The organism is Chelativorans sp. Marseille-P2723, from assembly GCF_902809845.1.
Lineage (GTDB): Bacteria > Pseudomonadota > Alphaproteobacteria > Rhizobiales > Rhizobiaceae > Chelativorans.
This window is the reverse complement of record NZ_CADDWI010000008.1, coordinates 791101-906443: the sequence shown is the minus strand read 5'-3', so window position 1 is coordinate 906443 and position 115343 is coordinate 791101. Positions and strand designations below refer to the sequence as shown.

Below are 115343 nucleotides of genomic sequence, written 5' to 3'. Positions count from 1 at the left end.
TACACGAGGACTGACGAGCCCGCCCCTGCCCGGCACATGATCCGAATCATGTAACAAATTCAGTCTATTGATAGCGGAACGTCTGGCCAGCCCTTTTTTCACAACCGCAACCTCGCGATGTGGATAGCCGGGGTTCTGCGATGCCTTACACTGGCTCTTAACTGACTCTAGCGCCAGCGTTTTTTGCGTTGCTCACAGCCAAGTAAAGCAGGGATTATTTTTTTGTGGGTGACGCATCAGAAGCACTTTCGGCCCCGGTGGCAGCGCCGGAAGCCAATTTCGCCTCCAAGGCTTCGATGCGCGCGAGCAGCATGATATTCTCTTCGCGCGCTTTGATGGCCATTTCACGAACCGCCTCGAAATCTTCCCGCTGGACGAGATCCATCGAGTTGACCATGCGCTCTGCCTGCGCACGGAAGAAGTTCTCGAATTCCCGGCTGACGCCCTGTGCGGCACCAGCAGCATCCGTTACCAGTTTCGCGAACTCGTCCAGGATTCGGTTCGTACCGTTGGTCATATTGGCGCCTTTCGTTGATTCTATGCAGTTAGGGTTCACCGGCCACAAATGCAACCGCCTACATCTCTGCACGCTTTATGGCCCGGGCTTGACCTCGCCGCAATGCTTGCGCATAGGTCCGCCCCTACGAACCCGACGCCTTGCTGCGCCACGCATCCCGGAAATCCCTCTTTCCGGTCTTTGGAGCAAGACCCCAGCTATAACAGGAGGCATGCTTGAGCGATCATTTTCTCCTGCTGCCACTGGCTGCCCTTCCCTTCCCCAATATCGACCCCATAATCTTTGAGATCGGGCCTTTCGCTATCCATTGGTACGGGCTTGGCTATGTGGTGGGCATACTCTTTGCCTGGTGGTATGCGAAGCGGCTTGTCAGCAGGCCAGGCCTTTGGGCGAACGAGACCCCGCCCATGCGGCCGGAGGACCTCGACGACTTCGTTATCTGGGCAGCGGCCGGCGTGGTGCTCGGGGGCAGGCTCGGCTACGTGCTTTTCTATGACCTGTCCCGTTATATCGAGAACCCGCTCGACATCATCGCCATATGGCAAGGCGGCATGTCCTTCCATGGCGGAATGCTGGGCACCATTCTCGCCATGCTCCTGTTTGCGCGCTCGCGCGGCATCAATGCGTGGAGCCTGCTCGATACGGTTGCAGCGGGCACGCCGGTCGGGCTCGGGCTGGTGCGGCTTTCCAACTTCATCAATGCGGAGCTTTGGGGGCGGCCGACCGACGTTGCCTGGGGCGTCGTCTTTCCCGGTGGCGGCCCGTTGCCGCGCCACCCCAGCCAGCTTTATGAGGCAGCGCTTGAGGGGTTGGTGCTGTTTCTCGTACTGCGCTTCCTCACCCACCGGCGCTTCAGGCTGAAGACCCCGCGGTTTGTGGGCGGAGCGTTCATCTGCGGGTACGGAATTTCGCGGATCTTTGTCGAGTTCTTCCGCGAACCGGATGCTCACATCGGCTATCTGGCCGGGGGCTGGTTGACGATGGGAATGATTCTGTCGACGCCCATGGTGACCGCAGGAATCTGGGCTATGGCGACAGCACGGAAATCCATCCCTGCCGGACAGGAAAGATGAACCTGCTGGGACAGAAGATCAGCCGGTTGATCGAGGTCACAGGCCCGATGAGCGTTGCCGACTACATGGCGCATTGCCTGTTCGACCCGGAGTATGGCTACTACACCACGCGCGAGCCGTTCGGGGCTGCGGGCGACTTCATCACAGCCCCGGAAGTAAGCCAGATGTTCGGCGAGCTTGTCGGCATCTGGCTCTACGCGGCCTGGCAGGCAGCCGGGGCTCCGCAAGATGCCGTCTTCTGCGAGATAGGGCCTGGGCGCGGCACACTGATGAAGGATATGCTGCGAACGCTGGCGCGAGTGGCACCTGCATTCCTGAAATCCCACCGCTTCACTCTGGTGGAGGCGAGCCCGCGGCTGAAGGCAGTACAAAGGCGGGTGCTGACTGACACACCCGTGCCGCTCCACTGGTACGACCGCATCGAGGAACTTCCCACCGGACCGCTCTTTATCGTCGGCAACGAGTTGTTCGATGCCGTGCCCATACGTCAGTATGTGAAGACTGGCACGGGCTGGCGCGAGCGGGTGGTCGCTTTCGATGCGGATGGTGGGCTTGCCTTCATGGCCGGCGCTGGAGCCCTTGACCCCGCCCTGCTGCCGCCAGAGGCAGCTCGTGCGGCGGATGGCACGATCTTCGAAATCTCGCCCGCCAGGGAGGCGATTATGGATGTGATTGCCGCTCGGCTGGCAAAGGACGGCGGCGCAGGACTTTTCATCGATTACGGCTATGAAGGCCCGGCTCTGGGGGACACGCTTCAGGCCGTGCGCCGCCATGCCTATGAGGACACACTCGCCAGCCCCGGCGAGGCGGATCTCACCGCGCATGTGGATTTTACCGCACTGGCTAAGGTAGCGCGGTCACACGGTCTTGCGTCGCGGCTCATGCTACAGCGCGATTTCCTGCTTGGGCTTGGGCTGCTTGAACGGGCAGGACGGCTAGGCGCAGGCAAGAGCATGGAAGAACAGGAACGTATTCGCAGCGAGGTCGAGCGGCTGGCCGATCCGGAGCAGATGGGTGTGCTGTTCAAGGTTCTGGCGGTCATGCTTCCCGAAATGTCGGTTCCGCCCTTTGGCAACGCGATTGACTTGAATCCTTGCCTGCCTCACGATCCGCGCGTCTGAAAACGGACTATGAAAACCAGCATGCTGGACCAGCCAATACCGGAACCCCTCCGGTCGCCGCTTCTCGATAGTGCCCGCGCCAGCGGCGTAAGGCATGGGTTCTTTACCCGAGCAGCCGGCGTATCGGAGGGTATCTATCACAGCCTCAATGTGGGGCTGGGTTCAGGCGATCACCCCGAAAAGGTACATGAAAACCGCCGGCGGGTGGCTGCCCGGATGGGCGGGGACCCGCATCGCCTTATAACCGTTCATCAATGCCATTCGGCCGACGCGATCGTGGTGGAGACGCCATTTCGCGGAAGCCCGCCCCGCGCCGACGCAATGGTCACCGCCAGTCCCGGCCTGGTGCTGGGCGTGCTCACGGCAGATTGCGGGCCTGTCCTCCTCGCAGATGACAATGCCCGCGTGATCGGCGCGGCGCATGCAGGTTGGAAGGGTGCGTTCACCGGAGTTCTTGAGAACACCGTTGCGGCCATGGAACGCCTTGGCGCGCAACGCGAACGCATCATTGCAGTCCTTGGTCCTTCCATCAGCCAGGCGAACTATGAGGTGGGGGCGGAGTTTGTCGAACGGTTCACCACCGCTAACCCGGAGAACGAGCGCTATTTCCGGGCGTCGTTCCGCACCGGCCATGCCTTTTTCGACCTCAATCTCTACACGCTCCACCGCCTGGAAAGGGCGGGGGTGCGCGCGCATGCCCTTGGCCGGTGCACCTATACGGAGGAGGAATGCTTCTTCTCCTACCGCCGTTCCGTTCATCGTAACGAACCGGATTACGGACGCCAGATATCGGCGATCGCATTGGAGGAATTTTGATGGCACTTCATTTCGACCGCGCCGAATTCGACGCCCGGCGGGACCGGCTCGTCATCGAGATGTCGGAGCGCAAACTGGATGCAATGCTGCTTTTTGCACAGGAAAGCATGTACTGGCTGACGGGCTATGACAGCTTCGGCTTCTGCTTCTTCCAGTGTCTTGTGGTGAAAGCCGACGGCTCCATGGTTCTTCTGACCCGCTCGGCTGACCTGCGGCAGGCACGGCACACCTCCATCATTGAGGATATCCGCGTCTGGAACGACCGTCATGGTGTCAATCCGGCCGCAGAGCTGCGCAATCTGCTCAATGACCTTGATCTGCTCGGCATGCGCATCGGTGTGGAGTATGACACCCATGGGCTGACTGCAAAGAACGGCAAGATGCTTGACGAACAATTGCAGACATTCGGCAAGATCGAAGACGCATCCGATGTCATCGCGCACCTCAGGCTGCTGAAGAGCCCAGCCGAGATCGAGAAGGTAAAGCGGGCCGCAAGCCTTGCCGATGACGCGCTGGATGCGGCGCTTCCGCTCATCAAGCAGGGCGGGGACGAGGCGGCGATTCTAGCCGCGATGCAGGCAACGATTCTTGCTGGCGGCGGCGACTACCCGGCTAATGAATTCGTTATCGGCTCAGGCCAGGATGCGCTTCTCTGCCGTTATAAGGCCGGCAGGCGCAAGCTGACCAAGAACGATCAACTTACCCTCGAATGGGCGGGCGTCTACCATCATTATCATGCCGCCATGATGCAGACAGTACTGACCGGCAAGGCTTCCCGCCGCCATCAGGAATTGTTCGAGGCCGCGCGCGCTGCTCTTCTGGCCTGTGAAAAGGTGATGTCGCCCGGCAACAGCTTCGGAGATGTTTTCGATGCCCACGCCAAGGTGATGGAGGCGAGCGGCCTGACGAAGCACCGTCTCAATGCATGCGGCTATTCGCTGGGCGCACGCTTCTCGCCCTCCTGGATGGACCCGCCGATGTTCTATGCAGGCAATCCCGAGCCCATAGCCGCGGATATGACGTTATTTGCCCACATGATCATTATGGACTCGGAGTCGGGCACGGCTATGTGTCTCGGCCGCACCTATCTGACAACAGAATCCTCCCCCCTGCCCCTTTCTCGCCACGGTATCGATTTGATCATAAGGTAGAAGTCGGTTCAGAAGCGGGGAATTTGCGGGGAAAGGAAATAATGCGCTTTCGATCGGCAGCATGGCTTCTACCACTGGCGTTTCTCGCCGGTTGTTCGTCAATGGATTTGGGCGGGTTTTCGTCCGATTCAGGCTCAACAGGTACTCAGACGTCCTTCTTCGGCCAGCGGACGCCAGCCCGAAATGTTCGCCTGCAGATAACGCCGGTAATCGGCGCGGATGCAGCGGCAGTGCCTGCGCTTTCCAGCCGGCTTCAGGCAAGGGCCAGCCAGCAGGGCTTGCCCGTTACCAGCGATGCCGGAAGTGCGACGCATATCCTAAAGGGCTATTTTTCTACCATCACCGAGAACGGGCAGACGACGGTCATCTATGTCTGGGATGTCCTCGATCCGGCGGGAAACCGGCTGCACCGCATCCAGGGACAGGAGCGAGCAACCGGCGGATCCGGGGAAGGATGGCCCGCCGTGACCGATGCCACTATGGAAGCCGTTGCCGACAGGACAGTCGACGAACTGGCAAGCTGGCTTGCCAGCAACGCCGCCTGACACTGGCTTTTCGAGCATCGTCGGATCGGCTGGAAAGAGCATTCCGTGCCATGGACCATTATAGATGGCTGGGGCTTGTCGTCCCAGCCAGCGATGGTTCTTCAGAATTTGTAAGCCATGCCGAAGCGTAGGGTGTGCCCCACAGGTTCGATATCGAGGTCGCCAACTCTCTTATGGAGCGTGTCGGGAAGATCCAGGTAAAGATATTCAAGCCTGCCAATAAGCCTTTCCGAAAAGGCCATATCCATGCCTGCACCAAGCGCGTAGCCCGCAAAGGTATCTTTCTGATCGAAAGTCAGGTGGTGGGTCGTCTCGTGTTCTGTCTTTAAGGTTCCATGAGCGAGCGCAACGCCTGCCGTCACATAGGGCAGTATCCGGCCGATTGAATAGCCGGCACGCAGGCGGGCGGTAGCAAACCAGTCCGTGTCGTAGCTGGCTGAAAATGCACCTTTGCGGTATTCGAGTGCGATATCCGAAAGCTGCGCATCGCCTTCAATGCCGAATATCCAAGGACCGAACGCCCGGTTGTATCCGGCATATACGCCGCCGAACATTCCATCGGCATAAAGCCTCTTCTTATCGGGTAAGACGGCGGCGACGATGGCGCCTCCATCCACCTCAGCCTTGCTCCATGCGAAACCGCCGGCGAGGCCGAAATAGGGCCCGGACCAGTCAAAGGCATGCGCTTCCGGCGTCTTTTCGTCAAGGTAAAGCGCGTCCGCTGCGAAAAGCTCGCCTGCAAGAAAACAGAGCGTAAAGCTAGCAACTCCGGCGTGTAATATCCTCATCCGAGTACTCCATAAAAATGGAGGACTCCACCGCGCGGGGCGGCGGTGCCCTCCCCCACGGCAACGCCCCACTTGACGGGGGCGCGTATTCGGAATGAGACTGGACTATAACAATTTAAAGTCGTTTAACTGGATACTTACAACCTAAGATCATCCCACAAGAACCTTGTTCTTCGAGTCAAGCGCGAAAGCCGGTTGCATCTTGCTTTCGGCTCGTCTATCAGACGCTCATGAGCCATTCAGCATGCGCGAAATCTGCTGTTCTTGCCGCCTCCATCGGAGCGGACCTGCATGCTACTCTATCCGAACTTCTGCTTCTCGGCCTTATCGGCGATCGCCGGGTCCACTGAAGGGGCGCCCGGCGATCGGATGTCGCCGGAAGCTTCTGGCTTGCTCCTTCTTTAACTGGAAATGAGGAAGTCTTGCAGGCAAGTGCGCTGTAGCAAAGCGCCAGGAGAAGTGGAATGGATTCCAAGATTAGAAATGCCAGGCAGAGCGTCGACAAGAAGGGCATGCCTGATGCGGCGCAAAAATATCAACCTTATCCCCTGATCGATCTTCCTGACCGCGTCTGGCCATCCAAACGCATCGAAAAGGCGCCGATCTGGTGCTCGGTAGACCTGCGCGATGGCAATCAGGCTCTCATCGACCCGATGGGGCACGAACGCAAGTCGCGTATGTTCGCATTGCTCCTCGACATGGGCTTCAAGGAGATCGAGATCGGCTTTCCTTCGGCCTCCCAGACGGATTTCGACTTCACGCGCTGGGCGATCGAGCATGGCAATGTGCCCGATGACGTATCGCTCCAGGTGCTCGTACAATGTCGTCCTGAACTGATCACGCGCACGTTTGAGGCGCTTGAAGGCGCGCGACGTCCGATCGTCCATTTCTACAATTCGACCAGCGAATTGCAGCGCCGTGTCGTCTTCGAAAAGGACGTTGCAGGCATCAAGAAAATTGCCACAGACGCTGCCAGGATGATTACCGACATGGCGGCCGCGGCAGGTGGTGAGTATCGCTTCCAATACTCACCGGAAAGCTTTACCGGCACGGAGCTAGAGGTGGCGCTGGAAATTTGCAATGCGGTGATCGAGATCGTGGATCCTACTCCCGAAAACAAACTCATCATCAACCTGCCCGCAACGGTGGAAATGTCCACACCGAACATCTACGCGGACCAGATCGAATGGATGGGGCGCCATCTGGACCGGCGCGACAGCATCATCGTATCCCTGCATCCGCATAATGACCGAGGTACGGGCATAGCGGCGACCGAACTTGGCCTAATGGCCGGTGCCGAGCGCGTCGAGGGCACGCTTTTCGGCAATGGCGAACGCACCGGCAATGTCGATGTCGTAACGCTGGCGCTGAACATGTATACGCAGGGCGTTGACCCGATGCTGGACTGCTCCGACATCAACCGGATCAAGGACGTCTATGAATATAGCAACCAGCTGCGCATACCCGAGCGGCACCCCTATGTGGGCGAGCTGGTTTACACGGCTTTCTCAGGTTCGCACCAGGATGCCATCAACAAGGGGATGAAGGCGTTCCGCAAAGCTAACAGGGAGCAGTGGGAGGTTCCCTATCTGCCCATCGACCCTGCCGACGTGGGACGGACCTATGAGGCGATCATCCGCATCAACTCCCAGTCAGGCAAGGGCGGCATCGCCTATGTTCTCCAGGCCGATTACGGCCTGAACCTGCCGCGCAATCTGCAGGTTGAGTTCCGCGAGGATATTCAGGCCATCACGGACGCGGAAGGTAAAGAACTGCCGTCCAAATGCATCTACGACCGCTTTCTGGAGCTTTATGTCGAGCAACCGGGCGCGCGGCTGAAATTCGTCGATCACCAGACCTTTCCCGATCCCGATGCAAAGGGCCGGCGCATTGTGGAGGCCATAATTCTCGACAAGGGTAAGGAGACGACAATCAAGGGCATCGGGAATGGGCCTATAGATGGCTTCATCAATGCCCTTTCCGCCTATGTGGGGGTGGAGATGACCGTCCACGAATATTCCGAGCATTCACTCCAACGCGGGGCCGACGCTGCGGCCATCTGCTATATGGATGTGGAGCATCCGGGCGGCAGGCTGTTCGGTGTAGGCATCAACACAAATATAGTTGCTGCTTCGCTGGAGGCGGTGGTCTCAGCGGCCAATCGCATCGTCGGATAGGCCGCGCTGGAACCGGGCGGTGCCGCAGAGGGTGCGGACGCATGCAATCGCGCGGGCATCGCCTTTCCGAAAGCTGATTCCGGCTTCTAAAAAGGTCTTGCTACAAGGAAGGACCTCGGCAACACAGCGGGCTTGCCTTGTCTTGCCGCGCAATCATGCTCCGATTGGTTGAAAGTGCGGTGTTTTCGTCAGGAACGGAAACGATTCGAGATGATTTTCCGGGCGTGCCGTGTTAACGATTAGGAAAGATCTTGGTCTGGAGGACCGAGGATGAGCGAGGCCGGCCAGAAAGTCGCGCCGCCAGGCAATGTGCGCAGACTTTCCGATGTCGTGCGCGAGATTAAAACTGCCGCAGCCGACCGCGAGGACGTGGTGGTGGAGATGCGGGAAGCAAGCCGTACACGGCTGGAACTTCTCGCACAGGAGCTTGCACCTGTCTTTGCCGAAGTGCCGGAGGACGACCCTACCTTCGACTTCGCGCTTTCGTCGGGTGAAAAACCGCGTCTTTGGATAGATGCTGTGGCCCATATCGTCATGGGCCCGGATAGGCGCACCTATCGCTTTCTGCGCGATACGCGCCTCGGCCGCGTGGTTCTGGCAGAATCCACCGAAGTGCGGACAGTTGCCGATCAGGTTACCCGCTATATCGCCGAGCGCATGGTAGAGCGCCAGCGCCTGGTTGAAGGCGAGGTTGTTGCCCTGCCCCGCATGTCCGAGAGGCGGCAAAGCTTGGCACAGGAAGCGTCTGCGGCAAAACCAAGCATATGGCGAGCCACCGTCGGGGCTCTTCTTCTGGTAGCTGCCGGGGGCGTTGTCGGCGTTGCAGCCATGCTCTTCTTCCTCTCGGACCGCTTTCCCGAGTTGCAGCAATATCTTCAGCCCTGACGCAGCGCCCCTCTGCCCTTGCACGCGATCATTAAGGCAGCTTTCCAGCGCGCGCGAGAAAAGCCGTGGAAATCTGGCAAAAGACTCATTTTGGCCGCTCTGCCCGCAAACTCTGGACTCTTTTCAGATACGGCGGCCATTCGCCTTTTTCCATGGAGCCACTTCATGAACCGATTTCTATGGGCGTTTATCGCATTCGCCATATTCGCAGCAGTCTGCTTCCTGGCTTTTTTCATGTTCGTGGGAACAGATATCACCCACCAGGACACAAGCAACGAGCGCTTCTATCTGGTGCCTATGGGATACCTCTCTTCCTTCGTCAGCGGCATCTGCCTGCTGGCCGGGTTTGCCACGAAGGTATGAAGCTCACGCAGGAGCACGATCAGTGGAAACCAGCCATTGCGTGGAAAGCTCAGTGACCTCACCGCCCGACACACGGGGGCCGCGCCGGCTGAGGCGCACCTGCCAAGCGCCAGGTGCGCCAATGATCTCAAGAAGATTATAATGGGCTGGGGGGTGTGCTCCGCCATGTGCCTGGCCAGCCGCCGCCACGCCTACAACCGGGATAGTCGTTCCCCGCGATCCATCTATGCGGTGGACGGTAGCCAGATGCGTATGCCCATGTAAGACAATTTCCGCCCCATGCCGCCGCACGATGTCCTGAAAACGGCCGATACCAAGGAGCCGCTTGTGCGCGCCCGTCGCACCGCGTACGGGCGGATGGTGAATGAGGATAATCCGGAACAGGCCGCTATCACCGGTCTCGTCCAGCAGCCTTGCGGTCCTGATGGCCTGCTCTTCGGTAAAGAAGCCGCTGGCAAGAAAGGGCGCTGTTGCCCTCGCAGAGGAAACGCCGATCAGCGCAATCGGCCCGCGCACGCGCAGATAGGGGAAGCTTCTGCGATCAACCGGCCCAACCTCCCCGTCACCCATCATGTAATCGCCCCAGGCTGCATAAACCTTTTCGAGCGCCCCGGGCACATAGGCATCGTGATTGCCTGGCACAACGGAGATGTCATGTGGGCTGCCCATACCTTCCAACCACAGCCGCGCCATTTCGATTTCCTTGTCAAGCGCAAGATTGACCAGATCGCCCGTGAGCGCGATATGGTCAGGCGCAGAAGCCACAATGTCTTCGGTGATGCGGTCTATAATGCCCTTGTCGAGGCTCACTCGGCGGCGACGTTGCCAGTTGATGTAGCCGGTAATACGCTTTGAGACCAACTCGCGATAACTTACTTCGGGGAGCGGGCCGAGATGGATATCGGAAAAATGCGCGAGCCGGAACATAAACCGTGTGTAGTGCAGGACGGCTTCGCTTTCCAGCCCCGAGCTGCGCGATGACCCGTTCTTCACACAGCGTTGACGCGCAACCACCGGATAGGATGCGACTGCGCATCCGGATTTTTCATCTTTATCATTTGCTGCGTCGACCTTTGACTGTCGGCGTGCGCGCCGTTGTTATCGACGCTCATGGCGCGATCCTGCTCGTCCGCCACACCTATGTAGGCGGATGGCACCTGCCTGGCGGCGGCGTCGAGCCCGGTGAAACGCTTGAAGACTGTCTTGTCCGCGAGTTGCGGGAGGAAGGCAACATCGTCCTGCTCGGGTCACCGGTACTAAAGTCTGTGCACCTCAACCGCAGCGCCAGCAGGCGTGATCATGTCGCCGTCTATCTCGTTGCCGATTTTCGCCAGGAAGGGAAGCGCAAACCCGACCTGGAGATCGCCGAGGCCCGCTTCTTCCCGCTCGATGATCTGCCGGACGGCACCACATCCGGCACGCGACGGCGGCTGGCAGAAATCTTCAACGGCCAGCCAGTCTCCGCGGAATGGTGAGAGGCGGAAAGCCGGCGGCGGGGCCTCAGGCCGCCTTTTTCAACCTTTCCCGGTCGTGCGGGGCATTATAGTTCAGTTCCGGCCCCACGGGCACAATGCGCGTCGGATTGATGGTTGCATGGCTGGCGTAATAATGCGCCTTGATGTGATGCATGTTCACGGTCTCGGCTATGCCCGGCACCTGGTAGAGCTCGCGGAGGTAGTTCGAAAGGTTCGGGTAATCGGCTATTCGCCTGAGATTGCACTTGAAGTGGCCGACATAGACAGGATCGAACCGCACGAGCGTGGTAAAGAGCCGCCAGTCCGCTTCCGTCATCTGCTCGCCGGCGAGATAACGCTGACGCCCCAAACGCTCTTCCAGTCCATCCAGCGTCTCGAAAAGTTGGCGAAAAGCTTCTTCATAGGCCTCCTGCGTAGTCGCGAAGCCCGCCCGGTAGACACCGTTGTTCACATTGGCATAGACGCGCTCATTGATCTCGTCGATTTCGCTGCGCAAGCTTTCCGGATAAAGATCGATTGACGGGTCTGCCCATTCATCGAAGGCGGAGTTGAACATCCGAATGATTTCTGCGGATTCGTTGCTGACGATGGTCTCCGTCTTCCTGTCCCAGAGGACGGGCACCGTTACCCGCCCTGAGTAATACGGATCCGCCTTGGTGTAGATTTGGTGCAAATAGTCCGAGCCATAAAGATCGTCGCCCGTCGCACCGTCTTCCTTGAGAAACGTCCAGCCGTTGTCGCCCATGAAATGGTGGACGACCGAGACGGAAATGATCTCCTCAAGCTTCTTGAGCTTGCGGAAAATGAGCGTACGGTGTGCCCAAGGGCACGCAAAGGATACGTAAAGGTGATAGCGCCCCGGCTCAGCTCCGAAGCCCCGCTCGCGCCCCGGCGCAGGCGCACCGTCCTTCGTTACGAAGTCCCTGAACTGCGACTTGGAGCGCTCGAACCGCCCGCCTGTTTTTGAAGTGTCATACCATTCATCGTGCCAGGTACCGTCAACTAGCAATCCCATGACATTCTCCTTGTAACTCTTAGCTATCTAAGACGGTGCAGCGCCGTTACCAAGCGCGGGCGGTCTGAACGGACCGTCAACAATCAGGCCTGCGGCTTTAATCCAGTGGACTAAGCACGCGTTTGATGATAGCGGGGCGGCAGTAGGAGAAACAAACAATGACCCTGTTCCGGGTAGAACGACGACGAAAGGGCTGACGCGCCGAGATGCGCGATCGATTGGCACTGCACGTGCCTTCAGATCATCCTTTCGAATGACCGGAACGCGACCCATGCTCCTAGCCGATATTCTCTTCCTGCCGGAAGAGGCGGCGCACGACGCCGAAATAGAAGAAATCAACGCCGAAGCTTTCGGGCCGGGCCGTTTTGCCCGCGCAGCCTACCGTATCCGCGAAGGGGGGCCGCATGAGAGGGCTCTCTCCTTCATTGCAATGCACGACGGGCATGTGGTTGCCTCGGTCCGTCTAACACGTGTTGCTGCTGGTGAAGGGCTTGGCCTGCTGCTTGGGCCGCTTGCCGTGCGTCCCAGCTACAAGAACCAGGGCATCGGCAAGAAACTGGTGCGGATCGCGCTTGAGGCGGCGCGCAAAGCTGGCTGGGGCGTTGTTGTCTTGGTGGGCGATGAGCCCTATTATGGGCCGTTGGGCTTCTCGCGCATTCCCCTCGGGCAGATTACTATGCCGCGTCCTGTCGATCCCAACCGGTTGCTAGCAGTGGAACTCGAAGAAGGCGCTCTATCCAGGATGTGCGGAATGATGGTGCATGCAGGCGCCAGCGCACCCGTTGTAGCTTAAGGGCATCACTAGCGCGTGGCCAGCAGTCAGCGCCCTTCGCGATACCACATCGAGCCGATTGCAAGTAGCAGAACGCCAAGGCCGAGAAAGCCAGCAAAGAGCGGCACCCTCCGCACGGATTTCAGAACGCTGTCGTTCGTTGTCTGAAGCCCGATCCAGTCCCGGCCAGCGGCAACAGAGGCATTGGAACGCACGGGAACGACGTTGGGGATACCGGCCCCGCCATCTCCCAGGCGGCGCACGCTGCCACGGCTTTCTTCGGCGGCCGGACGCAGGATCTCCTCGGTGGATGTGGCATCGGCGAATTCAGGCGCATTGACCGGGCCGACATGGGCAAGCGCGGAAAGCTCGCCATTTTCGATCTGGTAGAGGCCGATTTCCCCCACCTCCAGTGTCGCGTGGAAAAGGCCCGGCCCGGCAGCAGTGAGCTGTACATCGAGCTTATTGCCAGAGGGCGTTGTTACCGTAGCGCTTTCCGCCGACTCGTCCATCGTCTGGCGGACAATCTCAAGCTCCATCCCTCGGCCCTCGGCCGTCAGCCGTTCTTCCTCCAGTTCCGGCTCCTTCATAAGCCAGTGCGCGATCCGACGGTATAGCGAGACGTAAGGGCCGCCTCCCTCGTAATTGCGCGCCCAAAGCCAACCCTGATCGGACATGAACATGCCAACGCGACCTTCCCCTTCACGGGCAAGCAGGAGGAGGGGGCGGCCATCCGGTCCTTCCATCACCACTTGGCCTTGCGGGCGGTCGATGCCGACAATGCGGAACCAGCGGCTCCAATCCGGTGGCTCGGAAGCTGAACCATCCAGCGCCCGCGTCACGGGATGACGCTCGCCCATTTCGGAAAGTCGGGGATAGAACCCCGCTTCCACCACTTCGCCGTTTGGCAACCCTGGAAGGGTTGAAATCAGCGGTGTACGCGCGATCGACTGGTCGCCCGCGAATTCCGGGCCGGCGGCGATCAGCAGCGCGCCACCATTCTCCACATACTCGGCGATATAGTCGTAGTAGAGGATCGGCAGCACGTCACGATGCTGGTAGCGGTCGAAGATGATGAGGTCGAAATCGTTGATCTTCTCGACGAACAGCTCGCGTGTGGGAAAGGCGATCAGGGACAGCTCATTGATGGGCGTGCCGTCCTGCTTTTCCGGGGGGCGGAGAATCGTGAAATGGACGAGGTCCACTGAAGCGTCGGACTTCAGAAGGTTGCGCCAGGTACGCTCGCCAGAATGCGGTTCCCCGGATACGAGCAGCACCCGCAAATTTTCGCGGATACCATCAACCAGCGCGACGGCACGGTTGTTGGTCTTGGTAAGTTCGCCTTCCTCCGCTTCGATCCGCAACTCGATAATGTTGCGGCCAGCATTGGGAATGGTTACTTCCATGGGCATCTCACGCCCGATCACCGCCTGCTCGACGAGTGCAAGCTCGCCATTGACGAAGACCTCCACCTCAATGGCTCCGGCTTCCTGGTCGGAAGAGAGTACACGGTAGGTCATCTCCATCGGCTGGCCTACAATGCCGAAACGCGGCGCGCGCTCAAAGCGGATGCGCCGGTCGCGCTCGTCCTCCTCGCCGGTGATCAGTGCGTGGAGCGGCCCGGCAAGACCCGAAGCACCCGCCGGCGCATCGTGCACCTGCCCGTCCGTGATGAGGATGGAGCCTGCCACGCGCGAGGGCGGTACGTCCCGCAGCGTTCCTTCCAACGCTTCGAAGAGACGTGTTTGGGTATGCTCGTCCATCGCCTCCCCGCGCCCTGCCCTTACCACACGAAGCTCGAACTGGTTGAAACCGGAGAGGCGTTCCTGCAAGGCCTCCGCCGCCCTGCGCGTGGTTTGCGAACGATCGCCGATATCCTGGCTTTGACTTTCGTCAACCACAAGCGCGACTACGCTCTTGAGGGGTTCGCGCTCCTCCTCCAGCAGGACCGGGTTGGCGAGGGCGAGAGCCAAGACTGCAAGCGCCGCAAGCCGAAGCAGCGCGCCGCGCCGGCCGAAAACGAGGCTCCAGGCCATGAGGGTTGCCAAAGGCAGCAGCAGGAACCCCAGCACCGTCCACGAGATTAATGGCTCGAAACTGATGGACCAGTTCATGCTACTGCCCCAGCCGTTCCAGAATCGCTGGCACGTGCACCTGGTCCGACTTATAGTTACCGGTAAGCATGTACATCATGATATTCACGCCCGCCCTGAGCGCGTAGACTCGCTGCATGGGGTCGGCGGGAACGGTGGGCATCAACGGCGCTCCGGAATTGTCAATCGCCCATGCGCCGGCCAGATCGTTGCCGGTGATCATGATGGGAGTGACGCCATCGCCCGTCCGCACTGGCCGGTCGGCGCGGGTCTCCGCGGTGACGGAAGCCTCCACCCAAAGCGCGCTGCCACGATAGCGGCCGGGGAAATCATTCAGGATGTAGAACGCTTTCGTCAGTACGTGATCATCCGGCACGGGTTCGAGGGGGGGCACATTGAGGCCGGAAAGTATATCGCGAAGACGCTGCGTTTCAGGGCTCACCGAGCCCGAGGCACCGAACCCAGAGGAATACTGGTCACGCGTGTCGAAAAGCACGGTGCCGCCTTGCTGCATATACGCGTCGATGCGCGCTATCGCCTCTTCTGAAGGCATGGGCGCCGCTGCGTCGATAGGCCAGTAGATGAGAGGATAGAAGGAAAGTTCATCGGTAGCGATGTCGACTCCCGCCGGTTCTCCCGGCTCCAGCGCCGTCTTCTCGCTCAGGAAGCGCGACAAGCCCATTATACCGGCGCGACTTACAGCATCCACCGACGATGCGCCCGTGATCACATAGGCTATGCGGGTGGCCGAGACGGAGGCAATGGCTTCCTCATCGCCGGGCATTGGCTGGTCTTGTGCAAGGGATGCATCGGGCGCCATCAGTGCAAGTCCAAGGGCCGCGGCCAGCAAGGTTGCAGCCGAGCCTGTAGCGCGCCGCCGGTTCGGTCGCCATTGAAGCAGGCCGCCGAGCCAGAATATTGCCAGCGTGTCCAGAGCGAGCAGACCAAGCGCAGCGAGCAAAAGCGTTCCGCGGAGAGGCCGCGAGGAATCGAATGCATAGCCCGCAGTCGCCACCGGCACGGGGGCGGCAGGTTGCATGAGAGATTCAAGCGCGTCATCCGGTCCAAGCAGATTATGCGCGATGACGCCTTCCTCGGAACCGTAGAGACCGGGCGGATTGGCAAGGGTAACGGGTGCGTCTGCATGCAACGCGAGCGGTTCGGCCTCCGGTCCCGGCGGCACAAGAAGCCCTTCGGCGGAAATCATCCGATAAGGCGCGAGCCGCCCAACCTGCTCCTCCGCTTCAGTTGTCGCCGCCCCCTGGTTGCGCGATAGCTGCACAACGCGCCTCAACATCTCCACGAAAGTGCCGGAGATGGGCAGGTTCGACCACGTGGCTTCGGGCGTGACGTGGAAAAGGATCACCCTGCCCTCGCCGCGCGCTGCCCCCGTCACGAGCGGGGTGCCGTCTGCCAGATTGGCCCAGGTGCGCGCCACAATGTCAGCCGAAGGCTCCGCTAGCACCTGCCGGCTTACAGTCACCTCACGCGGGGGCGGAAGGTCGGAAAACGGCCCGTCTGCGGGAAACTCGGTCACGGCCTGGGGTTCGGACCATGAAAGCGTTCCTCCCAGCGAACGCTCGCCTCCGCGCAGGCGAACGGGCAGGAGTTCATCGTCATTGCCAGCAGCGGCCATGCGCGGCCCGGCGAAGCGCACAAGCGTGCCGCCTGCCTGCATCCATTCGATGAGCGGGGAACGCACCGAGTCGGGTAGCGTACCCACATCGGCCATGATGATGGCTGCAGGCTGCTGCTCGAGAAGCTGGGGAATCGCTTCCGTCAGTTCCGGGTTGGAAGGTTCCAGAAGATCGGCATAGGGGGCCAGCGCACTGCGGATGTAGTAGAGTGGGGCAAGCAGTGGTTGCGCGGTATCCGGCGCCGTCGGCGCGACAAGACCCACGCGTCGACGACGAGCATTTTCATCGAGCAGCCGCAGCGCGCCTGCGTGGCGCTGGCCATCGATGGCGAGAGATGCAAAATCGTTGCGCAGCTCGAAGGGCACGCGTATCTCCCCAGAGGTACGCGTCTCCCCCGGCCCGAAGCTTACCAGCGTTTCCGCGATGCGCCGCCCCTGTTCGTCGGCGGCATAGACGCCGATCTGCCTTGGCCCCGACTCGCGTTCAGGACGCACCGCGGTGACCCTGAAATGCTCCGGTTCATTGGCACTGTCGGCTAGCGCCACAGCGTCAGACCCATCCGGCTCAATCCAGATGACGTCCGAAAGTCCGGCTGTGAACAGTTCCTGGAAAGCCGCTTCATCGCCTGGGGCGGCAAGCCCGTCCGTCAGCAGCGCCAGCGTAGCGCCGGGCATCTGTGCCAGCGCGTCTGAAACGCGGGCATAGATGGCGGGGCGATCGACAGGCACCGGGCGTGGAACAGCCGCGTTCAGCCGTTCGAGCGCAGCATCTGCGCCGAAGGGGCCAACATCCTGCGCGGGAGGCTCGGCAGTGAGCGCCAGAACTACCGGCGCACCGCTCTCGCGGGCGTCGGTGATGAGCCGGTTGGCGGTCGCGACGCGCCGATCCCAGTCGGGAGCGCTTGACCATCCATTGTCGATCACGAGAGCCAGCCCCCGCCCCCCGATTGCCATGCGCTCTTGCGGATTGAAGACCGGATCGGACAGCGCGAGGATAACCAGGAAAGCAAGCATCAGCCGCAGCAGCGTCAACCACCAAGGGCTCTGGTGAGGTGTCTCCTCGCGCCGAATGATGCGTGCCAAGAGGGCGAGCGGGGGAAATGCCTCCTGTTGCGGGCGCGGCGGGGTGAGCCGCAGGAGCCACCAGATCACCGGCAGCGCGAGAAGGCCCCACAGGACCATCGGTGCGCCGAAACTGAGCGGCAGGAAATTCATATCCGCGCCCCGATCTCGGACGTCATGGCAACATGCACGCGAATAAGCGCCTCAGAGGCAAGCCGGTCGGTGTGGTTGACCGTATAGCTCCAGCCGAGCTTCTTGCACCAGCGGCTCAGTTCCTCCCGCCGTGCGATATAGAGCCGGCGATAATCCTCGCGAAGTGTTTCGGCACGTCCGGCAGTCAGACGCGCGCCGGACTCAGGGTCCACAAACTCCGTTCGCCCAGAATAGGGAAAGCTCTCCTCGGCAGGGTCTGCCACTTCGATCAGATGCGCGCGAACGCCTGCATGCACCAACGGATCGAGCCACGCCATGGTCTCTTCGGGCAAGTCCAGAAAGTCCCCGGCCAACACCACATCGGAAAAGCGTCGAATGTGCTTCAGGTTCGGAGGTCCCGAAGACGGCTCAGCGTGACTGATATATTGTGCCAATCGCTCAGCTGCGTTACGGGCAGCGAAGGGACTGGTAACACCTGGCCAGCCAATGCGCTCACCACTGCGTGAAAGCAGTTCGGCAAGAGCGAGGATGAGAACCAGCGCGCGGGACTCCTTTGAAACATCGGCAAGCTTTGACTGGTAGAGCATAGAAGGCGAGCGGTCGGCCCAGAGCCAGACAGTGTGGGCAGCCTCCCATTCCCGGTCGCGCACATAGATATGATCATCGCGCGCGGACCGGCGCCAATCGATCCGTGCAACCGCCTCCCCCTCTACATAGGGCCGGAACTGCCAAAAATTTTCGCCTATGCCCTGCTTCCGTCGACCATGCCAGCCAGCAATCACATTGTTGACGACACGGCGGGCTTCAATCAGCAGGTCCGGTACAAGCGATGCGCGCGTTCGCGCGCGGATGAGCGCATCGACCGGTGCAACGGGGGCGGTAACCTCACCTATCCGCGCCATTAGCCTCGCTTTCGTCGTACTGTCATCCGAGCGCCGCCACCAATCTTCCGATAACGTCGCGCACGCTCATGCCTTCCGCGCGCGCAGCAAAGGTAAGCGCCATGCGATGCTGCAATATCGGCTCCGCCAGCGCGCGAACATCATCCACGGAAGGTGCAAGCCGCCCATCGTAAAGCGCGCGAGCGCGAGCGCAGAGCGTCAGCGCCTGACTTGCTCGCGGCCCCGGCCCCCAACCGACGTGGCGGTCAGTTTCAGGGTTGCCGAGCCCCGGACGAGCCGAACGAACGAGCGTAAGTATCGCCTCTACCACGCTTTCCGGCACCGGCATCCGGCGGATGAGCGCCTGAATCTCCTTCAACCGCTCCGGCGATAGCACATTTACCGCCTTCGCCTCCTCGATCCCGGTTGTCTCAAGAAGAATGCGGCGCTCGGCGTCCAGTTCCGGGTAGAGGATGTCGATCTGCATGAGAAAGCGATCGAGCTGCGCTTCGGGCAACGGATAGGTGCCTTCCTGCTCCAATGGGTTCTGCGTGGCGAGCACGTGAAATGGCGAGGGCAAGTCGTAACGATGCCCAGCCACTGTGACGTGATATTCCTGCATGGACTGGAGCAGCGCGGACTGGGTGCGCGGGCTCGCACGGTTAATCTCGTCTGCCATCAAGAGCTGCGCGAAAATCGGCCCGTGCAGGAACCGGAAGGAGCGGCGGCCTTTCTCGTCCTGCTCCATAACCTCGGAACCCAGAATATCCGAGGGCATTAGGTCTGGCGTGAACTGAACCCGCCGCGCATCCAGGCCCAGCACGATACCTAATGTTTCTACCAGCTTTGTCTTGGCAAGGCCCGGCACGCCCACCAGAAGTGCGTGACCGCCTGCCAGCAACGCCACGAGCGTTCGCTCAACCACCGCCTCCTGACCAAAAATAACGCGGCCGACCCCTTCACGCACAAGGGCAATGTCAGCGAGCGCAGCCTCCGCTTCGGCAACCATTTTCCCTTCATCAGCTGGCGTCGTGGCGGTCCGTTGATCCCTCGCTAGAATACTCATGCAGCCCTTCCTTGCTTCTTTGCCGGAGCGGCGGCCAGTGCGATATAGGAATCGCAGCGTCTCACCTGGTTGGAATTAGATGAGTTCACCACCGTGACAAGCCGAACAACAGTGACTATTTCGTGACCATGTCCAGAATATACGCGGAAAACCCAAGGAAGCCTGAAGAGTTGACGCAGGCAGGTGGTGATGCGGCACAATTATCGGCGCTGATTGCCCGGGCAGCTCGTGCCGGAAAGGGGCCCCCGCCGGTGGAACGCTGGAATCCCCCTTTCTGCGGTGATCTTGACATGGAGATCCGCGCAGACGGCACATGGTTCTATCTTGGAACGCCAATTACCCGCCCGGCACTCGTGAACCTTTTTGCATCCGTCCTGCGCAAGGATGAGGACGGCAGGACCTATCTTGTAACACCAGTGGAAAAGGTGGGCATCCGCGTCGAGGACGCCCCCTTCATCGCGGTAGAGATGGCAGCGACAGGCAAGGGGGAAGACCAGACGATTACATTCCGGACCAACGCAGGTGATGTGGTGGAAGCAGGACCGGATCACCCGCTTCGCTTCGTCGAAGAAGACGGCACCGACGGCACGAAGCCCTATGTGCTGGTTAGGGGCCGGCTGGAGGCACTGGTCGCCAGGCAGGTTACATACGAGCTTCTGGCGCTCGGAGAGGAGATAGAGATGGAAGGCCGGCGCATGTTCGCCCTGCGCTCGAAAGGTGCAGTCTTTCCCGTCATGTCGACCGATATGCTGGAGGCGGCAAGCAAATGAGCGCCAGCATTGATGACATCCTCTTTTCAGCGGCCGAGTTCCGCCGGCGGGCAGCATTGCAGGATCCTAGTCTCGTCACTGAAGATTATGGCGATCACCGGCTCAATCCGGATCTGAAGCGCCTGATTCTTCGCCAGCGCCTTCACGAAGCGGCCGTTCTTGTTCCGGTCGTCGATCGTGAGAGGGAAGGCTCCGTCATCCTAACACAGCGCACGACTAAGCTTCGCAACCATTCCGGCCAGATCGCCCTTCCAGGCGGGCGTATCGACCCGACCGACCCCTCCCCTGAACATGCCGCTCTGCGCGAGGCGGAGGAGGAGATCGGGCTTGATCCATCGCTCGTGGAGGTAGTGGGACGCATGCCGGATTACGTGACGAATAGCGGCTATCGTGTCCGGCCCGTTCTTGCGGTAGTGCAGCCGGATTTCTCGCTCGTCCTCAATGCCGACGAGGTCGACGATGCCTTCGAGGTGCCCCTTTCCTTCCTCATGGACCCGGCCAACCACCGCCGTGAGAGTCGTCTTTGGGAAGAACAGGAAAGATTTTTTTATACAATGCCTTATGGCGAGAGATTCATTTGGGGTGTAACGGCAGGCATCCTGCACATGCTCTATGAAAGGCTCTATGCTTGATCGGAGAGACAGCCAGCATAGCGGGTGCCTCCTGGTTACGGGATCGCGACCTGCAGACACTCCTCTCCATCTTGAACGAAGATGGAGAGGAGGCGCGAATCGCCGGAGGGGCAGTGCGAAACGGGCTTATGGGAGAAAAGGTGACCGATGTGGATATCGCAACCACCACCCTGCCCGACGAAACAATGAGGCGCGCGAAGGCTGCAGGCTTCAAGGTGGTGCCCACGGGTTACGACCACGGCACGATAACAGTCATCGCCAGGGGAAAGCCCTACGAGGTGACGACGCTGCGCGCCGATGTGGAGACCTTCGGACGCCACGCCCGCGTCGTCTTCGGGCGGGATTGGACAGCGGACGCGGAACGGCGCGATTTTACAATCAACGCGCTTTATGCAGAGCCCGACGGGCGCGTGATCGATCTTGTCGGCGGCCTTGCCGACCTGCGTTCGCGCACAGTGCGCTTCATCGGCGAGCCGGAAAGTCGCATCCGCGAGGATTATTTACGCATACTACGTTTCTTCCGTTTCTACGCGTGGTATGGCACAGGGCGTCCGGACGCGGAGGGGCTCAAAGCTTGCGCTCGGCTGAAGGGGGGCATGTCAAAGCTCTCGGCCGAGCGGATCTGGATAGAGCTGAAGAAGCTCTTTTCGGCCCCAGATCCTTCGCGCTCGCTTCTATGGATGCGTCAAACCGGCGTGCTTACGCAAGTTGTGCCGGAAAGCGAGAAGTGGGGGATTGATGCAATTCCCTCAATGATTGCGGCAGAGCGCGACCTTGGCTGGACAAGGGACCCGCTTTTAAGGCTTGCAGCCATCCTGCCGCCTGATCCGGAGCGGGTAGAGGCGCTTGCCAAGCGATTGCGCTTTTCGAAGGCCGAAACCGCCGCCCTCGCCGCCTGGGCGGAAGCACCGGAACCCGATCCGAAGCTCGGGGATGACGAATTCGCCGAGATGCTCTACCGAAGCGGAACCCAAGGCATCAAGTGGGGGCTGAAGATCGGCCTTGCAAAGGCGCGCGCCCATGCAACCCACGACGACCGAGCCTTCGTGAAGGCGGCGGCTTTTCAGCGTCTCCTCGACATGCTCTCCCGGTGGAAGCGGCCCGTCTTTCCTATAAAAGGCAAGGACCTCATCGCCCGCGGTCTTACGCCAGGGGAACAACTCGGCGCCGCGCTGAAAAACCTTGAAGAGAAATGGATCGCATCAGGCTTTTCACTGACGCGAGAGGCTCTTCTGGAAGAGTATTGAGGTTCCGGGTTCAGTCCGGCTTGCCAGTATCTATGTTTCAGGCAAAGGAGACCCGATGCCGTCCACCACGCTCATACGCCGTATTTCCTCGTGGTCGATCCTTATTGGTATTGCGATCTTCGCCCTTAAGCTCACCGCCTGGTGGATAACAGGCTCTGTGGCGCTGTTTTCGGATGCGATGGAATCGGTGGTCAATGTGGTGGCTTCAATAGTCGCCTGGTATGCGATCCGCGTCTCCTTCCTCCCTGCTGACGAGAACCATCCCTTCGGTCATCACAAGGCGGAGTATTTCTCGGCAGTCCTTGAAGGCGTTCTGATCGTGGTGGCAGCGCTCCTCATCCTGCGCGAGGCGGCGCTTGCCTTCGCGCAGCCGCACGCGCTGGCCGCACCGGCAGCCGGGCTTGTCATCAACGCAGCCGCAGCCGTAGGCAATGGCGTATGGGCCTTCGTGCTGATGCGCGTCGGACGGCGCGCCCGTTCGCCCGCGCTTGTTGCCGACGGCAAGCACCTGTGGACCGATGTCATTACTTCGGCAGGCATTATCGTCGGCCTTTTGCTGGCTGTTTCCACCGGCTGGCTATGGCTTGATCCAGTGATGTCGATCGTCGTCGCAGGCAACATACTGTGGCATGGCTGGCATCTGGTGCGCTCATCCGTCCAGGGACTCATGGATACGGCCATCGATCCGCAGGATCTGGCTGAGATCGAGCGAGTAGTGGCGCAGAATAGCGAAGGGGCGCTGGAATTTCACGACCTCAAGACGCGGGAGGCAGGCCGCGCTCGATTCGTAGAGTTCCATCTCGTCGTCCCCTCGCAGATGACAGTTGAACGTGCGCATGAAATCTGCGACCGCATCGAACATGCGCTGGCAAGATCCATTCCGGGTGCGCGCGTCACCATCCATGTGGAGCCGACCCACAAGGCCAAACACGCGTAAGGCATCTTCGCTAAGGCGGCGGCCAAAATTACACCCCGCCCAAACGCAGGTTCACGGCCAACGTACGAGAGGCGGCAGACTCGATAGGATTGATTCCACATTGCCACCCGTCTTCAGGCCAAAGACGGTGCCGCGGTCGTAGAGCAGGTTGAACTCGACATAACGGCCGCGCCGTACGAGTTGCTCGTCGCGGTCGGCTTCGGTCCAGTTAACGTTGAAGTTGCGCCGCACAAGATGACGATAGACCACGAGGAAGGCGCGGCCCAGATCCTGCGTGAAAGCAAAATCGGCTTCCCAGCCTCCTTTTTCCTCCGGCGTCTTCAACCAATCGTAAAAGATGCCTCCTATCCCGCGGGATTCATTGCGGTGGGGTAGAAAGAAATATTCGTCGCACCAACGCTTCAACCTATCGTAGGCGGCCACTCCAGCATGTTTCTCGCACACGAAGCGCATAGCCTCGTGGAAAGCGATCGTATCCGGGTCTTCCTGGCTGCGGCGCCGGTTGAGCATTGGCGTCAGGTCCGCGCCACCGCCGAACCATTGCCTTGTGGTGACCACCATCCGCGTGTTCATGTGCACGGCCGGAACATTGGGATTCTGCGGATGAGCAATGAGGGAGATGCCGGAAGCCCAGAAGCGCGGATCCTCCTCTGCCCCCGGGATCTGCTTGCGAAAATCGGGGGAGAACTCACCGTAAACAGTGGAGGTATGGACACCGACCTTCTCGAACACCCGCCCCTGCATCATCGACATAACACCGCCGCCGCCCGCTCCGCCATTACGTTGCCAGGGAGAGCGCTCGAACCGGCCGGGTGCGCGCGTGGAAAGTGGGCCGGTAAGCTCGTCCTCCAGTTCCTCAAAAGCGGCACATATGTCATCTCGCAGGTTCTCGAACCAGTTCCGGGCGATCTCCTTCTTTTCCTCAATGTCATCCGGCAAGCCTGCCGGCAGGTCTGGACGTTCCATCAACTCTTTCCGCTTACCAAGGCCGGTGTATCCGACGAACAAAAAGACTCGCAAATTCCTGTTGTGATGCTCTATTCTCCGTGTCTGTCGGGTCAAGGAGTTCTTTCGTGCGCGTACCCGCCAAACCGCCGCTGGACAGGCTGAAACGTAGCCTGGATAAGAGGCGTTCCAAAAAAGGGGAGCGCCTGCCGCGCGATGGTTTTATCCGAGAAACATTCTCGCTGCCGCGTGAGGCAGCCCGCGCCAAAGCCCGTGAATGGCTGGAGCGCTGGCCCAAACAAGCCTATTGGACGGAAATTGAAAGCTGGGCGGAACGACCGGGCGACGTGATCGAATTCACGATGCGCCGTCTGCCCAGTGCGGATTGACGCGTAATACCAAGGCGTCACCCGTCTCAACGCACTTGCCGGAGCGCTTCGCCGCATCCCATTGCCGCAGCAAGCGCGACATTGAGGCTGCGCGCCCCGTCGCGCATTGGAATAATGACCCGGTAATCAGCAGCATCATGCACCTCGTCCGGTACTCCGGCAGATTCACGACCGAAAAGCAGAACGTCGCCGTCAAGGAATGTAAAGGCAGTGTAAGGAATAGCCCCCCGCGTCGAAAAGAGGATCAACCGACGCTCCTCCTGCCGCCGCCATTGGTCGAATGCTTCCCAGTAATCATGGCGATGAAGATTGGCCATTTCCAGATAATCCATGCCCGCACGCTTGAGGGAGCGGTCACCAAGATCAAAGCCCGCAGGCTCGATCAGGTCGACCTCTACGCCGAGACAGGCTGCAAGACGCAGGATTGCACCCGTGTTCCCCGGAATGTCGGGCTGATACAATGCAATACGAAATCCTTTCTGTTTCATTTTTCAGGTGTTGCTCCTCCCAATTGTGTTCCATAATGGACGACCGATAAGGTCCACCCTACTGGCCAGGTACATCTCAAAGGCATATAAGGCAGGCAAGTCTATCGCAAACTGTTGGAGGCGTCATGGATCTCCAGATAGTGACCGTCCCGATCAGCGTACGCCCGTGGATCGTGATCAGGCTCCCGGCCCTGACGGCGGCTTCGCTCTCCAGTTTTTCCTAAAGCTACCAGCACAAAGAGGGAATCCGCCGGATCGCTTTTCCGGAATGCTTGAGGATTCGCTCGATGTCGGCAATTTCCACAGTGGTGCTTGAAGTATTTCAAAGCTTTGGCCAGAGCGCTTCCGGTCGCGGGGGCGACCTTCCATGTCGACGGTCTGGTGTTTCGCCTGGAAGTTTGGCGCTACATGGGCACATTTTCGTTGAGACGCACAAGGGACGCTGGCGTTACCATGTCGAGGCACGGGTCTTTGCGGAGACAGATTCGGCTCTTGAGCGCCACGTTGTGCAGCAAATTGGGCATTCGGAGAACGAGCATCGTGCAAGAAGCGGCGGCGTTAAGGCCGTTACCGAAACAAGGCAAAAGTCTCTGAAAGAACAAGGAAATTGCCGGGTGTGCCGCCAGCACCCTTAGTGTGGCTGAGCGGCCTCCAGCACGAGGACAAAAATGTTTAACTGGTTTGAAAAACGCCTTGAGCCATTTCCTGCTGAGGAGATGGAGGAGCCGCCGAAGACGCTTATTGCCTTCTGCCTGCATTTCACGCGCGGGGCATGGCCCTATCTCGCCGTCTCAGCCGTGCTGATGGCCCTCATCGCCATCACCGAAGTGTGGATGTTCTCCTTTCTCGGCAATATCGTCGACTGGTTGTCGGAGAAGGACAGGGAAACGTTCATCCAGACCGAGGGGCTGAAGCTTGCAGGGATGGCCGTCATCATTCTCGTCTTTCTGCCAGCAGCAGTGCTCGCACACTCACTCGTGAACCAACAGGTGCTCATGGGAAACTATCCCATGCGCATCCGCTGGCTCGTGCACCGTTACCTGCTGCGCCAGTCCATGAGCTTTTATCAGGACGAGTTTGCCGGGCGCATCGCTACCAAACTGATGCAGACCGCGCTCGCTGTTCGCGAATGCGTCATCAAGCTGATCGAGGTACTGAATTACGTCGTCGTCTATTTCACCGGCATGATCATAATCGTGGCCAGCGCGGACATCAGGCTGGCCATTCCGCTCGGTGGATGGCTAGTGGGCTACATACTGCTGTTGCGGTACTTCATCCCGAAGCTTGGGCGGGTGGCGGAGAAACAGGCAGATGCCCGCTCCGTCATGACCGGCCGCGTGGTTGACAGCTACACCAATATTCAGACCGTAAAACTCTTCTCCCACGCGCGCCGGGAAGCCTCCTTCGCGCGGGCGGGAATGGAGGTTTTCCTTCAGGCGGTCTATCGTCAGATGCGTCTGATCACGAGCCTCTATGGCCTCTTGTACCTGCTCAACTCGCTCTGCCTCTTTGTCATCGGTGCGCTTTCATTGTGGTTGTGGCTGGAGGAAGCGGTCACTGTCGGAGCGGTGGCGGTAGCTATCGGCCTCGTCCTGCGGCTGTGGGGCATGTCGCAGTGGATCATGTGGGAAATGTCAATGCTGTTCGAGAATATCGGGACGGTTCAGGATGGCATCTCCTCGATATCCCTGCCCCGACTCGTGGAAGACAAGCCCGGGGCCAGAGAGCTGGTCGTCGACAAGGGAGAGATTGTCTTTGACCGCATCCGATTTCACTACGGCAAGAAGGGCGGGGTCATCGAGGATCTTTCCCTCACCATCCGCCGGGGAGAGAAAGTCGGGCTCGTCGGCCGCTCGGGCGCGGGCAAGTCGACGCTGGTCAACCTGCTGCTTCGCTTCTACGATCTTGAGGGCGGCCGTATCCTGATTGACGGTGTGAACATCGCTGACGTCAGGCAGGATTCCCTTCGCGCGCAGATCGGCATGGTAACGCAAGATACATCGCTGCTGCACCGCTCGGTGCGCGACAACATCGTATATGGACGGCCAGATGCCACCGACCAGATGGTGCTGGAAGCAGCGCGGCGTGCCGAAGCTCTGGACTTCATCCAGGAGCTTCACGACATAAAGGGCAGAACAGGCTTCGATGCCCATGTCGGTGAAAGAGGCGTAAAGCTTTCAGGCGGTCAGCGGCAACGGATCGCGATCGCCCGCGTAATGCTGAAGGACGCGCCCATCCTGATCCTGGACGAGGCGACATCCGCGCTAGATTCGGAAGTCGAGGCCGCCATACAGGAGAACCTTTACCGCCTCATGGAGGGCAAGACCGTGATCGCCATAGCACACCGCCTTTCAACGATCGCCGCCATGGACCGGCTGGTTGTGATGGATGGTGGCCGGATCGTGGAGGAAGGGAGCCATGACGAGTTGATTGACCGGGGTGGCCTCTACGCACAGCTCTGGCGTCGGCAGTCCGGCGGCTTTCTTGATCTTCAACCTGCGGAGGCCGCCGAATAGGAATGGGCGTGAACGAGGAAATCCGGGTGAGCATTGGCGAAAGGCTCTGGCGGCGTGCCGAAGGAGTGATCGATCCCTTCGGCGATACCGAAAGGGAAGTGCTGCCCCAGGAGGCTCATAAGTTCATCCTGTTCTTCGCCTCGCAGGCAAAGGGTCCCTTCATCCTGCTGCTGCTGGTCGGCGGGCTGGCGGGCGCTGTGGACGCTGCGCTCTACTGGGGCCTCGGGCGCCTCATTGACCTGCTCGATTCATCGACGCCCAGGACGCTTGTCGCCGATCACTGGCCTGCCCTGCTGGGCCTGCTGTTCCTGGTGCTCTTCGCCCGCGCGGCGGTGATGATCGCCAATACGGTGATCGAGGAACAGGTCATCGCTCCTTCTTTCTATCAGCGCGTGCGCTGGCAATCCTTCCGCCGCGTGATGGAGCAGCCATACGAGTTCTACCAGAACGATTTTGCAGGCCGTATCGCCACCAAGATCATGCAGGGCGGTGAAGCAACCGGCGACTTCATCGTCTCGGCTCTCCAGACCATGTGGAGCTTCCTGACCTTTCTTCTGCTGGCGGGTACGATACTTACCGCGCTCGATCCCATACTTGGGCTCGTCCTGGCGATCTGGTTCATCTGTTATCTGATCGCGGCGCGGTATCTTCTGCCTCCTCTGAGAAGGGCCGGAAAGCGCCGGGCCGACGAACGCTCGATTCTGAACGGACGCATGGTTGACGCCTTCACCAACATCGTTGCGGTGAAGCTCTTTGACAGCGGGCGGCGAGAGCATGCCTATGTGCGGGACGGCATGAACCGGCTTCTTGATGCCGTTCGCGCAATGACCCGCGCGATAACGCGCGTGCGGGCGACCGTCTTCATCCTGAACGGCTTCATGATGGCAGCTATTGGAACGCTTGCCGTCATGAGCTGGATCAACGGGAACGCAACGACCGGCGAGATTGCCGCCGCAATGGGGCTGGTCTTCCGGCTGAACCAGATGTCGGGCTACATGATGTTCTCCGTCAACGGGCTGATCCGTGCCTATGCGACGGTGCAGGACGCCACGGGGGTAATTTCACGCCGGCCAGCCATTCGGGATGCGCCTGACGCGCGCCTTCTGGAACGCGGCAAGGGGGACATCCGCTTTGAGAACGTCTCTTTCCACTATGGCAAGGAAGGCGGTGTCATCGAGAACCTGAATCTGCACATCCGTCCTGGCGAACGGGTGGCGCTGATCGGCCCGTCGGGGGCTGGCAAGACAACGATCATCAATCTGATGCTGCGGCTCTTCGACGTGGAGAGCGGACGCATCCTGCTTGACGGGCATGACATCCGCGAGGTGACGCAGGCATCGCTTCGAGCGCAGTTCGGCGTGGTCAGTCAGGAGCCGATCCTGATGCACCGTTCTATCCGTGACAATATCGCCTATGGCAAGCCTGGTGCGAGCGACGAGGAGGTCATTGCAGCGGCGAAGCGTGCGTCTGCGCATGATTTCATCATGGGCGTAAGGGATGGCCGCGGCCGCAGTGGCTACGACGCCTATGTAGGCGAACGCGGCGTGAAGCTTTCCGGCGGCCAACGTCAGCGCATCGCCATTGCCCGCATGATGCTGAAGGATGCACCCATTCTCATTCTCGATGAAGCAACGTCCTCGCTCGATTCGGAAATCGAAGGAGCGATCCAGGAGCATCTTGAAAGCCTTATGGAAGGCAAAACGGTCATCGCCATTGCTCATCGCCTTTCGACCATCGCGGCCCTTGATCGGCTGATAGTCATCGACAAGGGCAAGATCGTGGAAGAAGGCACGCATGAGGAATTGAAGCGGGCGAGTGGGCTTTACGCTCAACTCTGGAAGCGCCAGTCTGGAGGCTTTCTGCAGGAGCGGCTTGCCGCAGAATAGGCTACCGGCGGTATCCCCGAGTCGCTCAGAAAAGTTTTCTTAGCCTTACAACGTCCTCTTGCGTCTTGTCGGATGGACAGGCTGTTGCGGTCATATAAATCGTGATCGCAGAAAATGTCTCGGTTTGGCACACTTCCAGGGAAACGTGCTAGGGTAACCCTTGCCAATCGGAACAGAGGAGAATGGTCCATTGAAGGAGTTTCATTGCGGAGCGCTTGTCCCCGGCTGCGACTGGCATACCCGGAATGGGGCGGAGGCGGAGGTGATCCGCCGCGCCGTCGAGCACATGCGCGCAGTACATGGCGAGGCGATCATCCGCGAGAGCATGATCGAGGCGATCCGATCGCGCATCGTTGAGGACCGAGACGCGGCCTGAGTTCCGATGTCTTACCGGAGCTTCAGGCAGCAGTCGCAGCGCCCCGCCCGGCGAAATGCCTTGCAGGCTCAGGCTGCCTTCCTCTTCGCCTTGCCAGGTAACTGCGACACCACGTTCTCGATCATCCGCATTCCGGCGTCCTGCCCGAGCGTCATGATGGATTCTGGGTGGAATTGCACTGCCGCTATGGGTTCACTCTCATGCTCGATCGCCATGATAATGCCGTCCCCCGTTTTCGCGGTAACACGGAAAGGCTGCGGCAAGCGCGCCGGATCGGCATAGATGGAGTGATAACGCCCCACCGTAATTTCCTGAGGCAGGCCGGAGAACACGAGGCTGCTGGGGTCGGCTTTGATGCGCGACGGCTTGCCGTGCACCGGCTCGGGGAGATGGCGCAGTTCTCCTCCATAGGCAACCACCAGCGCCTGCAACCCTAAGCAAACCCCAAAAATTGGCAGATCGCGCTCGCGCGCCTTCCTGATGGTGGCCGTGCAATCGAAATCCTGCGGAGTACCCGGCCCTGGCGACAGGACAACTAGATCGGGCTTCACCCGGTCGAAAACCTCCTCCGTGACTGGCGTGCGCACGGTTGTGACCGCCGCCCCGGTCTGGCGGAAATAGTTGGCAAGGGTGTGCACGAAGGAATCTTCGTGATCGACCAGCAGAACCTTTATTCCCTGACCCATTCTCATTGTTTCGTTAGCCTCGTCTGCCATATTCGTCTTTCCTGCCTCGCGAACGGCAGAAAGCATGGCCGATGCCTTCAGTTCCGTCTCGGCCTCTTCCTCGATACCTTCGGAGTCGACCAGGAGCGTTGCGCCTGCCCGCACCTCGGCAATGCCGTCCTTGATGCGAATGGTCCTCAGCGTCAGCCCAGTATTCATATCACCGTTGAAGTGGATCATGCCGATGGCTCCACCATACCACGCGCGGGGGCTCTTCTCGTTCTCCTCGATGAAGCGCATCGCCCATAGCTTAGGCGCGCCCGTGACCGTTACAGCCCAGGCATGGGACAAGAAGGCATCCAAAGCGTCCATGCCTTCCCTAAGACGGCCTTCTATGTGATCCACCGTGTGGATGAGGCGAGAATACATCTCGATCTGCCTCCTTCCGATCACCCGCACCGAGCCGGGCTCGCACACGCGAGACTTGTCGTTGCGGTCGACATCGGAACACATGGTCAGCTCCGCCTCGTCCTTCTTGGAGTTGAGCAGCTTCAGTATCTGCTCCGAATCGGAGATGGCATCGTCGCCGCGTTTGATCGTGCCGGATATGGGGCAAGTTTCCACCCGCCGTCCCGAAACACGCACAAACATTTCAGGCGAGGCGCCAATCAGATACTCCCCTTCGCCCAGATTAATGAAGAACGAATAGGGTGACGGGTTGGTCAGCTTCAGCCGCCGGGAGATCGCCGAGGGGCGGTTTTCGCAGCGTTCGAAAAATATCCGACCCGGCACCACCTCGAAAAGGTCGCCGCGGCGGAAGCTTTCCTTCGCCTTTTCAACGAGCTTTGCATATTCGCCCGGCTGGTGATCCCCCCGCGGCGGCACTCGGGTGCTGTGGTGGAACGGCTCCTCCCTACCCTCGCGCGGTAACCCGACGGTGGAGAAGCCTTCGCCTTCATAATCATAGCGGTCGAGCCATGCGCGCGCTGCATAATGATCCACGACGAGAATCTCGTCCGGAAGATAAAGCAGCAGATCGCGCTGGCTTTCCGGCCGCTGAAGCCGGGGCTCCACCGGATCGAACTGAAAGGCCAGGTCGTAGCCGAAGGCGCCGTAGAGTCCGAGATTTGCATCGTGCTCCGTACGGAAAAGACCAATAACCGCCCGCAGGACGGTGAAGACGGACGGAACGCGGGATCGCTCTTCTTCGCTGACGATCTCTGCCGGCTCTGCAACTGAGAGCGCTAGAAGATCAGCCTTTTGCCCGGTAATGGTTACCTCCGGGAGGCGGACGATGGCCGAGGCGATAGTTGGCAACATGGCCGTTCCACGAGCATTCAACGCCTCGATCTTCATCGCACGGCCACGTGCGGAGATGGCAATGGGAGGATCGACAATCGCCGTATCCCAACGCGTGTAGCGGCCCGGATACTCATAATTGGAAGAGAAGACAGCGCCGCAACGGCTGTCGAGAGCGTCGACATACCGGTCCAGAGCGCTCGCATATGGTGTCTCGCGTCTGCTGCGGGTGATCGCGACACCGCCCGCCGTGAGGAAACGTTCCGCGCCGTTTTCAAGGACTTCCACGCTCATGCCATGCTCCCTTCGAAGGTGCGGCCGGGAAGCCCAGAAATGCAAATGGCCGCCCGGTTCTCACCTGCGGCCACTCCTGATTGTTGAACGCAATGCTTGCGCTGGCCGCCTGTCAGCGAGCCCACCACCAAAGCTTTGCGAAAAGAACAGTGTTCATGGTCGTCTTCATAGCTGCGGAGAGCGATGCTTGCAACCGATTTCCGGGTTCATTTCCCTTCTTTCCGCCAGAACTGGAGCGCCGCCGAAACAAGCCAGGTAAGGCTTGCCCATGCCCCGCCCAGAGCCCATCCCGCGGCGACGTCGCTGGGCCAATGAACACCAAGATAAATACGGGTCAGACCGACGATGAAGGAAATTAACAGGGCAACGACCACGACATAGATCCGCACACGCATGTCATCGAAGAAACGGATAACCAGAGCGGAGAGGGTGAGAAACACCACAGTTGACATCATTGCATGCCCGCTCGGGAAACTGGCAGTGTGCACCTTATCCAGATGCTCAACCAGATCAGGCCGCGGGCGTGCAAAATATGCCTTCGAGAACTGCGACACCAGCCAGCCGAGCGTCACCGACAATCCCGCATATAGAGCTGGCCCATAGCGACGGGTAACGAGGAGAAAGCCGGTTAGCACGGCGAGCGATAGAATGATGACGGGATAACCACCAAGGGCGGTGATTTCCAGCGCCACTTCCTGCATCCATTCCGGGCCCAATGGCAGAGAAGGATCAACCGGATCGCGGAACGCAAGGAAGATCTGCTCATCCAAGGCGTGGATCTCCCCTTCCGCCACTTCATCGGCAATGGCTAGAAACGCGTATAATCCAGAGGCAAGAATGGCCAACATTACGGCGGGAGTAACCGTCTGGGGTCGGCTTTTCATGCCCCTGACAAGTCCCGTCAACCTTCTGCTCAACCCGTTGCCATGCGATGACATTCTGTCTTTCCTGATTTCCCTCGAACTTGAAAAACCGGCGCGGTGATAGATAAGTGACTATATATTGTTGAGATGCGTGATCCTTTCTGGTGCGGCTGCACATCAAGGAGCAATTGGCATGACATGGTCGTTCAGCATCGGCAAGGTCGCCGGAACGGTAATCCGTATTCACGTGACCTTCTTCCTGCTCCTGATCTGGATATGGTTCATGCATTACCGCATAGGCGGTACGGCGGCTGCATGGGAGGGGGTAGCGTATATCCTGGCTATCTTCGCCTGCGTTGTGCTGCATGAGTTTGGCCATGCGCTAGCAGCGCGCCGGTACGGCATCAAAACGCCCGATATCACGCTTCTGCCAATCGGGGGACTGGCGCGGCTTGAGCGTATGCCTGAAGAGCCACGGCAGGAGTTGTTCATCGCCCTAGCGGGGCCGATGGTCAATGTTGTCATCGCTGCCATAATCATTGTTGGACTTGGAGGCTCTGCAGGGATCGAGCAGATGATGCAGGTGGAGGACCCGCGCGCCGACTTCCTGGTCCGGCTGGCCGGCGTGAATATCTTCCTTGTGCTCTTCAACATGATCCCTGCCTTTCCGATGGACGGCGGACGGGTGCTGCGTGCGTTGCTGGCCACCCGCCTGACCTGGGCCCGCGCTACCCAGATTGCGGCCGGCATCGGCCAGGGGCTGGCCTTTCTCTTCGGCTTTCTCGGCCTTCTTTACAATCCGCTCCTCATCTTCATTGCCATCTTCGTCTATCTGGCGGCAGCAGCCGAGGCGCAGAATGCGCAGATCCGCGATATCGCCAACAGCGTCCTGACCGGGGACGTGATGGTGACCGAGTTCGCCTCCTTCGACCGTTCCTCCACCATCGCCCAGGCGATCGACCGACTGCTTGCGACGACGCAGAGCGAGTTTCCCGTACTCGATCCCGCAGGCCATCTGGAAGGCTTGCTTACGCGTAACGACATGATCGCTGCCCTGAAGGAAACCGGGCCGGATGCTCCGGTTGTCAGCGCGATGCGTACCGACATTCCGCGCGTCCACCGGCGGCAAAGCCTGACGGAAAGCTTTCGCCTGATGCAGGAAAGCGGCGCGCCCGCCGTGGCGGTGATGGACAGCGAAGGCCGACTGGTCGGGCTGCTGACCCATGAGACGATCGGCGAGATGATGATGGTACGCTCCGCGATGCCCGAAGGTTTCCGTCTGGGACGCCGTCGCGGTGGTGCACCGCTCGTTCGTCGTTCTTGACATCTGCGACGCCCTGCCCCACCTTCCATTCATGACACCGTGCGTAAACCCTCTCATTGTCTTTTTTCGAGCGTGTCCCATCGCGGGACACTGACCCCGGGTTCGGTGTCATGCGCCTCCGAACACGGGGCGCAAAACCAGTCGCCGCCCCACCAAGGAAGCGACAGTTCCAGGCGCAGTTTCCAGAAACCCGAGCCGGCATGGCAGCCGGCAGCACTTGGATCAAAAGCCATGCAAAAGAAGACCGGGCGCAAGCCCAGAATCACCGTTTCTAGAACCGACCATGATCGTCTGCTTGGACTTGCCGAGGCGATAGAAGAGCGCGACCCCGTGCTGGCAGAGACGATGATCTCGGAGCTTGAACGAGCGCGCGTTGTGGAGGACAAGGCGTTGCCGGAGACGGTGGTCCGCATGGGGTCGACGCTCACCTACACAACTGATGACGGCGAGCCGCACACTGTCACACTGGTCTTCCCGGTCGAGGCCGACATTACCCAGGGGAGGATTTCCGTTACGACACCCGTTGGAACGGCATTGATCGGCCTTTCCGTCGGCCAGTCCATTGACTGGACCGCGCGCGATGGCCGGACTCACCGGCTTACTATCACGGAGATCAAGCCTGCGGTGGTGGGAGCAGAGGGTACGTAAGTACCGGCTGCCTCCGATTGAAGGGTGCTCTCAACGAGCGCCGAACTATGCACCACACCTTGCGGCAAGCAGCTCGCCAGACCGCCCAAATCGGGCGTTGTCCACGAAGATCTTGATATCCGTGGCCGATGCTGGCCTCGTGGAGCTGGATTCCCTCGAAGGTAACTAAGGGGGGTCCGAAACTCCGCCTTGCCAGCATATCTTCCGCCGCTTAGCTTATGGTGGCCAGAAAAGCCTGCCCTCCGACGCTGCCGAGCGCGCCTGTTCAATCCCGCTTTCGGCGCCCGCATTCCGGGCGTATGCTAAAGCACTTCCCGCGCTTTATGACTTGACTGCGATGTGGCGGTGCGTTCGCGTGTGCTTCTGGGGCTACTTTGGCGCAGGTGAATGATGGGAACAGCACTTGGCGGTAATCTGCCGTTGTGTTCCTGAAGGCTTGCGAGGAAGGCATGTCTGCGCGGCATACGTTAGCGTGTCAAGCAGGTTCCGCGGGGTTGCAGGGGCAAAGATCGGCGGACAGCGCGGCGCAAGGCAGCGCAGCGCCTTCCTCGATCACGGAGCGCGAGGACATCACGTTGAACGGATGGTGCAGCGGCCCATGTCCGAGCGGTCGATGCGCATCAGCCGGAGCGCCCTACCCCTGCTTCGTGACCGCGGCTGAACATATAAGAAGGTCGGCCCATGCACCCGAGAGAAGCGCCCTTGCATCCTGAAGCGCCGTCGGACCTGGTTTGACGGCCAGCTCTTCCTCGATCCAGCTAATAGGCTCGTATACATCTACAAAAGCAGGCCCGTCGACGAAGACGGCGCGCCTGCGCAAGAGCGCGACGTGGCGCGCGCTGCCGGGTTGGGTTTCCGAAGGCCATTGGAAGACCACGGCCTTCATTCCCCGATCCCATCGAGAAGGCCTCTGCCAGACTCAAGCGCTGCTGGGCGCAAAGGCCGAAAGAACCAACGTCACATTATCGAATGCGACCGGATCCAACCTCGAAGTTCATGGCGCCAAAAATGTTCAGGAAAGTCCCTCGATAAAGCCTTGCTCGTTAAGGAAAATCCGCTCGGCGGATGGCACCCTGGGCAGTCCCGGCATCGTCATGATCTCACCGCAGATCGCCACCACGAAGCCGGCGCCTGCCGCAAGCCGGACCTCACGAACGGGCACGACATGGTTCACGGGCGCTCCAAGCAGGTTCGGGTCAGTGGAGAAGGAATACTGCGTCTTCGCCATGCAAACGGGCAGATGGCCGTACCCCTGCTCTTCCCACTGCTTGAGTTGCGCACGAATGGACTTGTCGGCGATAGCACCCGAGCCGCGGTAGATGCGTTTGACGATGGTTTCAATCTTCTCGAATAGCGGCATGTCGTCAGGGTAGAGCGGAGCGAACTGCGAGGCAGCTCTATCAGCAAGAGCCACCACCTTGTGCGCAAGCTCCTCTGTACCGGCCGAGCCTTCTGCCCAGTGGCGGCAGACAATCGCCTCCTCACCCTGGGCCGCGACATACGCCTTCACGGCATCGATCTCTGCCGGCGTATCGGTGTGGAAGTGATTGATGGCCACAATCGCCGGGACACCGAACTGCTTCACATTCTCGATGTGGCGGCCCAGATTGGCACAACCTTTGATGACCGCCTCGACATCCTCGGCGCCGAGGTCTTCCTTTTTCACCCCGCCATTCATCTTCAATGCCCGAACGGTGGCGACAATGACGGCAGCAGCCGGCTTCAGCCCCGCTTTGCGGCACTTGATGTCGAAGAACTTTTCAGCTCCCAAATCAGCCCCAAATCCAGCTTCTGTGATTACGTAATCGGATAGCTTCAGGGCGGTGCTGGTGGCCATGACCGAGTTGCAGCCATGCGCGATATTGGCGAACGGGCCGCCATGGACAAAGGCAGGGTTGTTTTCGAGCGTCTGCACCAGATTGGGCTGCAGCGCGTCCTTCAGAAGCACGGCCATTGCCCCGTTTGCCTTCAGATCGCGGGCGAAAACCGGGCTTCGATCGCGACGGTAAGCGACGATGATGTCACCAAGCCGCTTTTCCAGATCCTCCAGATCCGTCGCCAGACACAGGATGGCCATCACCTCAGAAGCGACGGTAATATCGAAGCCCGCTTCGCGTGGGAACCCATTGGCGACACCTCCGAGCGAGGAGACAATCTCCCGCAAAGCACGGTCGTTCATGTCCAACACGCGCCGCCAGGTAACGCGGCGGGTGTCAATGCCCTGTTCATTGCCCCAGTAGATGTGGTTGTCGATGAGGGCCGCCAAGAGATTGTGGGCAGAGGTAATTGCATGAAAATCGCCCGTGAAGTGCAGGTTAATATCCTCCATCGGCACGACCTGCGCATAACCCCCTCCGGCAGCGCCGCCCTTCATGCCGAAGCACGGTCCAAGCGACGCCTCACGTATGCAGACCATGGCGCGCTTGCCGATGCGATTGAGGCCGTCTACGAGGCCAACCGTTGTGGTCGTCTTGCCTTCACCTGCCGGCGTGGGATTGATGGCTGTGACGAGGATCAGCCGGCCATCCGGGTTATTTCGCGCCTCAGCGATGAAGGCGGCGGAAACCTTGGCCTTGTCATGTCCATACGGAATGAGATGCTCCGGCGGAATACCGAGCTGGGCGCCGATCTCCTGAATCGGCTTCATCTTCGCCGCGCGCGCAATCTCGATATCCGTATTCATTTCTGCCATCTGTCCCTCCGGCCGTTGGCCAGCTTTGACCACATAATATGCCCTGCGCACAAGATGCATTGCTGAAAGCGCGCTGCTGTCCCGAAACTGCCACCTAATGCAACATTCGCGACAGAGCCTCTGCAATACAGGACCTGCATTCTACTTCTTTTGTCAAAAATGATAGCCGAAGACGCCGTGCGCTGCGCCCTTTGAACACATTACTACTTCAACCAGTCTGCACATCCGCTAATTTTGCCGCAGACAAATGCCGCCTTGCATCTCAGCGATCCAGAACCTGCCGCAACTCCACCAGATTTGAGCGCGCGCGCAGGATGTAAAAGCCCATTGTTGCAAGGTGCGTCGGCATGATCCAGCCATCCTCACGGCCGTTCGAAACGATGGGCGGCGTGATGTTGAGCGCCGCCCGGAATTGACTTTCCGTCGCATCCCATAGCGATTCCAGGGAACGCTGGCTTACCACATCGGAAAAATCCCCCCGAGCTGCATGGAGCAGACCATAGTAGCCATAGAGCTGACCATAGGCGAACCAGAAGCGGTCGTCAGCGCGCGTGTCGAACCAGCCGCCATTGTAATTCTCCGAACGCTCGCGAAGGATGGCGGAAGTGGAGCCGAGATCACTGGCAATGCGGTCAAGAAACTGGATGAGATTGTCAGCGCGGGCATCGAAAACCGCATCACAGCTCTCCAGCCGGTCATTGAAGGCGCGAAGCGAGTCGATGGCCGTCCGATAGAAGCTTGGCGTTGGCGTCTTGGGACCAAAAGGCGAAAGACCAAAATACCAGGCATCTTCGGAGAACTGAATGCTTTCCCGAGCCTTCTGCAAGTCACGGTCGATCTGGGAGGTGCCTCTCACACGGCCTAGCGCGTCGACAAGCTCTACGGCGGTGCGCCGGACCGTCTGATTTACCCCCCGCTGGAAGGACGCCTTGTTGTCAAAGAAGGGCGTATCGTCCCATGCAAGGCCGAAAAAGCCCAGCTTGTAAAGAAGCATGGAAGAAATCCATGCATTCTGGTTGACGTTCATATCCGTCAGATCGGCAGCCACATCGGCGATGACCGAGCTACTGCAGGTGCGGCTCCCCTCCCCGCTACGGGCCGGCACCTGCTCGCCGGCGGAAACCTGTGCTTCGGCTCGCAAATCATAAGCTTGTACATAGTCAGGATCGAAACCGGTCCACACCTGGGTCTGCCAGAAGAAATAGGCGTAAAGGCCGACGAACAGGAGGAGAAAAACAACGACGATGCCACGGATGATCCAGCCGCGGCGTCTTACCCATCTGCCAGAGGCGGCGAAGGGACGCACAAGCAATGCGAAAAATCGGCCAATAACGCGGCGAACCGCTGCCAAGACACGCGAGAAGAAATCGAACACGCTGCGCCTCCTTCAGGCCGGATCATGGGGCGCCTTTATAGGCGCAAGCTTTGAGATAGGCGCTCAGTCGCTCACGCACAATCGGTTTTCGGCAGGAGTTATTTAGCTGCGAAACTTTCATCTTGAGGTTTAGGTTCGCGATTTACCTGCGACCTTTCCGCTTGCGGAGGGTTAAAAATGGTGATTGCCTTTAAAAAAAGAGCGAGGCCGACTATGGATCGGTCCTCACACAAATTGTAGCGTCTAACAGGAGGGAGAAGGTTATGTCCTTCAAGCGAACGATTATTGCCGGCTTCGGAGCCGCCTTGCTCATGGGTCCGGGAAGCGCGCTTGCCGCAGACCCAGCGTCCTGCCGTGCTGTGACATTTTCGGATGTAGGCTGGACGGACATTACCGCGACCACCGCCACCGCCACAGTCCTTCTGGAAGGACTTGGATACCAGCCGGAGGTGCAGGTTCTCTCGGTGCCGGTGACTTATGCCTCTCTCAAGAACAAGGACATCGATATCTTCCTCGGCAACTGGATGCCGACGATGGAAGCAGACATCGCTCCCTATCGCGAGGATGGTTCGGTCGAAACGCTGGTCACCAATCTGGAAGGAGCGAAATACACGCTCGCCGTGCCGCAGTACACCTATGAGGCAGGACTGACGAGCTTCGAGGACATAGCGGATTTCCGCGAGGAGCTGGATGGCAAGATCTATGGCATTGAGCCGGGGAATGACGGCAACCGCTTGATTCTAGACATGATCGAGAATGACATGTTCGGACTTTCAAGCTTCGAGCTGGTTGAAAGTTCTGAGGCCGGCATGCTGGCGCAGGTGCGCCGCGCCACCCAGAACAAGAGCCACATCGTCTTCCTAGGGTGGGAGCCGCACCCCATGAATGCCAATATCGACATGGAATATCTGGAAGGCGGAGATGAGGTTTTCGGGCCTGACTTCGGCGGCGCGACCGTACATACGAATGTTTGGACAGGCTTCACCGAGCAGTGTCCCAATCTCGGCCAATTGCTGCACAATCTCGTTTTCTCGCTTGAAATGGAGAACGAGATCATGGGTGCGATTCTCGATGATGGGCAGGCCCCGGAGGCAGCGGCGACAGCCTGGATCAAGGAGAATCCGGAGGTGCTCGATGCTTGGCTCGATGGGGTAACCACTTTCCAGGGCGAAGATGGGCTTGAAGCTGTGAAGGCACATCTGGGCCTTTAACCGGCGATTGCCAGGCGCCGGGACCCCCGGCGCCTGCCCTTACCTTTTTCCCCGAAACAGAAACGCGCCAGCTTCATGGACCCTGTTACGCAATGGATCGAAGCGTGGAAGATACCCATCGGGCGATGGGGGCGGACCTTCTTCGATTTCCTGACTACCAATTTCGCACTTTTCTTCGATACTCTCGCCAATGGCCTTGCCTACCTCCTGAACGGAATGACGGCGATGTTGCTTTATCTTCCGCCAAGCCTTGTGGCGGCGCTGCTGGCAGCACTGGCCTTTATCCTGCAACGCTCATGGCGGCTGGCGCTTGCAGTGCTTCTGGGGCTCGCCTTCATCATCAATCAGGGTCTGTGGCGCGAGACCGTGGAGACACTTGTTCTAGTGGTGTGCGCCGCCGCAGCTTCCATGGCCATCGGCGTGCCCATAGGGATCTGGGCGGCACACAATGCGAGAGTTTATAAGGTCATAAGACCGATCCTCGATCTCATGCAGACGCTGCCGACTTTCGTCTATCTAATTCCGGTTCTCATCCTTTTCGGCCTCGGCGCGGCGCCAGGCCTGATCGTTACCGTGATTTTCGCGTCGCCCGCGCCAATCAGGCTTACCTATCTTGGCATAACATCGGTGCCACAGCCGCTTCTGGAAGCGGGGCAGGCTTTCGGCGCCACCAAGAGACAACTTTTGTGGAAGGTTGAACTGCCGGCTGCCCTGCCCTCGATCATGGCAGGACTTACCCAGTGCATCATGCTTTCGCTTTCGATGGTCGTCATCGCCGCCCTCATCGGGGCGAACGGCCTTGGCAAACCTGTAGTAAGGGCCCTCAATACGGTGAACATCCCACTTGGCCTGGAGGCAGGACTCGCAATAGTGATTCTGGCAATCATTCTCGACAGAATGGCGCGCATCGGCCGGGAGCACGAGCGATGAAACCGGCCGTTGAATTCCGCAACGTCTCCATCATTTTCGGCACCGAAAAGGAGAAGGAAAGGGCTCTGCCGCTGCTGGAAGCAGGCGCGAGCCGCGCCGAGATCCTAGAGCGCACCGGCGCGGTGCTCGGCTGCGCGGACGCTAACCTGACGGTGAAGAAGGGTGAGATCTCCGTGTTGATGGGGCTTTCCGGCTCGGGAAAGTCGACCTTGTTGCGCGCGGTCAACCGGCTCAATCGCATGGCCCAGGGGGACGTGATCGTGCGAGACGGCGATTGGGAGGTAAGTGTCGCAACCTGTTCGGAAGCGGAGCTGAGAAAGATCCGACGCGAATGCGTCGCCATGGTCTTCCAGCAATTCGCGCTTCTGCCCTGGCGCACAGTCGAGGAGAATGTGGGCCTTGGGTTAGAGCTTGCCGGCACACCCGCCAATGAACGCCATGACAGGGTAATGGAGCAACTTAAGCTCGTCGGTCTGGAGGATTGGGCAGACAAATATGCCCATGAGTTGTCAGGCGGCATGCAGCAGCGCGTGGGCCTTGCCCGGGCGTTTGCGACCGAAGCGCCGATCCTTCTCATGGACGAGCCATTCTCGGCGCTCGATCCGCTCATCCGCACCAAGCTCCAGGATGAGCTTCTGGAGCTTCAGGCGCGGCTGAGAAAGACCATCCTTTTTGTCAGTCACGATCTGGAAGAAGCGCTGAAGATAGGCAATCGCATCTCCATCATGGAGGGCGGCCGAATCGTGCAGACCGGTTCGCCGGAGGATATCGTTCTGAAACCTGAGAACGACTATGTGCGCGACTTCATCGCCAATGTGAATCCTCTTTCGGTCTTGACCGCATGGAACCTGATGCGCGATGCGCGGGATCTGGAGCCCGCGGGGGAGGACTGGCTGTGGCTCGACCGGCGCCGCACCACCCGCTTCAAGTTCGATGAAAATATGCTTGTGATCGACGCGGAGCGCAATGGCCGCCCCGCCATCTGGGTTTCCTGCGACCATATCGAAGCGCTCCCTGACGACCGAGCCAAGGTCTTCTGGGCACGCGCGGAAACACCGCTAAAGACCGTGATGCAGGCCATGCACAAGTCGCAGACGGCACCGGTGGCCCTTTTCGACGAGGCGTCCCGCTTCGTCGGCTCCATCGGGGTACGCGACGTGCTCAAGGCTGTGATCAGAACCGGTGGCAAGAAGGATTGACCGCAAAGGACTTTCTGTCTTGAGCGGAACCGGGCCAAGGGAACGCTGAGCCGAGCATAACTGAAGGCCTCTGACGCAAGAGACGAACATGGTTGAGAAGGATCCCTATCTTCCCACGGACGCTGAGGCTATTCGCCTGGCGAGGTCGGTGCTGCGGACCGCCCGCTTCGGTGCCCTTGCCACGCTCGATCCTGCCGATGGCGCGCCCGTTGCCACGCGGGTGGCAGTGGCAACCCATATGGATGGAACACCGTTGATCCTGATTTCGTCACTTTCAGCGCATCGTCAGGCGATTGAGGCAGATCCGCGATGCTCGTTGCTTGTGGGAGAACCCGGCAAGGGCGATCCCCTTGCACATCCGCGCCTGACGATAAAGGCAAGGGCGGAAAGGCTGATGAGGGGGACGCCGCTCCATGACCATGCGAGGCGGCGCTATCTCAACCGGCATCCGAAGGCGCAGCTTTATGCGGATTTTGCCGATTTTGCCTTCTTCCACCTGTTACCGGACACCGGCCTCCTCAATGGCGGCTTCGCGCGTGCCTACCGGCTGAGCCAGGAAGAACTGGTGCTTCCCGGGCCGTTGGAGCCCTATCTGGAAGTTGAGCAGAGCGCGATCGAACATATGAATGCCGACCACGCGGATGCAGTCGAGAACTATGCCATTCATTTTGCGGGCGCCAAGCCGGGAAAATGGAAGCTGACCGGCATTGATCCTGAAGGCATCGACCTTTCAAAAGGTGATGATGTGCAACGCATCTTCTTCGACCAGCCGCTGACGGATGCTTCGAAGCTGCGCCCTGCACTGGTCGGTCTGGCGAAAAGAGCGCGAGAGAGCTAAGCGTTGGACAGCAGGCTCATACGGATATCCGATCCTGAAGATCCGCGGATCTACACCTACCGCAACATCAAGGAGCGCGATCTGGTCGGCAGGGAGCAGCGTTTCGTGGCCGAGGGCAAGGTGGTGCTCGATGTGCTTCTAAGCTCCGGCCGCTTTCAAGCAGAATCCGTACTGCTACGGGAAAACCGGGTGGCCGGAATGGCGCCTCTGCTCGCACGCCTTCCAGACAACGTGCCCGTCTATGTTGCGGAAGGCGCTGTAATGGACACGATTGCCGGTTTTCCGATGCATCGCGGCGTGCTGGCGATCGGGCTGCGCGGCCCGGAGGAGCGCCTGGAAGCGCTGCTTGCACGAATGCCAGAAGAAGCGCTCGTGGTCGCTCTTTGCGGCATTTCCGATCACGACAATATGGGCGCGATTTTTCGCAATGCTGCTGCGTTTGGGGCTGATGCCGTGCTAATGGATGCCAGCTCTTGCGATCCTCTTTACCGCAAGGCGATCCGCGTCTCGGTTGGCGGTGCGTTGGAGGTGCCTTTTGTCCGGGAAGGAAGCGCGGATGCGCTCGTCGACATCCTGCAGGAGAAGGGATTCAGGGTGCTGGCGCTCAGCCCGTCGGGCAAGGATGACATCAAGTCGGTGAAAAGAGCGCCGAGAACCGCCCTCCTTCTGGGAGCGGAGGGCCCGGGATTGCCGCAACGATTGATTAAACGGCTGCCTTCAGTCCGCATTCCGATACGGTCGGATTTTGATAGCCTCAATGTTGCCGCAGCGACAGCCATCGCCCTGCACGAACTATGGCGGTGACCAGACTGGCTAGGCTTTGTTTAGCGCAACTCAGGGAACGAGTATCCACTTCTCGCCCAATCGCGCTATTCGGCTGCTGCCGGACCTTCCCGCAGGGCTTTTACGCGTTCAGCGAGGCTGAGCGGGGCGTTTCTGCCATTGCAAGTCTTCGCAGTGGCCTGCGCCAGCGCCTTCTCGATCGGTGAATCCAGCCCTTCGGCAAGCGCAACGGCATTTACCACTTCGGCTGCCAGATCGGAGATGCGGTCGCGCAGCGTATCGGCGTCATGATTAGAGGTCGTCAGCCTGCCGCCTGCTGCAAGCTCCGCTCGCAGTTTCTTGTTTTCCCGCGTCAAAGCGGCAAGCCGCAAACGCAGCCGCTCATTTTCGGATTTGCGGCCCTGCTTGCGCCCTTTGGCCGGTGTTTCGCCACCCTCCAGAAAAGCGGAAACCTGCATCGAAAGGTCAGCGACCTTCATCTCCAGCCGCGCTTTAGCCTCGTCCATCTCCTCTGCACCGGAGGCGGCATTCGGGTTGATCCTCTGTTTCAGGCGAGCGATCTCTTTTGCTTGGCGCTCCAGGACTTCCTCGCGCGTTGAAAGGCTAGTCATCAGCGTTTCAATCCTACGCTCCAGCTCCGGTATGCGCTCACGCTCCATGCGCAAAGCCTCCTCGGCGCGCGTACGGTCCGACATGGCCTCGCGCATGGCGCGCTCGGCCTCCTTGCGCTGATGCCGTGTCAGCTTGATCGTATCATTGAGCCGTTCGATGTCTGCCTCACGAGCGGCCAACTGAACCTGCAAAGCGCTGCCTGTAAGGCTTGCCACTTCATAAAGGCGCGAAAGCTTCTCCACTTCCGCCTGCGTTTCCTTCAAAGTGCGCTCAGTCTGGGCCAGCGTTTTGGAAATGGCCGCACGTTCCGCCTCTCCCTCGGAGAGGAGATTGGTGAGATTTTCGTGCTCTTCTTGCAGGGCAGCAATGTTCCTGTCACGCTCGGCGCACTGATCCTTCAGCAACCGTATCTCTTCGCGCAGGCGGGTGGACTCGACCATGTCCTGCGTGGATCTTTCCTTTGCAGCTTCGATCTTCATCTCAAGCCGCCGCATCGCCATCGCATGCTCCGCATGGATGGCGTCAATTTCCGCCTGCCGCTCCTCCTGGGTGATCGGCATAATCTCTTCCATGCGCTTTCGCGCAAGCGCGGCGGCACGGCGCCAGAGAACCGGCGCCATCGCCAGTGCAAGCGCCATGGCCGCCAAGAAACCGAGGGTGAGGAATAAGACGGCTTGAATCAAATGCCTTAGGGTCCATCGAAACGTGGCGCTCGTTCTGACTTACCACGCGCCCACCTCAGAAAGAAATAGAATGCTCAGAACGGATTCCAAGTCGGGCTTGGCGTTACCTTCAAATAACCGAGATTAACCCCGAGCCGAGCCCCTACTCCCGTGCGAATGGGAACGATGAGAACGGCTCCGTTCTTCAGCACATTAAAGCCGAGCCCCGCCACGACATAGGCTGAGCCCGCAACGCCCGCATAGCGCCGGTAAAGGCTGCTCACGGCATCGAGATTATAGACGAGCACCATGACCCGCGAGCCCTGCGCTCCGAAGTCCCAACCGACGGACGGCCCTTGCCAAAATACGGGATGATCGCCGACATTCTTTGTGTAGAGCGTACCCTCTCCGTAGGTAAGGCCGCCGATAACGGCGCCCGAACCCTCTTGGCCGAGGACATAGCCATTGGGCAGGCCATAGGTAGAAAAGACTTTCTCCACTAGTGTGGCAAGACCGCCGGTCGTCGCACCAAAAAAGTTGCTTCCCGCATCGACGATCTCTTCCATTGTGTAGGTGCCATCCTGGGCACGGGCGGAGGGGACGGGCCACAGACTGGCCGCGCCCAGCATCACCAGCGCCAGCACCAGAAAGGCAAGCCGTTGAACCGCACGGCGAAGGGAGCTGGTTGGCATCGATCATCTCCTTGTGAAAGCAAGGGAATCCGCAATCGGAATTCCAAAACATGATTCGGACAATTGGAGAGTACTGCGTAATCCTTTTTCAACCATTAAGCGCTTTGGAGAATCCCCAGCGGTTACGCGCTGCTTGGCAAAAGCCTGCGACCACTCGCTTTGTTGCCGCAGCCTTCTGCCGTGTGTAACCAGAACCGGTTGGTCGCATTAGCGATTCGCGGCGTGAGAAGGACGGCACTTCGCCGATTCCAAAAATGACCTAGGGGACAGGTTAAGGAACATGACAGAAACTCTTATGCTAAGCGCGCCGGATCTTACGGCGCTGATGTGCAGTCGCGTCTGCCATGACATCATCTCGCCCGTGGGCGCAATCAATAACGGCCTGGAACTTCTTGACGAAGGAGGAGCCGACGAGGAGGCGATGCAGCTCATCCGCGCCAGCGCCGCCAACGCCTCAGCAAAGCTGCAGTTCGCCCGCCTCGCTTTTGGCGCGGCAGGCTCCGCAGGCATGCAGATCGATACGGGCGATGCCGAAGCCGTGGCGACCGCGTTCATCCGCAACGAAAAGCCGGAACTGGAATGGGTGGGCGGACGCGCTCTGCTGCCCAAGAACAAGGTGAAGCTGCTGCTCAACCTCATTCTTGTTGCCAACGCTGCCATCCCCAGGGGCGGAAAATTGACAGTGCGGCTTGAGGACCTGGAGACGGAACCGAAGTTTACGGTCTTCGCCCATGGTCCGATGGTGCGCGTGCCGCCCCGCTTTCTGGAACTGCACTCCGGCCAGGGTACAGAAGAGCCCGTCGACGCCCACAGCGTCCAGTACTACTACACGCTGCTGCTGGCGCGGGAGACGAACATGACGATCTCCATCAAAGGCTCCGTCGAAGAGATCGTCCTGTCCGCGGCTTAGCGAAGGCTTAACCCGCGCTTGCTAGCCGCTTTACGGTTAGTTGGGGCGGGTGTGCTTTGCAGAACACAAGAGAATTGAAGCGCTGTTTGTTCGTCGACGACTCCAGTGCGATCCGCAAGGTCGCGAAACGCATCCTGACGAGTGTCGACATGCTGGTGGCAGAAGCCTCCACCGGCCTTGAGGCTATCGATATCTGTAGGCACGAAATGCCGGATATCGCCGTCATCGATATTCGCCTGCCGGATATGGATTCCATAGAGCTCATAACGCGCCTTCTGGCGCTCGATCCGGAGGCCAATCCGTATATCCTCCTGTGCACAAGCGAGCTTGATCTTGGAGCGATCATGAAAGCCAAAAGAGCCGGAGCCTCCAGTTATATCCTGAAGCCCTTCACTCGTTTGCAGCTTCTGGAGAGCTTTCGTGAATTAATGCCAGCAACGGCATGACCGGTGAGAACCCGCCCGCCGCTTGATTGGCGCCGGCTTTATCCCTCCGAACAGCAACAAAAACCCGGCACTTAGGCCGGGCTTGTTTAGAGAATGGCTGTCGTTCAGGCGCTTTCCCGGACTTCTTCCGGCTCACGCAGAACGTAGCCGCGTCCCCAGACGGTCTCGATAAAGCTTTGTCCGCCGGAGGCAGCATCAAGCTTCTTTCGCAGCTTGCAGATGAAGACGTCGATGATCTTCAGTTCCGGCTCGTCCATCCCGCCATAAAGATGGTTCAGGAACATCTCCTTGGTAAGAGTAGTGCCCTTTCTGAGCGAAAGGAGCTCCAGCATCTGGTATTCCTTGCCGGTCAGATGCACCCGCTGGCCTGCGACCTCGACCGTCTTGGCATCGAGATTGACGACAAGATCACCCGTGGTGATGATAGATTGGGCATGACCCTTGGAGCGGCGGACGATGGCGTGAATGCGGGCGATAAGCTCGTCTTTATGGAAGGGCTTGGTCATGTAGTCATCAGCCCCGAAGCCGAGCCCCCTTACCTTGTCTTCGATGCCGGCCATGCCAGACAGGATCAGAATTGGCGTCTTGACCTTGGACAGACGCAGCGTCCTCAGGACCTCGTAACCTGACATGTCAGGAAGGTTGAGATCGAGGAGGATGATATCGTAGTCGTAAAGCTTTCCTAGATCGACGCCCTCCTCCCCGAGATCCGTCGTATAGACATTGAAGCTTTCCGATTTCAGCATCAGTTCGATGCTCTGTGCGGTCGCACTATCGTCTTCTATGAGCAGAACACGCATCTTATCCCCTTTCCGCCGCCAAGCCGGGTGTGGCAGGCATCCCGTACTGAGCAGTGGTTATCTGAGTCGGAAGCTGCCAGTTAATGGTTAACAAACTCTGATTCGTTCTTGCAAGCGCTAAGAGCATGTTTCAGCTCTCGCAAGCACGATATTGATTCCAATATTGAATCACTTCTCTACTCCGAGGCCGACACGGCCCTGTTCGTTACAATCGGCAGTAGCAGTGACGACGCCCTGCAATCGCCGGAATTTTTACCGCGCCTTAAGCGATAGCTCTTATGATTAACAATGCCCGTAAACGAATGGTTACCGCCGGAGCCGAAGCTTAGGATTTTGTTTTCCAAACCGGTGGCTGAAGGCGCGGGGGCGCCCGCAGCGGGTGGGCACGCAAAGTGTAACATGCGTCCGCGTTTTGTGGGAGTTAGGATATGAAATCACGTGAAAATCTTGTTCGGCTGAAGCAGTTTCGGGTGAATGAAGGACGTCGGCGGATGGCCCAGCTTGATGCGATGATCGCCGACTTCGACCGCATGGCGACGGAACTGGAAGCGCAAATCGCAGCAGAAGAAAGCAAGGCCGGGATAACTGATCAGAACCATTTTGCCTACCCCACTTTCGCCAAGGCGGCGCGCCTGCGCCGTGATAATCTGCGCACATCGCAAGCCGAGCTCATACATCAGAGGGAGCAGGAGAAGGCGGAGCTGGCCGAAGCGGAGGCCGAACTGGCGAAAGCCGAAGCGCTCGAGACGCGCGATGCAAGGCAGCGCTGCGGTGGCGAAGCGCGCGCGATGACCGGATCCTGACCAATTTCTTCAGCGACCGTAGATCGCGGTCGCACCTCTTCAAAAGGGCGCTTTCATCTGCCGGAAAAGAAGCATCAGGCAAAGGCGAGGCTGCATCATAAGAGACGATCGCAGCCGCCATTTTAAAGCCAGGAGCTGCCGCCTGCCGGCAGCCAGTGACGCGGAAACATGAACGAGGTCATGTACGCGTCAAATTACTGACGCAGCAAAACAGGCCGCCATCGACGCCCAGGATTTTACGAACGAGCTGGATTCCCGCGTCCCGGACGAAGACGGATCGGCACGCGGCGCCGCTATGATGCGTGGCGGATGATGCCGTAGAAGCTATTCAAGACCACCGTCAATGACGGTATTGCTGGATGCGCGTCGTTCGCAAGCCTTGCAGTCCATATTCGTCGATCGACGCCTGCCAGGACAGGAATTCCTCCACGGTCAGGCGATAGCGCTGACACGCCTCCTCTAGGCTTAACAGCCCCCCGCGCACGGCGGCCACTACTTCCGCCTTGCGCCGAATTACCCAACGACGCGTATTGCTCGGCGGCAAGTCGGCAATCGTCAGCGGACTGCCATCGGGGCCGATGACATATTTTACGCGAGGGCGCACCAGATCGGTCATCGTACTCTCTATACTGAACCAAGACCCAATCAGCCCGACCATAAAGTCGTAGCTTTTAAGATTTGCCTAAACGCTTGGTAAGGCTAGGGTAACACAGATGAATCCGGCGTTAGGAATTACCGTTCATCTTGAATAAAATGCCTGCGACCATCCTGCCGACGCAGAGCGGCTTGACCTGCCGCCGTCCGATTGCCATGTACCGCAGGCAGAAGCGAAAGACGAACCGATGAACAGCCTGGATTTGCCCCACCCCCCAGAGAAGACCCGCGTCGTGGTAGCCATGTCGGGCGGCGTGGATTCTTCCGTCGTCGCCGGTTTGCTGGCGCGTGAGGGATATGAGGTGGTCGGCGTCACCCTGCAGCTTTACGATCATGGCGAAGCCACGCACCGGCCGGGATCATGCTGCGCCGGTCAGGATATCGATGATGCGCGGCGGGTGGCCGAGACGCTGGGTATTGCCCATTATGTGCTCGACTATGAGGAACGCTTCCGCAAGGCCGTAATTGACCCGTTCGCCAACAGCTATCTGACCGGCGAGACACCGATCCCCTGCGTCGCCTGCAACCAGACCGTCAAGTTTTCCGATCTGCTGGCAACAGCGCGCGAGCTCGGCGCAGACGCACTCGCTACCGGTCATTATATTCGCTCACGGCCGAACGGGGCCCATCGGGCTCTCTACCGCCCTGTAGATGCGGAACGCGACCAAAGCTATTTCCTTTTCGCCACAACGCAGGAGCAAATCGATTATCTGCGCTTTCCTCTCGGTGACCTTCCGAAGCCGGAAGTTCGCAGGATCGCCGAGGCTATGGGCCTTTCGGTCGCTTCCAAGCAGGATAGCCAGGACATCTGCTTCGTGCCGCGTGGGAACTATTCCGATGTCATTGCCAAGCTGAAGCCCCAAGCGGCCAGTCCCGGACATATCGTGCATATCGACGGACGCGTGCTCGGCCGGCACGAGGGCATTCTGCGGTATACGGTTGGCCAGCGCCGTGGGCTGAAGATCGCGGCGGGCGAGCCGCTTTATGTGGTTCACCTTGATGCGGCCCGCTCACTTGTCGTGGTGGGGCCACGCGAAGCACTGGAGACGCGTCGCGTTCTCCTCCGGCAGATGAACTGGCTTGGCGACGGTCCGTTGGAAGCGCTGCCACGGGAGGGGATGGAGGTCTTCGCCAAGGTGCGTTCCACCCGTCCGCCTGCGCCGGCAACGCTTCATTTCCAGAATGGCGCCGCCTTTGTGGATCTGCATGACGGCGAGGCTGGTGTTGCGCCGGGCCAGGCCTGCGTTCTCTACTCGGACGATGGAGGCGGTGCCCGCGTCTATGGTGGCGGCTTCATCGAACGCGCAGAGCGCCATGCAGAAGCAGAGGCGCTGCTCCAGCGGCTTGAGGAGCGCCTTTCGGCTTAAGCTGCTCTATGCGTCGCCACCGCTACCGCATGAAGTGGTGTCCATTTAGGCTTAAGCGTGCGAGATGGTTCCCGCAGTAAGGATGCGCAGGACCTCGATTCCTTCCTCGCCGGAAGTACGCGGCTGGGTGCCATTTTCGATGCAATGGAGGAAATGCTCTAGTTCTCGTGTGAGCGGCATCCCCTCTTCCACCTCCACATAAGATGGTTCGTTGGTGGTGAAAGCCCATTGTCCGCTATCCTGCCAGACCGCGTGGCGGTAGACCGCAAGCTTGCGCCCCCAGGGCTCGACATCGTCAAACACCGCCATCGCCTTGTCGCCTACCACCGTCAGACGCCTTTCACGATAAGGATTGAGACGCGAGGCAAAGAGATGGCTTCGAAGGCCGCTCGCAAAGCGCATATGCAGGTGGGCGAAGTCGCTCAAACGGTCGAGGAGCGCGGCACCCTCCCCGCGCACTTCCATGGGGGGAGCGCCGGTGATCGCCAGAATCATCGAAAGATCGTGCGGAGCAAGATCCCAAAGAGCGTCGTTCTCGGTATGAAACTTGCCCAGGCCCAGCCGGTGGGAGTGGATGTACCCCACCTTGCCTAGTTCGCCCTCATCGATCAGTTCCTTCAGCTTCTCAAATGCAGGGTGAAAGCGCAGCACATGGCCAACCATGAAGACCCGGCCGGCTGCTTGCGCTGCCTTTACGGCCCGTTCGGCATCCTTCACGGTCAGCGCGATTGGCTTTTCGACAAGTACGTGCTTACCGGAGGAAACCGCCTTGATAGCATACTCCGCATGAAACTGCGGCGGCAGCGCCATGACGATGGCGTCGATCGAATCGTCAGTGAACAGATCTTGCGGTTTGATCGCGCGGCACTCCTGCTCACTGGCGAAACCTTCGGCCCGCGCCTGATTTGCATCGGACACGGCGCTGAGGACGCCCAGCGATTTCAATGTACGGATGTGGTTCGAGCCCCAATAACCACATCCCAGAACGGCGATACGCAGCTTCATCATTTTTCACGTGAATTTCTGGCGGACACATACCGATGCCAGTCCAGCAACTCAACCCCGCATGCGTCACAAAGACAGGGATGCGCGAGGATGTCACGCCCGGGAAGAAACGATTACGGAGCAGCTTGACACCATCCGGCCTGCCACCTTATATCCGCCCGTCCCTAGGTCACGAAGCACCATTATGGTGCGGCTTGACGCTTGCGGCGGAGTAGCTCAGTCGGTTAGAGCAGAGGAATCATAATCCTTGTGTCGGGGGTTCGAGTCCCTCCTCCGCTACCAGCCTGTCCATTGTACGGCCCTGAGACATAGGTAACAGGCTGTACCTAAGACATGGGTGACAACCTCGTGCCGTACGGGTTGTCGATTGTCTGTAAGGTCCTCTGTTCCAGGCCGATCTATCCCAGATCGTAGTCCATGAAGCTGACGAGCCATATGCCGTCCTCGACCTCCTTGATTCCGAGTCTGGACCGCCAGCACGGTCGAGACGTTGATCTTCTTTCTTGCCATGCAGATGCGGCCGCATGCGGTGACGAGAATGTCCCTGTCATGGAAGGGATAGTCGAGCTCCGGTAATCCGCGATAGGGTCGCGGCGATGGGTTGTAGCGCTCGGGAGGGCAAGCCATATTGAGCGCCTGGTGCGGCCGTTCCCCATTGAATTCGCCAGCTTTCTGACCAGCAACTCCCGGATCTTGCGGGCGCCCGAGTGTGGCTTATCCTTCTTGCTCTCGACGATCAGACGCTCGATCTGCTCGGGCAACTGGTTGGCGAAGCGAACGCCGGCACACATCGCTCATGCTCTCGCCGTCCAGAAGACGTCCGACAAAACGAACCCGCTCGTCCATCACCGAACACTCCTTCCACGGCATCAACACCTCCCGCAAAGCGAAAAGTGCTACCCATGTGTCCGGCACACAACATCACCTATCTTTCAGGCCGCTCATCCCCAACCTAGGTTTTGAACTCCCGGGGAGGGTGGCATGCACTTTTCTTTTTTGCCACGAAACAAATCTCGAAGAACGAAGCGGCTGACCGGCTTCTCTGTCGCCGCGCTTGGCAAAAGCCGCCGCCATGTCGGCGAGGAGATATAGCCGATCTTCGGGCAATGAGACGGCTGCCTAAGCCCGAAAAGCGAAAACGCTGCTGCATGCGTAAACTTGCCTCATCGGAGGAGCATTACAGACAAGCATCAATAGAGAGAGAAGATCTTGAAAAGATTGATGTGCGCACGGAGGTCCTGGGCTCGCCAGGAGGATGGCCGCGTGCAGGAAATATCCCCCGCACCGCATCCTCCGCGGCCACGACTTTTGCCGCCCCTGCTGGGCTTTTCGTCGTACGGATCAATAAAGCGGAAAGGCGTTCCGCAAATCCAGCATATTGAAAGCCGGAAGCCATCCCGGCTTTCAAGCTAGGTACCGCGGTCATATCCGTCGTGGACGACCTGGCCAACATCTGCCTGTTAAACAATATTCAGCCGGAAACCGCTACTTGTCCGGCGATTATAAGGTTTAACCCTCCGCCTTGGCTGCGTCAGCTTCAATTTGTGAAAGAACGGCATGAAGAAGATACCGTACTTCTTCTTCGGCGGACCGAACGTCCACACCATTCGCTGTCAGTTGCTGCAACAAACCCTTCGCGGTTTCACGCCAGAACTGATTCGCCTCATCACCCTGTTTCGTTCGAAGAACCTGAGCGATGCCGTTCAAAAGCCGCTGACGGCGATGAAGCGGAAACGTGACAACAGTTGAACTCATGAACTTTCTCTCCGAATCTGGAGAGAAGCTAGCGGCCTTCTGGTTAACGACGTGTGAGCGTCAACGCGTGCGCTGGCATCCTTCATGAAGAAGCAGATTCGGAGCTGCATACCGTGAGCGGCCGGGTGCCAGCCCAAGGCCGCTCATACCTGCATTAACCTCTCTCGACGAAGCGCTTCCAGGACCAAGTTCAGAATTGACGGCCGATCCGCGAGTCGACCGACTGGCTGTTGCCGCCGCGGATGACAAAGTAGAACAGGATTGCTGACCAGAGGATCGACTTCTCCGCCCCGGCAAAGCCTTCTGCCAGCACAATCCAGTGAAACCAGACCGTTACCAGAAGTACGATCATGCCGGCGAAAGCTGCGGGCCGCGTCAAAAGACCTACAGCAATCAATATGCCGCCGAAGAACTCGGTGCACGACAGCAAAAGCGACCAGAACTCACCGGGATAGAAACCGAGCCCCTCCACCATCCCTGCTGCGCCAAAAGGATTTGTGATCTTTCCCGCGCCGTGCACGGTCAGGGAGAGGCCGGCAACGACCCGAAGCAACGTTTCTGCAAAGCTGTGAAGGCCAGAATATACACGGGATAGAAACGGAATAATCAGCCTATCCTGATCGAGTGCTTCTTCGGTATTCGACATTTTTACCTCTTATTCGAATACATATGCAATGCGTGATAACAATCGCTGCGGTCAAGCCCATAATTCATGCGTGAACAAATTAAGGCATCGTCGGCAACTGCCCCGCCATGAGCGCGGCGGGGCCGAGTTGCTAATGGCCGAAGACGCGCTCTAGCGCAGCCGGATCATCGTGGACGGCAAGCTTATCCATAATTGTGGCGCTAGCCTCGTTCATACCGATCAGCTTCACCTCGATATGTTCCTTGCGAAGCTTCAGGACAGCACGATCAATTGCCCCGACGCCGGTCAGGTCCCAGATATGGGCGTGCGACACATCAATGCATACGCGGCGAATATTCTCGGTGAAATCGATAGCCTCCAAGAATTTTTCTGCCGTGGCAAAGAATATCTGCCCGGTTACGAAGTAGGTACGCGTTTGTCCGTCTGCAGAGAGTTCCGACCTGACGCGGAAAATCTGCGCAACCTTCCACGCAAAGAAGATGCCCGAAAGCAACACGCCCACCCCGACTCCTAGGGCGAGATTGTGCGTTCCCACAACGGTTATCACCGTTGCAAGCATTACAATGCTGGAGCGGCGAGGATGTTTGCGAAGATCGTTCAGAGATGACCATGAAAACGTGCCGATCGATACCATGATCATGATAGCGACCAGCGCCGGCATGGGAATGATGCGAACCCAATCATTAAAGAGCAGAAGGAGTGCCAGGAGGAAGGCCCCTGCAACAAAGGTGGAGAGGCGCCCGCGCCCGCCCGACTTCACGTTAATGACAGACTGGCCGATCATCGCACAGCCGGCCATACCCCCCAGGAAACCGGTAAAGAAGTTCGCGATGCCCTGTCCTACGCATTCCCTATTCTTGTCGCTCCTTGTGTCGGTCATTTGGTCGACGATCGAGGCGGTCAACAGGCTCTCAAGAAGGCCCACTGCGGCCACGCCAACCGAATATGGCAGGATGATCCACAGCGTTTCCAGGGTGAAAGGAACGTCCGGAACGAGAAAAACCGGCAAGCTCGACGGCAACTCGCCCAGATCGCCAACCGTGCGCACGTCTATGCCTAGGACGAGTGTTACGCTTGTTAGCACCGCAATACACACCAAGGGCGCAGGCACTGCTTTCGTCAACCGGGGAAACAGGTAGATGATGGCAAGCCCTACCGCAATCATGACATAGGTTTCGCCGGAGACGCCCACCAGTTCAGGTATCTGCGCCATGAAGATCAGGATTGCCAACGCATTGACGAAGCCGGTCAGCACCGAGCGCGACACGAAGCGCATGACATAACCAAGCTTGGCAAACCCGGCGAGAACCTGAATTAGGCCAGCAAGAATTGTCGCTGCCAAAAGATATTGCAGGCCATGATCCCTCACCAGAGAGACCATGAGGACGGCAGTAGCGGCTGTAGCTGCCGAAACCATCCCTGGACGGCCGCCAGTTATGGAAATGATGACTGCGATTGAAAATGAGGCGTAAAGCCCAACTTTGGGATCAACGCCGGCGATTATCGAAAAGCCGATTGCCTCGGGAATCAGCGCGAGCGCTACGACAATACCAGCCAGAACATCGCCACGGATGTTCGAAAGCCATTCGTGACGAAAGGATGAAAGCGAGAACATTATACTCCAGAGGGGCATGGCAAAGCACTTTGCCTAAGCAGGTGGAAAGATTATTGCTTTGCGGGTTGTCCGGCGGATCGGCGGCCGGAAGAGCCACCCGGGATTGCACCGGGTCCTGATCACTGACAAGGCTTTTATCAGATTAATGCTGCACTGCAACGCCCACGCTGTCACGATGCGTGGTGGCGCAAACAGGAATAAGCCGACCTGTGACTGGCACAGCCTCCTTTGCGAAAACGACCCACCCCGCCCGATGCTGTGGCGCCGCTTGCCTGCAACTCTGCAGGCGCGCTTGCCGACTGCAGCTAAAGACTTACCGCCAATGTCCGTGAATAAGCATGGTGGCGAAGCGGAAGGAGCACATGTGGCGGCAACAACCGACCGATACGGCTCTCAATTATTCGACGATCAAACATCAACCCTGCAACATAAGATGGTCTGCTTCGCACAAGGAAGCTGCATGACAGACGATCCTGAAGACCGCAATATCATCCCCTTTGCTGTCTTCCACAATGAACGCCAACGGCAGCCCTCGGCTTCCCATGCTGATAGACGGGCTGATCCTAATCGTCATTGGCGCAATTTGAGCGATGGTGTTGTTTGACCGCTACCATCCTGCTTCCTGGAAAACAGTCGCAAGTCTCGGATTGCACACATGGCGGTGCGGAGACCTTGCGACTTTGGACAGAACAGGCGAGCCTGCCATTTGCATCAACACTCCGTCCATGCACAATGCACCGGGACGTAAAGGAGGGTGCCATGATCGATAATATTGACCGTAAGCATCTCCGACGCTGTGTCGAGCTTGCGCGGGAAGCGCTTGAGAATGGCGACGAACCTTTCGGATCCATCCTCGTGTCATCGGCGGGGAGGGTCTTGTTCGAGGATCACAATCACGTTGCCGGCGGAGATCATACACAGCATCCGGAATTTGCTATCGCACGGTGGGCGGCAAACAATATGACTCCCGAAGAAAGAGCAAGGGCTACCGTTTACACTTCGGGTGAGCACTGCCCGATGTGCGCGGCAGCACATGGCTGGGTGGGGCTTGGCCGGATCGTTTATGCCACATCGTCGGAACAACTGGTCAGATGGCTTTCCGAGCTTGGTGTTCCCTCGTCGCGAGTACGCCCACTACCCATTGGCGATGTCATCAGGAATGCCGATGTTCACGGGCCGGTCAAAGAGTTTGCTGAGGAAGTGCGTCAGCTCCACGCAAAATTTCACGCGCGCTAAATGGGACGACCTGCTATAGCGATAATTTAACGATCCTGGGGATTCCCACTGGTTTGCAAATTAGAATGAGCTAGCCTTTTGGCGGGGTGATCCACGCCCGCCGTTCAGCCGAACCGCCGCGCGTTCCCTTCCGGCGCCATCAGGGCTTTTTCTTATATATAGCCGGCCGGCGACACAGGAACCAGGCCAACTTAGCCGGATCAGCCCGCATATCAGGCTTCACTGCCAGCCGGGCGTCAGTTCCAGCATGGTAATATTCGGGGTGGCCTTCACCGCTCCGATCACAAAGGCTTCGAAAAGCGAGGAGCCTGAAGCCCGGCGGACGCCACCGTCATCCAACCAGTCCCAAGCTCGGTGAAAGGCCGGTAGTCCCACGCCCCTCAGCCGCGCCCTGCGTATCTGTTGAAAGCCTCCGACAGATTCATGCTACCAAGGCTCTCCAGAAGCTTGTCATTTTCAGCAGCATAGTACGCAGCGATCAGATTCCGGATCGAAGGCGGCAACACTGTCGCCTTCTCGCCCTTGTCGGAGGAGAAATTTGCTCGGAGAAAAGCCCTCAACTTTGCCCATTCATCGCGGTCGAGACGCCCCTTGGTCGCGCGTGCGATGTCCAGCCCGATCCGGGAAAGGCTCGGATTGGGGGCGCCCTGCACCTTCGGCTCAACCAGCCCACCGACCAGCGCTGGATCGATCCACGCCGCAAGGCGGCGGGCACCCGTGAGCTCCCCCTCCGCGCGATCCAGGTCCCTCAAGGCATCTCGGAGAGCCCGGCGACACGCTTTGGGCGGTGCGCGCTGACCGGCCGCACCACCAGCCGACGGATGCGTGGCGGCTCGCTCAGGCTGTGCAGTTCGCGCAGCCGTCGGGTCACGTCTGCGTCAGCCTGCGTCGTCCGCTGGTTGTGCCGTAGATATTCGATCCAGTTGGGCAGGTGATAGGTTTCGATCCAGAAGCGTCCAACTTCTACGTCACGCTTGAGAGTCCAAGCATGTGCTCCGTTGCGGCGGCGGATACGGCGGCGCTCGCGCATCACGGCAAGAAACGCAGGCACATCCTCTTCATTGATCGCATATTCAATCATGACCACGACAGGGCCGCTGCGTGCCTTCAGGTCGAACGACGGCTTCGGAGCTGGCCGGCTGGCCGCCGGATTGAGATTGAGCCCGCTTAGCTCGGGCATTCGCAGCCAGAAGCCGACCAGGGTGCCCACCAGTATCAATACTGCCGCAATCTGCAGGCTCACCTCGACGCCGTAGCGCTCCGCAAGAAATCCCCAGAACCAGCTTCCAACGGCCATACCCCCGAAGGCAGCGGTCTGGTAGGCGGCCAGCGCACGCCCGACAACCCAGCGCGGCGTCGAAAGCTGCACCGACATATTGCAGAAGGAGAAGGCCAAAAGCCACGCCGCGCCACCAACCATCATAATGGGCATCGCCAGCCAGAGCGAGCCGGCGAAAGGAAGAGTGCCAACAGCAAAGGCCGCACCCATATGGGTGAGACGCATATAACTTTCGCTGCTGATACGACGGCGCAATCTGTGCCCAAAGAGCCCGGCTACAATCGCTCCGGCGCCGAAGGAGCCGAGCAAAGTGCCATAATGCACCGGGCCGCCTCCTATCAGGTCACGCGCGACGAGCGGCAGCAAGGCTTGAATGGACACCGTGGAGAAGCCCAGAATAAGGCTTCTAAGCAGGATTGCTCCCACATTGGGCGACATGAAAACATAGCGCAATCCGGCCGACATAGCCGGCCCCAGATGCTCCGGCGGCAGTGTTGCCGCCGCCTGTGCCGGCTTCAGCCTGAACAGCTGAACGATCAGGCCGACATAGCTTGCCGCGTTGGCAGCGAAAGCCGCCGCTGCACCCGCAACCGCAACGATCGAGCCGCCGATGGCCGGCCCGATGCTGCGCATGAGATTGAAGGCGATTGAATTCAGCGAGACTGCGGCAGGCAATTGCTCGCGCGGCATGAAGTCTCCCAGCGAGGACTGCCAGGCAGGATTGTAGAGCGCTGTTCCACTGCCGATCAGGAAGGTGAAGAGCAACAGGAGCCACGGGCTCACGCCACCCAGATAGCCGAGTATGGCCAGGATGACAGAGACCACGAACATGAAACATTGGGCCGTCAGCATCACAGTGCGCCGGTCGAAATTGTCCGAGATCGCTCCAGCCGCCAGGGAAAAAAGCATAATCGGCAGCGTAGTCGCCGTCTGAACCAGCGCCACCATTTCAGCCTGGCTGGATATGGTGGTCATCAGCCAGGCTGCGCCGATGCTCTGGATCGTCGTTCCAAGATTGGAGACGGTCACCCAGAGCCACAGATTGCGGAAGGTAGGGTTAGCCAACGGCTGGAATGGGGAACCCTGGTCGACCGATTTAAACTCCTTCAGGCGCCGGATACCAAGCCTCATGCCAGCTTCTTTCCGGGGTTCTGGGAGGTCGCCATAAAGATGGACTCAAGAGCTAGAAACATATTCTGCAGGAAGTCATACGTGCTGTTTCAACCTTCGCCAAGACAGGTTGGGCCTGTTCCCGGGATCTGGTCCGTTATCCACTGCAACCTTCCCGATCGCGCAGAGCCCGGCAGGTTTCCGCGTGATCGAATTTATCTTCGCGGTCCGATCCGTGAACCGATGCACATTCGACAGGATCGTGGCAGCGAATAGCGGCAGGCTCACCGAACCATCACGATCTTATGGCAACTCCATGCGTCATTTTTCTGCGCAAGGACGCGAACGGATTTGCATCCTCCCTCCCGCGTGCAGCCGCTTCCGGCCAACGCTGGAGTGTTTTGCCTTGTACACATCCCGGGTGAAGTCGAATGGAAGGTTGTTCCGTGCTTGTAATAAGAAGCTCACGTAAACACAAGAAGCGGAATGCTCTGTAAGTCTGCTTCCGCCTACAGGATTCGAAAGAGCGTCCGGGAGGACATTACCTTTGGGCTTTGCGTGAAGCGGCCTTTTTCCGCGGCCGGGGCGCCACTTCGTTCGAGCTTCGTGCTGCAGAAGGATGAAAAACATCACTGCAGCGCGATATCGGAAGAAGAAGGGCGTCCGGAAAAGCTACAAGCTGGGAAAGGCTTCCGCCGGCATCGCCATTCGGATCACACCCCAGAAAAGTTAGCGGTTGATTCCGCTGCCTCAGTGAAGGACTGCACCGTTCGGATCGCGCCATCCAGGGCCACGCCGTCGGCATCAGCCAGCGCGGCCTCACGCAACCGCCTTATCCAGTCCGCTGCATCATTGCGCCCTTCGAGAAGAGGCAGGCAACCCAGTACCCGGTCGAACTTGGAATTCCCGCGCGCATGTGTATCGGAATAGCCCTTGATGAGCCGCCTGCATTTCAGCACTTCAACGCCGAGTTCATAATCGTCGGCGCATTTGCTGCGTGCCAGATCAAGCCAGCGCTTACGATGTTCCGCCTCCACCTTGTGCCGCAGCAGGCTGCGCCGAAAACGGCGTAAGCCAGCGATGATCCAGAGCATGCCGAAACCATAGATGCTGTCGGTTCGGATACGGCGGCCACGGTCCACGAAGTTGTCGAGCCGGTCCATCAATTTCGGCCGCGCCTCGATACCCGCTCCAAGCCCCGCCGGTAACAGACCGATGATCTCCTGCATGCGCGGATGGAAATACTCCGTGGTCAAAAGCATCTGATCGCCATGAAGCTGCACGTCCTGGCGAACACGCTCGGCGCGCGAGGAGCGAGTCTTGAGGTCGGCGACACGGATGATATCGTCGTAGACCATGGCGTTGGCGAGGTATTTCGCAGCCTCCCTGGAGAAGGCGTAGCCCTTGTCCTGCCGATCGCTTGCAACCACCTCCTCAAGCGCCGCCATATATTCGGCGCCATAGGCGCAATCCAGAAAATCCACGACCTTCTTTAGTCCTGGAACAGCCATCGCGCGAACCGGTTGCGGAAGCGGCTCGGTGCGGCCGAGGAGGTTTTCCCACTCCTTTTGAAGCCACTGCGGACCACGCACGGCGGCTGCCTTGCGGAACGAGGTCTTCTCCTTCGCATCGCCTGCAGCGGGAGGCGCGCCGGCTGCCCGATCGAATGCGCGTGCAAAGGCTGCAAGGCTTGCCTCCGCACCACGCCCGCCGGAACGAACCGTCTCCTCGAAGGCAGCGCGCGGGAACGGCAGTTCGCCGGAGCCGGCGAGTGCTCCAAAAAGGCTCGACGAAATAACAGTGTCTGCTTCCTGCGCGATCTGCTCCATGTCAAAATGGATGAAGCGCCGCGAAGCATCGGCCGCTCTCTGCAGCAATATGCTTTCATCCGCCTGCCCATCACCCGGCACGATCTTTTCCGAAACTGCCAGCATGCGGTGACTGGAGGCGATGAGGGCGGTGCGCTCGGGCGAAACGAAGCCGCGCAGAACGGCCCTGCCCGCCTCGGCAAGCTCGGCCGCGATGACGATATCGACGTCGCCCGGCGCTGGGCTGAGCGCAAAGACGGGACGAGCTTCGGGCTGGCTCTCGTCCTTCGGCATCATCTCCACATAATAGATCGTGGCGCCGGTGCGTTGCGCTACGCCTGCGACGGAGGTGGACTGAACGTGCCAACCGGACCGTTGAGCAAGGTCGGTAATCCACGTTGTCAGCACGCCTCCCCCCTGCCCCCCGACGGCAAGGATTGCGAGCTTGATGATGCCTGCTACCAGCTCCGGACGTTCTGGCGATCCGGATTTCACGGCGCAGCCTCTGCAAAGATGAGGCGCCGGCTCTCACGCCGGGCCTGAAGCCAACCAATCACGCGCCGGCTGACATTGGCGCGGAAGCGCTCCCAGCGGGTCGGGTTGTTGACCACATCAGCCTGGTAGAAGGACGGGCACAGCACCGCCGCATCCGCCACCTCCCCGCAATTGCCGCAGCCAACGCAGTTCTGATCGATGAACGCCACAGGGTCATCGCGCAGCGGATCGTCCAGATGCTTGACCGTGAGCGAGGGGCAGCCGGAAAGCCGCATGCAGGCGTGATCGCCCGTGCAAACATCCTCATCAACGCCGAACTTCGTCCTGACAACGCGCTTGCCTTCGGCAACCGCCTTGCGCAGAAGAGGCCGCTCACGCCGCTGCCGGTTGAGCATGCATTCGGAGGAAGCAACGATGACCTTCGGTCCGGTCTCGTTCGTTGTCAGCGCCTCCTTCAGCGTGTCGCGCATCTTTCCGACATCATAGGTGCGTTCAAGATGACGTACCCATTTCACGCCCATGCCCTTAAGAGCCTCGGTAATAGGATGCTTCGTAGCCTTGGTCGGGTTTTCCGCCCGGGAAGAAAGGATATCTTGCCCGCCCGTCGCCGCCGCATAATAGTTATCCACCACCACGATAACACCGTCGTTCTTGTTGAACACGGCATTGCCGATCGAAGAGGTGAGGCCGTTATGCCAGAACCCGCCATCCCCAACGAAGGAGATGGAGCGCCTTTTTGCGTCCGGCGAGTTGAAGGCTGACGCCGAGGCGGGGCCGAGACCATAGCCCATGGTGGTGGCGCCAAGTTCGAAAGGCGGCATGATGGAGAAAAGATGGCAGCCAATATCAGAGGCGATGTGATGCTTTCCCAGTTCCTGTTCCACCAGCTTAGTGGCAGCAAAGATCGGCCTTTCTGGGCAGCCCACGCAAAAACCCGGGGGGCGCATGGGCACCGTCTTCGCAAGATCCTGGTCAACCGGCCGGGCAGGCATGTTCGGCGCACGGATTTCGGGCGGCAACATTTCGTCCGCATATTGGCGCAGGAAGTTGCCAACCCCCGAAAGCATGACGTCGCCGGTATATTCGCCGGCCATGGGAAGGATGCCCTTGCCTTCAAGCCGCACCGATGCTCCGGCCTTGTAGAGCATGGATCCTAGCGCCTGCTCGATATAATGGGGCTGGCCTTCCTCCACGACAAGAACCGCCTCCTTGCCGGCGCAGAACTCCAGAAGTTCGTCCTCGACCAGGGGATAGGTGACATTCAGGACGTAAAGCGGCACCTCGGTTCTTCCATAAACATCGGCAAGGCCCAGGCGCTGCAAAGCACGGACAATGCCGTTATACATGCCGCCCTGCATGATGATGCCGACTGGGCCCTGCCCGCCAAAAACCTCGTTGAGCCTGTTCTTTCTGATGTATTCGATAGCGGCCGGCAGGCGCTTCTCCACCTTCTCCCTTTCATGCATGAAGGAGGCAGGCGGCAGCACGATGCGTCCGGTATCGCGGCGCGGGTTCTCCAGTGCCTCGGCCACCGTCATGGACGGACGGCGATTGTTCTTCGCAATGAACGTACCGTGCACATGGCAGCTACGGATGCGCACCTGCAGCATTACCGGCGTGTTGGAGGCTTCCGACAGTTCGAAACCATGCTCGACCGCAGAGACGATGGAAGGCAGGTTTGGCCGGGGATCGAGGAGCCAGACCTGGCTCTTCATGGCAAAGGCGTGACTACGCTCCTGCATTATGGATGAACCTTCACCATAATCCTCGCCAACGATGATAAGCGCACCGCCTGTCACACCGCCCGAAGCCAGATTAGCCAGCGCATCGGAGGCGACGTTAGTGCCGACGGTAGACTTGAATGTAGCGGCCCCGCGAATGGGGTAGTGCACCGACGCTGCGAGCATGGCCGTGGCGGTCGCCTCTGATGCGCTCGCCTCAAAATGGACCCCCAGCTCGCCGAGAATCTCCTGGGCATCGGCCAGAACGTCCATGAGATGGCTGATCGGCGCGCCTTGATATCCGCCAACGTAACCGACCCCGCATTGAAGCAGCGCCTTGGTGATGGCGAGGATGCCTTCGCCCGAAAACTCTTCTCCTTCACCGAGCCGGAGTTTTTGGACCTCCCTGACGAATGATCGCTCGGCCATTGCCTTTTTCCTCAGAAGTCGTGCCTGCGGACGTTGACAAGTATTTTCTGCAAGGTCGCCACGAAAGCGGCCTGCTCTGCCGCGTCGATGCCCGCAAGCATATGCTGGTAATTCGCTCGCATCGTGGGCCACAGCTTCTCGAAAACAAGCCGCCCTTCGGGTGTAATGCTGACACGGGTGGAACGGCTGTCATCGGGATCGCGAACACGGCGCACGAGCCCTTCGGATTCTAAGGAATCGAGTGCACGGCTCAAAGTGGACTGCTCCACGACCGTATAGACCGCAAGGCGGCTGATAACGAGGTTGTCGATCACCGAAAGAACCGCCAGAGTGCGCATTTTGGGCGTCGTCAAGCCTGCGCTGGCGAGTTCCTTCCTGAGCGAGTGATTGTAGCGCCCCATAATTCGGTTCATGAGATAGGGCGCAAATTGGTGCAGGCCGATCTCGCCAAGCGTCCGGTTCCCCTCTGGAGCATCGCTGATGAGCGCGAGATCGTTCATTCAAGATCCTTTTCAATCCTGCAGGCCCATCTGCCTAAAACGCTGCCAGAGCTAGGCGATCAGCCTGCAATCCGGGCCTTCAGGCCCTTGGTACGAGCGCCAGAGCGCGCACGGGGCTGCCCGTGCCCTCCGCAATCTTAAGAGGAGCGGCGATCAGGATGGCGCCCTTGGGCGGCAACTTGTCTAGGTTGCAGAGGCTTGCAAGCCCGTATCTGTTGGCCTTGTGCAGAAGGTTGTGCGCCGGGAACGGCGGCTCCATTCCGCCCGCAGCGCCCGCATCCGTGCCGATGCACTGCGTGCCCCAGCCGATTGCGCCTTGCTCAAGAATGTATTCGATGCAATCCACCGTCGGGCCGGGGGAATGCGGGCCGTTCTCGTCGGCATTCAGGAACTCCGCTTCCGAACGGTTGCGCCTGTCCCAGTCCGAGCGCATCAGCACCCATTCGCCCTTGCCGATGGGGCCGTGCTTGGCCTCCCAGGCGCGCACACCATCGGCGGTCAAGAGAAAATCCGCATTCTCCGCGACTTCTTTCGAGCAGTCGATCACGTTAACCGGTGCCACGAAATTTTTCACGGGGACCGTGTCAGTGTAGCCATCAGGATAGTCCCTGCCGGTGATCCAATGGTGTGGCGCGTCGAAATGTGTCCCCGAGTGCTCGCCCAGCTTGAGCCACTTCCACGCCCAGAACGGCCCCTTGTCGTCATACTCGGAGATCGTGTGAATTTCGATCTTCGGCGTGTCGACCGCCAATTCCGGCGGCAGTTTCAACAGTGGGGTGTCGGGCCCGAGCCGTGCTGAAAGATCAACCACCTCGATATCGCCGCTCAGAAGAAGCTCGGCTAACTTGCCCAATGTGTCTGCTGCGGACATGCTTGTTCCTCCCTACGCATTCCGGCAGGCGGTTGCCCTTCAACCGTGCCAGCCGGACATCGCTCCCGCAAGCAAGACTACGCGGGTCTATTTGCATCTGCAAGTATATTTCCCGTTTGACCGAGGATTTAAGAAGGGCGGCGGCAGTGTGAACAGCACAAGTTATGGCAGCCCACTCGGACGACTGGCGGCGCAGACACATCGACAAAACATGCATTTGCAAATACTTGCCCGTTCCAGCCATTCCGCGATTGTGCTGCCGCATCGAAGCGGGCATGGTGTTCGAAGGTGACGCCGGGAGGAAGAGCGATGCTCGTCTCAGTTCCGTTTCCCACGCGGAACCGGAAATTTCATGCTTGAAGGATTTTCATTGATCGTTACCCGGACTCGTGATCATTTGAAGCGCGGCGAACCATCCCGCCTCTGACAAACATTCGTCGTTGGTAAGGGAAGACCGCCGGCAGCGTGGGAGACTTGCGCGGGGAGTAAATTCTGCTCGCCAGGGGCAACAGAAGGAGGAGGACTGGCATGAGATTTGGCTACTTGAGGGCATTGATTGCGGCGGCTTTCGCCCTGGCGGCTACTGCATCCGCCATCGCCCAGGACAAGATTATCGTAGGTGCATATCCATCGAACCCGCCTTGGGAGTTCAAGACCGAGAGCGGCAATTTCCAGGGCTTCGAGATTGAGGTGGCAGAGGGCGTCGCTGAGCGCCTCGGCATGGAAGTGGAATTTCAGGATATGGGCTTTCAGGCCCTGTTTGCCGCAACCAGCTCCGGGCGCATAGATTTTGCCATCTCTTCGATTTCGGTCACGAACGAAAGGCTACAAAATCAATCGTTCACCCAGCCCTATTACGATAGCGACGGAACGGTGGTAGGCCGCGAGGACTCCGATGTCAGTTCGCTGGAGGATCTGAAGGGCAAGGTGATCGGTGTCGTTGCCGGCACGACCGGGGATCGCTGGGCGAACGAGAACAAGGAGGAGCTCGGCATTGCCGAAGTACGCAGCTACAACGCCCAGCAGGACCTGCTTCTGGAAGTTCAGAACGGGCGCATAGAAGGCGGGGCGGGCGAAATCGCCGGCTTCCAGTATGCCATGACGCAGATGCCGGGCCTGAAAATCCTCGTTCGCATTCCGACAGGCGAGCGCTTTGCGATGATGACGCGCAAGGATCACCCTCTGCTTGAAAAGGTCAATGACGCCATTTCCGAGATGAAGGAGGATGGCACGCTCGCCGAAATTCACCGGAAGTGGTTCGGCGTTGACCCTGATCCGGGTACCAGCACGGTGACACCCATGCCCGTGCCGCAGCCAGAATAGTCCTACGCGTCTTGCGTGACGCGGTGCACCGGCCAGGAAGCGGCCGGTGCAGCCGCAGCGTCAGCATTGCGGCCACAGGCCTCGCTGGCGGAAGGCGGAAAGCAATCCCTCCAGTCCTATTTTGTACCGCGATGGACCTGATCAGCACTTTCTTCAACTGGGAGATACTCGTTCGCTCCTTCCCGATGCTGATGCGCGGGATAGGCAACACGCTTCTTCTTGGCTGCGCGAGTATCGTCTTCGGCGGCATTGCAGGGCTCCTTGTCTGCCTCATGCGGCTTTACGGACCCACACCCATCCGGCTCTTCGCCATCGGCTATATCGATGTATTGCGAGCGATGCCGATCCTCGTGCTGCTCATTCTGATCTATTACGCGCTGCCCTTCATTGGCTTGCGTTTCTCATCATTCACCTCCGCGACGCTCGCCCTATCGATGGTGCTATCCGCCTTTACCGCCGAGGTCTGCCGCGCAGGTATCGAGAGCATCCCTCGCGGGCAGTTCGAAGCGGCGGCGGCGCTCGGCCTCAATTTCTGGACCACCATGCGCAAGGTGATTCTTCCGCAGGCACTGCGCGTCGTCATTCCACCGCTCACCAGCAATTGCGTGTCCATCTACAAGGATACGGCGCTTGCCTCGGTGGTTGCCATGCCCGACCTTCTAAAACAGGCGACCGACGCGCAGGCCCTTATGGCAAACCCCACCCCGCTGATTGGCGCTGCGCTCATCTATCTGGCCTTTCTGCTGCCACTGGTGCGCCTGGTGAGCCACCTGGAAGAGCGGGGCAAGACACAGATGACAGCACGATGAGCGAGGCTATCCTGCCTGGCCGAGGGAGAATAACGCCATGAGTGGAAATACAATCCCCGCTGACGGTTCCGCCTACTTCCTCTATCACTCCATCGGCATGTATCCCGGAAAAGCCGAAGCCATGGCGGCCGCCTTGTCCGATTTTTCCCATGGCTGGGGCGCATTTGACGATGGCCAGTGGACACGTGCTCTTGCCAAGCGCCAGGAATTTATCCGTCTTTGGAGCCGGCTTATTGCAGCGCCAGCCGGTACGCTGACCACGGCGGAGAACGTCACCACCGCACTTTACAGCATCATCGGTGCACTGCCTGCGGAACATCTGAACGGCAAGCGGTTGCTGGTGGCCGCAGACTGCTTCCCGAGCCTCCACTTCCTGCTTTCAGGCCTTGCGCCGCGCTTGGGCTTCACGCTCGACACGGTGCCGAAGCGCGGGGGGGAGGACTGGGTGCTCGACGAAGATTTAATCGCCCGGTGGGACGAAAGCGTGGGCGTTGCGCTTGTGACCTTCGTCACCTCCACCAGTTCGCACCGGCCGGACCTCGCCGCGTTGGTGGAGCACGGCCGGCGCATGGGGAGCCTCATTGGCGTGGATATCACCCAAGGGGCCGGGCTCCTGCCTTTCCGCGTCGATGATCCGCCAGTGGATTTTGCCGTATCAACGACGCTCAAGTGGCTATGCGGCACGCCCGGAGCAGGCGTCGTCCATGTGGCGGAGCCATTACTTGACAGATGCCGTCCGGAACTGCGCGGCTGGTTCAGCCAGGAGAATATCTTTTCCTGGGATCTGGACGCATTCAGCTACGCAAGGGACGCACGGCGTTTCGACCATGGCACGCCATCCGTGCTCGCCTGTGTTGGTTCGGTGCCAGCCTTGAAATGGCACGCTTCGCAAGAGCTGGACGCAATGCTTGCGCATAACAGAAGGCTTAGTGCCATGATCATCGAGGAAGCGGGCAGGATGGGCCTTTCGCTTGCAAGCCCGAGGAAGACTGAGCGACGCGGCGGCAGCGTGATGCTGCGCCTGCCGGAGAGTGTGGAGCCGGAGCAGATCGTGGATGGCTTGCGCAAGCGCGGTGTTTTTGCCGACTGCCGCAATCGTATCCTGCGCCTGTCTGCGGGCACGATCACCACGGAAGCGGGTGTGGAACGGCTTTTTTCAGGGCTACGTGAACTGCTGACCGGGTCATGATCCTGGTATCGGAAGCCCGCCGGCCGCATCAAACCTGTTCACCAACCGGCGCGGCCGAGGGAGGACACCGCCGCGCGGACGACAGGCCGCTTCATCCCAGCGAATTGAAGAACCTGCCGAGCCTCTCCATCGCCTCCTCCAAGCGCTCGTAGCTCTGCGAGCCAAAGCAGATGCGAAGATGGTTCTCCCCGCGCGCACCGTAGAAGCTACCCGCCTCCACTACTTCATCGACATCCTCCAGAATGGCATCCGCTGCGGCCTGCGACGTCAGGCCGGTGCCGCTAATATCCGGAAAGGCGTAGATGGTACCTTCGGGCCTGGGGCATACGACGCCCGGCATCTGATTTAGTCGCCTTACCACGAGATCGCGCTTGCGGCGATCATCCTCCACCATCTCTTCCAATATGGAGGCCGGTCCAGTTACAGCCGCGAGCGCGCCATACTGGATGAAGGTGTTGACGTGGGTGACCTCGGTCGTTGTGATTTTCATGAGCGCGGGGATCATGGACTTGTCCGCGGCCAGATAACCGAGCCGCCAGCCATCCATCGCATAAGCCTTGGTGAAAGCGAACATGGTGACGGTGCGCTCTCTCATGCCGGGCAGTGAAGCGATGCTTACATGGCGGGCATTATCGAAGACGATCTGCTCGTAGACCTCGTCGGATACAACCGCCAGATCATGCTCGATGGCGAGATCGGCGAGCACCTGAAGCTCTTCGCGAGAATACACGCGGCCCGTCGGGTTGCACGGATTTACGAGCACGATCACGCGTGTGCGCGGCGTAATCAATGGCTCGATCAGTTCCCTGCGGATGGCGAAGCCCGCCGCCTTGCCGAGCGGAGCCATGACAGGCGTCGCGCCGGCCATCTCCACCTTCCCCACATGCTGCGGATAATAGGGTTCGAGCAGGATCGCTTCATCGCCCTCATCCAGGAGTGCCATGAACGCGGCGAATGATGCCTGGGTAAGGCCGTTCGTCACCAGGATCTCGGACGCGGAGACATTAACACCGTTATAGTCCCGCACCTTGGCGGACAGCGCCTCGCGGAGCTGAGGGATTCCTTGAAGATCGCTGTAATGCACATGACCGGCCCGCAATGCGTCCATCGTGGCCTGTTTGATGTGTTCGGGCGTGTCGTGGACCGGCTGTCCAAGTTCCAGATGGATAAGGTCGCGGCCCTCTTTTGCAAGCCCCGCCGCCTTGGCGAACATGCCGTAGCTCTTTTTAGAGGTATGGGTGATCCGTCGCGCGAATTTCGGCATGTGGAACCGCGGCTCCCTATCCGCCATCCCGTCGTGTTGAGGGAACGTTAGTTGTGATAGCGCGATCGCGTCAACATATTTTGAGCTTAAAGTTTTTCCTGCGCCTGGAGGAAGAACATTCTGCCGGAAGAATTACAGACGCCGCTGCCAATCCCGCAGATGGTTGTTTATCTCCTGCATCCGCCGGAATAGAGTTCCAGGCGCGCGGCATCCGGCAGCGTGGCGATGCATTGGAGTGAGGAGGAGATCAGCATGGATCTGGGCTTAGAAGGCAGGACGGCTCTAGTTTTGGGTGCCAGCGGCGGCCTTGGCGGCGCCATTGCTCATGCCTTGGCCGCGGAGGGTGTGCAGGTTGCGTGTGCCGGACGCAACGAGGCGAAGACGGAAGCTACGGCGGAAGCCATCCGCGCCGCTGGCGGCAAGGCAATGGCCGTGACGTGGGACCTGGCCGATATTGAGGTAATTCCATGGGTGCTGACGCAAGTGGAAGGCACCTTCGCCCCTGTGGACATTCTGATCAACAATACGGGAGGCCCGCCGCCAACGACGGGTTCCGGCCAGGAGCCGGACCTTTGGCGCCAGCAATTCGAGGCAATGGTGCTCTCGGTGATAGCTTTGACGGATGCGGTGCTTCCCGGCATGCGGGAACGCAAATGGGGTCGCGTCATCACCTCGACCTCGTCCGGCGTCATCTCCCCAATTCCCAATCTCGGCCTTTCCAATGCGCTGCGATCGACGCTTGTCGGGTGGTCGAAGACCATATCGCGCGAGATCGCCAAGGATGGCGTCACGGCCAATATCGTCGTGCCCGGGCGCATTGCGACCGCCCGCCTCAGCTTCCTGAACGAGCAGCAGGCAAAGCGTGAGGGGCGAAGCGTGAAGGAGGTGGAAGCTGCAGCCACAGCAGCCATTCCCAGCGGGCGGACCGGGACGCCGGAGGAATATGCCAATGTCGTCGCGTTCCTCGCCAGCGCACGAGCGTCCTACATCACCGGCAGCATCGTGCGTGTCGATGGAGGGCTGCTTCAAAGCATCTGAGCAGCTACCGTTCGCCGCCGCCTTTCCTCAAGCGGGGACCGCTTGGCCGCGACAGGATGAAAATTGCCACACATCCAAGCACGGCAGCTTGTATGACAAGAACGAGAGCCTTCACACCGAGCAACCACGACAAAAGAAGGGTTGCGGCCATAAATACGACGGCCATGATCTTGCTCTGCTTGTCAATGCTGCCGTGATGCTGCCAGTTTGTGATGAGTGGCCCGAAACGGGGATGCCCGATCAGCCAAGCATGAAGCCGGGGCGAACTGCGCGTAAAGGCGTAGGCGGCAAGCAGCAGGAAGGGCGTCGTCGGCACCAGCGGCAGCGCCACTCCGGCAACCCCGAAGAGCGTGAAGGTCAACCCCAATATCAACCAGACGGCGCGCATGCCGCTTTATCACTCCAGCCCACTGGCATCGCCTTGCAGGCTCTCCATGAAGGCGAGGACATCCTCCCGGTAGGGCATGGGGGTTACTGCGCCATAGCGCAGGGTTGAAAGCGCCGCCGCGACATTGGCAAAATGCGCTGAAGAAATAGCGTCGGCAGTACGGAGATATTCAGCAAGAAAATTGCCGTCGAACGCGTCGCCCGCACCAGTTGCGTCAACAGCTTGCACCTGAATACCAGATATCCGGCGCCGCTCTTTGCCAGTAGCGACAAGACAGCCCCCTCTGCCCAGCGTCAGCGCAACCACTTTGGCGCCGAGCGAAAGATAGTGATCGACAATTGCATCGGGGTCCTCCAAGCTAGTCAGTTGGCGGGCATCGTCCATTCCCGGCAAGGCGATGTCACAAAGCTCGGCCGCCGCTTCAATGACTGCCCGCGCCCGCGGGAGCGGCCAGAGCCGCAGCCGCAGGTTCGTGTCGAACGAGACGAGCACGCCAGCTTCCCGTGCCATCCGGATTGCTTCGAAGACTGCGTCACACGCGCTCTCGCTTATGGCCATGCTGATACCGGAAACATGCAAAACCCGCGCCTTTCTAAGATAGGCGGCGGGAACGTCCTTCGGCGTGATCCTGCTTGCCGCAGAACCTGCACGCAGATAGGTGAAATCATGCCCCTCAGGGCCGTGCGTGACAAAGTAGACGCCGGTGTGGGCTTCAGGATTGCGCAGGACATGGGAAGCGTCGACACCGTTTTCTTCCCAAAGCTGCATGAAGCTGTCGCCGAACGCATCGTCGCCGAGCGCGGTGAAATAGCCGGCTGAGGCTCCGGCTCTCGCCGCTGCGATGGCACAATTGGACGTATCTCCCCCGTGACCGAAGAGGTAATGCCCCTTGTCGAGAGCCTGGTTGAACTCGACCATGGGTTCCCCCATCGCAATAATCTCGGGACTCGACATGGCCAATCCAACGCTCTTGGCAGATCATAGGGCTGGTATCTTTGCGCCCAAGGCGGTGGAGACCGCCATCAACGCCATGCGCTAGCACAAACGCGCCGCCCTCGTCACCCGCCAGCGGAGTCCATAACCGAACTGGAGGTGGCCTAGATCGCTCTCAAGCAGTCATGGATGTGCAGGAGGCCCACCAGTCTTCCGCTGGCATCCTCGACGATAAGAGAGGTGATGCTGTGCAGCCTCATGCGCTCCAATGCCTCGGTGACAAGAAGGTCCGGCTCCGTGGCAAGCGGCTTGCCCTGGATGATGTCTCCCGCTTTGCAGTTCCACAGGCGCTCGACATTGCGTCGCATATCGCCATCGGTGATGAGGCCTACCGCCCGGTCCCCAGCGGATACGATAGCCACGCCGAAGCCTTTCGCAGACATGGTGATCACCGTCTCGTGCATGGGAGTTTCAGCCGAAACAATGGGCAGCGCATCACCGGTCCGCATGACATCCGCCACGCGCAGCAGCCGCGCGCCCAGCTTGCCGCCGGGATGGAAGCGCCGGAAGGTTTCCGCAGTCGAGCCAAGAAGCGTCGCCAACCCAACGGCAAGCGCATCTCCAATGGCAAGCGCGAGCGTGGTGCTGGTGGTGGGGGCCAGCCCGTTGGGGCAGACCTCGCTGACCGAGCCGTAGGCAAGTGCCACGTGGGCGTGGCGGCCGAGCGTACTTTCTGGGCTGGACGTAATGGCAATGATGGGAACGGAGTGGTGCCGGCAATAGTGGAGCAGATCGGACAGCTCCGGTGTTTCGCCGGAATTCGAAATAATGATGGCAGCGCTTCCCTCTCCCACCACTCCAAGATCACCGTGGCTTGCCTCCGTGGCGTGCAGGAAGATGGCCGGCTTGCCTATGGAACGGAGTGTGGAGGCAATCTTTCGAGCAATATGGCCGGACTTGCCGACGCCTGAAACGATCGTCGTACCCTTTGCATCGCGAAGCAGGCGGACAGCCCTTTCCAAACCCGGATCACGCCGCACAGCATAAGCTGCGACAGCCGCAGCCTCCGCTTCAAGAGCCTCGCAGCAAAGATCGACTATCTGTTGCGACGCTTTCTCGATTGCGCTTGCGGCATCCTGCTCCGTCACGTTGGCCACGCTTCACTCCTCCGCCTATTTACCTAGCTGCCCTCCTGTTAGGACAATGTTCCGGGCCGGACAAGGAAACACATCAAGCCTCCACAACGCGTCATCCCGACGTCCTCGCCCTCAATTCAGCATCCGATAACAGCCGGGGAATAAGCACCAGGCTGCGCAGGTGCCCGTTCAGAACGCCACTTTCTGCAGGATGCACCGCAGTGCTGCCGATGTTGAGCAATGTCGTGGCTGAAAGGTCGCACGGGACCGACCCGACTGAAACGGCCTCTCCATTCCGGCTCGCCCGGGACTGCTGTCCGTCCAGCGCTATGGCAACGGTCTCGAAAATGCCTTCAGGCGGCAGGACACCAAGATCATGCTGGATCGGCGCGGCGCTGTCCTGCCTGCCCACAAGTTTCAACGAATTTTCGTAGCGCAAGTCCGTGGCATTCATACCCGCTCCGCTGAATCCCCAAATGCCCGCCGGCTGTTGCTGCGTGGCTATGCCCGGTCTCATCGATGCAAATTCAGCCACAATGGTTGCGCCGCCTTCCAGCAAAGGAAAGGCGGTTGCGCCAATGGTCAGGAGATCGGCTGCGCGCACTCCCTGCACCTCCTGGGAAGGAATATGGGAGCTGGGGTTCGTGCCAACCTCCACCTGAGGCCCCCAAAGATAAAGCCCCGAAGCGCCGTCACCCTGGTAGCTGATCCCGCCATTCTCATCGGTGATATGAAGAACGAAAAACTGTGTGACGTTACCAGTGGTGGAAGACGTCACGGTGAGCGAAAGTCTGTACCAGCCTGCGAAGGGACCCGAGATCGTGCAGTGGTCCGGCGCGCTGATCGGCGTCAGGGTTCCGTTCTCAAGATCAACCAGAATGCGGCCCGGCCAACCCCAGGTGCCCGTCCTCATTTCCAGCTTGCTGCGCTCGCCGGCCCGCGCGAAAACAGAGAGCGTATAAGTGGTGCCTGCGGTAACTGTTCCACCCTGATCGACCCGGGAAGAGCCATAGCCGGCGCGCTCATTCATCTTGAAAGCCAGCGAACCATCAGGCGCAGGAACAGCGGTTGCGGAAAAGCTCACCCCCTCCTTGCGCCAGAGGGAATGAGTGAAATCCATCGTATGGAGCAGGAGGTTCGTCCGCTCCTCCTCGATCAGGAGGCCTAGCGTGGATCCATCCGCCCCATGGTCTGTACGCAGCCGCGTATCCGTTGAGAAGAGGCCCTCCTTGCCGGCAAGATACTTCACAGGCGCTCCGGCTCGAATGAGAAGATCATTGGGGTCGCCAAGGAAAGCGTCTTCGGGTTTTGATCGGTCGCGCATGTAGGCGCGCATATGGACGAAATCGAGTGCCAGACCCTCGCTCCCCTTGCCTAGCAGCCTGATGGCCGGGTCCAGGGGAAAGGGCGCTGTACGGTCGATATAAGGAATGATGGTCACGGACGTGCCTCCAAAGTTCTGGCACGATGCTAGTTGCGCCAGGCTTTACGGGGACAGATTCGCAGGAAGGAAGGCGCGCACGCCTTCCTGTGCGGGCCGTGCGAGTTATCGTCCACCACAATCTCTCCCCGGAAGGAGCGCCTCCCGGCTAACCTGTTGGAACGTGAAGACCCATCCCGATAAGGAGATCACGCGCTACATATAGGGCTGTGCTTCAATCCTACCCGGCAAGGTCCTCATGCATGGTTTTTGCAAGAGCCGGCCGCTTTTATTTTCGTTCCGGTTCGTTATAGCCTTGGGCCGGTCGATGCCATGAGGAGATGGCCTTGAGTGAAGATCCCGTCTACGACATCCTCATCATAGGAGGCGGGATCAATGGCTGCGGCATTGCACGCGATGCGGCAGGTCGCGGGTATCGTGTTTTCCTAGCCGAAAAAGGCGATCTGGCCGGTGGGACCTCTTCCGGCTCCACCAAGCTTGTCCATGGCGGTCTGCGCTATCTGGAATTCTACGAGTTCCGCCTCGTGCGAGAGTCGCTGATGGAAAGGGAAGTGCTATGGCGCAATGCACCGCACGTCATCTGGCCTATGCGATTCGTGCTGCCGCATCATCGCGGCCTTCGCCCTACATGGCTTCTGCGGCTCGGGCTCTTTCTCTACGATCATATCGGCGGACGCAAGCTTCTGCCGAAGACACGTACGGTCGACCTGCGGCGCGATCCTGCTGGCCGCCCCTTAAAGCCGTTCTACTTGCGCGCCTTCGAGTATTCGGACTGCGGAGTGGATGATGCCCGCCTGGTCGTGCTCAACGCGCGGGATGCCGCTGATCGCGGTGCCGTGATCGCCTCGCGCACAGAAGTTGTCAGCGCACAACGCGACGGCGATGGATGGCGCGTTAAACTGCGCGATCAGGCCAGGGGTACCGAGCAAGAGGTAAGGGCAAGGCTTCTCGTCAATGCGGCTGGCCCTTGGATCGACAATGTGCTTGGCACCGTCTTGGGACGTGGCAACGCCCATAATGTGCGGCTGGTAAAGGGCAGCCATATCGTCGTCCGGAAAATATATGAGGGCCCTCTGGCTTATATCTTCCAGAATAGTGACGGCCGCATAGTATTCGCCATTCCCTATGAGGACGATTTTACCCTCATCGGCACCACCGACCAGGACTATGAGGGCGATCCCGCGGACGCTGCGATCAGCGATGCGGAAATCGATTATCTCTGCCGCTCGGCGAATGAGTATTTCGCCGGTGCGGTGCATCGCGCTAACATCGTCTGGACTTACGCTGCCGTCCGCCCGCTGCTTGACGATGGGGCGAGCAAGGCCCAGGAGGCTACCCGCGACTATGTTCTGGAGGCGGAGGGCGGAGGTGGTGAAGCACCGCTTCTCAACGTCTTCGGCGGCAAAATCACCACCTATCGGCGACTCGCGGAAGCCGCGCTCGAAAAAGTGGGAAGCCTGATCGGCCGGAAAGGCGCCTCCTGGACAGCCGACGCCCCCTTGCCGGGCGGGTTCCCCGTCAATGCTTATGAGGAGGAGGTATCCCGCCTTTCCGCCAGCTACCCGTTTTTGAGTGCCGCCCATGCCCGCCGTCTGGTGCGCCGTTACGGTACGCGCGCTTCGGAGACGCTTGGTGAGGCGCAATCGGCCGAAGATCTCGGCCGCCATTTCGGTGCCGATCTTTATGAGGCAGAAGTCCGCTACCTGATCGAACAAGAATGGGCGTACACAGCGGAGGATGTGCTGTGGCGTCGCACCAAGAGCGGACTACAGCTTGCGCAGAACGAGGCAGAAGCACTGGAAGCCTTTATGCAAGCCGCCATCCCGTCGCATGGAGGGTGGGAGCCACGGGGCGAGGCGCTATAGGTTCGGGGAATTCCAGGGAAGGAGGGAGCATGCGTCGATACGTCCTCGCGATCGACCAGGGGACCACATCAAGCCGCGCCATCATCTTTGACGAAAGAGCGCAGATCATCGCCCTCGGGCAGAAGGAATTTCCCCAGCATTATCCCGCCTCCGGTTGGGTGGAGCACGATCCGGAAGATATCTGGAAGAGCGTCCTGACGACCATCAGGGCTGCGCTCGAAAAAGCTGCGCTTTCGGCCGGCGACATCGCGGCAATCGGCATCACCAACCAGCGGGAGACGGCAATCATCTGGGAGAAGCAGACGGGCCGTCCCATTCACCGCGCCATCGTATGGCAGGATCGCCGCACGGAGCCGCTCTGTGCAAGGTTCCGCAAGCAGGGTTTGGAGGCAAAATTCACGAGGAAAACGGGGCTGCTTCTGGATCCCTATTTCTCCGGAACGAAGTTCGCGTGGATTTTGGACGGGGTGAAGGGTGCGCGGCGCCGTGCAGAGAATGGCGAGCTTCTTGCCGGCACCGTCGACTCCTTCCTTATCTGGCGGCTGACGGGTGGTGCGCGGCACGTCACCGACGCGACGAATGCCTCGCGCACACTGCTCTACAATATCGAGAGAAACATTTGGGACGATGAGCTTCTCGGCATTCTCGGCGTACCGGCGGCAATTCTGCCGGAGGTGCTGGACTGCGCGGCCGATTTTGGGGTGACCGCGAAGAAGCTTCTCGGCGCCGAAATTCCAATCCTTGGCGTTGCCGGCGACCAGCAGGCAGCCACCATCGGGCAGGCTTGCTTCAAGCCGGGGATGCTGAAATCCACCTACGGTACCGGATGCTTCGCCGTGCTAAACACAGGCGAGCGGCTTGTGCGCTCAAAAAACCGGCTGCTTTCGACCATAGCCTATCGCCTCGATGGCAAGACAACGTATGCGCTGGAAGGCTCGATCTTCATTGCCGGGGCTGCCGTGCAGTGGCTGCGCGATGGTCTGGGCGTGATCAGTAGGGCAGCCGAAAGCGACGAGCTCGCCGCCCGAGCGGATGAGAGCCAGAATGTCTACCTCGTACCGGCCTTCGTCGGACTCGGCGCACCCTATTGGGATGCCGAGGCGCGCGGCGCCATTTATGGCCTCACGCGCAACTCCGGGCCGGCAGAGTTTACCCGCGCAGCGCTCGAGTCCGTGGCCTACCAGACGCATGATCTGCTTCTGGCCATGCGAAAGGATTGCAGGGGCTTGTTCCGGGAGACGGTGTTGCGGGTCGATGGAGGAATGGTCGCCTCGGACTGGACCATGCAACGGCTCGCCGACATTCTTGACGCGCCGGTGGATCGGCCGACCATCCTTGAAACTACAGCACTAGGTGTGGCGTGGCTTGCGGCCTCACGAGCCGGCCTGTGGCCCGGAAAGGAGAAGTTCGTAGAAAGTTGGGCTTTGGAGCGACGCTTCGAGCCGCAAATGGAGGCGAGGATCCGTAACGCGAAGCTTGCCGGATGGCGCAATGCCGTCCGGCGGACGCTTTCCATCACCTGAAGCACGGCAGTCCTCCTGCCCGGGCGCCAATGCAGTGATGTACGCACGGCTTTCACAAATCTCGCGATGCTGGGTCGGCTCTATGACAAGGCTGCAAGCCCCGCGAGAAAGGGTTCGGCAAGAGGCGTCTCGCCAAACCAGTTGAGCCGGTTCACACAAACATGACCGGCATCGATCAGAGCATTCTCGTCACCCGGGGACGTTGCGTGCTCGCGCCCGCGCGGGATCACCAGAACCGTTTTCTCCCCTTCCTCTTCAAGCACCTCGCAACTCCGGCCGATCTTGTCGCGACCGATGCGCGGCTGGCGGATCGAGGCGGGAAGCGAATGGGGCAGGTTGACATTCAGCCAATGACCTTCATGGGCCCATTCCGCCCGATTTTGCCACAGTAACACGATGAAGGCGCGAAGCCATTCAATGTCTGTGGGCATTTCGGCCGCGTTCTTCACGCGGGAAAAGGCAATCGCCGGCACCCCCCAGAACGTTGCCTCGCGCGCAATGCCGTTCGTGCCAGAATAAGCCACATCCTCGGCAACATTCCGCCCGTCATTGATGCCGGAAAGCACCAGGTCAGGCTTCCTGTCCTCCGCAAACAGCCATGTCATCGCTGTAACTACACAGTCGGCCGGCGTGCCGGAACAGGAATAGCGCCTTTCGCCCCTGCGCAGCATCGTAAGCGGCCTTGCAATCGTGATCGAGGTGCCGCCAGCGGTACGCTTGCCGTCGGGTGCCACAACAAAGACATCATCGCTGAGGCTGCGCGCAACCTCTGTCAGCCTTGCAAGGCCAGGCGCGTCGAAGCCATCGTCATTGCAAACGAGGATTCTCACCGCAGTGCTCCTTTTTCCAGATGCAGCGTCCCTCCAGTTGCGCACTGCGGGCGCAGGGCAGGAATTTCGCGAGAAAGTTCCTCCAGTCCATTAACTGGACAGGAATGACCGATGGCGGCCGGGCACCCGGCCGCTTCCCAGATAGCCTTGTTGCCCGTCAGCGTGGGGTGTGTCGGCATGCGAATCCAGCCTGCCCGCCCGTGCTCCTGCAGTCTGGCGCCAGGGGAGCCTGCAGGCAGATGACCTGTAAGGAGTATGGGATAACCGGCAGAATCAGCCCGGGGCAGGAGACGGGACGAAGGCCCGCTTGCCCCCATTCCGTCGTGGCAGATGAGCGGCATGGCAGGCAGTTCTTCATCCTCCCGCCAGTCCATGGCACTTGAAAGCTTTGTCGCCACCATATCGCGCATGCCGGGCCTGAAGGCGTCTTCGGAGGTAAGTTGAAGTTCAAGACCCTGTCGCATCTCGTGATGTATTGCGAACGGTCCAGGAATGCTGGCGATAAGTTCGAGAGAGCGGCCGGAAAGCGGGGTGGGCAACAGGCAGCCCCTGGGGTGCTCCTTGATCCAGGCGGCAATGGATCGGGCGCGGTCTCTTCCCGTTATCCTATCGGCACCATAGGAGGCGTCGAGCAGCAGCAAATCGCAGGCAGGCACCTCGTCCATCCGGAAGACTGCACTGTCGGGCACGACATCACCGCAATAGGAGACGACCCCATCCTCGTGCCGCACACAAAACCACACGCCGCCCGCCACATGGCCGGAAAGACCAGTATCCGCGGTAATGTCGCCAAATTCGAGCCTGTCACCCGGCTGAAAGATCTCAACCTGTGCGGTGGTGAAAAGGTCTGCGTGCTCCTCAAGCGCATATTGAGTAAGCGTGGCGGGCGCCTCCTGCGCCGTTTCCTTCGTCATGAAAACGGGGCCGCGAAAGCCGCCTGCAAGAAGCCAGCCCAGCGCCCCGACATGATCCTCATGAGCGTGCGTGATAAAGAGCGCATCGATTTCGCCCGGGGAGCGATCGAGCGCAGGATAATATTCCGCTCCCGCCGCGCCAACCTTGATGCCAGCGTCGAGCATGATGGAGCAGCCGCCGGTGCAAATGCCAACGCTTGTCCGCCCCTTCTCTGCGAAGCCGCCCAGCAGTCCAATCTGCATCAGCCAGCGTTCTCCTCGGGAATAAGCCAGCCGGAACCGATCCTGAGCCGGGCTGTCATGCCCGGCTCAAGCGTTACGGGTTCCTTCTGGTCGAAATGCAACGAGCAGTCCGGCGCGTCGGTCGGTGCCACCTCAATGCGCCCTACCCCGCCGCGATAGACGCTGCGGGTGACCGTGCCCTCAAAGCCGGGTTCGCCGGGAGCAGCCGGCTCTATATCGGCGGAGCGGCAGCAGATGAGCGCCTTCTGCCGCGGCTTCTCCCCGGGCTGGCAACGCACGACGAACTCCGTCCCCAGCACCCGCACGCGGCAATGGCCGCTCTCCTCCGCCGTCAGCACATCCGCCGGCAACACGATGCCGTTGGCGATGAATGATGCCACCATTGCATTGGCAGGCTCGCGGAACAGTTCGCGTGGCGTGGCAAGCTGGATAAGACGTCCCTGGTCCATAACCGCGATGCGGTCTGCAAGCGCCATGGCTTCCGTCTGATCGTGGGTAATATAGACGATCGTTGTTCCAGTGCGCTTATGAAAGGCGGCGAACTCATCCTCCATTGAGGCGCGCAGATGTACGTCGAGATTGGCAAGCGGCTCGTCGAAGAGCACCAGAGACGGTGCGGCAACGAGACAACGCGCGAGCGCCACCCGCTGACGCTGCCCGCCGGAAAGATTTGCCGGCCTGCGGTCGCCGTAGCCCTGCATGTTAACAAGCGCCAGCGCATCCTCGACGCGCTTTTCCCGCTCCGCCTTTCCAACCTTTGCGACCTTCAGCGGATAGGCGATATTTTCCGCTACCGTCATATGGGGCCAAAGCGCATAATTCTGAAAGACGATGCCCACCCGCCTGCGCTCCGGCGGCACATGCATATTCCTGTCGGAAACAACCTTATCCCCGATGAGAATACGCCCGTCCGTCACCTGCTCAAAACCTGCAATCAGACGCAGCATCGTCGTCTTGCCGCAGCCGGAAGGCCCGAGAACGGCAAGGAACTCGCCGTTCTGGACATCGATCGAAACTTTCCTGACCGCGTCAAGATCGCCGAAGCTTTTGGTTACATTGTCGATCGTCAATCCCGCCATGGGAGAACCCCGCTTGGAAGTTTTTTTGCAAACAGGTCGGCCAGGAGCATCAACGCTGCCGTCACCGCAACGGCGATCACTGAAATGGCAGCCGCCTCGCTCGATCTACCGCCCTGCTCGAATGAGAAGATCATGACGCCAACCGTCTCGGCGCCAGAGGACCAGATGAGCGCTGAAACGGTAAGCTCACTCAGGGCCGTCATGAAGATGAGAAGCGCGCCCGCCAAAGCAGCCGGAGCCACAAGCGGGAAGATAATGGTACGGAGCCGCATCAGCAGCCCAGCACCGGTGATCTGCGCTGCCTCCTCCAGAGCCCTGTCGATTTGATGATAGCCGCTTACCGTCGGCCTCAGCGCCAGCACCAGAAAGCGCGCGAGATAAGCGTAAAGGATGATCCAAACCGTATTGTAGATATGGATCCCGGTAAGCGGTATCGGGCGCAGGAAGATTAACAGGGCGGCGATTGCCATAACGACGCCGGGGAGAGCGTAGGGCAGCTCTACGGCCAGATTAAGCGCCTTTGTCCAGCGGCTCCTGCCCCAGGCAACCATATAGCCAAGCGGCACCGCCACAAGGACCGCAAAACCTGCCGCCGCAAGAGACAGAAAGATGCTGTTCCTGAATGAACGGGTAACGGCGGCATGCTCGAAGAGAACGAAAGTGTAATTACGAATGCTTACCGTCTCCCAGGTCACCGGCACGCCAAAGGCGCTGATGAGCGAGGTAAGCACCAAACCAAAAAGTGGCAGCACCAGAATGGCGACGATGACGAGCCACATCACGGTTTCGGCCACAACGCGCCAGCGACCGAGATTGTAAGGCTGCGGCGGCAGCGAGGTGGAGCCGATGCGGAAATCGCGCCTGCGAGCGATAATGTCCTGCGCCACGATACCAGCCATGGCGATGACGCCGATCAGCACCGAAAGGAAAGCCACTTCCGGCAGAACGGAAGGGCCGGCACCTGCGAGGCGCTGATAGATCAGGGTTGGCAAGACCAGGTAGTTGGCAGGGATGCCAAGGAAGGCCGGGATGCCGAAATTGCCGACGCAGGAAACGAAGGTCAGCGCCGCGGCTGCGACGATGGAAGGTGTCATCAACGGCAGAATTACCGTCCATAACACGGTGAACGGACCTGCGCCGCCGCTCTGGGCAGCCTCAACCAGTTCGCGCGGAAGGCGGCGGAGGCCCGCCCTCACCATGAGAAAGACGAGAGGTGCGTACTGGACCGCCAGAAGCAGGACGATGCCGGCCGGCGAATAGAGCGGGTTGGGAGTGCCTATCGGAGGAGCGATGCCGAAGAGCTTCAGGAACGGGCTTGCCGGCCCAAATAGCTGCAGCCAGGCCAGCGCAGTGATTTGAGGGGCGATCATCAGCGGCAAGACAAAACACAGAACGAACAAGCGGCGCCCGCGCACATTGGTAAGCGCCACCAGAAGCGCAACCGCGGTGCCAGCCAGCGTGGCAAGAACAGTCCCGCCTATGCCTACGACAAGCGTATTGCGGGTGGCCCGCCAGGTTGCAGGATTGGCAAGTCCGGCCTCTATGGCCGCCACGGAAAGCTCCCCGCCCGGAAAGACGACCTCCAGCAGAAGCCGAGACATCGGCAGGACGGAAAGGACGACCGCGACAGCGGCAATCACCGTCGTCAGGGCCATTTCCTGGCCCTGACGCATTTTCAGGCTTTGCAGCATGTTGTCGGATACTCTGGAACTATCAGCCGCCGAAGATCTGCGAGAAACGTTCCTTGTCCGCGTCGATCGTCTTGACCACCGCGTCGATATCAATCTGCATCACATTGACCTGCGTGCCTTCAGGAAGCCACTCCGGCTGACCAACCGACGGATTGGCAGGCAGGTAGCCTTGCTCCAGCGCCAGTTTTTGGCCTTCGTCCGAAAGGATGAAGTCAACGAACTTCTTCGCCTCCTCGACGTTCTTGGCGGAGGACATGATAGCGACCGGCTCGGTCACTGCCGGTACCCCTTCCTCCGGGAAGACGAACCCGATTGGGGATCCTTCATTCTTGGCGTTCATCGCCATGAAGTCGACCAGAATGCCGTAGGCCTTCTCACCCGTGGCAACAGAACGCAGGACCGCGCCATTGCCCTGGACGGTGACCAGCCCGTTCTCCTTCAGGCTCTCGAAGTAATCCCAGCCGAGATCGTCGCGGTTGGTGAAGCCGGCAAGAAGATAGGCCGCAGCACCGGAATAGAGCGGGCTCGGCATGACGATAAGATTCTTGTAGGCTTCGCCCGTCAAATCCTTCCAGCTCTCAGGCTTCTCGGGAGCTGCGGTGTTGTAGGCTATGCCGGTGGTGATCAGCTTGCTGCCGAAATAGGTGCGGTCGGCATCGTAGGCAGTCTCCTCCAGGCCTGAGACGTCAGCTTCCGGATAAGGCATCAGATGCCCGTCGGCCTTCAGCAGTTCCATGCTGACGGCATCGGCAATGAGCAGCACGTCCGGCTGCGGATTGCCGGCTGCAATCTCCGCAGCGAGCTTGCTCAGCAGATCGCTCGTACCGGATCGGAAGATCTCGACCTCGACGCCGGGATTTGCCTGCTTGAACGCTTCCACCGTCTGCGTCGCATCAGCCTCCGGCTGAGAGGTGTAAAGCAACAGCGCATGCGCGGATGTGGTGATGAAGGTGGCCGCGGCGAGACCGAGTGCGACCTTGCCAATGATTGTCTTCATAAGGCTACTCCTACCCTGTTTGCGGCGAACGCTGCCTTGGCATGACGTTCACCCTCCTCTGCAGCGGCATGCCCTTTTTGACTGGCGTGCACGTCACCAAAGGAAATGATCATTTGTTCTCTGTCAACAACAAAAGAACGGCGAGTGGCTTGCGAGCGGGAGGAAAACCCGCCCGCAGCGCTCACAAAACATTCATGAATGACAGTATGACGACAGACTACCCCCCACATATCGCACATTCCAGAAAACCGCATATTTCCACATCACGGCGCGAATGGCCTCTTCCGCCCGGAAAGGCCGAATAGCGCCGACTGTCAGATCACGCCTTTCTCCTGCATGAAATCGTCTAGACCTGCATGGGTGACGCTTTCGAAATCGGTTACGGCTTTGCGTATACGCTGGCGCTGGCGAAGCATGAAGGTCAGCACCTGGCGCATCTCAAAGGAGATTCCAAAGCGGCTCCAACGTTCGGCGACATGCTCGGGCAAGTCGGCGTCCGCGCAGAATGCCTGGATGCTGTCATAGCCCAGATCGGCCATCAGCAATTCAGTGTCCACAGGCGACATCCGCTCCTCCAGGGCATGATCGCGGAACCGCTGCAGCAGCATCCTCATATCGCCGGGCGTAGTATCGATCAGGCTCTTCACCAGCGTGGGCATGGCTTGCATGGCTAACCCTCCTTGTGAATGGTCATGGAGTGATCGGACACCAAGTCGAGCCGGTTCGCAACCGGAATTACCTTAACGGCGCGCCGGGAAAGGGCCAGAAGCAGGCATTCAGTCACGGCAGCGATTCGCCTAGTATCGTTCGTCCATAAGACCATCAGAACCCTACACCAGCATAGCCATGGGGTTTTCGATGAGGTGCCTGAAGGCGGAGAGCAGTTCGGCGCCGAGTGCACCGTCCACCGCCCGGTGGTCCGTGGACAGCGTCACCGTCATCACCGTCGCCACCTTGACATGGCCATCCTCGACCACCGGCCTTGGCTCGCCCGCCCCGACGGCAAGGATCGTCGCATGCGGCGGGTTGATGATGGCGGCAAAGTCCCTGATGCCATACATGCCCAGATTGGACACCGCCGTCGTGCCGCCCTGGTACTCTTCCGGCTTCAGCCGCCTGTTACGGGCCCGCGCGGCCATGTCCTTCATCTCGTTGGAGATGACCGACAGGGTCTTCTCCTCCGCCCGCCGCACGATGGGCGTGATCAGCCCGCCGGGAATGGCAACGGCCACGCCCACATCGGCATGGCGGTGCTTGACCATCCCGGCCTCGCTCCATGAGACATTGGCGTCGGGAACGGCCTTCAGTGCAAGCGCCATCGCCTTGATGATCATGTCGTTGACGGACAGCCTGTAGGCAGGCTCCTCGCCCGCTTCGCCCTGCGTCAGCGGCGCCGCCTCGTTGAGCTGCTTGCGCAGGCCAAGCAGCGCGTCGATGCGGCAATCAACGGTGAGGTAAAAATGCGGCACGGTGGCCTTGGACTGGCTCATGCGGCGGGCGATGGTGCGGCGCATGGCATCGTGCGGCACGATCTCGTAGGTGCCCTCCTCGAAGAGCTGCAGTACCTCCTCATCTGCCAGGGCCTGCGGCGCAGGCTGCGCTTTCGCCTCCGCCGCCTCAATGGCGGGCGCCGGTGCGGCCGTGCCGGCCTCAAGCGCCTTCTCCACATCCGCCTTCACAGCGGCGCAGGCTGCGCTTTCGCCTCCGCCGCCTCAATGGCGGGCGCCGGTGCGGCCGTGCCGGCCTCAAGCGCCTTCTCCACATCCGCCTTCACAACCCGCCCATGCGGGCCGGAACCGACAATGGCCGAAAGATCAAGGCCGGCTTCCCGCGCCAGGCGGCGAGCCAATGGCGTCGCGCGGACCCCGGACGGCGTCATTTTTGCATCGGCCGGCGTCTTGGTGTCCAGAACCGGCGACAAGGATGCGGGAACGCTTTCTTCGGAAGCCGCACTTTCGGCGCCGGGCGCAGATTCGCCAATCTCAGGAGCCGCCTCTGAAGTCTCCTTTGCAGGTATGGTGGCGGGAGCTTCGCCTTCCGAATAAATCCATGCCACCGCCTGCCCGACGGGGATATCCACTCCCTCCTTGCCAGAGATATCGCGAATGACGCCGCTTGCCGGCGCGTCGATTTCCATGGCAGCCTTGTCGGTCTCGATCTCAAAGAGCACGTCGCCCTTCTTGACCTCCGCTCCTTCCTTCACATGCCAGCGGGTAATCCGGCCGGTTGCCATGTCCATGTCGACCTTGGGCAGAATGACTTCTACCGGCATGGCTCAGCGCGCTCCCTTCACCAGATCTCTGGCCGCTTTCACGATGTCAGGGGTTTGCGGTACCGCCGCCTTCTCCAACTCGGGATTATAGGGAATCGGCGTCTCCCTGCCACCAAGCCTCACGATGGGAGCGTCGAGATAATCGAAGGCATCGCTTTCAGCGATCATGGCGCTCACTTCCGCGCCGACGCCAAGCGATTTCACGCCTTCATAAACGCAAAGGAGCCGCGTTGTCTTCTTCACGCTCTCAATGACCGTCTCTCGGTCCATTGGGCGGATCGAACGCAAGTCGACAACCTCTACATCGATCCCCTCGCCCTCCAGTTCGGCCGCCGCTTCCAGCGCACGATGCACCATGATGGCGCTGGCGACGATGGTGAGATCCCTGCCTTCACGGCGTATCTCCGCCTTGCCAATTGGCACGCTATAATGCCCCTCCGGAACAGGGCCCTTCATCTTGTAAAGGAGCTTGTGCTCGAAGATCATCACCGGGTCAGGGTCCGCAACCGCGGCGAGGAGAAGGCCCTTGGCATCATAGGGTGTTGCCGGCTGGACAACCTTCAGCCCCGGCACATGGCCGAACCAGGCTTCGAGGCTCTGGCTGTGCTGGGCCGCTGCTCCCGTTCCCGAACCTGCCGGAAAGCGCATGACAACCGGAACAGAGACAGCCCCGCCCAGCATAAAGCGTATCTTGGCAGCCTGGTTGACGATCTGCTCCATGGCAAGCGTGGCGAAATCGGAGAACTGGAACTCGAAGATCGGCCGCATACCGGTGACTGCCGCGCCAACGGCCACGCCAGCACCGCCGAGTTCGGAAATGGGCGTATCCATCACCCGTTCCTCGCCGAAACGGTGAACAAGATCGCCCGTCACCTGGAAAGCCCCGCCATAAACACCGATGTCTTCGCCCATCAGGAAGACACGTTCGTCCGCTTCCATGGCAATGGCCATGGCCTCCTGAATGGCCTGCGCATAGCTCAACTCACGAAGTTCAGCGTCCATCAGGCAAGCTCCGTATAGACGTAACGCTCCAGGCTGGCGAGATCAGGCATAGGACTTTTCTTGGCAAACTCGATGCCCTCTGCGATTTCCCGCTCAACCTCCGAGCGGACTGCATCGATCTCTGCGGCGTCAAGGATGTTGAACCCCTTGAGTTCCGCCTCGAAGAGAGCGATCGGGTCGCGTTTCGACATCCAGTCCTCGATCTCTTCCTTGGTTCGATACCTGTTCCGGTCACTCTTGGAGTGACCACGATAACGGTAGGTCTTGGCCTCTATAAGAGTTGGTCCCTCGCCAGCGCGCGCGCGCTCGATCGCGGTGTGAGACGCTTCCGTAACCTCCGAAAGGTTGTTTCCATCGACGATCACGCCGGGCATCGAATAGGCGGCAGCGCGATCGGCCACATTCGGCACGGCAGTCGAACGAGCTATCGAGGTCGACATGCCATATTGATTGTTTTCGCAGGCGAAAATCACCGGAAGCTTCCAGATCGAAGCCATATTGAGCGCTTCGTGGAATGCTCCTTCATTATTGGCGCCGTCGCCGAAAAAGCAGACCACTACCTTGCCGTTCTTCTGCTTCTTGGCCGAAAGCGCAGCACCCACCGCAATAGGCAGTCCGCCGCCGACAATTCCATTGGCGCCCAGATTTCCCTTGGAAACATCGGCAATATGCATCGAGCCGCCAAGACCACGGCAATAGCCAGTGCTCTTGCCGAAGAACTCGGCAAACATCCGCTTCACATCTGCGCCCTTGGCGATGGAGTGTCCGTGGCCGCGGTGGGTGGAGGTTATCTGGTCCTCCTCCGTGAGCGGCATGCAGATGCCGACCGCGCTGGCCTCCTGCCCGATGGAAAGGTGCATTGTGCCGTGAATGAGGCCGCGCATGTAGGAGTCTTCCGCCCCCTCCTCGAAGCGGCGGATAAGATGCATCTTCCGTAGCGCCTCCCTCAGCGCCGCCTTGTCGTAGTGGCGATACAGAAAGGGCAGGTTCGCGCCCGCCCCAGGTGCACGTGGACTGCTTGCTTGTGCCTTGGCCATGCTAGGCTCCCGCTTCTCCATATACCAGCCGGTCCTGCCGCGCACGCAACTCGGCGATCCGCGATCCGGCAGGCGGTGCGGCATTGTCGTAGGTAATCAATTGACCCTTGGTGATAGGCTTGAGCACCTGCCCACCCTGGAGCAGGCCGCAAGGTATCGCCCTTGCCCCGCGCGCCTCTTGCGCCTGCATGATCCAGGCGCGGTAGGTATATTCGCCGATGGCATCGAGCCTGTCTCCAGGCTTCAAGTCCTTCTTGGCAACCGCGCACACTTCGGCCACGGGCTTTGCCAGCGGCACCATGTCCGGCTTGTTGTGAAGGACGACGCGCGCGCAGGTAAGCGGCACTTCAAGTGATGTGAGATGGTAGGGGCGGTGGAAGGTGAAGTAAGGTCCCTCGCCCATCTTCAGATCTTCCATGCGTTCGCGGATGCGCGGATGCGACATGTCGGCAATGACAAAGACTCCCGGCGCAACGCCCTTACCAATAGAATAATCCACCACGCCGACCCTGGAGAGCACGCCCCCGTCCTTCTGCGGGATCAGCGTCTTGTTGAGCTCCGCAAGGGTGGCCGATGGCCCGTGCATTCCCGGCCGGTCAGGCACAAGTCCGGTGGCATTGGCGATGGCTGCCATTTCCACCATGGTCTTGGATCCATCAACGAACTCAACCAGCATGCGCACGTTCATGTTCCGCCGCGCGGCTTCCTCGGCATAGTCGTCAGGAACGGCATCGATATTAAGCGGGTTGTTCTTGCCTTTTCCCGCAGCGACGATCGTATGCCCCATTGCGGAAACGAACTCTATCAGTTCCATGCAGGAAGACGGCTCATCTCCCGCGCCCAGTGAATAGACGACGCCAAGCCGGTCGGCCTCGCTCTTCAGATAGGCGCCGATGGTGACGTCCGCCTCGACATTCATCATGACGAGATGCTTGCCATGCTCCATGGCGCGCAAGCCGATCTCGGCACCGACGGCGGGAACACCGGTCGCATCCACCACCACATCTATCAGATCGCTGCCGATGACGAGATCCGCATCGCCGGTAATGGCGATCTTGCCGGCTTCCATGGTCTCGGTCATGGCGGAAGCATTGGAGACTTCGCGCGTATGGCCTTCTTCGCGATAAGCGATTTCAACCGCTTTCTGCGCGGCGGGCAGGTTCAGTTCTGCGATCGCGCCTACTTCGATGCCGCGCATTTGAGCGACACGCGAGACGATGTCCGTGCCCATTTCGCCGGAGCCGATCAGCCCAATACGAACAGGCTTACCCGAAGCTTCCCGCTCGGCAAGGTCTCGTGCAAGGCCCGTCAGGGCGACATTGGTAGTCATTCTTCGTCCTCCCCGGCTGCTGCTTCTTGAGTAATGAACATATGTTTTAAAGTCAATACGATTGTCCAGTGACATAACTCACAAAGGCGAGTTGTCAAGACGTGTAACGCTCAAAGCTGGGCTAGAGCGTCCTCCACCTCTCGCCAGCTCTGGTAGATGGCAGCCGGGCCGGCGGCAGCAAGCCTTTCGATCATAGCTTCGTCGGCGTGGGTGCCGCCCGTAAAGCCGAACACTCGCATGCCGGCCGCTTTGGCACCCTTAACGCCGTAGGGCGAATCCTCGATAACAAGGCAGCGGGAGGGGTCGACACTCATGCGTTCCGCGGCATGGAGGAAGAGGTCCGGCGCAGGCTTTCCCCTGGCCACCATGCTGGAGCTGAAGAACGCATCGCCAAAGAAGCGGTCGAGGCCGGTAACGGACAGGCTGTAGGCAATGCGCTCCATGCTTGAGGATGAGGCGACGCAAGACTTTCGGTCCAGCCGCGAAAGGAAATCACTGAGGCCGCAAGTGGGCTTCAGCCTTTCGCCGAAAAGCCGCCGTGTCTCGGGCCATAACTCGGGCAGTGCCTTCTCGGGCAGATAATGGCCCGTGTTCCTTCCAATGAGCGAGAGTATATCGGTCTGCTTCATGCCGACACCGGCGGCAATGTTCTCGGGTTTCACGGCCATGCCATGGCGGGAATAAACGAGAGCCATAGCCTCTGCGGCTAGCGGCTCGCTATCCACCAGAACCCCATCGCAATCAAAGATCACAAGTTCGATCCGCATGCCGCATCACCTCGTTCCGCGTGCCATACAAGAATTACGTACAAAGAGGGTCAGTCCGCCGCGTCGAGAAGCCTGCGGGCAGAGAACTCGTCTGTAATCAGCACATGCGGCTCGATCACCGCGATCGCGCCAAGCAGCGCTCCTGTCTTGTCTGCTCCCCCCGAGGTGAGGATGCGCCATTTGCCGAGGCGAAGCCGGTCCAGACCCACGGACATGACCAGTTCGTTGATGGGATGATCAACGATCCGCCCCTTTTGGTCGATGAAATGGAAGAGGATGTCGCCAACTGCCCCGCTCTCCTGAAGCGACATGAGCTGCGCTTCCGTGATGAAGCCGACCTGATGCGTCGTTGTAGTGGCGGGGGCAAGCCCGCCAACGCTCAGTACGACAATGTCGAGCTCCGCCGCCTTGTCGAAGATGTCCTTCAGTCCACACCGTTCGATCAGTGCCTGCCGGGTCTCCGCACTGTCGACAAGCGCAGGGGCGGGAATGAGATAGGCGTTGCCGCGGAACGCCTGCGCAAATTGCCAGGCGAATTCAGCCGGGTTGAAGCGTCGGGCATGGATAATGCCGCCAAGCAGTGAAATTACCTGAAGGTTTTCAAGCGGGCGGGGCGTGATATAGGGCAGGCAGCTCAGTAGCGTGCGTCCCCAGCCGACGCCAACCCGCAGGTCGGACTCGACCATTTCCGACAGATAGCGGCCTGTTGCCGCTCCGATGGCAGGAATGACATTTACACTGGCATCCGAGACTGGCGCGACGATGGCACGTTCCAGCCCGAAGCGTTTTTCAAGCTCCCGCTCCAGCTTGACCGTCTCAACAAGCTCTCCCTCGATGGTTATGCGCACTTCATTGCGTTGCCGAGCCTCCGCCAGCATGCGCACGACCGTTACTCGCCCGATGCCCAGAACGTCGGCAATGTCACTCTGGGTCATGTTTTCAATGTAGTACATCCACGCCGCACGCAGCCGGGTATGATCGGCACGGGATAGGGCTGCGAGCCTGTCGCCCGTCAGTTCCCCGTTTGCAGACTTCCTTCCTTTCTCGCTTCTCCTGCTGACCGGTTTTTTCAAGGAAGTTTTCCTCAACGCGCGGCCCTGCGCCGCAATTTGCTTCGCATCGGCGATGCTTGCCTCTAGACTAAAATGGAATCGTTATGGCGTGTACGTGCCGATGGATACCAACAAGTGCCATGATTGAGAACCCTGGTGAATTCCGTCCGCCCTTCGGCAGTCTTGCCGATAGTCTTTTGACAATGGCGCGCGATCGTGTGCGCGATGCTCGCCATGTGATGCGCAGACTTGCCGCCAACTCCAACATGGCGGCTGAGAGCAGGGGCATCGGCAGTCCGCTGGATTTCCTGCGTGATATTGCGCGGCTCTCGGATTCGGCTATCACCCAGGCAGAATCCATTGTCGTGACATTTGCTCCTGCACCGATGCGTCCCTACGGGACCCACAGCGGATCGTTTGAGCCGCGCCTCCATTTTCTGCACGGCATGGAGGGCTCGCTCCGATTCAGAGCGGATATCTACCGCCTCATCCGCAACATCCTGGAGCGGCTCGGCTTTCCCGATCCGCTCGTGCACGAAACCCGCCTCGGGGATGTTCACCAGGCGCTCCGACGCGGCGACCCGGCACTGCTGGCCGACGCTCTTGGCGGGCAGAGCGGCGCATTCTGGCGATTGTCGGCGCGCCTTGCACTGGAACTTGCCAGACGTGAACCGATCATTCTGCTTTCCGCTCTCGCAGGCCGTAACGAGAGCCGGCAGAAGGAAGCGGAGCTCGCTGAGCTGTGCTATGCCCTCATTGGCCTTGCCTATGCTGTAGCGGGGACCAAGAAGGATTGCGAGGGCCTTATCGAAGGCGTCGTAACGGCGGCACTGGCCCGGCGAGAGGCGCTGTTGGCTGCCTCGTCCGGAACCGATGCCGAACTTCAGCTCGCCCAGCTCTACAGCAAGATGGCTCCGCATCTGCCCTGATCTCATTTGCCGATATGGTCGATCACCGCCTTCTTGGCGGCAAGAATGAATGACGGGCTCATGCTAAACTCGTAGATGCCCATTTCGAGGAAGCTGGGGACCAGCCGCGTGTCGGCGGCAGCCTCCCCGCAAATGCCAATGGGAATGCTCGCTTCGCGCCCTGCCTTCGCTGCAGCGTCTATGGCCCGCATTACGGCCGGGTTTCTTACGTCATTAAGGGCGGCAACAGAGTTGTTGAGCCTGTCAGCCGCCATCACATATTGCGTCAGATCATTTGTACCGATGGAAAAGAAAGCCGCTTCGGCAGCAAGTTCAGGCGCGATCATGACGGCCGCTGGCGTCTCGATCATTACGCCGAGCGCAAAGCGACGGAAGGGCCTGCCTTCGCGCTCAAGTTCTGCTTCGCACTCTTCCACCAGAACCCTTGTGCGACGAAGCTCCTCCAGGGTCGAGACCATGGGAAGCATGACCTTCAGATTGCCCTGCTGATTAGCCCTAAGGAGCGCCCGTAGCTGCGGCTTGAAGATTGCCGGCCGGTCAAGGCACATGCGTATGCCGCGCCACCCAAGAAAGGGATTGTCTTCATCGGGAAAATCAATGCCGGTAATCGGCTTGTCACCCCCAACATCAAGCGTACGTACGATGACCTCGTCCGGCGCGAAGGCTGCCGCCAGTCCTGCATAGGTCTCATATTGCTCTTCTTCCGAGGGCAGCGCAGGGTGCGCCATGAACATGATTTCCGTACGGAAAAGGCCCACGCCCATTGCTCCCACGGCAAGCGCGTCGGGGATATCCTTCAGAGAACCAAGATTGGCCGCAATGACAACCGCCTGCTGGTTGGCAAGGACCGGCCTTTCCGATGCAAAGGCGCTCAGTGCCTTTCTTGCTTCCTCCTGATGCGCAATGCGCTCGTTGAAATAGCTTTCGGTTGCCGCATCGGGATCAGCAAATGTAAGGCCTGACCCGCCATCCACGGCCGCGCGCTGGGCGGAGCGGAACGCCTCGATATCCTTGCCGAGGCCGAGCACCGCCGGGATGCCGCGTCCACGGGCGATGATGGCGACATGGGAAGTCGCACCGCCATGGCCACAAACAATACCGGCAATGCGGTCCAGCGGCGCACGCGCCAGATCGAAGGCGCCGATATCGTTGGCGGCCAGAATCGCGCCGTCAGGCATGTCGGCAAGATCGGCATCCTCCCGTTCCAGAAGCGCCAGGCAGATCTGGCGGGTGACCGCATTAAGATCTTCCGCGCGGGCCTTCATATAAGCATCATCCAGCGCTTCGAATTTTGCCGCGACGGCAGCCCCCGCGGCCATCATCGAGGAAACCGCGTCCAGCCCGCTTCCGATAGTTTCCTCGGCACTGGCAATGATGTCGGCGTCGTTCGCAAGCTCAATCAGCGCGCGCAGGATGCCGGCATCGGTGGCGCTCGCCTCGGCTGCGGCCGAGCTCTCCATCTGCGCCGTCACTTTCGCGATGGCGGCCCGAAGGCGCTTCTTTTCCGCTTCCCTTCCGGCGGGCGGAATCTCCTGATGCGGTGGAGCAAGCTCGGGAGGGAAATAAGCAAAGACAGGTCCAAGCGCCACGCCAGCACTGGCGGCCGCTCCCTTATAACCATGAGCCGGCAGTTGGCCAGGCGTGTTGTCCTGCGAGAATGTCTCCTGCCGCTCATTGTTTCTTGCGGGTGCGGAGGATGCTTCCCCGTCAAGGCCCGCATCGGGATTTTCCAGATAGGCCAGGAGCATGCCCATTGCCTCGTCCTCGTCAGGGCCGGAAACCTTGAGGGTCACCTCGTCTCCCTCCTTGACGGTGAGCAGCATTAACTTGACGGAGCTTTTCGCGCTGGCAGACTTGCCGCCCTTAGCAAGTTCAATGTCTGACTTGAAGGTCTTGGCAAGCTTTACAAAACGTGCGGCGGGCCGGGCGTGCAGGCCCTCCCTCACTCTGACAATGGTCGAGCGTTCCATGTCTGTCCGTTCTTCGTGTTGGCAAGGCAGAAGTGTCAGCCATCCGTTTCGATTACAAGTTGCACGCCCGGCCGCAATTCAGCCACGAGCGCTTTCCCGTCCACAGGCTCGGCGCAAATCTCTCCGGGGCGCTCAGCCTCGGAAGCACCGTTAAAGCTCAAGACGACATGACCCATGTCAGCCACCTTGGCCCATGCCGTCTCGCCCATGGCGGTAATCGTGGCAGTGAGCTTGCCAATGCGCACCGTTGCGCCAACCGCGGGCGGCAAGCCGGCCGGGCCCTCGGCCGCATGCAGCACGGAGACTTCTGCAAGTTCCGGAGGGGCGCCGTCAGCAAACAGGATGACGACGCCGCTCTCGGCGAGGTCCGCCACTTCCGGCCCGATGCCCGTAAACCGGGTCTTGTAATGGATCGTCATGAGGACCTCATTCCACCTTTCCTAAAGCACGAACAGGCTGAACACCCAGGCGATTAACACGGAGACCGGCCCCATTATCTGACGGCTGATGAGCACCGCAGGCACGCCGATCTCCACCGTCTTCGGCTTTGCCTCGCCGAGCGCAAGGCCCACCGGCACGAAGTCACAGCCGACCTGAGTGTTGTATGCAAACAGCGCCGGCAGTGCCATAGCAGGCGAAATCGTACCGTTGGCAATCTGCGGGCCTATGATGGCAACGCCGATCACCTGTGCGATGACCGCACCAGGCCCGAGAACCGGCGAAAGGAATGGCAGCCCGCAAATGGCCGAGATGACGAGCAGACCAACGATGTTGTTAGCGAGCGGACCCATGGGCTGGGCAAGCAGATCCCCGATACCCGTATACAGAATGAGGCCGATCAGCATGGTGACGAAAGCCATGAAGGGCAGCACGTTACGCACCACCTGGTCGATCGTCCGCCGCCCAGCATTGAAGAAGACACCGACGACGCGGCCCATTACGCGGCCGATTGAACTGATCAGGCCAACAATGCCGCCACCTTCTTCGGCGGGTTGCAATGGTGCCGCCGAGGGTGTGGAGAAATCCGCCGGCGATTTTGCCGCGCCACCGATTGCGCCTGTCGTCACCGCCTCGCCGGCTTCGGCGAGCGCCATGTCGGCGGGAGTGACGCCGGAGACATAGATGTCCTCGGTGATGAACTGCGCCAGCGGCCCCACCTGTCCGACGGGCATGACGTTGATCGTGGGGATGCGCTTGCGCGGATAGACGCCGCAGCGTGCAGTGCCGCCGCAATCCACCACCACCGCTGCAATCTCACCTTCTACCGGCGGTGTGCGGAAGCCGTCGACAACCTCCCCCCCGGTCAGCTCCGCAAGCCGGCGGGCAACGGGATGGATTTCGCCCCCGGTGATGGAGACGATCTTGCTGCGCTCGATGGTCGGTTTGATGACGAGGGGGCCGCCCCAGCCGCCGGCACCCTTCGTGACCTTGACGGCAGTGAATTCCTTGACGATGGACATTGTTGTGCCCTCCCTCAGAGCTCGACGCCCTGCCGGCGCGCCATGATCATCGTGATGCGCTCCGTCAGCATGCCTTTTAGCAGGATGACGATGAGGCCCACGATGGCGTACCAGACCGCAACGTTGATGTGATAGCCGGTCGGGACCGAGCCGTTACGCTCCAGTTCCAGAAGTGCCACCAGAATCCCGCCCCAGACGAAATATTCGCCGGGATTTACATGCGGAAAGAGGCCGAGCGGCGGATGAACATAGGAAACTGCCGCATCGTAGAAAGCGGGCTTGTGCTTTTCCTCAAGAAAGGTTCCGAAGGTGTAGGCCATCGGATTCGTAAGGAAGAAGACGGCAAGCACGGGAAGGATCGTATAGCGGGTCAAGGCGATCCGTCCCGCCCATTGGGCAGCACCGTGCACGCGCTGTTCGCCGATAAGCTCTGTCAGCGCATAGAACGCCGTCATCAGCACCACGAGGGTTGGAATGATCCCGGTTACGAAACCGGCGAACACTTCACCACCCTGTTGAAAGATGCCGATGAAGTAGCGTCCCGCTGCCGAAAGCCACCCAACCTGCTCTTCCTGCTCGACGCCCTCAAGCCGCTCCCGGAATTCCTCCACCGTAATGCCGTTCTCGGCCTGGGCGAGAATGATAAGTTTGTCGGCTCCGTCTTGGATCGTATGACCGCTGTGGAGGACAGCGTCCTGCACCAGCGCGCCTGCGTGATTGAGGCTCAACGCCGCCAGATCGGCGTGTTGAGCCAATATGGATACAAATGACATGTCGCCTCCCGTTAAAATCGGCCCGCAGGCCGAAAGCTCCTCCAGATCCCGTTTCGCCCCCACTTGGCGATCAATTGCTGCCCGGATATGGATCCGTGCCGTTGGCCGGATCTAAGCCCCGGTTTCCACCGCATTGAGCGGGATCGGGGCCTCGCCGCTCTTCTGCCCGCGCGCCTTGTCGATCTGCTCCACCGCCCTGGCGACGGCAAGAGCGACCCCCGGCTCTGCTTCCTTCAGTATTTGTGATTCGCCGCGCAGGTCATCGAGGCTCTGCCCCTCGTAATGCGGCATCCGCACAAATTTGGCCAAGACCGACCGACCGCTCATCTGGAGGAAGCGTTCGATCCTCAGCGCTTCATCGACCACGACGAGCACGATAACACCCTTGCCGAGTCGGCCCTTGGCATTTCCCGCACCCACATAGCCTTGCTTGTAACGGTTGGAGATGCCCTTCATGACATCGGTATAATGGCGCATTTGCAGCCAGGTGCCGAAAGACTGCAAGCCCCAGACAACAGCTAGCGCCAGGATAGCCCATTGCCAAATAGCCATCGAAGCCTCCCTGCGCCGCGTTGAAGCGGCGCTCCTCCACTTGAAGGAGAACATCTGTCTTTACAGTTGTCAATATGTATAAAAGAGGCCAAATTGATCCTGGATTTTTTTCTGTATCCATTTTCTGCAGCACCTTCGAAGGAAGGATCAAGCATGATGTTTCAGAACACTCTTGCCTCACTTCCCGATCCACGTCATAGGCTGCGGCAATGGCGCTGGTTCCGCATGGCCTTTCGCAGGCATGCCAGCGAGGTGCGCGACGCTTTCGGCATCGGCTATGAGATCGATGACGTCAGCTTGGCACGGGTCTTCTTCGACTGGCTCGAGAGTTTGGACGAATTGCGCGCGCATTTGCCTATGGACAGATCGGATCTGATCGTGCTGGCCGCCGGCGTGCTTCTGCGCGAATTGCTGCGCGGCGCCCCGGTAGATGACCATTCAGCGCCAGGGCAGCTATCTCCTGCAAAGCAGACAGATGAGAAAGCTTCGGGAATGGCCGACATCGCCCGTTTCTGGCCGGAAGGCTTTCTGTACACAAGCTTCTGCATTTTCGGTGTATCCGCCGTCAGTCAGCAAGACGGCGACAGGCCCGTCGAACCGGGCAAGTTCGCGGAGGACCTTCGTTTCTGGTGGTCGTTCAAGGAAAATGCGAAGGAAATGCCTTCATTAGCAATACCCTTCCTCCACCGCATGGTGGATCGGGAACCGAACTGGATTATGCCCGATGCTCCGGCGGTCGGCTCGTTGCTTCATCCCGGACGGTCGACACTGCGGCTGCCGGCTTAGCTGAACCGTCTTTCTCCGCACTGCTCGGCATGATGCGTGCGGCAGCCCTGCGCCACAGGAGCTTTCGCCCTAGATTTACCAGCAGACTTGAATTCCGTTTTCTTCAGAAAGGCTGATTGATCAACGCAAATGCCCGCAACACCCTCCTTATATTACTGCAAGTTCTTTCGGCATCATAAAGGGATGCAACAATGAGCGGGACGCTGGTGATCATACATCTGGCCGGCGCGGTAGCTCTCCTGCTTTGGGCCACGCGCATGGTACGCACGGGTGTCACACGCGCCTATGGCGACGTGCTCCGCCAGAGGCTGAGAGCCGCGCTGCGCAACCCCTTGATGGCGGTGCTCGCAGGCACAAGCCTTGCTATCGCCTTGCAGAGTTCAACCGCCGTTGTGCTTCTAGTCGGCTCATTCGTTGGATCGGGCATTGTAGGCGGTACTGCGGGCTTGTTCGCCGTATTGGGGGCCGATCTGGGTTCGGCGCTCGTGGTCAGGATCCTGAGCTTCGACCTTAGCCTTCTCATTCCGATCAGCCTTTTTGCAGGCACCAGCATCTTTCTTGCCACGGAGAGCCGGAACTGGCGGCAGGTCGGACGTATCCTCGTCGGCATCGGCCTTCTTCTTTTATCCCTGCAGATGATCGGACGGGCCTCCGAGCCGCTTCGCCAAAGCACCGTGCTGCCGGTCATCACAGCCTATCTGGAAGACGATCCAGGCATTGCCTTCCTGCTGGCGGCAATAATCACGTGGCTCTTTCATTCAAGTATCGCCACAATCCTGCTTCTGGTGGCGCTCGCGGCCAGAGGTATCATCTCGCCGGAACTTGGAATCGTGCTCGTGCTTGGCGCAAATCTCGGAGCCGGCCTCATTGCGACGGCGCTATCACGAACGATGCCGGCCTCGGCTCGTGCCGTACCCGTTGCCAATCTGGCCTTGCGCGGCCTCTTCTCTATCCTCATCGTGACGGGCTTCGTCCTGCTCGATCCCTCGCCCACATTCCTGGGTGGCGAGCCATCAGCACAAGTGATCCACGCCCATATCGGCTTCAACCTTATCGTCGTGATCCTTGGCCTGCCGCTTGCCACTTTCGTCTATAGGGCCGCCGAGATGATCCTGCTTAGGACAGGTGCGCCCGCGCATGGCCCGACCGAAGACCCGTTCGAGGTAAGCGCCCTCGATCCAGACGCACTGGACAGGCCGGCCGAGGCAATCGCCAACGCCACGCGCGAAGTTGTACGCATTTGCGAAACTCTCGAAGTGATGCTCGTGCGCATCATCGGACTTTACGAGGATTACAGCCCAGAAGCTGCAGCAGCTCTTGCCGCCCTGGATGACCGCATCGATCGCCGGCACGCCGCGGTGAAGCTTTATCTCGCGGAAATCGCCCGGCGAGAACTCAGCGAAGCCGAATCGCGCCGCGTGCAGGAGCTTCTCAACGGGTCGATAAGGCTGGAACAGGCTGGCGACGTCATCGTGCGCAACATGCTCGTCCATGTCCGCAAGAAGCACGAGCGCAATCTCACCTTCGCGCCTGAGGGTTGGGAGGAGGTAAGCTCCTTCCATGCGGCAGTGCTGGCAAATGCGCGCCTTGCCTTCAATGTACTGGTGACACGCGACAAGCAGACTGCGCGCCAACTCGTGCAGGAGAAAGACCGCCTGCGGGATCTGGAGAAGTCGACCAACCGCCGGCATTTCGAACGTCTTCGCAAACGTAAGAATGTCAGCGTGGAAAGCAGTTCGTTGCACCTCGACACGATCAGGGATTTGAAGCAAATCAACTCACTGCTTGCTTCGAGCGCCTATCCCGTTCTCGAGCAGGAAGGCCTGCTCCGCGCATCGCGTCTGGACGTGCCCCATCATAACTAAGCCAGCGGGTGGCAGGCAGCCCCTGGTGAACCTCGCCGCAATGAACGACCGGGAGAAGCGTGTCCGGCTTCTCCCGGTGCAGCTCCGCAAGTTTCAGTGTTTCCGGAACGTCGGATCTCAGTTTTTTCTTTTCCCGGAATTCCGCGGGAAAGCCATATGGACGCTTCCTGGAGTTCCTCTAGGTCATGGCTCCGTAACTCTTGACGAATAGGTCGCGAACGACGCCTCCGGTGATGGAAACGACAACGAAGCTGACCGTATCCCCTTCGGCAACCGACACGTCGAGACTGGAAATTGCTTGGGGATTGCCTTGCGTTACCATGATAGGCCCTAAAACCATCGAGCCTCCCACCTCTAGGTAAAGATCGACAGCGCTGCCGGGATCGCCGTCGATTATCTCGGCATAGAGATAAGCCTGCACACTTGCCGCATTGGCACGGCGATCAGCGTAGTACCCCCCGGGCACGATGCCCTCGCTCCTGAAGATGGAGACGCCGTAGCTTTCATAGGCGTCGCCCGTATGACCCTTCTCACCTTGCGGACCTCGCTCACCGGCCGGCCCCACTTCACCCTGGGGGCCTCGTTCGCCACGCGCACCCTGCGCTGCCAGCAATGTCCAGAAGGTTGCCCAGTTTGTCCCCTTCCCCGGTTCGCTTTCAGCGAAAGCGGCATGAGGCATAGTGCAACGATAGGAAGAGCCGGCATGGAGAACCGCATCGCGCATGGCGTAGGAAACGCCGGGCGACCACTCCTCCTGCCAGTTGAGGCCAATTGGACCTTGCGTGCCGGTGGAGAAGACCGAGACCGGATGGATGGTGTTGTTGACCGTGACTTTGCTCATCGCGTGGCGATCCAGATTTCATCGGTGGTCTTCACGCAGCCATCCGGAAAGGTCCGCGCAATTCTCAGGTAGTTGAGATTTCCAAGGTTGAGCTGAGCCGCCGCCTCCTTCGGCAGATGGAAATGCACCGTGCCGTTGACGGGGTCCGTCTTTATCAGGACGGCTTCGGCAAACGGGCTTTCCGGATTTGCGGAGTGAACCGTGAAGGTCTGGTTTGTAAGGTCCTCCGGATCGCCGTTCTCATCCCTGAAAACGAGATCGAAGTCTATGCAGCTTCCATAGGTGACCTGAACCGGACTGGATTTGGACATATTGCACCTCCTGCGGCAACGCCTTTCGACGTGCTCTCGCGCCTTCGAGCAAGCCCGAGACGACCTTCTGACAGGCCGATGCTAATGCGGCGTCGATTGGCGGGGATATTTTTCGCCATGGCGGAAAGGCAACCGGCGGCAACGCGCTGCCTTCCGCCAAGGGCGAACCCATTCCTGTCCCCGCTGACTGAACGGCAATCGGCAAAGAACGAGCGGAGGTTACAGCCCGCAGAGAAAGGTTGGGCCTCAGATGAGGCCCTTCTTCTCCATCATCGCTTCAGGGCTTGGTAACCGCCCGCGGAACGCCTTGTAAAGGTCTTCCGGATCGGCGGACCCACCGGCCGCATAAATATGCTGCCGCAGCTTCGCAGCCACTTCCGGATGGAAGGGATCGCCCGCCTCCTCGAAGGCACGGAAGGCGTCCGCATCGAGAACTTCCGACCACATGTATGAGTAATATCCTGCCGAATAACCATCGCCGGAGAAGACGTGCAGGAAGTGCGGCGTGCGGTGGCGCATCGGAATCGCTTCCGGCTTCCTCAACTCCTCCAGCACTTCCGCTTCAAAGCGCAGCGGATCTTCCGGCGCTTCCGCCCGGGCGTGAAAAGCCATATCTACAAGCGCCGAAGCGGTGAACTCGACCGTGGCGAAGCCCGCGTCGAAGTTGCGGGCATCTCGCATCTTCTGAAGAAGCTCGGCCGGCATCGGCTCGCCTGTTTCCACATGGCGCGCGTGTCTGGAAAGCACCTCCGGCACGGTGAACCAATGCTCATAAAGCTGCGAGGGAAGCTCCACGAAGTCGCGTGCTACCGAGGTGCCGGCAATCGAAGGCCAGGTGACGTCGGATAGGAGGCCGTGCAGGGCGTGACCGAATTCATGAAAAAGAGTGCGCGCATCGTCCACCGATAGGAGAGCGGGCTTGTCCTTGGGCGGCTTGGCAAAATTCATCACATTGTAGATGATCGGCATCTGCCCGCCCCCGAGCTTGTAACCGGACTGCAAGGCGCTCATCCAGGCGCCCGAGCGTTTGGAGGGTCGGTTGAAATAGTCGGCAAGGAAGAGCCCCCGCTCTGACCCATCCGCATCCCTCACCACAAACACGCGCACATCCTCGTGCCAGGCAGCAATCTTCTCCTGCTCCTCGAAAGTGAGGCCGAAAAGACGGCCGGCAACGTCGAAGGCAGCCGCAATAACATTGTCCAGCGCAAGGTATGGCTCCAGCGCACCCTCATCGAACGCAAAACGTTCGGCTCTCAGCTTCTCGGCGTAATATCGCCAGTCCCAGGCAGCAATCGGATGATTGCGCCCGCCCACAGCAGCAAGACGCTGCAACTCCTTCTCGTCGGCCGCGGCCCTTTCCCGAGCCTTCTGCCAAACAGGCTGCAAGAGCTGCATCACGGCTTCAGGGGTCTTTGCCATCGTGTCATCGAGCTTGTAGGCAGCGTAGTTAGGGTAGCCCAGCAGCCTTGCCTTCTCTGCACGTAATTGCAGCGTCTGCCTCACGATTCCGGCATTGTGCGCCTCCCCTCCATTGTCGCCACGGCCAATGAAAGCCCGCAGCACCTTCTCGCGCAGATCACGACGGCTGGAGAAGGAAAGAAACGGCTCGGCAATCGAACGCGACAGGGTGACGGCGTACCGCGCCGGCTGCCCACGGGATTCGGCCGCTTCGGCCATGGCACTTTTCAGGGAGGATGGAAGGCCGGCAAGATCTTCCTCATCGAGGAAGAGAACCCACTCGCTCTCATCCTTGAGCACATTCTGGCCGAACCGGGCTCCAAGCTCGGCAAGCTGCTCATTGATCTCTGCCAGCCGCGTTTTCCCCGATTCATCCAGCCTGGCACCGCCGCGCACAAAACGTTTCCAAGTCTTTTCCAGAACGCGCAAAGTTTCCTTGTCGAGGCCCAGTTCCTCCCGCCGCCTGTAAAGATCGTCGATACGCTGAAAAAGCGCCGCATTCATGAAAATGTTCGAATGGTGGCGTGCCAGGCGCGGCGAGAGCTCCCGCTCAAGCTTCTGTATTTGGGCATTCGTATGCGCGCCCGCCCGGCACCAGAAGATTGCAGAGACTCGCGACAGCGCCTTGCCGGAAAGCTCCAGCGCGCCCAGCGTATTCTCCACCGTTGCAGGCTCATCCTGACCGGTGATGCCCGCGATTTCGGCCTCATGGGCAGCGAATGCCGCATCGAACACGGGCGCAAAATCCTCATCCTTTAAGAGCCCGAATTCCGGCAGACCAAGCGGCCCGTTCCAGGCGGTTAGCGGATGTGTTGCGAGATCGACTGAAGCTTGGCTCATCACCATGAAAACCCTTGAAGAGATGGAGTATGTAACCGGCATGCCCGATGTAGGACCGGCCAAGTTCCGGCGCAACTGGCAACAGTCAGACGCTTCTACCCGTAACCGGTGTGGGCGGGTTAAGCGATTGGTCGAATTCCGGCTGCTCGGCTTCCTCGGTCGGCTGCTCGGTGAAGCCCTTGAGACCTGAAGCCAGTTCCCTGACGTCGCGCGTTATCTCCAACGGGCTGGCGATGTAGCGCCCGACAAGCTCCGCCACGGAACAAAGCGCGTGAACATGAATGCGCTCATAACCGTGGCTCGCATCAACGCCGAACGCGACCAGCGCGGTGCGTACATCATGGCCCGCCTCGACGGCGGAGGCCGAATCCGAGCGGTAATATCGAAATATGTCCTTCTGGAAAGGAATTGCGTGCTGACGGCAAAGATCTATGAGTTTTTTCGTCAGATGGTAATCAAACGGTCCAGACTGATCGGCCATGGCAATCGTGGCGCCAAATTCGGACGAGTTCTGTCCCGGCGCAGTGGTGCCATTATCGATAGTCAGCATCGAGGCTATTTCCGGTGTCACGATGGAAGCGGCTCCGACGCCCACCTCTTCAGCGATGGTGAAAAGCCAGTGGATATCGACCGGTGCCGTCAAGTTCGCTCGCTGAATGGCTTCGATCACCGCGAGCGCAATCGCCACACCGGCCTTGTCGTCAAGATGGCGTGAAACAATGAAGCCGTTGTCAAGAAATTCAGGCTTAGGGTCGATGGCGACAAAATCGCCCACATCGATGCCCAGCGCTTTTGTTTCCTCCCCGGATTGCGTTACCGCGTCTACGCGCAGTTCCACTTGGGTCCAGCCAACGGGGAGTTCGTCTACTTCCTCGTTGAATGTATGGCCTGATGCTTTCAATGGGAGGATCGTGCCGCGGAAACTGCCCTGCTCTGTGAAGAGAGTGACACGCGCCCCTTCGGCAAAGCGCGCCGACCAATGGCCGATGGGCACGAGTTCCAGCCGTCCATTCTCCTTTACCAGCTTCACCTGCGCGCCGATCGTGTCGAGATGGGTGATGATCGCCCGTGCGCCCAGCCGGTGACGCCCGCGCCGCAAGGCGCGTATGGCGCCGCGCCGCGTCAATTCCGGCTCAAGGCCTAGCCGCTCCAACTCTTCCGTGCAGTAGCGGACGATCTGGTCCGTGTAGCCTGTCGGGCTGGGGATTGCGAGTAGTCCCGCGAGTTGCCGTAGCAGGTAGGCTTGATCGATCTTCAACTCCGGCCCGCCCACCATGCTCGCTCCCGACTGTCTTCAAAGCCTGCCGAGCGCCAGCGCCGCCGATTTCTGGCCCGAAAGGGGAAACAGAAGATCGACAAAGCGCTCCGCGGTCGGCTGGGGCTCGTGATTGGCGAGGCCCGGCCTCTCATTCGCTTCGATGAAAACATAGTCCGGCTCGGTCGGGCTGCGAACCATGAAATCGATACCGACCACAGGAATGTCGATCGCCCTAGCCGCCTTGCAAGCCGCTTCAACAAGCCGGGAATGCACGATGCCGGTCACGTCGTGGATTGACCCGCCCGTATGCAGGTTCGCCGTCTTGCGCACCAGGATCTCCTCCCCCTCTTCCGGCACGCTATCCAGCTTATAGCCCAAAGCCGCAAGGCAGCGTTCCGTCTCGCCGTCGATAGGGATGGTGCTCTCGCCTCCGGTAGCGGCGGCCCTTCTGCGAGATTGGCTTTCAATCAGGCTTCGGATATCGCTGCGCCCGTCCCCCAAGACCGACGGAGGACGGCGTACCGCCGCCGCCACCAGCTTGAAGTCGATCACGACGAGCCGCAGATCCTCGCCATCGAAACAGGCTTCGACCAGCACACGATCGGAAACCGTGCGCGCAGCGGCGATTGCACGCCGAACGTCCTCGATGTTGTCGAGACCAACGGCAACACCGTTGCCTTGCTCCCCACGGGCTGGCTTCACCACCACGCGCTTATGCCTGGCAATAAAGCTTTGCAATGGTTCATCATCGTCGCCGACGACCATCTGTTCAGGCACTTTCAGCCCGGCATTTTCCACTATCCTGCGCGTCACAGCCTTATCGTCACAGATCGACATTGCGACCGCCGATGTAAGGTCCGATAGACTTTCACGGCAATGAATGGAACGGCCCCCCTGCGACAGACGAAAGAAACCGCTTTGAGCATCGGTAACATCTACGTGGATGCCGCGCCGGAGTGCTTCATCAACGATGATCCGAGCGTAGGGATTGAGCGCGTCATACTCTTCCACAGGACGGGCAAAGAGCTTTTCGTTGATAGTGTTCTTGCGTTTCACCGCGAAAACAGGAACACGCCGAAATCCGAGCTTTTCATAGAGCGCAATCGCCTGCTCGTTATCGTGCATTACCGATAGGTCCATGTGGCTTGCGCCACGCGCCTTAAACAATTCTGCCAGGCGCCGCACGAGCATTTCCCCGATACCCGGCTGGCGGGCTTGCGGGGATACTGCAAGGCACCACAGCGAACTGCCGTTTTCCGGATCGTTGAACGCCCGCCGATGGTCGATGCCGGTTACCGTGCCGATGATCTCGCCGGAGGAATTGTCTTCGGCCACCAGATAGGTAATGGCGCGAATATGCCGGTTGGACCAGAAAAAATCCGGGCGCACCGTCACCATTCCCCGCGATGCGTAAATGGTATTCACCGCCTGGGCATCCGCCTCGGAGGAAAGCCGGCGGATAAAGAAGCCTCTGGGCTGGCGGCGGCTGGACCTGTAGGTAGATAGGTCCAGCCTGTAGGTGTGTGAGGGGTCGAGAAAGACCTCCTGGGGCGCAAGCGACAGCAGAACGTGCGGATCGCGAACATAGAAGGCAATGTCGCGGCTGGCGGGACCTTCCTCGCGCAGGGCTTCCACGATTTCCTCGTTATTGTCGAAGGTCTGCGCGAAGATGAGGCGGCCCCAGCCGCAATCCAGGGCCACCGCATTTCCTTGCTCCTGATCGGGCATTTCAACGGGCGGCTTCATGGAATCATGCCGCAGCCGCTTGAGCCGGTGCGCGAGTGCCTTGTCATGCCGCATATGGCTTTTCCTCTCATCCCTCGGCGACTTCTTCGTCATGGATCAGATACCGTGGGTCTGCAACCAGAGTTCCAGCAGCCCCACCTGCCAGAGCTCCGATCCGCGCAGCGGCGTCAGATATGCTGTCGGATCGGAAAGGAGCCGCTCCTGGTAATCCTGGCGCAGGATCGCCCGCTCGCGAGCAGGGCGTGCTGACAGCGCATCGCGCACCATCTCAAGATACGGTCCGTCGATGTATTTGAGTTGCGGTACCGGGAAATAGCCCTTTTTCCGGTCGATCACCTCGCTCGGGATCACCAGTCGGGCCGCATCCTTAAGGACGCCCTTGCCGCCATGTTTCAGCTTTTCCTCAGGCGGGATTTTGGCCGCCAGTTCGACCAGTTCGTGATCGAGGAAGGGAACCCGGGCCTCCAGGCCCCAGGCCATTGTCATGTTGTCTACCCGCTTCACCGGATCATCGACCAACATGACGTGCGTGTCGAGACGAAGGGCGGCATCCACGGGAGTATCTGCCCCTGGTTGGTTCAAATATGCAGCCACCAGATTACGGCTGAAATCCTCGTCAACCAGCCATTCCGGATTGGTCTGTTCGGCAAGACGTTCATGCGAACGGTCGAAGAAGACGCGGGCATAATCGGCCACCACGTCATTGGAACTGGCTAGCGGTGGGTACCAGTGATAGCCGCCAAACACCTCGTCCGCCCCCTGCCCCGACTGCACCACCTTGATGTGCTTCGAGACCTCCTGCGACAGGAGATAAAAACCGACATTGTCGTAGGAAACCATCGGCTCGGACATGGCCGCGAAGGTCCCGGGCAGCGCATCCAGCAGCCGTTTCGAAGACACGGAGATCTTGTGGTGGTCGGTGCCGTAATGCTTCGCGATGAGATCGGAATAGGCGAACTCGTCTCCCTTCTCGCCGTGAGCTTCCTCGAATCCGACGGAGAAGGTCATCAGCTCGTGCTGACCCTGCTCGGCCAGCAGCCCAACGATGAGACTGGAATCGACACCGCCGGAAAGCAGCACACCAACGGGCACATCCGCCACCATGCGCCGCCTTATCGCCGTGCGCAGCAGATCAAGCACGCGATCGCGCCACTCTTCCGAACTTAGTCCCGAAAGCGCAGGATCCCGCTCGTAGCGCGGATTCCAGTAAAGCGTGTCAGAAATCCGCCCATCGGCCTCAACTACCCGTATCGTGGCTGGCGGAAGCTTCTTGATGCCTTTGATGATCGTGCGCGGCGGGGGCACCACGGCATGGAAGGTAAGATAGTTGTGGAGCGCGTAACGGTCTATTGAGGTATCGACGTCACCTGCCTTCAGGAGCGCTGGCAGGCTTGAGGCAAAACGCAGGCCCGCCGCATTTTGGGTATAATAGAGAGGCTTGATGCCCAGCCGGTCCCGCACCATGATCAGCCGGCCCGTGTCGCGCTCGTGAATGGCGAAGGCGAACATGCCGAGGAACCGGTCAACGCACTCCTTTCCCCAGGCATGATAAGCCTTAAGCACGACCTCCGTATCGCCATCGGAGAAAAAGCGGTATCCCCGCTCCTGCAGTTCGCTGCGCAGTTCCGGATAGTTGTAGATACATCCGTTGAACGCGATCGTCAGTCCAAGTTCCTCGTCCACCATCGGCTGGCGGGATTTGTCGGAAAGATCGATGATCTTCAGCCGCCGGTGCGACAGCGCGGCATTGCCGTGCATGATCATGCCTGCGCCATCGGGGCCGCGCGGGTTGAGCGCTTCCATCATCCTGGTTTGAACAAGTGCTGATGGCTGCGCGCCATCGAAGCGTATTTCGCCGCAAATTCCACACACGATTCTGGCCGGGCCCTCCGTTTCTTTTTACGTCGAAGGTGATATGATTTGGTTTAATATCATTCGATTGTCAAATTAATCCATGCCGGATAAGCCGGATTCTTCAGCGCCCGTGGACAACGCATCATCGAGTAGAAGGTTGCGTAATCAGGAGTTGCGCATTGCGGAAAAAGCCATTCGCGAGCTTGTGCGAGCGTACAACCAACAATCGCGGGAACTCTTAAAGACCACCGGATTGACTTCGGCGCAGCTTGTCTTGATGAGCGGCATTGCTGAACTCGGGGAAGTGACATCAATCGCCCTTTCAGCCTATGCAGATATCAGTCCCGCCACAGTGGTCACCGTTCTCGACAATCTGGAGGAGCGGCAGCTTGTCCAACGCTATCGCTCGACGAAAGACCGGAGGATCGTCCATACGAAGCTTACGGAAGCAGGTGAAGCATTAGTGCAGAAAGCGCCGGCTTCCCTGGGCGAGGCGTTCGCAGAGCACTTCGCTCGAATCGAAGCCGAGGAAAGACGCAGGATCATCGAAGGTGTAACGACACTTGCGCAACTCCTGTCCCGCGGCAACGCCCCCGTTTCAGCTTCGTCCCGCAGCTGCACGGAGCCGCCGCAAGATTCCGGGAGTAAGCTCTGACCAAGAACGGCAAGCAAAGGTTGCACCCATCCCACACATTCCGACCCTTTGCTTGAAAGCAGATCTCCTTCGTAATAACGATTGCACTACTTATAAAATACAAAAGGAGGAGAAGGGTTTTGCCCCCAGTAACGCTTGAGAAGCGCAATGGGATAGCGCTTCTGATTATCGATAACCCGCCCGTTAACGCGCTTGGACACGCGGTCCGTGCCGGCCTTGCAGAAAGCATCAGGGCAGCGGAAGCCGACGGAACGGTTGAAGCCATCGTGATCGCGTCGGCAGGCAAAACCTTCATCGCAGGTGCGGACATCAAGGAATTCAACGCGCCACCGCAGCCGCCTTCACTTCCTGAACTGCTCGCCGCGATAGACGCCTGCAAAAAGCCTTTTGTGGCGGCAATTGACGGCGCAGCGCTTGGGGGCGGACTGGAAGTGGCGCTCACCTGTGACTTCCGGCTGGCGACGCCGGCCTCGACCTTGGGCCTGCCGGAGGTCAAGCTGGGACTTATTCCCGGTGCTGGCGGCACGCAGCGCCTTCCGCGCCTAATCGATCCGGCCGCGGCACTCTCCATGATGGCAGAGGGCAATCCGAAAACGGCCGAGGCTGCTGCGAGGCTTGGCATTGTCGATGAAATCATTCCGGCAGAGAACCTGCTCGACGTGGCGGTCACCTTTGCAAGGCAGCGCGCAGCAGAAGGCGCCAAGCGGCGCCTGAGCGAGCGTACACCTGCATCAGCGGAGCGTGCAGCAGTGGAGGAAGCGGCCACCAAGATCCTGAAAAAGCGGGCGGGCGAGCCCCAGGTGGAAGCGATCGTCCGATGCGTGCGCGCCGCTTTCGAGGAAAGCTTCAAGGATGCAACGCGGTTAGAACGGGAACTCTTTCTGCAACTGAAGGAAAATGAGCGTTCGAAGGCCCTCCGTTATGCCTTCTTTGCTGAGCGTGAGGCGGCACGCAAGCCGCAGGTTGCCGAGGGAGCCGCGCCACGCCCCGTGAAGCAGGTAGCAATTATTGGCGGCGGCACAATGGGCAGCGGCATCGCCATCGCCTTTCTCGACGCAGGCATAGCCACCACCGTCATCGAAACCGATGAGGCAGGCGCATCCCGCGCGGCCGAGCGCATCTCGGGCAATTACCAGTCCGCCGTCGACCGCGGAAGGATTTCCGCGGAGCAGAAGGAGGATCGTCTTTCCCTGCTGAAGACCGAGGTAGGTCTGGACAAGGTTGGCCAGGCGGATCTCGTGGTGGAAGCAGCCTTCGAAGACATGGCGGTGAAGCGCGAAATATTTTCAACGCTCGACCGGATCGCAAAGCCCCGCGCGGTTCTTGCGACCAACACCTCATATCTTGACGTGAACGAGATTGCCGCCGCCACCGCCAGGCCGGAAGACGTGCTTGGTATGCACTTCTTCAGCCCGGCCAACATCATGCAGCTTGTTGAAGTCGTCCGGGCAAGCGCCACCTCCGACGAGACCCTGCTGACTGCCATTGCAACTGCAAAGATGCTGCAGAAGACGCCCGTGGTCGTCGGCGTCGGCCATGGCTTTGTCGGTAACCGCATGCTGGCGCGACGCTCCGAGCAGGTGGACCGGCTGCTGCTTGAGGGAGCCTCGCCAAGCGAAATTGATGCGGCGCTGACCGAGTTCGGTTTTAAGATGGGACCGTGCGCAATGGGCGATCTTGCCGGACTGGACATTAGCTGGCGCATGCGCAAGGCGACCGGCAGAAGGGCACCTGCAGCCGATGCGTTGTGCGAAGCCGGTCGACTGGGCCAGAAGACGGGAAGAGGCTATTATCTTTATCCCGATGCTTCCCGCAAAGGTGTCCCCGACCCTGAAGCCGAGACGATCATTCAGGCGGCAGCCGAGCGCGAAGGCATCGCAAGACGCACGATTTCCCGCCAGGAGATCCTCCAACGCCTCATCTATCCCATGATCAATGAGGGTGCGCGCATACTGGAGGAAGGCATTGCAGAGCGTCCTGCCGATATCGATGTGATCTGGCTTCACGGCTATGCCTGGCCGCGTTGGCGGGGCGGTCCAATGTATTATGCGGATCAGATGGGGCTTGCTACCATTGCCGCCGAGCTTGAGCGCCTTTCGACTGACCAGAAGGACGAGTCGCTTGCGCCGGCAGGCCTTCTTGCCAGCCTCGCCCGGGAAGGAAAAGGCTTCCATTCCTGACAAGCCGCCGGCGGCCCTCGTCCCGCCGGCACGGCCCGCACTTCAGACTAGCCGTTGGCGGAGTAGCGGTAGATGCCCTCCGACTCGAGGCGCTGCAAACGCTCGCGTGCGACCAGGTAGTTCACATGGGCAAGCGCCTCGGCAAAGGCGAAGCTACGCTGTTGAGGATCGAGAGGGCGGGGAAACAGAACCGGCAGCAATTCACCTACTGTCATGGGGCGGTCTGCAACCGCTTCCAAGATTCGGTCGCAGCGGCGGTGATGATGCGCGGAAAGCTCGTCGATCCGCTGGTGTAGCCCCTTGAATGGCAGGCCATGGCAAGGCAGAACGAGTACGTCAGACGCAACACGCTCCCTTATCTCCCCCAGAGACCGCAGATACTCATCCAGCGTATCGTCATCGGGCGCAAGTGGCGTGATGCCGACATTGGGAGAAATCCGCTGCAACACCTGATCCGTCGAGAAAAAAGCGCCTGATTTCGCACCGTACAGCATGACCTGTTCCGGCGCGTGGCCGCCGCCTGTCAATACTTCGTACGCGGTACCACCCAGATGCAGCGACATGCCGGCAAGCAGCCGGCGGAACGTGCCAGGAAGCGGCGAGCACATATCCAAGAATCTCTGGCCGCGCTCGGTGACCACCGATGCCAACTCGGGTTCGACCCCGTGTGACTCAAGAAAGCCTTTTCTGAACCGCATCAGCCCGCTGCCGGCAGGATGGGAAAGTCCGCGGGCAAGCAGGTAATCGGTTGCGCTCATATGCAGCGGAATATTGAACTTGGCAGCAAGCCAGCCGGCAAGGCCTACATGGTCCGGATGGTAGTGGCTGACAATCACGCGCTCCAGACGCTCACCGGCAAGCGGGCCAGAGAACAATTCCTCCCAGATCGAACGAATCCTGGCATCGTCGACGCCGGTATCGAGCAGCGCCCAACCGTCTTGTCCCCTTATGAGGTAGACATTGACATGATCAAGCGCGAAGGGAAGCGGCAGGCGAACCCAGAGGATGCCATCGGCGACCTCCACCGGGGCCCCCCATTCCGGTGGGGACTCGACCAGCACCTCAGTATCTGACAAATCCGCAGCACGGGAGGCGAGGGAAAGAATTTTATTGCTGAAACTCAAGGTCAAAAGTTGCCTGTCTTGTTGGAGATAGAAGCGGGTGGCCCGATTAATACGAAACCGGAACCGCAAAGACATTATCGACTTAAACGATAAACTATCCTTCGCATAGAGCTTCGGTCAAAGGATGACTTGCGTCGGCAAGTCCCTCGATAACGTTGAAATGATGGCGGTCCGGTTCCACTACAGAAGCGGTCACCGCCCCAAGGCCGGTCCAGATATTGGCAAGAAGCGCGCTCTGTCGCAAGAACTCCGCCCTCTCGCTACCGCCGACCCAGCAGACAACCCGCGCACCCTCCACCGGCTGCAGGAGGGCCGGACTTTGCGCAACCGCTTCGTCCTCGTCGATACGAAGCTGTTCATTCATTGCGGTGCGCATGAGCGGGCGCAGATCGTGCAGCCCTGAAATGGAGACAACGCGGTGGATACGCCACCTCAGCTCATCCGACAATGGGGATGCACGAGCGATCATGCGGCTCACCAGATGCCCGCCGGCGGAATGCCCGGCAAGCATTACCGGCCCTTTCACGAGGCCGGCCGCCTTGACGATTGAGGCAGCAATTTCATCCACGATGCCTGAAATGCGGATGTCAGGACAGAGCGTATAGGAAGGCATTGCCACGGCGTAGCCCAATTCCACGCTGCCACCGGCCAGATGGGACCAGCAGCTCTTGTCGAGCTTCAGCCAATAGCCGCCATGGACAAACACCACCAAGCCCTTCGGAGTCCCGTCCGGCAGGAAGAGATCGAGCCGGTTACGAGGTGCCTGGCCATAGGCGATATCGAGCCTTGCCCGCTTCTTCTCCTCCATGTGTTTACGAAATGCACGCGCCGGTTCCACCCATGCCCCCGGCCAGCGTTGGGCATCCGGGATGTTCGGCCCGTTCGCATAGGCATCATCCCAGTCCGAGATCATCCGCTCCAGCATCACCAAGCGCTCCCTGCCGCCGTGAAACACCACACAGGGACGAAGGAAAATGGTCGATGTCAATATGCAAAACGAAAAGCTTTATGCTTGAAGTAATTCCGGAGCGGTGTCATGCTGAGTTAGGGAAATGACAGCCACGGCGTCTGCGCGATGGATTGGGCAAGGTGGGAGCACTGCCCCGCAGCAGCCACGCCGCCGGCTTGCGGAGGAGGTAAAACGTCACCCGATGATGTTGGGACCGACAGCGCATATCGATACTTTTGCTCGCGACAATCTACCGCCGCGGGAACAGTGGCCGGCATTCCTGCTCGATGGTTTTGAATATCCTGAATACTGCAACGCTGCGGTGGAACTCACCGACAGGCAGGTAGAACAAGGTCTGGGTGATCACACGGCCCTGATCGGCCACGGCAGACGGCGCACCTACAAGGAGCTTTCCGACTGGACCAACCGCCTCGCCCGCGCATTGGTAGAAAATTACGGCGTCAAGCCGGGCAATCGCGTGCTGATTCGCGCTGCAAACAATCCCGCTATGGTGGCGTGCTGGCTGGCTGCCACAAAGGCGGGAGCGGTGGTCGTCAACACCATGCCTATGCTGCGTGCCGCCGAACTTGCGAAGATTGTTGACAAGGCCGAAATCTCGCTTGCCCTCTGTGATACGCGGCTGATGGACGAGATGATCGCCTGTGCCAAGGAAAGCCGCTTTATGAAGCAGGTAGTCGGCTTCGACGGCACGGCGAACCACGACGCGGAGCTCGATCGTGCTGCCCTCGACAAGCCGGTGACGTTCGAGGCGGTTAAAACTGGCCGGGACGATGTGGCGTTACTGGGATTTACCTCGGGTACTACCGGCATTCCGAAGGCCACGATGCACTTCCACCGCGACCTTCTGATCATCGCGGATTCCTATGCAAAGGAGGTGCTGAAGGTCAGGCCGGAGGATGTCTTTGTCGGCTCACCGCCGCTCGCCTTCACATTTGGGCTTGGCGGGCTTGCCGTCTTTCCGCTCCGCTTTGGCGCTGCGGCGGCCCTTTTGGAGCAAGCAACCCCGGCCAACATGATCGAGATCATAGAGACCTACCGCGCAACGGTCTGTTTCACCGCTCCGACGGCTTATCGGGCCATGCTGAAGGCCATGGAGCAGGGCGCCGATCTTTCGTCCCTGCGCGCGGCAGTCTCCGCAGGTGAGACTTTGCCGGCGCCGGTTTTCGAGGAATGGATGAAGAAAACCGGAAAGCCGATCCTCGACGGCATCGGCTCCACCGAGATGCTTCACATCTTCATCTCCAACCGTTTCGAGGACCTGAAGCCCGGGTCGACCGGAAGGGCCGTCGGCGGCTACGAGGCGCGCATCGTGGATGACGAGATGCGCGAGGTTCCGCGCGGTACGCCCGGCAAGCTCGCAGTGCGCGGCCCGACCGGCTGCCGCTACCTCGCCGACGACCGACAGCGCGACTATGTGCGAGAGGGCTGGAACGTCACCGGTGACACTTTCCTCCAGGACGAAGAAGGCTTTTTCCATTTCGTTGCCCGCTCCGACGACATGATCATCAGCGCCGGCTACAATATCGCAGGGCCGGAAGTTGAAGCCGCCCTGTTGACGCACCCGGATGTCGCTGAATGCGCCGTGATTGGCGCCCCCGATCCGGATCGAGGCCAGATCGTGGAGGCACATATAGTGCTCGTCGAAGGCGTGGAGCGCGACGAAGCATGCATCCGGCGGCTTCAGGAGCATGTGAAGGCGGCAATCGCGCCGTATAAATATCCGCGCTCGATCAGATTTACCGACGCGTTACCCAAGACGCCGACGGGCAAGCTCCAGCGCTTTCGGCTAAGGGCGGAGTATCGTTACGATGAAAGCGCCTGACCCTGCCACCGAAGGAGCCGAGATGTCGTTTAAGGATCGGATGTCCTACAGCGACTATCTCTGTCTTGACCGTGTGCTTGACGCACAGGTACCGCTTTCATTTGCCCATGATGAAATGCTGTTCATCATCCAGCATCAGACGTCGGAACTATGGATGAAGCTGGCGCTCCATGAAATCGGCGCGGCCATGCAGATGATCCGCCAGGACAAGCTGGAGCCTTCCTTCAAGATGCTGACGCGTGTGGCGCGGATCTTCGAGCAGTTGAACAATGCCTGGGACGTCCTGCGGACCATGACGCCCAGCGAGTACACGCAATTCCGGCACGCTCTTGGCCAATCTTCCGGCTTCCAATCCTGGCAGTACCGCGCCATCGAATTCATGGCAGGGAACAGGAATCTTGCCATGTTGCGCCCTCACGCGCACAGGCCGGATCTGTTGGCGAAACTGGAGGCAATTCTCGACCGGCCCTCCCTTTACGAGGAGGCCATCCTCCTTCTTTCCCGCAACGGATTT

Annotated in this window: 104 protein-coding genes, 1 tRNA gene, 1 pseudogene and 1 other annotated feature (1 of these 107 running past the window's edge); of the genes and pseudogenes, 45 read left to right on the top strand and 61 right to left on the bottom strand. The window is 59.7% G+C overall.

All coding sequences use genetic code 11. The annotated features are described in order from the left end of the window. Positions 1-214 precede the first annotated feature (214 nt). Positions 215-517, bottom strand: coding sequence for an accessory factor UbiK family protein (locus HUS57_RS06060; protein ID WP_173932320.1), 303 nt, complete (start codon positions 515-517; stop codon positions 215-217). A 215-nt stretch (positions 518-732) separates the two neighbouring features. Between HUS57_RS06060 and lgt the strand changes: the two genes are divergently transcribed. The 5 genes from lgt to HUS57_RS06035 are packed head-to-tail and all read left to right on the top strand — an operon-like array spanning position 733 to position 5223. After that, positions 733-1590 (top strand): prolipoprotein diacylglyceryl transferase, encoded by an 858-nt coding sequence (gene lgt, locus HUS57_RS06055; protein WP_246727754.1) that lies wholly within the window; start codon positions 733-735, stop codon positions 1588-1590. Further along, a complete protein-coding gene (locus tag HUS57_RS06050; RefSeq protein WP_173931970.1) occupies positions 1587-2711 on the top strand; it encodes a class I SAM-dependent methyltransferase in 1125 nt (374 codons plus the stop codon). The genes lgt and HUS57_RS06050 overlap by 4 nt, the downstream gene beginning before the upstream one ends. Before the next feature lie 21 nt (positions 2712-2732). Continuing rightward, the gene (pgeF, locus tag HUS57_RS06045) at positions 2733-3527 is read left to right on the top strand and encodes a peptidoglycan editing factor PgeF (protein WP_173931969.1); all 795 of its coding nucleotides are present in this window, start codon (positions 2733-2735) and stop codon (positions 3525-3527) included. Beyond that, complete coding sequence (locus HUS57_RS06040) at positions 3527-4678, top strand: Xaa-Pro peptidase family protein (protein WP_173931968.1); 1152 nt, start codon at positions 3527-3529, stop codon at positions 4676-4678. The genes pgeF and HUS57_RS06040 overlap by 1 nt, the downstream gene beginning before the upstream one ends. A gap of 41 nt (positions 4679-4719) precedes the next feature. Then, entirely contained in the window at positions 4720-5223 is a 504-nt protein-coding gene (locus tag HUS57_RS06035; RefSeq protein WP_173931967.1) for a hypothetical protein, read from the top strand. A gap of 101 nt (positions 5224-5324) precedes the next feature. Here HUS57_RS06035 and HUS57_RS06030 read toward each other — a convergent pair whose 3' ends face one another. Then, positions 5325-6011 (bottom strand): outer membrane protein, encoded by a 687-nt coding sequence (locus HUS57_RS06030; RefSeq protein WP_173931966.1) that lies wholly within the window; start codon positions 6009-6011, stop codon positions 5325-5327. Positions 6012-6523: 512 nt separating this feature from the next. On the opposite strand from HUS57_RS06030, the gene leuA reads away from it, so the two are divergent. The 3 genes from leuA (at position 6524) to HUS57_RS06015 (ending at position 9436) form a co-directional block, all read left to right on the top strand. Beyond that, entirely contained in the window at positions 6524-8188 is a 1665-nt protein-coding gene (gene leuA, locus HUS57_RS06025) for a 2-isopropylmalate synthase (protein WP_173932317.1), read from the top strand. A gap of 270 nt (positions 8189-8458) precedes the next feature. Then, the gene (locus tag HUS57_RS06020) at positions 8459-9073 is read left to right on the top strand and encodes a hypothetical protein (protein WP_173931965.1); all 615 of its coding nucleotides are present in this window, start codon (positions 8459-8461) and stop codon (positions 9071-9073) included. Positions 9074-9238: 165 nt separating this feature from the next. Then, entirely contained in the window at positions 9239-9436 is a 198-nt protein-coding gene (locus HUS57_RS06015; protein WP_173931964.1) for a DUF3955 domain-containing protein, read from the top strand. A 3-nt stretch (positions 9437-9439) separates the two neighbouring features. Here HUS57_RS06015 and HUS57_RS06010 read toward each other — a convergent pair whose 3' ends face one another. Next, a complete protein-coding gene (locus HUS57_RS06010) occupies positions 9440-10363 on the bottom strand; it encodes a metallophosphoesterase (protein WP_173931963.1) in 924 nt (307 codons plus the stop codon). 95 nt (positions 10364-10458) lie between these two features. Here HUS57_RS06010 and HUS57_RS06005 point away from each other — a divergent pair, with 95 nt between their 5' ends. After that, positions 10459-10911, top strand: coding sequence for an NUDIX domain-containing protein (locus HUS57_RS06005; protein WP_246727753.1), 453 nt, complete (start codon positions 10459-10461; stop codon positions 10909-10911). Between the two features lie 25 nt (positions 10912-10936). On the opposite strand, the gene HUS57_RS06000 is transcribed toward HUS57_RS06005, so the two are convergent. Next, complete coding sequence (locus HUS57_RS06000) at positions 10937-11926, bottom strand: glutathione S-transferase family protein (RefSeq protein WP_173931961.1); 990 nt, start codon at positions 11924-11926, stop codon at positions 10937-10939. Between the two features lie 271 nt (positions 11927-12197). On the opposite strand from HUS57_RS06000, the gene HUS57_RS05995 reads away from it, so the two are divergent. Further along, positions 12198-12719, top strand: a complete 522-nt coding sequence (locus HUS57_RS05995; protein WP_173931960.1) for an N-acetyltransferase — start codon at positions 12198-12200, stop codon at positions 12717-12719. 26 nt (positions 12720-12745) lie between these two features. Here the strand turns inward: HUS57_RS05995 and HUS57_RS05990 are convergent, their stop codons facing one another. The 4 genes from HUS57_RS05990 to HUS57_RS05975 are packed head-to-tail and all read right to left on the bottom strand — an operon-like array spanning position 12746 to position 19589. After that, positions 12746-14812 (bottom strand): hypothetical protein, encoded by a 2067-nt coding sequence (locus HUS57_RS05990; RefSeq protein ID WP_173931959.1) that lies wholly within the window; start codon positions 14810-14812, stop codon positions 12746-12748. A gap of 1 nt (position 14813) precedes the next feature. After that, entirely contained in the window at positions 14814-17642 is a 2829-nt protein-coding gene (locus tag HUS57_RS05985; RefSeq protein ID WP_173931958.1) for a DUF4159 domain-containing protein, read from the bottom strand. Then, positions 17639-18544, bottom strand: a complete 906-nt coding sequence (locus HUS57_RS05980; protein ID WP_173931957.1) for a DUF58 domain-containing protein — start codon at positions 18542-18544, stop codon at positions 17639-17641. Before HUS57_RS05980 ends, HUS57_RS05985 begins: the two co-directional genes overlap by 4 nt. A 22-nt stretch (positions 18545-18566) precedes the next feature. Then, positions 18567-19589 (bottom strand): MoxR family ATPase, encoded by a 1023-nt coding sequence (locus HUS57_RS05975; RefSeq protein WP_173931956.1) that lies wholly within the window; start codon positions 19587-19589, stop codon positions 18567-18569. Positions 19590-19717: 128 nt separating this feature from the next. On the opposite strand from HUS57_RS05975, the gene HUS57_RS05970 reads away from it, so the two are divergent. Genes HUS57_RS05970 through HUS57_RS05955 form a run of 4 tightly spaced genes read left to right on the top strand, consistent with a single transcriptional unit; the run spans position 19718 to position 23175 of the window. Beyond that, positions 19718-20359 carry a DUF1285 domain-containing protein gene (locus HUS57_RS05970; RefSeq protein ID WP_173931955.1) on the top strand — a complete coding sequence of 214 codons (642 nt, stop codon included), beginning with the start codon at positions 19718-19720 and terminating at the stop codon, positions 20357-20359. Continuing rightward, a complete protein-coding gene (locus tag HUS57_RS05965) occupies positions 20356-20991 on the top strand; it encodes a CoA pyrophosphatase (RefSeq protein WP_173931954.1) in 636 nt (211 codons plus the stop codon). Before HUS57_RS05970 ends, HUS57_RS05965 begins: the two co-directional genes overlap by 4 nt. After that, the gene (locus tag HUS57_RS05960; protein ID WP_173931953.1) at positions 20988-22238 is read left to right on the top strand and encodes a CCA tRNA nucleotidyltransferase; all 1251 of its coding nucleotides are present in this window, start codon (positions 20988-20990) and stop codon (positions 22236-22238) included. The genes HUS57_RS05965 and HUS57_RS05960 overlap by 4 nt, the downstream gene beginning before the upstream one ends. A gap of 55 nt (positions 22239-22293) precedes the next feature. Next, a complete protein-coding gene (locus HUS57_RS05955) occupies positions 22294-23175 on the top strand; it encodes a cation diffusion facilitator family transporter (RefSeq protein WP_173931952.1) in 882 nt (293 codons plus the stop codon). Between the two features lie 51 nt (positions 23176-23226). On the opposite strand, the gene hemF is transcribed toward HUS57_RS05955, so the two are convergent. Further along, positions 23227-24141, bottom strand: coding sequence for an oxygen-dependent coproporphyrinogen oxidase (gene hemF / locus HUS57_RS05950; RefSeq protein WP_173931951.1), 915 nt, complete (start codon positions 24139-24141; stop codon positions 23227-23229). Positions 24142-24248: 107 nt separating this feature from the next. Here hemF and HUS57_RS05945 point away from each other — a divergent pair, with 107 nt between their 5' ends. Further along, entirely contained in the window at positions 24249-24509 is a 261-nt protein-coding gene (locus HUS57_RS05945; protein ID WP_173931950.1) for a hypothetical protein, read from the top strand. 26 nt (positions 24510-24535) lie between these two features. Here HUS57_RS05945 and HUS57_RS05940 read toward each other — a convergent pair whose 3' ends face one another. Beyond that, on the bottom strand, positions 24536-24997 hold the full coding sequence (locus HUS57_RS05940; protein WP_173931949.1) for a tRNA (cytidine(34)-2'-O)-methyltransferase: 462 nt from the start codon (positions 24995-24997) through the stop codon (positions 24536-24538). 668 nt (positions 24998-25665) lie between these two features. Here HUS57_RS05940 and HUS57_RS05935 point away from each other — a divergent pair. From HUS57_RS05935 to HUS57_RS05925, 3 genes are all read left to right on the top strand, one after another. Beyond that, entirely contained in the window at positions 25666-27513 is a 1848-nt protein-coding gene (locus HUS57_RS05935; RefSeq protein ID WP_173931948.1) for an ABC transporter ATP-binding protein, read from the top strand. A gap of 2 nt (positions 27514-27515) precedes the next feature. Then, positions 27516-29399, top strand: a complete 1884-nt coding sequence (locus HUS57_RS05930) for an ABC transporter ATP-binding protein (protein ID WP_173931947.1) — start codon at positions 27516-27518, stop codon at positions 29397-29399. 190 nt (positions 29400-29589) lie between these two features. Beyond that, positions 29590-29775, top strand: coding sequence for a DUF1059 domain-containing protein (locus HUS57_RS05925; RefSeq protein ID WP_173931946.1), 186 nt, complete (start codon positions 29590-29592; stop codon positions 29773-29775). A gap of 68 nt (positions 29776-29843) precedes the next feature. Here the strand turns inward: HUS57_RS05925 and HUS57_RS05920 are convergent, their stop codons facing one another. Together HUS57_RS05920 and HUS57_RS05915 are read right to left on the bottom strand one after the other, a co-directional pair. Continuing rightward, positions 29844-32033 carry an anthranilate synthase gene (locus HUS57_RS05920; RefSeq protein ID WP_173931945.1) on the bottom strand — a complete coding sequence of 730 codons (2190 nt, stop codon included), beginning with the start codon at positions 32031-32033 and terminating at the stop codon, positions 29844-29846. 206 nt (positions 32034-32239) lie between these two features. Continuing rightward, positions 32240-32971, bottom strand: a complete 732-nt coding sequence (locus HUS57_RS05915) for a phosphatase PAP2 family protein (protein WP_173931944.1) — start codon at positions 32969-32971, stop codon at positions 32240-32242. Between the two features lie 118 nt (positions 32972-33089). On the opposite strand from HUS57_RS05915, the gene HUS57_RS05910 reads away from it, so the two are divergent. Beyond that, entirely contained in the window at positions 33090-34220 is a 1131-nt protein-coding gene (locus HUS57_RS05910; RefSeq protein WP_173931943.1) for a site-2 protease family protein, read from the top strand. A gap of 231 nt (positions 34221-34451) precedes the next feature. Continuing rightward, on the top strand, positions 34452-34868 hold the full coding sequence (gene rnk, locus HUS57_RS05905; RefSeq protein ID WP_173931942.1) for a nucleoside diphosphate kinase regulator: 417 nt from the start codon (positions 34452-34454) through the stop codon (positions 34866-34868). A gap of 634 nt (positions 34869-35502) precedes the next feature. On the opposite strand, the gene HUS57_RS05900 is transcribed toward rnk, so the two are convergent. The 3 genes from HUS57_RS05900 to HUS57_RS05890 form a co-directional block, all read right to left on the bottom strand. Beyond that, on the bottom strand, positions 35503-35754 hold the full coding sequence (locus HUS57_RS05900; RefSeq protein WP_173931941.1) for a hypothetical protein: 252 nt from the start codon (positions 35752-35754) through the stop codon (positions 35503-35505). Positions 35755-35880: 126 nt separating this feature from the next. After that, positions 35881-37560 carry a formate--tetrahydrofolate ligase gene (locus HUS57_RS05895; RefSeq protein ID WP_173931940.1) on the bottom strand — a complete coding sequence of 560 codons (1680 nt, stop codon included), beginning with the start codon at positions 37558-37560 and terminating at the stop codon, positions 35881-35883. A 262-nt stretch (positions 37561-37822) separates the two neighbouring features. Next, positions 37823-38911, bottom strand: a complete 1089-nt coding sequence (locus tag HUS57_RS05890) for a DUF2333 family protein (RefSeq protein WP_246727783.1) — start codon at positions 38909-38911, stop codon at positions 37823-37825. 287 nt (positions 38912-39198) lie between these two features. Here HUS57_RS05890 and HUS57_RS05885 point away from each other — a divergent pair, with 287 nt between their 5' ends. The 5 genes from HUS57_RS05885 to HUS57_RS05865 all read left to right on the top strand — a co-directional run bounded on the left by HUS57_RS05885 (position 39199) and on the right by HUS57_RS05865 (position 43917). Continuing rightward, positions 39199-40146: a choline ABC transporter substrate-binding protein gene (locus tag HUS57_RS05885; RefSeq protein ID WP_173931938.1), complete on the top strand. Its 948-nt coding sequence runs from the start codon at positions 39199-39201 to the stop codon at positions 40144-40146. Positions 40147-40221: 75 nt separating this feature from the next. Next, a complete protein-coding gene (gene choW, locus HUS57_RS05880) occupies positions 40222-41076 on the top strand; it encodes a choline ABC transporter permease subunit (protein WP_173931937.1) in 855 nt (284 codons plus the stop codon). After that, positions 41073-42275: a choline ABC transporter ATP-binding protein gene (gene choV / locus HUS57_RS05875; RefSeq protein WP_173931936.1), complete on the top strand. Its 1203-nt coding sequence runs from the start codon at positions 41073-41075 to the stop codon at positions 42273-42275. Before choW ends, choV begins: the two co-directional genes overlap by 4 nt. Before the next feature lie 88 nt (positions 42276-42363). After that, a complete protein-coding gene (locus HUS57_RS05870) occupies positions 42364-43113 on the top strand; it encodes a DUF2470 domain-containing protein (protein ID WP_173931935.1) in 750 nt (249 codons plus the stop codon). A gap of 3 nt (positions 43114-43116) precedes the next feature. Continuing rightward, positions 43117-43917: an RNA methyltransferase gene (locus HUS57_RS05865; RefSeq protein WP_173931934.1), complete on the top strand. Its 801-nt coding sequence runs from the start codon at positions 43117-43119 to the stop codon at positions 43915-43917. 65 nt (positions 43918-43982) lie between these two features. Here the strand turns inward: HUS57_RS05865 and HUS57_RS05860 are convergent, their stop codons facing one another. After that, positions 43983-45191 carry a hypothetical protein gene (locus HUS57_RS05860; RefSeq protein ID WP_173931933.1) on the bottom strand — a complete coding sequence of 403 codons (1209 nt, stop codon included), beginning with the start codon at positions 45189-45191 and terminating at the stop codon, positions 43983-43985. 74 nt (positions 45192-45265) lie between these two features. Beyond that, positions 45266-45799: an EipA family protein gene (locus HUS57_RS05855; protein ID WP_246727782.1), complete on the bottom strand. Its 534-nt coding sequence runs from the start codon at positions 45797-45799 to the stop codon at positions 45266-45268. A gap of 343 nt (positions 45800-46142) precedes the next feature. Here HUS57_RS05855 and HUS57_RS05850 point away from each other — a divergent pair, with 343 nt between their 5' ends. After that, the gene (locus tag HUS57_RS05850; RefSeq protein WP_173931931.1) at positions 46143-46772 is read left to right on the top strand and encodes a histidine phosphotransferase family protein; all 630 of its coding nucleotides are present in this window, start codon (positions 46143-46145) and stop codon (positions 46770-46772) included. 74 nt (positions 46773-46846) lie between these two features. Beyond that, positions 46847-47218: a response regulator gene (locus HUS57_RS05845; protein WP_173931930.1), complete on the top strand. Its 372-nt coding sequence runs from the start codon at positions 46847-46849 to the stop codon at positions 47216-47218. Between the two features lie 104 nt (positions 47219-47322). On the opposite strand, the gene ctrA is transcribed toward HUS57_RS05845, so the two are convergent. Then, complete coding sequence (ctrA, locus tag HUS57_RS05840; RefSeq protein ID WP_173931929.1) at positions 47323-48018, bottom strand: cell cycle two-component system response regulator CtrA; 696 nt, start codon at positions 48016-48018, stop codon at positions 47323-47325. Positions 48019-48446: 428 nt separating this feature from the next. Here ctrA and HUS57_RS05835 point away from each other — a divergent pair, with 428 nt between their 5' ends. Next, entirely contained in the window at positions 48447-48821 is a 375-nt protein-coding gene (locus HUS57_RS05835) for a flagellar export protein FliJ (protein ID WP_173931928.1), read from the top strand. A gap of 340 nt (positions 48822-49161) precedes the next feature. Here HUS57_RS05835 and HUS57_RS05830 read toward each other — a convergent pair whose 3' ends face one another. Next, on the bottom strand, positions 49162-49437 hold the full coding sequence (locus tag HUS57_RS05830) for a DUF1153 domain-containing protein (RefSeq protein ID WP_159587124.1): 276 nt from the start codon (positions 49435-49437) through the stop codon (positions 49162-49164). Between the two features lie 226 nt (positions 49438-49663). Between HUS57_RS05830 and mnmA the strand changes: the two genes are divergently transcribed. Continuing rightward, a complete protein-coding gene (mnmA, locus tag HUS57_RS05825) occupies positions 49664-50842 on the top strand; it encodes a tRNA 2-thiouridine(34) synthase MnmA (RefSeq protein WP_173931927.1) in 1179 nt (392 codons plus the stop codon). Between the two features lie 51 nt (positions 50843-50893). Here mnmA and HUS57_RS05820 read toward each other — a convergent pair whose 3' ends face one another. Beyond that, a complete protein-coding gene (locus HUS57_RS05820; RefSeq protein ID WP_173932315.1) occupies positions 50894-51847 on the bottom strand; it encodes a Gfo/Idh/MocA family oxidoreductase in 954 nt (317 codons plus the stop codon). 205 nt (positions 51848-52052) lie between these two features. On the opposite strand from HUS57_RS05820, the gene HUS57_RS05815 reads away from it, so the two are divergent. Further along, a tRNA-Met gene (locus HUS57_RS05815) sits at positions 52053-52129 on the top strand. A 116-nt stretch (positions 52130-52245) separates the two neighbouring features. Here HUS57_RS05815 and HUS57_RS17920 read toward each other — a convergent pair. The 4 genes from HUS57_RS17920 to HUS57_RS05790 all read right to left on the bottom strand — a co-directional run bounded on the left by HUS57_RS17920 (position 52246) and on the right by HUS57_RS05790 (position 55863). Beyond that, entirely contained in the window at positions 52246-52638 is a 393-nt protein-coding gene (locus HUS57_RS17920) for a hypothetical protein (protein WP_246727752.1), read from the bottom strand. 718 nt (positions 52639-53356) lie between these two features. Beyond that, positions 53357-53602 carry a DUF6074 family protein gene (locus HUS57_RS17915; protein WP_246727751.1) on the bottom strand — a complete coding sequence of 82 codons (246 nt, stop codon included), beginning with the start codon at positions 53600-53602 and terminating at the stop codon, positions 53357-53359. A gap of 190 nt (positions 53603-53792) precedes the next feature. Then, positions 53793-54248, bottom strand: a complete 456-nt coding sequence (locus HUS57_RS05795) for a DoxX family protein (protein ID WP_173931924.1) — start codon at positions 54246-54248, stop codon at positions 53793-53795. A gap of 130 nt (positions 54249-54378) precedes the next feature. Further along, a complete protein-coding gene (locus HUS57_RS05790) occupies positions 54379-55863 on the bottom strand; it encodes a SulP family inorganic anion transporter (protein ID WP_173931923.1) in 1485 nt (494 codons plus the stop codon). A 63-nt stretch (positions 55864-55926) separates the two neighbouring features. Beyond that, positions 55927-55982, bottom strand: a sequence feature (sul1 is cis-regulatory element that is thought to sense ions involved in sulfur or methionine metabolism; They are found in Alphaproteobacteria). Here HUS57_RS05790 and HUS57_RS05785 point away from each other — a divergent pair. Together HUS57_RS05785 and HUS57_RS05780 are read left to right on the top strand one after the other, a co-directional pair. Beyond that, positions 55967-56467 (top strand): hypothetical protein, encoded by a 501-nt coding sequence (locus tag HUS57_RS05785; RefSeq protein WP_173931922.1) that lies wholly within the window; start codon positions 55967-55969, stop codon positions 56465-56467. (Overlaps the previous feature by 16 nt.) Positions 56468-56622: 155 nt before the next feature. Then, positions 56623-57099, top strand: a complete 477-nt coding sequence (locus HUS57_RS05780; protein ID WP_173931921.1) for a nucleoside deaminase — start codon at positions 56623-56625, stop codon at positions 57097-57099. Positions 57100-57318: 219 nt separating this feature from the next. Here the strand turns inward: HUS57_RS05780 and HUS57_RS05775 are convergent, their stop codons facing one another. The 7 genes from HUS57_RS05775 to HUS57_RS05745 all read right to left on the bottom strand — a co-directional run bounded on the left by HUS57_RS05775 (position 57319) and on the right by HUS57_RS05745 (position 65312). After that, positions 57319-57474, bottom strand: coding sequence for a hypothetical protein (locus HUS57_RS05775; protein ID WP_173931920.1), 156 nt, complete (start codon positions 57472-57474; stop codon positions 57319-57321). A gap of 5 nt (positions 57475-57479) precedes the next feature. Beyond that, complete coding sequence (locus tag HUS57_RS05770; protein WP_173931919.1) at positions 57480-57851, bottom strand: hypothetical protein; 372 nt, start codon at positions 57849-57851, stop codon at positions 57480-57482. After that, positions 57848-59509, bottom strand: coding sequence for an MFS transporter (locus HUS57_RS05765; RefSeq protein ID WP_173931918.1), 1662 nt, complete (start codon positions 59507-59509; stop codon positions 57848-57850). Before HUS57_RS05765 ends, HUS57_RS05770 begins: the two co-directional genes overlap by 4 nt. A gap of 692 nt (positions 59510-60201) precedes the next feature. Next, positions 60202-61791, bottom strand: a complete 1590-nt coding sequence (locus tag HUS57_RS05760; RefSeq protein WP_173931917.1) for an indolepyruvate oxidoreductase subunit beta family protein — start codon at positions 61789-61791, stop codon at positions 60202-60204. Continuing rightward, positions 61788-63941 (bottom strand): indolepyruvate ferredoxin oxidoreductase subunit alpha, encoded by a 2154-nt coding sequence (locus HUS57_RS05755; protein ID WP_173931916.1) that lies wholly within the window; start codon positions 63939-63941, stop codon positions 61788-61790. The genes HUS57_RS05760 and HUS57_RS05755 overlap by 4 nt, the downstream gene beginning before the upstream one ends. An 11-nt stretch (positions 63942-63952) precedes the next feature. Beyond that, on the bottom strand, positions 63953-64441 hold the full coding sequence (locus tag HUS57_RS05750; RefSeq protein WP_173931915.1) for a MarR family transcriptional regulator: 489 nt from the start codon (positions 64439-64441) through the stop codon (positions 63953-63955). Positions 64442-64520: 79 nt separating this feature from the next. Next, complete coding sequence (locus HUS57_RS05745) at positions 64521-65312, bottom strand: cyclase family protein (protein WP_173931914.1); 792 nt, start codon at positions 65310-65312, stop codon at positions 64521-64523. 528 nt (positions 65313-65840) lie between these two features. Between HUS57_RS05745 and HUS57_RS05740 the strand changes: the two genes are divergently transcribed. The 3 genes from HUS57_RS05740 to HUS57_RS05730 all read left to right on the top strand — a co-directional run bounded on the left by HUS57_RS05740 (position 65841) and on the right by HUS57_RS05730 (position 68633). Further along, positions 65841-66635, top strand: a complete 795-nt coding sequence (locus HUS57_RS05740; protein WP_173931913.1) for an ABC transporter substrate-binding protein — start codon at positions 65841-65843, stop codon at positions 66633-66635. A 131-nt stretch (positions 66636-66766) separates the two neighbouring features. Beyond that, positions 66767-67444, top strand: coding sequence for an amino acid ABC transporter permease (locus HUS57_RS05735; RefSeq protein WP_173931912.1), 678 nt, complete (start codon positions 66767-66769; stop codon positions 67442-67444). 37 nt (positions 67445-67481) lie between these two features. Then, positions 67482-68633, top strand: coding sequence for an aminotransferase class V-fold PLP-dependent enzyme (locus HUS57_RS05730; RefSeq protein WP_173931911.1), 1152 nt, complete (start codon positions 67482-67484; stop codon positions 68631-68633). A gap of 91 nt (positions 68634-68724) precedes the next feature. Here HUS57_RS05730 and HUS57_RS05725 read toward each other — a convergent pair whose 3' ends face one another. After that, positions 68725-69897 carry a pyridoxal phosphate-dependent aminotransferase gene (locus HUS57_RS05725; protein ID WP_173931910.1) on the bottom strand — a complete coding sequence of 391 codons (1173 nt, stop codon included), beginning with the start codon at positions 69895-69897 and terminating at the stop codon, positions 68725-68727. A 252-nt stretch (positions 69898-70149) separates the two neighbouring features. Here HUS57_RS05725 and HUS57_RS05720 point away from each other — a divergent pair, with 252 nt between their 5' ends. Beyond that, positions 70150-70935: an SDR family oxidoreductase gene (locus HUS57_RS05720; protein ID WP_173931909.1), complete on the top strand. Its 786-nt coding sequence runs from the start codon at positions 70150-70152 to the stop codon at positions 70933-70935. 4 nt (positions 70936-70939) lie between these two features. Here HUS57_RS05720 and HUS57_RS05715 read toward each other — a convergent pair whose 3' ends face one another. The 4 genes from HUS57_RS05715 to HUS57_RS05700 form a co-directional block, all read right to left on the bottom strand. Continuing rightward, on the bottom strand, positions 70940-71323 hold the full coding sequence (locus HUS57_RS05715) for a YbaN family protein (RefSeq protein ID WP_173931908.1): 384 nt from the start codon (positions 71321-71323) through the stop codon (positions 70940-70942). Between the two features lie 9 nt (positions 71324-71332). Then, a complete protein-coding gene (locus HUS57_RS05710; protein WP_173931907.1) occupies positions 71333-72277 on the bottom strand; it encodes a sugar kinase in 945 nt (314 codons plus the stop codon). Positions 72278-72420: 143 nt separating this feature from the next. Then, positions 72421-73413: a KpsF/GutQ family sugar-phosphate isomerase gene (locus HUS57_RS05705; protein WP_210256056.1), complete on the bottom strand. Its 993-nt coding sequence runs from the start codon at positions 73411-73413 to the stop codon at positions 72421-72423. A gap of 91 nt (positions 73414-73504) precedes the next feature. Beyond that, complete coding sequence (locus tag HUS57_RS05700) at positions 73505-74833, bottom strand: hypothetical protein (protein WP_173931906.1); 1329 nt, start codon at positions 74831-74833, stop codon at positions 73505-73507. A gap of 320 nt (positions 74834-75153) precedes the next feature. Here HUS57_RS05700 and glpD point away from each other — a divergent pair, with 320 nt between their 5' ends. Next, the gene (glpD, locus tag HUS57_RS05695) at positions 75154-76698 is read left to right on the top strand and encodes a glycerol-3-phosphate dehydrogenase (RefSeq protein WP_173931905.1); all 1545 of its coding nucleotides are present in this window, start codon (positions 75154-75156) and stop codon (positions 76696-76698) included. A 29-nt stretch (positions 76699-76727) separates the two neighbouring features. After that, positions 76728-78221, top strand: a complete 1494-nt coding sequence (glpK, locus tag HUS57_RS05690) for a glycerol kinase GlpK (protein ID WP_173931904.1) — start codon at positions 76728-76730, stop codon at positions 78219-78221. Positions 78222-78301: 80 nt separating this feature from the next. Here glpK and HUS57_RS05685 read toward each other — a convergent pair whose 3' ends face one another. The 12 genes and pseudogenes from HUS57_RS05685 to HUS57_RS05630 all read right to left on the bottom strand — a co-directional run bounded on the left by HUS57_RS05685 (position 78302) and on the right by HUS57_RS05630 (position 91456). Continuing rightward, positions 78302-79051: a 5'/3'-nucleotidase SurE gene (locus tag HUS57_RS05685; RefSeq protein ID WP_173931903.1), complete on the bottom strand. Its 750-nt coding sequence runs from the start codon at positions 79049-79051 to the stop codon at positions 78302-78304. Continuing rightward, the gene (locus HUS57_RS05680) at positions 79048-80208 is read right to left on the bottom strand and encodes an MBL fold metallo-hydrolase (protein ID WP_173931902.1); all 1161 of its coding nucleotides are present in this window, start codon (positions 80206-80208) and stop codon (positions 79048-79050) included. Before HUS57_RS05680 ends, HUS57_RS05685 begins: the two co-directional genes overlap by 4 nt. Further along, complete coding sequence (locus HUS57_RS05675; protein ID WP_173931901.1) at positions 80208-81287, bottom strand: ABC transporter ATP-binding protein; 1080 nt, start codon at positions 81285-81287, stop codon at positions 80208-80210. The genes HUS57_RS05680 and HUS57_RS05675 overlap by 1 nt, the downstream gene beginning before the upstream one ends. After that, the gene (locus HUS57_RS05670; RefSeq protein ID WP_173931900.1) at positions 81275-82978 is read right to left on the bottom strand and encodes an iron ABC transporter permease; all 1704 of its coding nucleotides are present in this window, start codon (positions 82976-82978) and stop codon (positions 81275-81277) included. The genes HUS57_RS05675 and HUS57_RS05670 overlap by 13 nt, the downstream gene beginning before the upstream one ends. Positions 82979-83000: 22 nt before the next feature. Further along, complete coding sequence (locus HUS57_RS05665) at positions 83001-83975, bottom strand: ABC transporter substrate-binding protein (RefSeq protein WP_173931899.1); 975 nt, start codon at positions 83973-83975, stop codon at positions 83001-83003. Positions 83976-84289: 314 nt separating this feature from the next. After that, the gene (locus tag HUS57_RS05660; RefSeq protein ID WP_173931898.1) at positions 84290-84643 is read right to left on the bottom strand and encodes a hypothetical protein; all 354 of its coding nucleotides are present in this window, start codon (positions 84641-84643) and stop codon (positions 84290-84292) included. 162 nt (positions 84644-84805) lie between these two features. After that, positions 84806-86247, bottom strand: a pseudogene (locus HUS57_RS05655) (dihydrolipoamide acetyltransferase family protein). 3 nt (positions 86248-86250) lie between these two features. Next, positions 86251-87249: an alpha-ketoacid dehydrogenase subunit beta gene (locus HUS57_RS05650; RefSeq protein WP_173931897.1), complete on the bottom strand. Its 999-nt coding sequence runs from the start codon at positions 87247-87249 to the stop codon at positions 86251-86253. Then, positions 87249-88286 (bottom strand): thiamine pyrophosphate-dependent dehydrogenase E1 component subunit alpha, encoded by a 1038-nt coding sequence (locus HUS57_RS05645; protein ID WP_173931896.1) that lies wholly within the window; start codon positions 88284-88286, stop codon positions 87249-87251. Before HUS57_RS05645 ends, HUS57_RS05650 begins: the two co-directional genes overlap by 1 nt. A 1-nt stretch (position 88287) precedes the next feature. After that, the gene (locus HUS57_RS05640; RefSeq protein WP_173931895.1) at positions 88288-89616 is read right to left on the bottom strand and encodes an NAD(P)H-dependent oxidoreductase; all 1329 of its coding nucleotides are present in this window, start codon (positions 89614-89616) and stop codon (positions 88288-88290) included. A gap of 110 nt (positions 89617-89726) precedes the next feature. Continuing rightward, positions 89727-90383, bottom strand: a complete 657-nt coding sequence (locus HUS57_RS05635; RefSeq protein ID WP_173931894.1) for an HAD family hydrolase — start codon at positions 90381-90383, stop codon at positions 89727-89729. Between the two features lie 50 nt (positions 90384-90433). Beyond that, positions 90434-91456: a sugar-binding transcriptional regulator gene (locus tag HUS57_RS05630; RefSeq protein ID WP_246727750.1), complete on the bottom strand. Its 1023-nt coding sequence runs from the start codon at positions 91454-91456 to the stop codon at positions 90434-90436. Positions 91457-91575: 119 nt separating this feature from the next. Between HUS57_RS05630 and HUS57_RS05625 the strand changes: the two genes are divergently transcribed. Beyond that, on the top strand, positions 91576-92364 hold the full coding sequence (locus tag HUS57_RS05625; protein WP_173931893.1) for a hypothetical protein: 789 nt from the start codon (positions 91576-91578) through the stop codon (positions 92362-92364). A gap of 2 nt (positions 92365-92366) precedes the next feature. Here the strand turns inward: HUS57_RS05625 and ptsP are convergent, their stop codons facing one another. The 5 genes from ptsP to HUS57_RS05600 form a co-directional block, all read right to left on the bottom strand. Continuing rightward, on the bottom strand, positions 92367-94334 hold the full coding sequence (gene ptsP, locus HUS57_RS05620) for a phosphoenolpyruvate--protein phosphotransferase (protein WP_173931892.1): 1968 nt from the start codon (positions 94332-94334) through the stop codon (positions 92367-92369). Between the two features lie 35 nt (positions 94335-94369). After that, entirely contained in the window at positions 94370-94753 is a 384-nt protein-coding gene (locus HUS57_RS05615) for a PTS glucitol/sorbitol transporter subunit IIA (RefSeq protein ID WP_173931891.1), read from the bottom strand. A 21-nt stretch (positions 94754-94774) separates the two neighbouring features. Then, complete coding sequence (locus HUS57_RS05610) at positions 94775-95788, bottom strand: PTS glucitol/sorbitol transporter subunit IIB (RefSeq protein WP_281409288.1); 1014 nt, start codon at positions 95786-95788, stop codon at positions 94775-94777. 20 nt (positions 95789-95808) lie between these two features. Next, a complete protein-coding gene (locus HUS57_RS05605) occupies positions 95809-96567 on the bottom strand; it encodes a PTS glucitol/sorbitol transporter subunit IIC (protein ID WP_173931889.1) in 759 nt (252 codons plus the stop codon). A 111-nt stretch (positions 96568-96678) separates the two neighbouring features. Continuing rightward, a complete protein-coding gene (locus HUS57_RS05600) occupies positions 96679-97119 on the bottom strand; it encodes a transcriptional regulator GutM (protein ID WP_173931888.1) in 441 nt (146 codons plus the stop codon). 153 nt (positions 97120-97272) lie between these two features. On the opposite strand from HUS57_RS05600, the gene HUS57_RS05595 reads away from it, so the two are divergent. Further along, positions 97273-97905 carry a hypothetical protein gene (locus HUS57_RS05595; protein WP_173931887.1) on the top strand — a complete coding sequence of 211 codons (633 nt, stop codon included), beginning with the start codon at positions 97273-97275 and terminating at the stop codon, positions 97903-97905. Between the two features lie 191 nt (positions 97906-98096). Then, positions 98097-99770 (top strand): Na/Pi cotransporter family protein, encoded by a 1674-nt coding sequence (locus tag HUS57_RS05590; RefSeq protein ID WP_173931886.1) that lies wholly within the window; start codon positions 98097-98099, stop codon positions 99768-99770. A gap of 178 nt (positions 99771-99948) precedes the next feature. On the opposite strand, the gene HUS57_RS17805 is transcribed toward HUS57_RS05590, so the two are convergent. The 6 genes from HUS57_RS17805 to HUS57_RS05560 all read right to left on the bottom strand — a co-directional run bounded on the left by HUS57_RS17805 (position 99949) and on the right by HUS57_RS05560 (position 108096). Further along, positions 99949-100611 carry a carbohydrate-binding protein gene (locus HUS57_RS17805; protein ID WP_210256055.1) on the bottom strand — a complete coding sequence of 221 codons (663 nt, stop codon included), beginning with the start codon at positions 100609-100611 and terminating at the stop codon, positions 99949-99951. Beyond that, positions 100608-100922, bottom strand: coding sequence for a hypothetical protein (locus tag HUS57_RS05580; RefSeq protein WP_173931885.1), 315 nt, complete (start codon positions 100920-100922; stop codon positions 100608-100610). Before HUS57_RS05580 ends, HUS57_RS17805 begins: the two co-directional genes overlap by 4 nt. A gap of 246 nt (positions 100923-101168) precedes the next feature. Further along, a complete protein-coding gene (locus tag HUS57_RS05575) occupies positions 101169-103223 on the bottom strand; it encodes a M3 family metallopeptidase (protein ID WP_173932309.1) in 2055 nt (684 codons plus the stop codon). 82 nt (positions 103224-103305) lie between these two features. Beyond that, positions 103306-104496 carry an osmoprotectant NAGGN system M42 family peptidase gene (locus HUS57_RS05570; RefSeq protein WP_173931884.1) on the bottom strand — a complete coding sequence of 397 codons (1191 nt, stop codon included), beginning with the start codon at positions 104494-104496 and terminating at the stop codon, positions 103306-103308. An 18-nt stretch (positions 104497-104514) separates the two neighbouring features. Next, on the bottom strand, positions 104515-106224 hold the full coding sequence (gene ngg, locus HUS57_RS05565; RefSeq protein WP_246727781.1) for an N-acetylglutaminylglutamine synthetase: 1710 nt from the start codon (positions 106222-106224) through the stop codon (positions 104515-104517). A 96-nt stretch (positions 106225-106320) separates the two neighbouring features. Next, complete coding sequence (locus tag HUS57_RS05560) at positions 106321-108096, bottom strand: N-acetylglutaminylglutamine amidotransferase (protein WP_173931882.1); 1776 nt, start codon at positions 108094-108096, stop codon at positions 106321-106323. A gap of 112 nt (positions 108097-108208) precedes the next feature. On the opposite strand from HUS57_RS05560, the gene HUS57_RS05555 reads away from it, so the two are divergent. Continuing rightward, complete coding sequence (locus tag HUS57_RS05555) at positions 108209-108733, top strand: MarR family transcriptional regulator (RefSeq protein ID WP_246727749.1); 525 nt, start codon at positions 108209-108211, stop codon at positions 108731-108733. Between the two features lie 119 nt (positions 108734-108852). Continuing rightward, on the top strand, positions 108853-110913 hold the full coding sequence (locus tag HUS57_RS05550; protein ID WP_246727748.1) for a 3-hydroxyacyl-CoA dehydrogenase NAD-binding domain-containing protein: 2061 nt from the start codon (positions 108853-108855) through the stop codon (positions 110911-110913). Positions 110914-110960: 47 nt separating this feature from the next. Here the strand turns inward: HUS57_RS05550 and HUS57_RS05545 are convergent, their stop codons facing one another. Then, the gene (locus HUS57_RS05545; protein ID WP_246727747.1) at positions 110961-112037 is read right to left on the bottom strand and encodes an MBL fold metallo-hydrolase; all 1077 of its coding nucleotides are present in this window, start codon (positions 112035-112037) and stop codon (positions 110961-110963) included. Between the two features lie 94 nt (positions 112038-112131). Continuing rightward, a complete protein-coding gene (locus HUS57_RS05540; RefSeq protein WP_173931879.1) occupies positions 112132-112962 on the bottom strand; it encodes an alpha/beta hydrolase in 831 nt (276 codons plus the stop codon). 229 nt (positions 112963-113191) lie between these two features. Here HUS57_RS05540 and HUS57_RS05535 point away from each other — a divergent pair, with 229 nt between their 5' ends. Further along, positions 113192-114829, top strand: coding sequence for a benzoate-CoA ligase family protein (locus HUS57_RS05535; protein ID WP_173932305.1), 1638 nt, complete (start codon positions 113192-113194; stop codon positions 114827-114829). Then, positions 114816-115343: the 5' portion of a tryptophan 2,3-dioxygenase gene (gene kynA, locus HUS57_RS05530; protein ID WP_246727746.1), read on the top strand. The gene runs 306 nt beyond the window's last position; only the first 528 of its 834 coding nucleotides appear in the window; the start codon lies at positions 114816-114818; its stop codon lies off the right edge, out of view. The genes HUS57_RS05535 and kynA overlap by 14 nt, the downstream gene beginning before the upstream one ends.

Bases quoted from the DNA above. Each gene is read 5' to 3' on its own strand.
- HUS57_RS06060 (WP_173932320.1), bottom strand. From the start codon at position 517: ATGACCAACGGTACGAACCGAATCCTGGACGAGTTCGCGAAACTGGTA.
- HUS57_RS06050 (WP_173931970.1), top strand. From the start codon at position 1,587: ATGAACCTGCTGGGACAGAAGATCAGCCGGTTGATCGAGGTCACAGGC.
- pgeF (WP_173931969.1), top strand. From the start codon at position 2,733: ATGCTGGACCAGCCAATACCGGAACCCCTCCGGTCGCCGCTTCTCGAT.
- HUS57_RS06040 (WP_173931968.1), top strand. From the start codon at position 3,527: ATGGCACTTCATTTCGACCGCGCCGAATTCGACGCCCGGCGGGACCGG.
- HUS57_RS06035 (WP_173931967.1), top strand. From the start codon at position 4,720: ATGCGCTTTCGATCGGCAGCATGGCTTCTACCACTGGCGTTTCTCGCC.
- HUS57_RS06030 (WP_173931966.1), bottom strand. From the start codon at position 6,011: ATGAGGATATTACACGCCGGAGTTGCTAGCTTTACGCTCTGTTTTCTT.
- leuA (WP_173932317.1), top strand. From the start codon at position 6,524: ATGCCTGATGCGGCGCAAAAATATCAACCTTATCCCCTGATCGATCTT.
- HUS57_RS06020 (WP_173931965.1), top strand. From the start codon at position 8,459: ATGAGCGAGGCCGGCCAGAAAGTCGCGCCGCCAGGCAATGTGCGCAGA.
- HUS57_RS06015 (WP_173931964.1), top strand. From the start codon at position 9,239: ATGAACCGATTTCTATGGGCGTTTATCGCATTCGCCATATTCGCAGCA.
- HUS57_RS06010 (WP_173931963.1), bottom strand. From the start codon at position 10,363: ATGTTCCGGCTCGCGCATTTTTCCGATATCCATCTCGGCCCGCTCCCC.
- HUS57_RS06005 (WP_246727753.1), top strand. From the start codon at position 10,459: ATGCGACTGCGCATCCGGATTTTTCATCTTTATCATTTGCTGCGTCGA.
- HUS57_RS06000 (WP_173931961.1), bottom strand. From the start codon at position 11,926: ATGGGATTGCTAGTTGACGGTACCTGGCACGATGAATGGTATGACACT.
- HUS57_RS05995 (WP_173931960.1), top strand. From the start codon at position 12,198: ATGCTCCTAGCCGATATTCTCTTCCTGCCGGAAGAGGCGGCGCACGAC.
- HUS57_RS05990 (WP_173931959.1), bottom strand. From the start codon at position 14,812: ATGAACTGGTCCATCAGTTTCGAGCCATTAATCTCGTGGACGGTGCTG.
- HUS57_RS05985 (WP_173931958.1), bottom strand. From the start codon at position 17,642: ATGAATTTCCTGCCGCTCAGTTTCGGCGCACCGATGGTCCTGTGGGGC.
- HUS57_RS05980 (WP_173931957.1), bottom strand. From the start codon at position 18,544: ATGGCGCGGATAGGTGAGGTTACCGCCCCCGTTGCACCGGTCGATGCG.
- HUS57_RS05975 (WP_173931956.1), bottom strand. From the start codon at position 19,589: ATGAGTATTCTAGCGAGGGATCAACGGACCGCCACGACGCCAGCTGAT.
- HUS57_RS05970 (WP_173931955.1), top strand. From the start codon at position 19,718: ATGTCCAGAATATACGCGGAAAACCCAAGGAAGCCTGAAGAGTTGACG.
- HUS57_RS05965 (WP_173931954.1), top strand. From the start codon at position 20,356: ATGAGCGCCAGCATTGATGACATCCTCTTTTCAGCGGCCGAGTTCCGC.
- HUS57_RS05955 (WP_173931952.1), top strand. From the start codon at position 22,294: ATGCCGTCCACCACGCTCATACGCCGTATTTCCTCGTGGTCGATCCTT.
- hemF (WP_173931951.1), bottom strand. From the start codon at position 24,141: ATGGAACGTCCAGACCTGCCGGCAGGCTTGCCGGATGACATTGAGGAA.
- HUS57_RS05940 (WP_173931949.1), bottom strand. From the start codon at position 24,997: ATGAAACAGAAAGGATTTCGTATTGCATTGTATCAGCCCGACATTCCG.
- HUS57_RS05935 (WP_173931948.1), top strand. From the start codon at position 25,666: ATGTTTAACTGGTTTGAAAAACGCCTTGAGCCATTTCCTGCTGAGGAG.
- HUS57_RS05930 (WP_173931947.1), top strand. From the start codon at position 27,516: ATGGGCGTGAACGAGGAAATCCGGGTGAGCATTGGCGAAAGGCTCTGG.
- HUS57_RS05920 (WP_173931945.1), bottom strand. From the start codon at position 32,033: ATGAGCGTGGAAGTCCTTGAAAACGGCGCGGAACGTTTCCTCACGGCG.
- HUS57_RS05915 (WP_173931944.1), bottom strand. From the start codon at position 32,971: ATGTCATCGCATGGCAACGGGTTGAGCAGAAGGTTGACGGGACTTGTC.
- HUS57_RS05910 (WP_173931943.1), top strand. From the start codon at position 33,090: ATGACATGGTCGTTCAGCATCGGCAAGGTCGCCGGAACGGTAATCCGT.
- rnk (WP_173931942.1), top strand. From the start codon at position 34,452: ATGCAAAAGAAGACCGGGCGCAAGCCCAGAATCACCGTTTCTAGAACC.
- HUS57_RS05900 (WP_173931941.1), bottom strand. From the start codon at position 35,754: ATGAAGGCCGTGGTCTTCCAATGGCCTTCGGAAACCCAACCCGGCAGC.
- HUS57_RS05895 (WP_173931940.1), bottom strand. From the start codon at position 37,560: ATGGCAGAAATGAATACGGATATCGAGATTGCGCGCGCGGCGAAGATG.
- HUS57_RS05885 (WP_173931938.1), top strand. From the start codon at position 39,199: ATGTCCTTCAAGCGAACGATTATTGCCGGCTTCGGAGCCGCCTTGCTC.
- choW (WP_173931937.1), top strand. From the start codon at position 40,222: ATGGACCCTGTTACGCAATGGATCGAAGCGTGGAAGATACCCATCGGG.
- choV (WP_173931936.1), top strand. From the start codon at position 41,073: ATGAAACCGGCCGTTGAATTCCGCAACGTCTCCATCATTTTCGGCACC.
- HUS57_RS05870 (WP_173931935.1), top strand. From the start codon at position 42,364: ATGGTTGAGAAGGATCCCTATCTTCCCACGGACGCTGAGGCTATTCGC.
- HUS57_RS05855 (WP_246727782.1), bottom strand. From the start codon at position 45,799: ATGCTGGGCGCGGCCAGTCTGTGGCCCGTCCCCTCCGCCCGTGCCCAG.
- HUS57_RS05850 (WP_173931931.1), top strand. From the start codon at position 46,143: ATGACAGAAACTCTTATGCTAAGCGCGCCGGATCTTACGGCGCTGATG.
- ctrA (WP_173931929.1), bottom strand. From the start codon at position 48,018: ATGCGTGTTCTGCTCATAGAAGACGATAGTGCGACCGCACAGAGCATC.
- HUS57_RS05835 (WP_173931928.1), top strand. From the start codon at position 48,447: ATGAAATCACGTGAAAATCTTGTTCGGCTGAAGCAGTTTCGGGTGAAT.
- HUS57_RS05830 (WP_159587124.1), bottom strand. From the start codon at position 49,437: ATGACCGATCTGGTGCGCCCTCGCGTAAAATATGTCATCGGCCCCGAT.
- mnmA (WP_173931927.1), top strand. From the start codon at position 49,664: ATGAACAGCCTGGATTTGCCCCACCCCCCAGAGAAGACCCGCGTCGTG.
- HUS57_RS05820 (WP_173932315.1), bottom strand. From the start codon at position 51,847: ATGAAGCTGCGTATCGCCGTTCTGGGATGTGGTTATTGGGGCTCGAAC.
- HUS57_RS17920 (WP_246727752.1), bottom strand. From the start codon at position 52,638: ATGTGTGCCGGCGTTCGCTTCGCCAACCAGTTGCCCGAGCAGATCGAG.
- HUS57_RS17915 (WP_246727751.1), bottom strand. From the start codon at position 53,602: ATGAGTTCAACTGTTGTCACGTTTCCGCTTCATCGCCGTCAGCGGCTT.
- HUS57_RS05795 (WP_173931924.1), bottom strand. From the start codon at position 54,248: ATGTCGAATACCGAAGAAGCACTCGATCAGGATAGGCTGATTATTCCG.
- HUS57_RS05790 (WP_173931923.1), bottom strand. From the start codon at position 55,863: ATGTTCTCGCTTTCATCCTTTCGTCACGAATGGCTTTCGAACATCCGT.
- HUS57_RS05780 (WP_173931921.1), top strand. From the start codon at position 56,623: ATGATCGATAATATTGACCGTAAGCATCTCCGACGCTGTGTCGAGCTT.
- HUS57_RS05765 (WP_173931918.1), bottom strand. From the start codon at position 59,509: ATGAGGCTTGGTATCCGGCGCCTGAAGGAGTTTAAATCGGTCGACCAG.
- HUS57_RS05755 (WP_173931916.1), bottom strand. From the start codon at position 63,941: ATGGCCGAGCGATCATTCGTCAGGGAGGTCCAAAAACTCCGGCTCGGT.
- HUS57_RS05750 (WP_173931915.1), bottom strand. From the start codon at position 64,441: ATGAACGATCTCGCGCTCATCAGCGATGCTCCAGAGGGGAACCGGACG.
- HUS57_RS05745 (WP_173931914.1), bottom strand. From the start codon at position 65,312: ATGTCCGCAGCAGACACATTGGGCAAGTTAGCCGAGCTTCTTCTGAGC.
- HUS57_RS05740 (WP_173931913.1), top strand. From the start codon at position 65,841: ATGAGATTTGGCTACTTGAGGGCATTGATTGCGGCGGCTTTCGCCCTG.
- HUS57_RS05735 (WP_173931912.1), top strand. From the start codon at position 66,767: ATGGACCTGATCAGCACTTTCTTCAACTGGGAGATACTCGTTCGCTCC.
- HUS57_RS05730 (WP_173931911.1), top strand. From the start codon at position 67,482: ATGAGTGGAAATACAATCCCCGCTGACGGTTCCGCCTACTTCCTCTAT.
- HUS57_RS05725 (WP_173931910.1), bottom strand. From the start codon at position 69,897: ATGCCGAAATTCGCGCGACGGATCACCCATACCTCTAAAAAGAGCTAC.
- HUS57_RS05720 (WP_173931909.1), top strand. From the start codon at position 70,150: ATGGATCTGGGCTTAGAAGGCAGGACGGCTCTAGTTTTGGGTGCCAGC.
- HUS57_RS05715 (WP_173931908.1), bottom strand. From the start codon at position 71,323: ATGCGCGCCGTCTGGTTGATATTGGGGTTGACCTTCACGCTCTTCGGG.
- HUS57_RS05710 (WP_173931907.1), bottom strand. From the start codon at position 72,277: ATGTCGAGTCCCGAGATTATTGCGATGGGGGAACCCATGGTCGAGTTC.
- glpD (WP_173931905.1), top strand. From the start codon at position 75,154: ATGGCCTTGAGTGAAGATCCCGTCTACGACATCCTCATCATAGGAGGC.
- glpK (WP_173931904.1), top strand. From the start codon at position 76,728: ATGCGTCGATACGTCCTCGCGATCGACCAGGGGACCACATCAAGCCGC.
- HUS57_RS05680 (WP_173931902.1), bottom strand. From the start codon at position 80,208: ATGCAGATTGGACTGCTGGGCGGCTTCGCAGAGAAGGGGCGGACAAGC.
- HUS57_RS05675 (WP_173931901.1), bottom strand. From the start codon at position 81,287: ATGGCGGGATTGACGATCGACAATGTAACCAAAAGCTTCGGCGATCTT.
- HUS57_RS05670 (WP_173931900.1), bottom strand. From the start codon at position 82,978: ATGCTGCAAAGCCTGAAAATGCGTCAGGGCCAGGAAATGGCCCTGACG.
- HUS57_RS05665 (WP_173931899.1), bottom strand. From the start codon at position 83,975: ATGAAGACAATCATTGGCAAGGTCGCACTCGGTCTCGCCGCGGCCACC.
- HUS57_RS05660 (WP_173931898.1), bottom strand. From the start codon at position 84,643: ATGCAAGCCATGCCCACGCTGGTGAAGAGCCTGATCGATACTACGCCC.
- HUS57_RS05650 (WP_173931897.1), bottom strand. From the start codon at position 87,249: ATGGACGCTGAACTTCGTGAGTTGAGCTATGCGCAGGCCATTCAGGAG.
- HUS57_RS05645 (WP_173931896.1), bottom strand. From the start codon at position 88,286: ATGGCCAAGGCACAAGCAAGCAGTCCACGTGCACCTGGGGCGGGCGCG.
- HUS57_RS05640 (WP_173931895.1), bottom strand. From the start codon at position 89,616: ATGACTACCAATGTCGCCCTGACGGGCCTTGCACGAGACCTTGCCGAG.
- HUS57_RS05635 (WP_173931894.1), bottom strand. From the start codon at position 90,383: ATGCGGATCGAACTTGTGATCTTTGATTGCGATGGGGTTCTGGTGGAT.
- HUS57_RS05625 (WP_173931893.1), top strand. From the start codon at position 91,576: ATGATTGAGAACCCTGGTGAATTCCGTCCGCCCTTCGGCAGTCTTGCC.
- ptsP (WP_173931892.1), bottom strand. From the start codon at position 94,334: ATGGAACGCTCGACCATTGTCAGAGTGAGGGAGGGCCTGCACGCCCGG.
- HUS57_RS05615 (WP_173931891.1), bottom strand. From the start codon at position 94,753: ATGACGATCCATTACAAGACCCGGTTTACGGGCATCGGGCCGGAAGTG.
- HUS57_RS05605 (WP_173931889.1), bottom strand. From the start codon at position 96,567: ATGTCATTTGTATCCATATTGGCTCAACACGCCGATCTGGCGGCGTTG.
- HUS57_RS05600 (WP_173931888.1), bottom strand. From the start codon at position 97,119: ATGGCTATTTGGCAATGGGCTATCCTGGCGCTAGCTGTTGTCTGGGGC.
- HUS57_RS05595 (WP_173931887.1), top strand. From the start codon at position 97,273: ATGATGTTTCAGAACACTCTTGCCTCACTTCCCGATCCACGTCATAGG.
- HUS57_RS05590 (WP_173931886.1), top strand. From the start codon at position 98,097: ATGAGCGGGACGCTGGTGATCATACATCTGGCCGGCGCGGTAGCTCTC.
- HUS57_RS17805 (WP_210256055.1), bottom strand. From the start codon at position 100,611: ATGAGCAAAGTCACGGTCAACAACACCATCCATCCGGTCTCGGTCTTC.
- HUS57_RS05580 (WP_173931885.1), bottom strand. From the start codon at position 100,922: ATGTCCAAATCCAGTCCGGTTCAGGTCACCTATGGAAGCTGCATAGAC.
- HUS57_RS05570 (WP_173931884.1), bottom strand. From the start codon at position 104,496: ATGGTGGGCGGGCCGGAGTTGAAGATCGATCAAGCCTACCTGCTACGG.
- ngg (WP_246727781.1), bottom strand. From the start codon at position 106,224: ATGAAGCCGCCCGTTGAAATGCCCGATCAGGAGCAAGGAAATGCGGTG.
- HUS57_RS05540 (WP_173931879.1), bottom strand. From the start codon at position 112,962: ATGCTGGAGCGGATGATCTCGGACTGGGATGATGCCTATGCGAACGGG.
- HUS57_RS05535 (WP_173932305.1), top strand. From the start codon at position 113,192: ATGTTGGGACCGACAGCGCATATCGATACTTTTGCTCGCGACAATCTA.